The sequence below is a fragment of the Mycobacterium sp. NGS24 genome, assembly GCF_059813065.1.
In genome coordinates this window covers 1-109025 of record NZ_JCALDW010000019.1, presented here as the reverse complement: position 1 = coordinate 109025, position 109025 = coordinate 1, and the positions used below count along the sequence as shown (strand labels likewise).

The 109025-nt window shown below is 68.4% G+C and carries 118 protein-coding genes, 3 pseudogenes and 1 riboswitch (1 of these 122 running past the window's edge); of the genes and pseudogenes, 68 read left to right on the top strand and 53 right to left on the bottom strand.

The features are described 5' to 3' along the window. Positions 1-140, bottom strand: the 5' end (the start) of a protein-coding gene (gene thiE / locus AC5Y6Y_RS21135) for a thiamine phosphate synthase (RefSeq protein WP_473139451.1). The gene continues 526 nt to the left of window position 1, outside the view; the window shows 140 of its 666 coding nt (coding positions 1-140); the start codon lies at positions 138-140; its stop codon lies beyond the left edge, outside the window. Positions 141-283: 143 nt separating this feature from the next. Between thiE and thiO the strand changes: the two genes are divergently transcribed. The 4 genes from thiO to AC5Y6Y_RS21115 are packed head-to-tail and all read left to right on the top strand — an operon-like array spanning position 284 to position 2988. After that, positions 284-1288, top strand: a complete 1005-nt coding sequence (gene thiO / locus AC5Y6Y_RS21130; RefSeq protein WP_463825561.1) for a glycine oxidase ThiO — start codon at positions 284-286, stop codon at positions 1286-1288. Then, positions 1288-1485, top strand: coding sequence for a sulfur carrier protein ThiS (gene thiS / locus AC5Y6Y_RS21125; RefSeq protein WP_463825562.1), 198 nt, complete (start codon positions 1288-1290; stop codon positions 1483-1485). The genes thiO and thiS overlap by 1 nt, the downstream gene beginning before the upstream one ends. Positions 1486-1528: 43 nt before the next feature. Further along, a complete protein-coding gene (locus tag AC5Y6Y_RS21120) occupies positions 1529-2233 on the top strand; it encodes a thiazole synthase (RefSeq protein ID WP_463825965.1) in 705 nt (234 codons plus the stop codon). Beyond that, positions 2230-2988, top strand: coding sequence for an SGNH/GDSL hydrolase family protein (locus tag AC5Y6Y_RS21115; protein ID WP_473139450.1), 759 nt, complete (start codon positions 2230-2232; stop codon positions 2986-2988). The genes AC5Y6Y_RS21120 and AC5Y6Y_RS21115 overlap by 4 nt, the downstream gene beginning before the upstream one ends. A 14-nt stretch (positions 2989-3002) precedes the next feature. Here the strand turns inward: AC5Y6Y_RS21115 and AC5Y6Y_RS21110 are convergent, their stop codons facing one another. After that, positions 3003-3503, bottom strand: a complete 501-nt coding sequence (locus AC5Y6Y_RS21110; RefSeq protein ID WP_463825564.1) for a serine/threonine protein kinase — start codon at positions 3501-3503, stop codon at positions 3003-3005. A 368-nt stretch (positions 3504-3871) separates the two neighbouring features. Between AC5Y6Y_RS21110 and AC5Y6Y_RS21105 the strand changes: the two genes are divergently transcribed. From AC5Y6Y_RS21105 to AC5Y6Y_RS21075, 7 genes are all read left to right on the top strand, one after another. Then, the gene (locus AC5Y6Y_RS21105) at positions 3872-4195 is read left to right on the top strand and encodes a CD225/dispanin family protein (RefSeq protein WP_463825565.1); all 324 of its coding nucleotides are present in this window, start codon (positions 3872-3874) and stop codon (positions 4193-4195) included. Between the two features lie 21 nt (positions 4196-4216). Further along, entirely contained in the window at positions 4217-4642 is a 426-nt protein-coding gene (locus tag AC5Y6Y_RS21100; protein ID WP_473139449.1) for a DUF2752 domain-containing protein, read from the top strand. 10 nt (positions 4643-4652) lie between these two features. Beyond that, positions 4653-6155, top strand: coding sequence for a M28 family metallopeptidase (locus AC5Y6Y_RS21095; RefSeq protein WP_463825567.1), 1503 nt, complete (start codon positions 4653-4655; stop codon positions 6153-6155). Next, positions 6152-7627, top strand: coding sequence for a M28 family peptidase (locus AC5Y6Y_RS21090; protein ID WP_473139448.1), 1476 nt, complete (start codon positions 6152-6154; stop codon positions 7625-7627). The genes AC5Y6Y_RS21095 and AC5Y6Y_RS21090 overlap by 4 nt, the downstream gene beginning before the upstream one ends. A 91-nt stretch (positions 7628-7718) precedes the next feature. Further along, positions 7719-8120 (top strand): DUF4190 domain-containing protein, encoded by a 402-nt coding sequence (locus AC5Y6Y_RS21085; RefSeq protein WP_463825569.1) that lies wholly within the window; start codon positions 7719-7721, stop codon positions 8118-8120. A 77-nt stretch (positions 8121-8197) separates the two neighbouring features. Continuing rightward, positions 8198-9634 carry a neutral zinc metallopeptidase gene (locus AC5Y6Y_RS21080; protein WP_473139447.1) on the top strand — a complete coding sequence of 479 codons (1437 nt, stop codon included), beginning with the start codon at positions 8198-8200 and terminating at the stop codon, positions 9632-9634. Between the two features lie 11 nt (positions 9635-9645). Beyond that, positions 9646-10080 (top strand): DUF4190 domain-containing protein, encoded by a 435-nt coding sequence (locus AC5Y6Y_RS21075; RefSeq protein ID WP_473139446.1) that lies wholly within the window; start codon positions 9646-9648, stop codon positions 10078-10080. Here AC5Y6Y_RS21075 and AC5Y6Y_RS21070 read toward each other — a convergent pair. The 6 genes from AC5Y6Y_RS21070 to AC5Y6Y_RS21045 form a co-directional block, all read right to left on the bottom strand. Then, positions 10077-10421 carry a hypothetical protein gene (locus tag AC5Y6Y_RS21070; protein ID WP_463825572.1) on the bottom strand — a complete coding sequence of 115 codons (345 nt, stop codon included), beginning with the start codon at positions 10419-10421 and terminating at the stop codon, positions 10077-10079. The genes AC5Y6Y_RS21075 and AC5Y6Y_RS21070 overlap by 4 nt on opposite strands. Before the next feature lie 42 nt (positions 10422-10463). Beyond that, positions 10464-10688 (bottom strand): hypothetical protein, encoded by a 225-nt coding sequence (locus AC5Y6Y_RS21065; protein WP_463825573.1) that lies wholly within the window; start codon positions 10686-10688, stop codon positions 10464-10466. 96 nt (positions 10689-10784) lie between these two features. Further along, a complete protein-coding gene (locus AC5Y6Y_RS21060; protein WP_463825574.1) occupies positions 10785-11408 on the bottom strand; it encodes an alpha/beta hydrolase family protein in 624 nt (207 codons plus the stop codon). Next, on the bottom strand, positions 11405-12235 hold the full coding sequence (gene thiD / locus AC5Y6Y_RS21055; RefSeq protein WP_463825575.1) for a bifunctional hydroxymethylpyrimidine kinase/phosphomethylpyrimidine kinase: 831 nt from the start codon (positions 12233-12235) through the stop codon (positions 11405-11407). The genes AC5Y6Y_RS21060 and thiD overlap by 4 nt, the downstream gene beginning before the upstream one ends. Next, a complete protein-coding gene (gene thiC / locus AC5Y6Y_RS21050) occupies positions 12232-13869 on the bottom strand; it encodes a phosphomethylpyrimidine synthase ThiC (protein ID WP_463825576.1) in 1638 nt (545 codons plus the stop codon). Before thiC ends, thiD begins: the two co-directional genes overlap by 4 nt. After that, positions 13860-13970: riboswitch (TPP riboswitch) on the bottom strand. (Overlaps the previous gene by 10 nt.) A gap of 44 nt (positions 13971-14014) precedes the next feature. Beyond that, positions 14015-14296, bottom strand: coding sequence for a hypothetical protein (locus tag AC5Y6Y_RS21045; RefSeq protein WP_473139445.1), 282 nt, complete (start codon positions 14294-14296; stop codon positions 14015-14017). A 59-nt stretch (positions 14297-14355) separates the two neighbouring features. On the opposite strand from AC5Y6Y_RS21045, the gene AC5Y6Y_RS21040 reads away from it, so the two are divergent. Then, complete coding sequence (locus AC5Y6Y_RS21040; protein WP_473139444.1) at positions 14356-14541, top strand: Rv1535 domain-containing protein; 186 nt, start codon at positions 14356-14358, stop codon at positions 14539-14541. An 8-nt stretch (positions 14542-14549) separates the two neighbouring features. On the opposite strand, the gene AC5Y6Y_RS21035 is transcribed toward AC5Y6Y_RS21040, so the two are convergent. The 4 genes and pseudogenes from AC5Y6Y_RS21035 to AC5Y6Y_RS21020 form a co-directional block, all read right to left on the bottom strand. Beyond that, entirely contained in the window at positions 14550-15014 is a 465-nt protein-coding gene (locus AC5Y6Y_RS21035) for a hypothetical protein (RefSeq protein WP_473139443.1), read from the bottom strand. A gap of 92 nt (positions 15015-15106) precedes the next feature. After that, positions 15107-15910: an exodeoxyribonuclease III gene (locus AC5Y6Y_RS21030; protein ID WP_463825966.1), complete on the bottom strand. Its 804-nt coding sequence runs from the start codon at positions 15908-15910 to the stop codon at positions 15107-15109. Positions 15911-15992: 82 nt separating this feature from the next. Next, positions 15993-16562, bottom strand: a pseudogene (locus AC5Y6Y_RS21025) (GNAT family N-acetyltransferase, cg3035/Rv0428c family); the annotation flags it as partial. Next, complete coding sequence (locus tag AC5Y6Y_RS21020; RefSeq protein ID WP_463825580.1) at positions 16562-17158, bottom strand: peptide deformylase; 597 nt, start codon at positions 17156-17158, stop codon at positions 16562-16564. The gene AC5Y6Y_RS21020 and the pseudogene AC5Y6Y_RS21025, both read right to left, overlap by 1 nt. Before the next feature lie 151 nt (positions 17159-17309). On the opposite strand from AC5Y6Y_RS21020, the gene napA reads away from it, so the two are divergent. The 4 genes from napA to AC5Y6Y_RS21000 are packed head-to-tail and all read left to right on the top strand — an operon-like array spanning position 17310 to position 20013. Further along, positions 17310-17618, top strand: a complete 309-nt coding sequence (gene napA, locus AC5Y6Y_RS21015; protein ID WP_463825581.1) for a nucleoid-associated protein NapA — start codon at positions 17310-17312, stop codon at positions 17616-17618. A gap of 52 nt (positions 17619-17670) precedes the next feature. Further along, positions 17671-18141 (top strand): LytR C-terminal domain-containing protein, encoded by a 471-nt coding sequence (locus AC5Y6Y_RS21010; RefSeq protein ID WP_473139442.1) that lies wholly within the window; start codon positions 17671-17673, stop codon positions 18139-18141. 38 nt (positions 18142-18179) lie between these two features. Next, complete coding sequence (sodC, locus tag AC5Y6Y_RS21005) at positions 18180-18887, top strand: superoxide dismutase[Cu-Zn] (protein ID WP_473139441.1); 708 nt, start codon at positions 18180-18182, stop codon at positions 18885-18887. Continuing rightward, a complete protein-coding gene (locus AC5Y6Y_RS21000; RefSeq protein ID WP_473139440.1) occupies positions 18868-20013 on the top strand; it encodes a glutamate--cysteine ligase in 1146 nt (381 codons plus the stop codon). Before sodC ends, AC5Y6Y_RS21000 begins: the two co-directional genes overlap by 20 nt. Here AC5Y6Y_RS21000 and AC5Y6Y_RS20995 read toward each other — a convergent pair. Next, positions 20010-20396 (bottom strand): hypothetical protein, encoded by a 387-nt coding sequence (locus tag AC5Y6Y_RS20995; RefSeq protein ID WP_473139439.1) that lies wholly within the window; start codon positions 20394-20396, stop codon positions 20010-20012. The two genes, AC5Y6Y_RS21000 and AC5Y6Y_RS20995, sit on opposite strands and share 4 nt — an antisense overlap. A gap of 21 nt (positions 20397-20417) precedes the next feature. Here AC5Y6Y_RS20995 and AC5Y6Y_RS20990 point away from each other — a divergent pair, with 21 nt between their 5' ends. Both AC5Y6Y_RS20990 and AC5Y6Y_RS20985 read left to right on the top strand, forming a co-directional pair. Continuing rightward, entirely contained in the window at positions 20418-21032 is a 615-nt protein-coding gene (locus tag AC5Y6Y_RS20990; protein ID WP_473139438.1) for a TetR/AcrR family transcriptional regulator, read from the top strand. Next, a complete protein-coding gene (locus AC5Y6Y_RS20985) occupies positions 21022-21672 on the top strand; it encodes an LON peptidase substrate-binding domain-containing protein (protein ID WP_463825586.1) in 651 nt (216 codons plus the stop codon). Before AC5Y6Y_RS20990 ends, AC5Y6Y_RS20985 begins: the two co-directional genes overlap by 11 nt. Here AC5Y6Y_RS20985 and AC5Y6Y_RS20980 read toward each other — a convergent pair. The 4 genes from AC5Y6Y_RS20980 to AC5Y6Y_RS20965 form a co-directional block, all read right to left on the bottom strand. Next, a complete protein-coding gene (locus AC5Y6Y_RS20980) occupies positions 21657-22814 on the bottom strand; it encodes an MFS transporter (protein WP_473139509.1) in 1158 nt (385 codons plus the stop codon). The two genes, AC5Y6Y_RS20985 and AC5Y6Y_RS20980, sit on opposite strands and share 16 nt — an antisense overlap. 104 nt (positions 22815-22918) lie before the next feature. After that, positions 22919-25078 carry an AAA family ATPase gene (locus AC5Y6Y_RS20975; protein ID WP_473139437.1) on the bottom strand — a complete coding sequence of 720 codons (2160 nt, stop codon included), beginning with the start codon at positions 25076-25078 and terminating at the stop codon, positions 22919-22921. A gap of 1 nt (position 25079) precedes the next feature. Further along, positions 25080-25937, bottom strand: coding sequence for a CDP-diacylglycerol--serine O-phosphatidyltransferase (gene pssA / locus AC5Y6Y_RS20970; RefSeq protein WP_499930205.1), 858 nt, complete (start codon positions 25935-25937; stop codon positions 25080-25082). Further along, positions 25934-26632 carry a phosphatidylserine decarboxylase gene (locus tag AC5Y6Y_RS20965; RefSeq protein WP_473139436.1) on the bottom strand — a complete coding sequence of 233 codons (699 nt, stop codon included), beginning with the start codon at positions 26630-26632 and terminating at the stop codon, positions 25934-25936. The genes pssA and AC5Y6Y_RS20965 overlap by 4 nt, the downstream gene beginning before the upstream one ends. Positions 26633-26772: 140 nt before the next feature. On the opposite strand from AC5Y6Y_RS20965, the gene AC5Y6Y_RS20960 reads away from it, so the two are divergent. Then, the gene (locus tag AC5Y6Y_RS20960; RefSeq protein ID WP_473139508.1) at positions 26773-27945 is read left to right on the top strand and encodes an MFS transporter; all 1173 of its coding nucleotides are present in this window, start codon (positions 26773-26775) and stop codon (positions 27943-27945) included. On the opposite strand, the gene moeA is transcribed toward AC5Y6Y_RS20960, so the two are convergent. Together moeA and AC5Y6Y_RS20950 are read right to left on the bottom strand one after the other, a co-directional pair. Further along, positions 27942-29141 carry a molybdopterin molybdotransferase MoeA gene (gene moeA, locus AC5Y6Y_RS20955; RefSeq protein ID WP_463825591.1) on the bottom strand — a complete coding sequence of 400 codons (1200 nt, stop codon included), beginning with the start codon at positions 29139-29141 and terminating at the stop codon, positions 27942-27944. The two genes, AC5Y6Y_RS20960 and moeA, sit on opposite strands and share 4 nt — an antisense overlap. 1 nt (position 29142) lies before the next feature. Continuing rightward, positions 29143-30087 (bottom strand): SDR family NAD(P)-dependent oxidoreductase, encoded by a 945-nt coding sequence (locus tag AC5Y6Y_RS20950; RefSeq protein WP_463825592.1) that lies wholly within the window; start codon positions 30085-30087, stop codon positions 29143-29145. 216 nt (positions 30088-30303) lie between these two features. Between AC5Y6Y_RS20950 and groL the strand changes: the two genes are divergently transcribed. Beyond that, positions 30304-31929, top strand: a complete 1626-nt coding sequence (gene groL, locus AC5Y6Y_RS20945) for a chaperonin GroEL (protein WP_463825593.1) — start codon at positions 30304-30306, stop codon at positions 31927-31929. A gap of 56 nt (positions 31930-31985) precedes the next feature. On the opposite strand, the gene AC5Y6Y_RS20940 is transcribed toward groL, so the two are convergent. The 3 genes from AC5Y6Y_RS20940 to AC5Y6Y_RS20930 all read right to left on the bottom strand — a co-directional run bounded on the left by AC5Y6Y_RS20940 (position 31986) and on the right by AC5Y6Y_RS20930 (position 34739). Next, entirely contained in the window at positions 31986-32459 is a 474-nt protein-coding gene (locus AC5Y6Y_RS20940) for a GreA/GreB family elongation factor (protein WP_473139435.1), read from the bottom strand. A 20-nt stretch (positions 32460-32479) separates the two neighbouring features. Continuing rightward, positions 32480-33091: an Rv1733c family protein gene (locus AC5Y6Y_RS20935; RefSeq protein WP_473139434.1), complete on the bottom strand. Its 612-nt coding sequence runs from the start codon at positions 33089-33091 to the stop codon at positions 32480-32482. Between the two features lie 133 nt (positions 33092-33224). Further along, complete coding sequence (locus AC5Y6Y_RS20930; protein WP_463825597.1) at positions 33225-34739, bottom strand: PucR family transcriptional regulator; 1515 nt, start codon at positions 34737-34739, stop codon at positions 33225-33227. A gap of 61 nt (positions 34740-34800) precedes the next feature. On the opposite strand from AC5Y6Y_RS20930, the pseudogene AC5Y6Y_RS20925 reads away from it, so the two are divergent. Next, positions 34801-34990: pseudogene (locus AC5Y6Y_RS20925) on the top strand (SDR family NAD(P)-dependent oxidoreductase); the annotation flags it as partial. 152 nt (positions 34991-35142) lie between these two features. On the opposite strand, the gene AC5Y6Y_RS20920 reads toward AC5Y6Y_RS20925, so the two are convergent. From AC5Y6Y_RS20920 to AC5Y6Y_RS20910, 3 genes are read right to left on the bottom strand one after another with little or no spacing between them, the layout of a single operon-like run. Further along, complete coding sequence (locus tag AC5Y6Y_RS20920) at positions 35143-35541, bottom strand: pyridoxamine 5'-phosphate oxidase family protein (protein ID WP_473139433.1); 399 nt, start codon at positions 35539-35541, stop codon at positions 35143-35145. 18 nt (positions 35542-35559) lie between these two features. Then, complete coding sequence (locus tag AC5Y6Y_RS20915) at positions 35560-37026, bottom strand: PPE family protein (RefSeq protein ID WP_473139432.1); 1467 nt, start codon at positions 37024-37026, stop codon at positions 35560-35562. A gap of 54 nt (positions 37027-37080) precedes the next feature. Further along, positions 37081-38805 carry an N-acyl-D-amino-acid deacylase family protein gene (locus AC5Y6Y_RS20910; protein WP_473139431.1) on the bottom strand — a complete coding sequence of 575 codons (1725 nt, stop codon included), beginning with the start codon at positions 38803-38805 and terminating at the stop codon, positions 37081-37083. Between the two features lie 45 nt (positions 38806-38850). On the opposite strand from AC5Y6Y_RS20910, the gene AC5Y6Y_RS20905 reads away from it, so the two are divergent. Continuing rightward, the gene (locus AC5Y6Y_RS20905) at positions 38851-39234 is read left to right on the top strand and encodes a VOC family protein (RefSeq protein WP_463825601.1); all 384 of its coding nucleotides are present in this window, start codon (positions 38851-38853) and stop codon (positions 39232-39234) included. A 10-nt stretch (positions 39235-39244) separates the two neighbouring features. After that, positions 39245-39760, top strand: coding sequence for a mycothiol transferase (locus tag AC5Y6Y_RS20900; protein ID WP_463825602.1), 516 nt, complete (start codon positions 39245-39247; stop codon positions 39758-39760). Positions 39761-39770: 10 nt separating this feature from the next. On the opposite strand, the gene AC5Y6Y_RS20895 is transcribed toward AC5Y6Y_RS20900, so the two are convergent. The 4 genes from AC5Y6Y_RS20895 to AC5Y6Y_RS20880 form a co-directional block, all read right to left on the bottom strand. Next, positions 39771-40469, bottom strand: coding sequence for an anti-sigma factor (locus AC5Y6Y_RS20895; RefSeq protein WP_463825603.1), 699 nt, complete (start codon positions 40467-40469; stop codon positions 39771-39773). Continuing rightward, positions 40466-41029 (bottom strand): sigma-70 family RNA polymerase sigma factor, encoded by a 564-nt coding sequence (locus AC5Y6Y_RS20890; protein WP_463825604.1) that lies wholly within the window; start codon positions 41027-41029, stop codon positions 40466-40468. The genes AC5Y6Y_RS20895 and AC5Y6Y_RS20890 overlap by 4 nt, the downstream gene beginning before the upstream one ends. A 79-nt stretch (positions 41030-41108) precedes the next feature. Then, positions 41109-43940 (bottom strand): MMPL/RND family transporter, encoded by a 2832-nt coding sequence (locus AC5Y6Y_RS20885; RefSeq protein ID WP_463825969.1) that lies wholly within the window; start codon positions 43938-43940, stop codon positions 41109-41111. Positions 43941-44011: 71 nt separating this feature from the next. Then, complete coding sequence (locus AC5Y6Y_RS20880) at positions 44012-44443, bottom strand: MmpS family transport accessory protein (protein WP_463825605.1); 432 nt, start codon at positions 44441-44443, stop codon at positions 44012-44014. 263 nt (positions 44444-44706) lie between these two features. On the opposite strand from AC5Y6Y_RS20880, the gene AC5Y6Y_RS20875 reads away from it, so the two are divergent. From AC5Y6Y_RS20875 to AC5Y6Y_RS20865, 3 genes are all read left to right on the top strand, one after another. Further along, complete coding sequence (locus AC5Y6Y_RS20875; protein ID WP_463825607.1) at positions 44707-45393, top strand: TetR/AcrR family transcriptional regulator; 687 nt, start codon at positions 44707-44709, stop codon at positions 45391-45393. Between the two features lie 138 nt (positions 45394-45531). Further along, positions 45532-46056, top strand: a complete 525-nt coding sequence (locus AC5Y6Y_RS20870; RefSeq protein WP_463825608.1) for an MmpS family transport accessory protein — start codon at positions 45532-45534, stop codon at positions 46054-46056. After that, a complete protein-coding gene (locus AC5Y6Y_RS20865) occupies positions 46053-48983 on the top strand; it encodes an MMPL/RND family transporter (RefSeq protein WP_463825609.1) in 2931 nt (976 codons plus the stop codon). The genes AC5Y6Y_RS20870 and AC5Y6Y_RS20865 overlap by 4 nt, the downstream gene beginning before the upstream one ends. A gap of 21 nt (positions 48984-49004) precedes the next feature. Here AC5Y6Y_RS20865 and AC5Y6Y_RS20860 read toward each other — a convergent pair whose 3' ends face one another. The 5 genes from AC5Y6Y_RS20860 to AC5Y6Y_RS20840 all read right to left on the bottom strand — a co-directional run bounded on the left by AC5Y6Y_RS20860 (position 49005) and on the right by AC5Y6Y_RS20840 (position 51958). Beyond that, a complete protein-coding gene (locus tag AC5Y6Y_RS20860) occupies positions 49005-49328 on the bottom strand; it encodes a hypothetical protein (RefSeq protein WP_473139430.1) in 324 nt (107 codons plus the stop codon). Between the two features lie 277 nt (positions 49329-49605). Beyond that, positions 49606-49854 (bottom strand): hypothetical protein, encoded by a 249-nt coding sequence (locus tag AC5Y6Y_RS20855; RefSeq protein ID WP_473139429.1) that lies wholly within the window; start codon positions 49852-49854, stop codon positions 49606-49608. A gap of 2 nt (positions 49855-49856) precedes the next feature. Then, entirely contained in the window at positions 49857-50306 is a 450-nt protein-coding gene (locus AC5Y6Y_RS20850) for a DUF5078 domain-containing protein (protein ID WP_473139428.1), read from the bottom strand. Positions 50307-50371: 65 nt separating this feature from the next. Beyond that, complete coding sequence (locus AC5Y6Y_RS20845; protein ID WP_463825613.1) at positions 50372-51283, bottom strand: crotonase/enoyl-CoA hydratase family protein; 912 nt, start codon at positions 51281-51283, stop codon at positions 50372-50374. A 42-nt stretch (positions 51284-51325) separates the two neighbouring features. Further along, positions 51326-51958 carry a DedA family protein gene (locus AC5Y6Y_RS20840; RefSeq protein WP_473139427.1) on the bottom strand — a complete coding sequence of 211 codons (633 nt, stop codon included), beginning with the start codon at positions 51956-51958 and terminating at the stop codon, positions 51326-51328. 141 nt (positions 51959-52099) lie between these two features. Here AC5Y6Y_RS20840 and AC5Y6Y_RS20835 point away from each other — a divergent pair, with 141 nt between their 5' ends. Then, positions 52100-53458 (top strand): DUF2254 family protein, encoded by a 1359-nt coding sequence (locus AC5Y6Y_RS20835; protein ID WP_473139426.1) that lies wholly within the window; start codon positions 52100-52102, stop codon positions 53456-53458. Here AC5Y6Y_RS20835 and AC5Y6Y_RS20830 read toward each other — a convergent pair whose 3' ends face one another. Next, positions 53459-55525 (bottom strand): prolyl oligopeptidase family serine peptidase, encoded by a 2067-nt coding sequence (locus tag AC5Y6Y_RS20830; RefSeq protein WP_473139425.1) that lies wholly within the window; start codon positions 55523-55525, stop codon positions 53459-53461. A gap of 63 nt (positions 55526-55588) precedes the next feature. Here AC5Y6Y_RS20830 and exaC point away from each other — a divergent pair, with 63 nt between their 5' ends. From exaC to AC5Y6Y_RS20805, 5 genes are all read left to right on the top strand, one after another. Beyond that, positions 55589-57112: an acetaldehyde dehydrogenase ExaC gene (gene exaC, locus AC5Y6Y_RS20825; protein WP_463825617.1), complete on the top strand. Its 1524-nt coding sequence runs from the start codon at positions 55589-55591 to the stop codon at positions 57110-57112. A 133-nt stretch (positions 57113-57245) separates the two neighbouring features. Next, positions 57246-57524 (top strand): putative holin, encoded by a 279-nt coding sequence (locus tag AC5Y6Y_RS20820; RefSeq protein WP_473139424.1) that lies wholly within the window; start codon positions 57246-57248, stop codon positions 57522-57524. Further along, positions 57517-58143 (top strand): hypothetical protein, encoded by a 627-nt coding sequence (locus tag AC5Y6Y_RS20815; protein WP_463825620.1) that lies wholly within the window; start codon positions 57517-57519, stop codon positions 58141-58143. Before AC5Y6Y_RS20820 ends, AC5Y6Y_RS20815 begins: the two co-directional genes overlap by 8 nt. Before the next feature lie 9 nt (positions 58144-58152). Then, the gene (gene lpdA / locus AC5Y6Y_RS20810; RefSeq protein WP_473139423.1) at positions 58153-59550 is read left to right on the top strand and encodes a dihydrolipoyl dehydrogenase; all 1398 of its coding nucleotides are present in this window, start codon (positions 58153-58155) and stop codon (positions 59548-59550) included. Between the two features lie 5 nt (positions 59551-59555). Continuing rightward, a complete protein-coding gene (locus tag AC5Y6Y_RS20805) occupies positions 59556-59837 on the top strand; it encodes a hypothetical protein (RefSeq protein WP_463825622.1) in 282 nt (93 codons plus the stop codon). Between the two features lie 95 nt (positions 59838-59932). Here the strand turns inward: AC5Y6Y_RS20805 and AC5Y6Y_RS20800 are convergent, their stop codons facing one another. Both AC5Y6Y_RS20800 and ramB read right to left on the bottom strand, forming a co-directional pair. After that, positions 59933-60499, bottom strand: a complete 567-nt coding sequence (locus AC5Y6Y_RS20800; RefSeq protein WP_463825623.1) for a carboxymuconolactone decarboxylase family protein — start codon at positions 60497-60499, stop codon at positions 59933-59935. After that, a complete protein-coding gene (gene ramB / locus AC5Y6Y_RS20795) occupies positions 60496-61914 on the bottom strand; it encodes an acetate metabolism transcriptional regulator RamB (protein ID WP_473139422.1) in 1419 nt (472 codons plus the stop codon). Before ramB ends, AC5Y6Y_RS20800 begins: the two co-directional genes overlap by 4 nt. A gap of 143 nt (positions 61915-62057) precedes the next feature. On the opposite strand from ramB, the gene AC5Y6Y_RS20790 reads away from it, so the two are divergent. From AC5Y6Y_RS20790 to AC5Y6Y_RS20780, 3 genes are all read left to right on the top strand, one after another. After that, positions 62058-62852: an acyl-ACP thioesterase domain-containing protein gene (locus AC5Y6Y_RS20790; protein WP_463825625.1), complete on the top strand. Its 795-nt coding sequence runs from the start codon at positions 62058-62060 to the stop codon at positions 62850-62852. Between the two features lie 280 nt (positions 62853-63132). After that, entirely contained in the window at positions 63133-64419 is a 1287-nt protein-coding gene (aceA, locus tag AC5Y6Y_RS20785) for an isocitrate lyase (RefSeq protein WP_463825626.1), read from the top strand. Between the two features lie 124 nt (positions 64420-64543). Continuing rightward, positions 64544-65407, top strand: a complete 864-nt coding sequence (locus AC5Y6Y_RS20780; RefSeq protein ID WP_463825627.1) for a 3-hydroxybutyryl-CoA dehydrogenase — start codon at positions 64544-64546, stop codon at positions 65405-65407. A gap of 1 nt (position 65408) precedes the next feature. Here AC5Y6Y_RS20780 and pcaA read toward each other — a convergent pair whose 3' ends face one another. After that, positions 65409-66272, bottom strand: coding sequence for a cyclopropane mycolic acid synthase PcaA (gene pcaA / locus AC5Y6Y_RS20775; RefSeq protein WP_463825628.1), 864 nt, complete (start codon positions 66270-66272; stop codon positions 65409-65411). A 139-nt stretch (positions 66273-66411) separates the two neighbouring features. Further along, complete coding sequence (locus AC5Y6Y_RS20770) at positions 66412-67113, bottom strand: TetR/AcrR family transcriptional regulator (RefSeq protein ID WP_463825629.1); 702 nt, start codon at positions 67111-67113, stop codon at positions 66412-66414. Positions 67114-67252: 139 nt separating this feature from the next. Here AC5Y6Y_RS20770 and AC5Y6Y_RS20765 point away from each other — a divergent pair, with 139 nt between their 5' ends. The 6 genes from AC5Y6Y_RS20765 to deoC all read left to right on the top strand — a co-directional run bounded on the left by AC5Y6Y_RS20765 (position 67253) and on the right by deoC (position 71419). Continuing rightward, positions 67253-68620 (top strand): DUF445 domain-containing protein, encoded by a 1368-nt coding sequence (locus AC5Y6Y_RS20765; protein ID WP_463825970.1) that lies wholly within the window; start codon positions 67253-67255, stop codon positions 68618-68620. Between the two features lie 82 nt (positions 68621-68702). Next, positions 68703-69092, top strand: a complete 390-nt coding sequence (locus tag AC5Y6Y_RS20760; protein ID WP_463825630.1) for a helix-turn-helix domain-containing protein — start codon at positions 68703-68705, stop codon at positions 69090-69092. A gap of 195 nt (positions 69093-69287) precedes the next feature. Next, positions 69288-69968 (top strand): heparin-binding hemagglutinin, encoded by a 681-nt coding sequence (locus AC5Y6Y_RS20755; protein ID WP_463825631.1) that lies wholly within the window; start codon positions 69288-69290, stop codon positions 69966-69968. Positions 69969-70073: 105 nt separating this feature from the next. After that, entirely contained in the window at positions 70074-70340 is a 267-nt protein-coding gene (locus AC5Y6Y_RS20750) for a DUF2516 family protein (protein WP_463825971.1), read from the top strand. Between the two features lie 3 nt (positions 70341-70343). Then, positions 70344-70745: a DUF2599 domain-containing protein gene (locus tag AC5Y6Y_RS20745; protein WP_463825632.1), complete on the top strand. Its 402-nt coding sequence runs from the start codon at positions 70344-70346 to the stop codon at positions 70743-70745. Then, positions 70745-71419: a deoxyribose-phosphate aldolase gene (gene deoC, locus AC5Y6Y_RS20740; RefSeq protein ID WP_463825633.1), complete on the top strand. Its 675-nt coding sequence runs from the start codon at positions 70745-70747 to the stop codon at positions 71417-71419. Before AC5Y6Y_RS20745 ends, deoC begins: the two co-directional genes overlap by 1 nt. Before the next feature lies 1 nt (position 71420). On the opposite strand, the gene AC5Y6Y_RS20735 is transcribed toward deoC, so the two are convergent. The 3 genes from AC5Y6Y_RS20735 to AC5Y6Y_RS20725 are packed head-to-tail and all read right to left on the bottom strand — an operon-like array spanning position 71421 to position 73830. Beyond that, positions 71421-72455, bottom strand: coding sequence for an LmeA family phospholipid-binding protein (locus tag AC5Y6Y_RS20735; RefSeq protein WP_473139421.1), 1035 nt, complete (start codon positions 72453-72455; stop codon positions 71421-71423). After that, positions 72452-73270, bottom strand: coding sequence for a carbon-nitrogen hydrolase family protein (locus tag AC5Y6Y_RS20730; RefSeq protein WP_463825635.1), 819 nt, complete (start codon positions 73268-73270; stop codon positions 72452-72454). Before AC5Y6Y_RS20730 ends, AC5Y6Y_RS20735 begins: the two co-directional genes overlap by 4 nt. Before the next feature lie 35 nt (positions 73271-73305). Further along, complete coding sequence (locus tag AC5Y6Y_RS20725) at positions 73306-73830, bottom strand: DUF2505 domain-containing protein (protein ID WP_463825636.1); 525 nt, start codon at positions 73828-73830, stop codon at positions 73306-73308. A gap of 26 nt (positions 73831-73856) precedes the next feature. Here AC5Y6Y_RS20725 and AC5Y6Y_RS20720 point away from each other — a divergent pair, with 26 nt between their 5' ends. Both AC5Y6Y_RS20720 and AC5Y6Y_RS20715 read left to right on the top strand, forming a co-directional pair. Beyond that, a complete protein-coding gene (locus AC5Y6Y_RS20720; RefSeq protein WP_473139420.1) occupies positions 73857-74942 on the top strand; it encodes a UDP-N-acetylmuramate dehydrogenase in 1086 nt (361 codons plus the stop codon). Between the two features lie 72 nt (positions 74943-75014). Then, positions 75015-76361, top strand: coding sequence for a L,D-transpeptidase (locus AC5Y6Y_RS20715; protein ID WP_473139507.1), 1347 nt, complete (start codon positions 75015-75017; stop codon positions 76359-76361). Here AC5Y6Y_RS20715 and AC5Y6Y_RS20710 read toward each other — a convergent pair. After that, complete coding sequence (locus AC5Y6Y_RS20710; protein ID WP_473139419.1) at positions 76339-77097, bottom strand: SDR family NAD(P)-dependent oxidoreductase; 759 nt, start codon at positions 77095-77097, stop codon at positions 76339-76341. The two genes, AC5Y6Y_RS20715 and AC5Y6Y_RS20710, sit on opposite strands and share 23 nt — an antisense overlap. A 182-nt stretch (positions 77098-77279) precedes the next feature. Here AC5Y6Y_RS20710 and AC5Y6Y_RS20705 point away from each other — a divergent pair, with 182 nt between their 5' ends. The 6 genes from AC5Y6Y_RS20705 (at position 77280) to regX (ending at position 83351) form a co-directional block, all read left to right on the top strand. Next, positions 77280-78605, top strand: coding sequence for an ROK family protein (locus AC5Y6Y_RS20705; protein WP_463825640.1), 1326 nt, complete (start codon positions 77280-77282; stop codon positions 78603-78605). A 42-nt stretch (positions 78606-78647) separates the two neighbouring features. Continuing rightward, complete coding sequence (gene mshA, locus AC5Y6Y_RS20700; protein ID WP_463825641.1) at positions 78648-79985, top strand: D-inositol-3-phosphate glycosyltransferase; 1338 nt, start codon at positions 78648-78650, stop codon at positions 79983-79985. Further along, entirely contained in the window at positions 79982-80488 is a 507-nt protein-coding gene (locus tag AC5Y6Y_RS20695; protein ID WP_463825642.1) for a type III secretion system chaperone family protein, read from the top strand. Before mshA ends, AC5Y6Y_RS20695 begins: the two co-directional genes overlap by 4 nt. A gap of 13 nt (positions 80489-80501) precedes the next feature. Further along, on the top strand, positions 80502-81257 hold the full coding sequence (locus AC5Y6Y_RS20690) for a phosphoglyceromutase (protein ID WP_473139418.1): 756 nt from the start codon (positions 80502-80504) through the stop codon (positions 81255-81257). A gap of 134 nt (positions 81258-81391) precedes the next feature. Then, on the top strand, positions 81392-82618 hold the full coding sequence (locus AC5Y6Y_RS20685) for a sensor histidine kinase (RefSeq protein ID WP_463825644.1): 1227 nt from the start codon (positions 81392-81394) through the stop codon (positions 82616-82618). A 49-nt stretch (positions 82619-82667) separates the two neighbouring features. Beyond that, on the top strand, positions 82668-83351 hold the full coding sequence (gene regX / locus AC5Y6Y_RS20680) for a two-component sensory transduction protein RegX (RefSeq protein ID WP_463825645.1): 684 nt from the start codon (positions 82668-82670) through the stop codon (positions 83349-83351). Here the strand turns inward: regX and mtnA are convergent. Genes mtnA through AC5Y6Y_RS20660 form a run of 4 tightly spaced genes read right to left on the bottom strand, consistent with a single transcriptional unit; the run spans position 83333 to position 87490 of the window. Further along, positions 83333-84319, bottom strand: coding sequence for an S-methyl-5-thioribose-1-phosphate isomerase (gene mtnA / locus AC5Y6Y_RS20675; protein ID WP_473139417.1), 987 nt, complete (start codon positions 84317-84319; stop codon positions 83333-83335). The genes regX and mtnA overlap by 19 nt on opposite strands. Positions 84320-84339: 20 nt before the next feature. Continuing rightward, entirely contained in the window at positions 84340-86205 is a 1866-nt protein-coding gene (locus AC5Y6Y_RS20670; protein WP_473139416.1) for a GMC family oxidoreductase, read from the bottom strand. Next, positions 86202-86543, bottom strand: coding sequence for a hypothetical protein (locus AC5Y6Y_RS20665; RefSeq protein WP_473139415.1), 342 nt, complete (start codon positions 86541-86543; stop codon positions 86202-86204). Before AC5Y6Y_RS20665 ends, AC5Y6Y_RS20670 begins: the two co-directional genes overlap by 4 nt. Further along, entirely contained in the window at positions 86543-87490 is a 948-nt protein-coding gene (locus AC5Y6Y_RS20660; RefSeq protein ID WP_473139414.1) for a tocopherol cyclase family protein, read from the bottom strand. Before AC5Y6Y_RS20660 ends, AC5Y6Y_RS20665 begins: the two co-directional genes overlap by 1 nt. Before the next feature lie 79 nt (positions 87491-87569). Between AC5Y6Y_RS20660 and AC5Y6Y_RS20655 the strand changes: the two genes are divergently transcribed. Then, positions 87570-88292, top strand: coding sequence for a FadR/GntR family transcriptional regulator (locus AC5Y6Y_RS20655; protein ID WP_463825650.1), 723 nt, complete (start codon positions 87570-87572; stop codon positions 88290-88292). Between the two features lie 17 nt (positions 88293-88309). On the opposite strand, the gene AC5Y6Y_RS20650 is transcribed toward AC5Y6Y_RS20655, so the two are convergent. Then, a complete protein-coding gene (locus AC5Y6Y_RS20650; protein WP_463825651.1) occupies positions 88310-89089 on the bottom strand; it encodes a DUF3109 family protein in 780 nt (259 codons plus the stop codon). A 106-nt stretch (positions 89090-89195) separates the two neighbouring features. Here AC5Y6Y_RS20650 and AC5Y6Y_RS20645 point away from each other — a divergent pair, with 106 nt between their 5' ends. The 9 genes from AC5Y6Y_RS20645 (at position 89196) to AC5Y6Y_RS20605 (ending at position 96705) form a co-directional block, all read left to right on the top strand. Further along, positions 89196-90227 carry a Ppx/GppA family phosphatase gene (locus AC5Y6Y_RS20645; protein ID WP_473139413.1) on the top strand — a complete coding sequence of 344 codons (1032 nt, stop codon included), beginning with the start codon at positions 89196-89198 and terminating at the stop codon, positions 90225-90227. Then, positions 90224-91183 (top strand): Rv0497 family membrane protein, encoded by a 960-nt coding sequence (locus AC5Y6Y_RS20640; protein ID WP_473139412.1) that lies wholly within the window; start codon positions 90224-90226, stop codon positions 91181-91183. The genes AC5Y6Y_RS20645 and AC5Y6Y_RS20640 overlap by 4 nt, the downstream gene beginning before the upstream one ends. A gap of 18 nt (positions 91184-91201) precedes the next feature. Next, complete coding sequence (locus tag AC5Y6Y_RS20635) at positions 91202-92044, top strand: sugar phosphate isomerase/epimerase family protein (protein WP_463825654.1); 843 nt, start codon at positions 91202-91204, stop codon at positions 92042-92044. Between the two features lies 1 nt (position 92045). Further along, on the top strand, positions 92046-92864 hold the full coding sequence (locus AC5Y6Y_RS20630) for a thioesterase family protein (RefSeq protein WP_473139411.1): 819 nt from the start codon (positions 92046-92048) through the stop codon (positions 92862-92864). 31 nt (positions 92865-92895) lie between these two features. Next, positions 92896-93774: a pyrroline-5-carboxylate reductase gene (proC, locus tag AC5Y6Y_RS20625; RefSeq protein WP_463825656.1), complete on the top strand. Its 879-nt coding sequence runs from the start codon at positions 92896-92898 to the stop codon at positions 93772-93774. Between the two features lie 140 nt (positions 93775-93914). After that, positions 93915-94175 carry a helix-turn-helix domain-containing protein gene (locus AC5Y6Y_RS20620; RefSeq protein WP_463825657.1) on the top strand — a complete coding sequence of 87 codons (261 nt, stop codon included), beginning with the start codon at positions 93915-93917 and terminating at the stop codon, positions 94173-94175. Between the two features lie 141 nt (positions 94176-94316). Further along, a complete protein-coding gene (locus AC5Y6Y_RS20615; protein WP_003402602.1) occupies positions 94317-94418 on the top strand; it encodes a 30S ribosomal protein bS22 in 102 nt (33 codons plus the stop codon). A 67-nt stretch (positions 94419-94485) separates the two neighbouring features. Beyond that, the gene (locus AC5Y6Y_RS20610; protein WP_463825658.1) at positions 94486-95619 is read left to right on the top strand and encodes an SDR family oxidoreductase; all 1134 of its coding nucleotides are present in this window, start codon (positions 94486-94488) and stop codon (positions 95617-95619) included. Between the two features lie 15 nt (positions 95620-95634). Beyond that, positions 95635-96705 carry a lysophospholipid acyltransferase family protein gene (locus tag AC5Y6Y_RS20605; RefSeq protein ID WP_463825659.1) on the top strand — a complete coding sequence of 357 codons (1071 nt, stop codon included), beginning with the start codon at positions 95635-95637 and terminating at the stop codon, positions 96703-96705. Positions 96706-96768: 63 nt separating this feature from the next. On the opposite strand, the gene AC5Y6Y_RS20600 is transcribed toward AC5Y6Y_RS20605, so the two are convergent. The 3 genes from AC5Y6Y_RS20600 to AC5Y6Y_RS20590 are packed head-to-tail and all read right to left on the bottom strand — an operon-like array spanning position 96769 to position 99170. Next, the gene (locus tag AC5Y6Y_RS20600) at positions 96769-97695 is read right to left on the bottom strand and encodes a cyclopropane mycolic acid synthase family methyltransferase (RefSeq protein WP_463825660.1); all 927 of its coding nucleotides are present in this window, start codon (positions 97693-97695) and stop codon (positions 96769-96771) included. A gap of 23 nt (positions 97696-97718) precedes the next feature. Continuing rightward, positions 97719-98219, bottom strand: a complete 501-nt coding sequence (locus tag AC5Y6Y_RS20595; protein ID WP_463825661.1) for an FAS1-like dehydratase domain-containing protein — start codon at positions 98217-98219, stop codon at positions 97719-97721. Positions 98220-98261: 42 nt separating this feature from the next. Continuing rightward, the gene (locus tag AC5Y6Y_RS20590; RefSeq protein ID WP_463825663.1) at positions 98262-99170 is read right to left on the bottom strand and encodes an HAD family hydrolase; all 909 of its coding nucleotides are present in this window, start codon (positions 99168-99170) and stop codon (positions 98262-98264) included. A 108-nt stretch (positions 99171-99278) separates the two neighbouring features. Here AC5Y6Y_RS20590 and AC5Y6Y_RS20585 point away from each other — a divergent pair, with 108 nt between their 5' ends. The 7 genes from AC5Y6Y_RS20585 (at position 99279) to AC5Y6Y_RS20555 (ending at position 105641) form a co-directional block, all read left to right on the top strand. Beyond that, positions 99279-99551 carry a glutaredoxin family protein gene (locus AC5Y6Y_RS20585; protein ID WP_463825972.1) on the top strand — a complete coding sequence of 91 codons (273 nt, stop codon included), beginning with the start codon at positions 99279-99281 and terminating at the stop codon, positions 99549-99551. A 208-nt stretch (positions 99552-99759) separates the two neighbouring features. Next, on the top strand, positions 99760-101124 hold the full coding sequence (locus AC5Y6Y_RS20580; protein WP_473139410.1) for a glutamyl-tRNA reductase: 1365 nt from the start codon (positions 99760-99762) through the stop codon (positions 101122-101124). Between the two features lie 10 nt (positions 101125-101134). Then, on the top strand, positions 101135-102082 hold the full coding sequence (gene hemC, locus AC5Y6Y_RS20575) for a hydroxymethylbilane synthase (RefSeq protein ID WP_463825665.1): 948 nt from the start codon (positions 101135-101137) through the stop codon (positions 102080-102082). A gap of 32 nt (positions 102083-102114) precedes the next feature. Further along, complete coding sequence (locus tag AC5Y6Y_RS20570; RefSeq protein WP_473139409.1) at positions 102115-103785, top strand: bifunctional uroporphyrinogen-III C-methyltransferase/uroporphyrinogen-III synthase; 1671 nt, start codon at positions 102115-102117, stop codon at positions 103783-103785. Positions 103786-103807: 22 nt separating this feature from the next. Further along, on the top strand, positions 103808-104797 hold the full coding sequence (gene hemB, locus AC5Y6Y_RS20565) for a porphobilinogen synthase (protein WP_473139408.1): 990 nt from the start codon (positions 103808-103810) through the stop codon (positions 104795-104797). An 11-nt stretch (positions 104798-104808) separates the two neighbouring features. Continuing rightward, positions 104809-105360 (top strand): transport-regulating membrane protein Mce1N, encoded by a 552-nt coding sequence (gene mce1N, locus AC5Y6Y_RS20560; RefSeq protein WP_473139407.1) that lies wholly within the window; start codon positions 104809-104811, stop codon positions 105358-105360. Beyond that, positions 105357-105641, top strand: coding sequence for a hypothetical protein (locus tag AC5Y6Y_RS20555; protein WP_463825670.1), 285 nt, complete (start codon positions 105357-105359; stop codon positions 105639-105641). Before mce1N ends, AC5Y6Y_RS20555 begins: the two co-directional genes overlap by 4 nt. Here AC5Y6Y_RS20555 and AC5Y6Y_RS20550 read toward each other — a convergent pair. After that, positions 105592-106005, bottom strand: coding sequence for an STAS domain-containing protein (locus AC5Y6Y_RS20550; protein WP_473139506.1), 414 nt, complete (start codon positions 106003-106005; stop codon positions 105592-105594). The genes AC5Y6Y_RS20555 and AC5Y6Y_RS20550 overlap by 50 nt on opposite strands. Before the next feature lie 187 nt (positions 106006-106192). On the opposite strand from AC5Y6Y_RS20550, the gene AC5Y6Y_RS20545 reads away from it, so the two are divergent. Together AC5Y6Y_RS20545 and AC5Y6Y_RS20540 are read left to right on the top strand one after the other, a co-directional pair. Further along, positions 106193-107449, top strand: coding sequence for an acyltransferase family protein (locus AC5Y6Y_RS20545; protein WP_473139406.1), 1257 nt, complete (start codon positions 106193-106195; stop codon positions 107447-107449). A gap of 116 nt (positions 107450-107565) precedes the next feature. Further along, entirely contained in the window at positions 107566-108246 is a 681-nt protein-coding gene (locus AC5Y6Y_RS20540) for an Rv0518 family GDSL lipase (RefSeq protein WP_473139505.1), read from the top strand. Positions 108247-108317: 71 nt separating this feature from the next. Here AC5Y6Y_RS20540 and AC5Y6Y_RS20535 read toward each other — a convergent pair. Beyond that, positions 108318-109025: pseudogene (locus tag AC5Y6Y_RS20535) on the bottom strand (hypothetical protein); the annotation flags it as partial.

Here is a 109025-nt window from a genome sequence, read left to right as displayed (position 1 = left end):
GGCGACCCCTTGTCCCGCAACTGGATGATGTCCACCCCGCCGGCCAGCGCTGCGTCGGCGAACTCGGCGAGGTCGCCGCGCTCGCGCCGGGCGTCGGTGCACAGGTACAACCGTGCTGTCGCGAGTCGGGGCTGATGCACACCGCGACGTTAGCGCGCTAGCGTGGACACGGAGAACACACGGGAGTCCCGGGTTACCGGCGGGGCTGAGAGTGGGCACAGCCGATATGGACCTGCCCTTACCGTCACACCTGATCCGGGTCATGCCGGCGAAGGGAGCAGGAATGTCGGACGCGCTCGCGGTGGTGGGCGGCGGGATCATCGGGTTGTCGGTGGCGCGCCGGGCCGCTCAGGCCGGGCTCTCGGTCACCGTGCACCGCCGCGACGACGGCGGCGCCTCCTGGGTGGCCGGCGGCATGTTGGCCCCGCACAGCGAAGGCTGGCCCGGTGAGGAGCGGCTGCTGCGGTTGGGCTTGGAGTCGCTGCGGCTGTGGCGCGACGGCGGGTTTCTGGACGGTCTGGAACCGCAGCTGGTGACCGCCCGCGAGTCTCTGGTGGTGGCGGTCGACCGGGCCGACGTCGCTGATCTGCGGACGGTGGCGGACTGGTTGTCGCAGCAGGGTCACCCGGTGGTCTGGGAGTCGGCCGCCCGGGAGGTGGAACCGCAGCTGGCGCAGGGCATCCGGCACGGCTTCCGGGCGCCGACCGAGCTGGCGGTGGACAACCGCGCGGTGCTCGACGCCCTGGCCCGGGACTGTACGCGGCTCGGAATTCACTGGGCGGGACCGGTCACCGACCTGGCCGGCGCAGCCGGCGAAACGGTGGTGATCGCCAACGGCATCGACGCTCCCGGATTGTGGCCCGGGTTGCCGGTGCGGCCGGTCAAGGGCGAGGTGCTGCGGTTGCGCTGGCGCAAGGGATGTATGCCGTTGCCGGAGCGGGTGATTCGGGCCCGGGTGCACGGCAGGCAGGTGTACCTGGTGCCGCGCCCGGACGGCGTCGTCGTCGGCGCCACCCAGTACGAGCACGGCCGCGACACCGCCCCGGTGGTCTCGGGGGTGCGTGACCTGCTCGACGACGCGTGCGCGGTGTTGCCGGCGCTGGGCGAATACGAGTTGGCCGAGTGCGCGGCCGGCCTGCGGCCGATGACGCCGGACAACCTGCCCATTGTGCGACGACTGGACGAGCGGACCCTGGTCGCCACCGGCCACGGCCGGTCCGGGTTCCTGTTAGCCCCGTGGACAGCCGAACATATTGTGTCACAACTGATTCCGGTGGGAGCGCACTGATGATCGTGATGGTCAACGAACGACAGGTCGAGGTCGGTGAGCAGACCACCGTGGCCGCGCTGCTGAGCTCGATGGGTTTCCCGGACCGAGGGGTGGCGGTGGCGCTGGATTCTTCGTTGCTGCCGCGGTCCAATTGGGCGACAACGTTGTCCGATGGTGCGCGTATCGAGGTGGTGACGGCGGTGCAGGGTGGTTGACAAGCTGACGATCGCGGACCGCAGTTTCTCCTCGCGGCTCATCATGGGCACCGGGGGAGCGGGCAACCTCGCAGTGCTGGAGGAGGCGCTCACCGCTTCGGGCACCGAGCTGACCACCGTCGCGATCCGCCGGGTGGACGCCGAGGGCGGCACCGGCCTGCTCGACCTGCTCAACCGGCTGGGCATCACACCGCTGCCGAACACGGCCGGGTGTCGCAGCGCCGCCGAGGCGGTGCTCACCGCGCAGCTCGCCCGGGAAGCGCTCAACACCAACTGGGTGAAGCTCGAAGTGATCGCCGACGAGCGCACCCTGCTGCCGGATGCCGTCGAACTGATCCGGGCAGCAGAACAGTTGGTGGACGACGGCTTCGTGGTGCTGCCCTACACCAACGACGATCCGGCGCTGGCCCGACGCCTGGAAGACACCGGATGCGCGGCGGTGATGCCGCTGGGTTCGCCGATCGGCACCGGGCTGGGCATCACCAACCCGCACAACATCGAGATGATCGTCGCCCGCGCCGGTGTCCCGGTGGTGCTGGACGCGGGGATCGGCACGGCCAGCGATGCGGCCCTGGCGATGGAATTGGGTTGTGCCGCGGTCCTGTTGGCCACCGCGGTCACCCGCGCGGCCGATCCGCCGATGATGGCCGCGGCCATGGCGGCCGCCGTCAATGCGGGTTATCTGGCCCGGCGGGCCGGTCGCATCCCGAAGCGCTTCTGGGCTCAGGCGTCCAGCCCCACCCGATGAAACGATATGTGGCACTGGGCAGTTCGATGGCCGCCGGCCCTGGGATACGGCCGCGCGCGGCGGGTGCGCCGTGGCGAGCGGGACGATCGGCGCGCAACTACGCGCACCTGCTCGCCGCACAAGCCGGCCTGGATCTGACCGACGTCACCTTCTCCGGCGCCACCACGGCGCACGTGCTGTCTGAACGTCAATACGGCGCACCGCCACAAGTGACCGCACTGGACGGGTCCGAGACATTGGTGACGGTGACCATCGGCGGCAACGACGTCGGCTATGTCCCGGCGCTGATGGCGGCGTCGCTGCCGTCAGTGGTGCGGCACCTGCCGCTGCTGGGCGGACGCATCGCGGGTCTGCTGGATCGGCAGACGCGCGATCGCGCCCTGTCCGAGGTGTTCGATTCGCTTTGCGCAGTGGGACATTCGTTGCGCGAGCGCGCGCCGCGGGCGCAGATCTTCTTTGTCGACTACCTGACGGTGCTGCCACCGGCAGGTGTGCCCGCGCCACCGCTGTCCGGCGAACATGTGGAACTGGGCCGGCATCTGGCCACTACCCTGGAAAAGCTGACGGCCGAAGCCGCCGCGGTGACGGACTGTGCCGTGGTGCCGGCCGCGGCGGCCAGCCGCGATCATCACGCGTGGTCCCAGCAGCCCTGGACTACCAAACCCGGTGTGCCGCTACCCGGTCGGCCCGCACCGCTGCACCCGAACGGTGCCGGGATGCGGGCCGTCGCAGAACTTATCCGGAAAGCGTTGTAAGGCAACGAAAACGGTCAGCCGTTGGTGTGCCACCACTTGTACAGCGACGCGGTGTCGGTGTTGGACGCGCGGATGAAGCTCAGCACGTTCTTGGCGTCGGTGGTCCAGATGACCTCGGCCTGACCCTGATACGTGCCGCACGCCACCTGGCCGGAGGGTGTGGTGGAGCTGCCCTGGGTCCAGGTGGTGGGTGACTTGGCGTCCCCGCAGTTGGCCAGGGTGTCGTCCTTGATGCTGGCGGTGAACGCACTGCCCAGGTCGGTGGAGTTGCTGAACAGCATGTACTTGGCGACGACGGGTCCACCCTCGAGCGAGTTCTGGCCGCACTCCATGACGGCGACCATGCCGCTGGACGGGTCCGCCTGGTGACAGTTGCTGGTGGAGTAGCCTTTCGACAGCAGGCTGACGAGCGTTTCGTTGGGATCGGCATTCGCTGTCGCCATGCCCGCATAGCTGACAGTGCCAACCAGCGCCGCGGCGGATACGGCCCGCAGCAACTGTGTGAGGTGAGACATTTGTTGACTCCTTTTATTTGGTGGGACCGATGGTGCGCCTGTGCCGGTACCGGGGAGTGTATTTGTGCGGCACCGCAGAAAACAGACTTTTCCGAAAGGAATCCACGGCTCGGGTGACCGGACATCCTGCCCGGCGGCGATACATTCTGTGGGGCACTGTCTGATTGGGTGCCAATGACGGTGCGTCGGTCCTCGGGGTAGCACTGAAATACGTTGTGGCGCAGTGTTTGTCGCAAGTTCTGAAAATTGCGCAAGGGCGGGCTGCCGGGGCGCGATCGCGGCTGCCGAGTTTGTGGTGCCAGCGTGCCAAGTCTCCGGTATGGTAAGCCTCGCTTCCCGCCAGCTAACTTCTCTCGATCTGGAGAATCATGACGCAACCTCCCGGTTACCCGCCGCAGCAGCCGCCCGCCGGGCAGGCGCCGAACAACAACCTGGTGTTGGCCATCTTGGCGACGATCTTCTGCTTCCCGCCCACCGGGATCGTCGCGATCGTCAAGGCCAGTCAGGTCTCGGGTCTCTGGGCGCAGGGTCAGTACGCCGAGGCGCAAGCCTCCGCCGACTCGGCCAAGAAGTGGGTGAAGTGGTCGGTCATTGCCTGGGTGATCTCGGCCGTCCTCTATGCGGTCCTCGCATTCGTGCTTGCGTCGAACGCTCCGGATACGACCACCTCGATGGCCGCAATCCTGTTCTGAGGCCGAGCACTGGCTGATCCTGTGGACACCCGCCGAGCTGTCCGGCCGTTGCGGCTGGGTCGTCCGCTGCTGGTGGCTGCGGCAGCAACAGCGGTGTGTACCGGCATCTGGCTGGCTGACCCCACCACGCCGGGCGGCCCGCTGCCGACCTGTCCCACCAAAGCGCTACTGGGGATCGACTGCCCGGGGTGTGGCAGCATGCGGATGCTGTACAGCCTGCTGCACGGGAACGTGTGGGCGGCGGCCAGATTCAACGCCGTCGCCCTGATCGCAGTGGTACTCCTGGTGTGGGCCTACGCCGCCTGGACGTACGGCCACGTGGTCGGTCGGCGGATCAAGAGTTGGCAGCACACCCGGTGGGCGGCGCTGGTGACGCTGGGGGTGTGGGTGGTCTGGTTCGTGGTGCGCAACATCCCGGTCGCGCCGTTGCGGGGACTGGCCGTCTAGTCTGGGCGCGATGGTGCACAAATCGAAGTCGCTTGCCGCGGCCCTTGCCGTGCTGGCGACGGTCGCTTTCCTCGTCACGGGTTGCGGACGGTGCGCCACGGAGTCGCAGCCCGCAGGCGGCAGCCCGGCCGCGACCGACTTCGCCACCGCAATGCGCAACAAGGTGTCCACCGACGGGATGCTGGCGCACCTGTCCAAACTGCAGGACATCGCCAACGCCAACAACGGCACCCGCGCGGTGGGCACCCCCGGCTACGACGCCAGCGTCGACTACGTCGTAGAAACGTTGCGCAACAGCGGGTTTGACGTACAGACCCCCGAATTCTCGGCGCGGGTGTTCCACGCCGAGAAGGGTTCGGTCGCCGTCGGGGACCTGACCGCCGACGCCCGCGCCCTGGAGTACAGCCGCAGCACCCCGCCCGAGGGTGTGACGGGCCCGCTGCTGTTCGCGCCCGACGGCGAGAGTCCGGGTTGCACGCCGGACGACTACGACAAGCTGCCGGTGCAGGGCGCGGTGGTGGTGGTCAACCGCGGTTCCTGCCAGTTCGCCCAGAAAGAGGACGCCGCCGCACAACGCGGTGCCGTGGCCCTGATCGTCATCGACAACGTCGACGAGCAGGCCATGGGCGGCACGCTCGGCGCGACCACCGACGTGAAGATTCCGGTGGTCAGTGTCACCAAATCCGTCGGCTTCCAGTTGCGCGCCAAGTCCGGGCTGGCGACCATCAAACTTTCGGCGACCACGCAGAACTTCAAGGCCCGCAACGTCATCGCGCAGACCAAGACGGGTTCGCCGACCGACGTCGTGATGGCCGGTGCGCATCTGGACAGCGTGCCGGAGGGGCCGGGCATCAACGACAACGGTTCCGGCGTCGCCGCGATCCTGGAAACCGCGGTGCAACTGGGGAATTCGCCGCAGGTGCACAACGCGGTCCGGTTCGCCTTCTGGGGCGCCGAAGAACTCGGGCTGATCGGCTCGCGCAACTACGTCGAGTCACTGGACATCGACGGGCTGAAGAACATTGCGCTGTACCTTAACTTCGACATGCTGGCGTCGCCCAACCCCGGTTACTTCACCTACGACGGTGACCAGTCGCTGCCGATGGATGCCCGCGGCCAGCCGGTGGTGCCGGAGGGTTCGGCCGGCATCGAGCGCACGTTGGTCGCTTACCTGAAACTGTCCGGAAAGGCCGCCCGGGACACCTCGTTCGACGGTCGCTCCGACTACGACGGGTTCACCCTGGCCGGCGTCCCGTCGGGCGGCCTGTTCTCCGGAGCGGAAGCCAAGATGTCCGAGGAGGAGGCCAAGCTGTGGGGCGGGGCGGCCGACCAGCCGTTCGACCCCAACTACCACCAGAAGGGCGACACCCTCGAACACATCGACCGAACCTCGCTGGGGATCCAGGGCGGCGGCGTCGCCTATGCAGTAGGCCTGTACGCGCAGGATCTCGGCGGCCGCAACGGGGTTCCGAGCATGGGAGATCGCACCCGTCACGTGCTCGCCAGGCCATGACCGGCCGGATCGCCGCCCTGCTGTTGACGTTGCTGCTCGCGGCATGCGCGGGTACGCCGTCCTCGCATGACCCGGCCCAGCCGGTTGCCGCACCGGACCCGGCGCGTGCGCTGGCGTCGAAGGTCACCGCAGCCGCGATGTTCGCCCATCTGCGGGCGCTGCAGGACATCGCCGACGCCAACAAGGGGAGTCGGGCCGCGGGCACACCCGGCTACGACGCCAGTGTCGAGTATGTGGCTAGAACACTGCGCGCCAAGGGATTCGAAGTAGCGACACCCCAGTTCGAGCGGCTGCGCAACACCTCGCAGGGCAAGCCGGCGCTCACCGTCGCCGGTCGCAGCTTCCCCGTCGACCAGGCTTCGCTACTGGTGCGGACGCCGGCCGGCGGCCTGAGCGGACCGGTGGTGCGACCCGCCGCAGCCGCCGGTTGTGCCGCGACCGACTATCCGGACGCGCTGCCCAAGGGCGCGATCGCAGTGGTCGACGACACCCGCTGTTCGGTGGTGGACAAGCAGAACAGCGCCGTGGCCAGGGGTGCGGCCGCGCTGATCGTGATCCAGCCCAGCGGCCAGGGGGCATCGCCCACACTGTTCAACCCCGGCTACTACAACCAGCTGACCGTCCCGGTCGCGGTGGTGGGCACCAACGGTGCCGCCGCACTGACCCGCGGCGCCGGACCGGTGCGGCTGGTGCTGGACGCCGCGAACGTCAAGATCACCTCGCGAAACGTGTTGGCGCAGACCAGGACCGGCGCGGTCAACGAGGTGGTGATGGTAGGCACCCATCTGGACAGCCCGGCGGACAGTCCGGGCCTGAACAATGCCGGGACCGGGGTGGCCGCGGTGTTGGAGACGGCGCTGCAGCTGGGTCCCCTGCCGCCGGTGACCAACGCGGTGCGCTTCGCGTTCTGGGGAGCCGAGGAGAACGGCACCAACGGCTCGATGGACTACGTCTTCGGCCTCGACAACGAGGCGCTGAACAACATTGCACTGTATTTGAACTTCGACATGCTCGGTTCGCCTAACGCGGGGTTCTTCACCGACGACGGTGACCAGTCGGGACCGGCCGGTCCGGATGTGCCGTCGGCCGACGTGCCGCAGGGATCGGCCGGAATCGAACGGACGCTGGCCGGATACCTGAACCTGGCCGGGAAGCGGCCGGCCGACATGCCGCTGAACACCCGCACCGACTATCACCCGTTTCTCGTCGCGGGCGTCCCGGTGGGTGGCATGAACACCGGCGCTTCGCAAGTGAAAACCGCTGTGCAGGCGCGACTCTGGGGTGGTCAGCCGGGCGTGGCATTCGACCCCGGCTACCAGAGTGCACGCGACAACCTCGAAGCCGTGAACCGGGAAGCGTTGGCGGTCATGGGGTCTGGGGTGGCATTCGCGGTGGGCACCTATGCCGACTCGGTCACCGGTGTCAACGGCGTTACCCCCCATGACAAACGTCACCGCACCCGGGTGTCTTAGCGCAACGCTGGTCACGACGTGAGCCGGGAAGTAGAGTGTGCGCTGACGTCGGCAAACTGCGGCGGCATCGTGATTGGTGTAGGAGGGTCCCATGACGGAGCAACCGCCCCACTATCCGCCGCCACCGCCCGGTGGATACGGATATCCGCCGCCGGCACCGAATCCGTACGGTGGCTATCCGCAACCCGTCGGCACCAACGGGTTGGCGATCGCCTCGCTGGTGTGTTCGCTGGTGGGGTGGATCTGCGGCATCGGCCCGATCGTGGGCCTGGTATTGGGCATCATCGCGCTGAATCAGATCAAGAAGACCGGGCAGGATGGCCGCGGCATGGCGCTGGCCGGCGTGATCATCAGCGGGATCTCGATCGTCATGATCGTGCTCTGGTTCATCTTCGTCGCCATCATGGCGGCCACCAGCAGTAGCCACGACACCGTCTCGATGATGCTGACTGCCGTTGACCCGCAGGTGTTTTCGCGAGCTGCGCTAGTCTGACGCGTTCCGGTGACCTGAACGACGCCGGTTAGAATGGGTGTCGTTGGGTCCGGCCGGGTCGGGACGGGGTTGATTCGATGAGCTTTCGGGCAGTGACGGCATGCCTCGGCGCCGTGCTGATAGTGGCGGGATGTTCGACCATGGTCGAGGGCCGGGCGGTCTCCATCCTGAACGATCCTTTCCGGGTGGGTGGCCTGCCGGCGACCAACGGCAAGAGTGGCGTGAAAGCGAACGCGCCCGCCGCGACGGGCACCGTCGTCAACACCGACAACGGACCGATCGACAGACTGTCCTTGCTCTCCATCAACGACATCGAAGAGTTCTGGCAGGCGAACTACAAAGCACCGCTGAAGGGTTCCTACAAGCCAGTCGACAAGTTCGTGTCCTACAACTCCAAGGACCGCAACAGCCCACGGGTCTGCCGCAGCCAGACCTACGACAACGTCAACGCGTTCTTCACGTCGCGCTGCAACCTGATCGCCTGGGACCGCGGGGTCTTCATGCCGACCGCGCAGCAGTACTTCGGTGACATGTCGGTCAACGGCGTGCTCGCCCACGAGTTCGGGCACGCCCTGCAGGCGATGGCCAAGCTGGTCAACCGGAAAGACCCGACCATCGTCTACGAGCAGCAGGCGGACTGTTTCGCCGGGGTGTACCTGTACTACGTGGCCGAGGGTAAGTCGCCGCGCTTCACCCTGAGCACCGGCGACGGACTCGACCATGTGCTGGCCGGGATCATCACCACCCGGGACCCGGTGATGGACGCCGACGAATCCAACGAAGACGAGCACGGATCGGCACTGGACCGGGTGAGCGCCTTTCAGATGGGCTTCGTTACCGGGACGTCGGCGTGCGCGACGATCACCAAAGCCGAGATCGAGCGGCGCCGCGGCGACCTGCCCACGACGCTGCGGGTCGACACCAGCGGATCGACGGAGACCGGTGAGGTCCAGATCAACGAAGACACCCTGAACACCTTGATGGAATTGATGGGCAAGATCTTCGCCCCGAAGAACCCGCCCAAGCTGTCACTGAAGGAAGCCGGTTGCGCCGACGCCAAGCCCAGCCCGCCGGCGTCGTACTGCCCGGCCACCAACACCATCGCCGTCGACCTGCCTGCCCTGGCCACGATGGGCAAGGTCGCCGGCGAGAACGAACACAGCCTGCCCCAGGGCGACGACACCGCGTTGTCGATCGTGATGTCGAGGTACGCGCTGGCGGTCCAGCACGAGCGCAACCTGCCGATGCAGAGTCCGTGGACCGCGCTGCGCACGGCCTGCCTCACCGGCGTCGCGCACCGCAAAATGTCCGACAACATCGAGTTGCCGTCGGGTAACTCGCTGGTCTTGACCGCCGGTGACCTCGACGAAGCGGTGGCCGGACTGCTCACCAACCATATGGTCGCCAGTGACGCCGACGGTGTCAGCGTGCCCGCCGGATTCACCCGGATCGCCGCATTCCGCTCCGGCGTCGGCGGCGAGATGGCCGGATGTTATACCCGTTACCCGGGGTAGAGTTTCGTCTCGTGACCTACGAGCCGCCGAGCTATCCGCCGCCGCCCGGTGGCTACGGATACCAGCCGCAACCAGGCTTCGGTTATCCGCCGCCGATGGGCGGTTACCCGACGCAGCAGGGCACGAACGGTATGGCGATCGCCTCGCTGGTGTGTTCGGTGATCGGACCGTTCGTGTGCGGCGTGGCCACCGTTCTCGGGCTGGTGTTCGGGTTCATCGGACTCCACCAGATCAGGACCAGCGGGCAACAGGGCCGCGGCATGGCGATTGCCGGCATCATCATCAGCGCGCTCACCGTGGTGGCCGGGGTGATCATCGTGATCGCGCTGGTGCTGCTGGCACAGGCGGACTCACGCCGCCATCGTTACCACCACCGCGACTACTACGATTACTCGACCGCCATCGCCGCGACGATCAGCCGCACTCCCCAGACGGTGTCCTGTTAGAACCACCCGATCTCGGGATGGGGCACAAGGTGTTCGGGCTCGTCGCTCAACGTCTCTTCCCGCATCCACTTGATCGCTACCCAGCAGACCAGCACCCACCCGACGGCCACGGCGGGGATCGCCCATAACCGACGGATCAGCAACGCGCTGCCGCACTGCGACGTCGCGGCCGGGGCGGCCTGCGGGGCCTGAGAGAGCTGGAAGCCGAGACCGTTGCCGCAGTTGATCCTGATGCCGTACTGGTCGTACTGGCCCAGGTACACCGGAAACCACAGCGCAGCCAGTCCGATCAGCACGAGTAGCAGGCCGGTGATTCCGAGGTAGAACTGACGGTGACTCACGTTTGCTCCCGGCGATGTTAATAGTCGGTACGGTGTCGACATTCAGGTCATGCAGACATTGGCGAACAGTAGGACGGGCCATGAAACGATCGACCCCAGGAACGACACGGCCAGATCGGCGCCCTGCAGATCGCGCAGATGATCGGTGTGCGTCGCTGACCAAACCACCCCTACCAGCAGATATGGGGCACCGAGCCCGATCCCGATGGCCAGCAGCTGGGCGACGGAGAGCTCGAAGCTCAACACCCGGCGAATTCTTTCCAACACGACGCCCCGCCACCAGTCGGCCTACCCCACGGACGTGCACTATGTTAATGGACATTCCAGCACGACGGTAGTCTGGGTGGTGCGGAGCAGGGCGTTTCAGCCCACTGCGGTTGCCAGCCGGAGCGCCGCGGCCACCGCCAGGCCGGCGACGTCGAACTTCTTCGAAGCGAGGTCGTGGCGGGCGCCGGTGATCTCGACGATCTCGGTCGGTGCGCAGATGAGCGCAGCGGCGTCGCGCAGTTCGGTGATCGTGCCGAACGGATCGGATGTGCCGTGGGTGAACACCGTCGGCACCGTGATGTCCGGCAGATGTTCGGTGCGGGAACGCTCCGGCTTGCCCGGTGGGTGCACCGGATAGGAGAACAGGGTAAGCACGTCCAGTGGCTGGCCCCCCGCGGCCACCATGGATGTCTGCCGGCCGCCGTAGGAATGTCCGCCGGCGATCAGCGGTCCGTCGCTGAGTCGCCGGCACACCTCGATCGCCTCGATGATCCCGGCCCGGTCGGTGGCCGCCGAGCCCGACGGCGGGCCTGCTGCGCGGCGTCGGCGGTACGGCAGGTTGTAGCGCACCGCGAGCCAGCCGCGCTGGGCCCACTGTGCGCAAATCTGTTGCAGTAGTGCGGAATCCCGATTGCCACCGGCGCCGTGGGTCAGCACCACCACCCCATGTGGGGTGCCTTCGGGCCGATGCGCGACACCTGCGATGTCGTCGAGGTTCACCGGTGCAGCCGGAACAGGGGAGAGGCCGGACCGTGGCCGCGGCCCAGCGGATAGGCGGCCCGCAGCGATTCGGTGACCCAGCGCTTTCCGAAGCGCACGGCGTCGGGCACGGTGAAGCCGTGGGCCAGCGCGCAGGCCACCGCCGACGCCAACGTGTCACCGCCGCCGTGGTCGTCGCCGGTGGCGATCCGGGGCTGGTCGAACTCGTAGAAATCGCAACCGTCGTACAGCAGATCGCAACTGGACTGCGAGGTCCGCAGGTGCCCGCCCTTCACCAGCGCCCACCGCGGGCCCAGGGCATGCAGTGCCTCGGCCGCGGCGCGCTGGGACGCGGCGTCGACCACCTCGATATCGACGATCAGCCGTACCTCGTCCAGGTTCGGCGTCACCAACGTGGCCAACGGAAACAGTTGGGTGCGAAGCGATTCCAGCGCATCCCGGGCCAGCAGCGGATCCCCGTGCATGGACGCGCAGACCGGGTCGACGACCAACGGCGCCTGCGGGTCGAGGCGTTGCCAGGTGGCGGCCACCACCTCGATGATGGACGACGACGCCAGCATCCCGGTCTTGGCCGCCTGGATGCCGATGTCGGTGACCACCGCTTCGATCTGCCCGGCCACCACCGCGGTGGGAACCTCGTGAAAACCCTTGACGCCCAAGGTGTTCTGGATAGTCACCGCGGTGACGGCGACGCAGGCGTGCACGCCCAGCAGCGCCATGGTGCGCATGTCGGCCTGAATGCCCGCGCCGCCCCCGGAGTCCGACCCGGCGATCGTCAGCACCCGCAGCGGCGTTGCGCCCGGTGCCGGCAGGGGCAGGTAGGTCACTGCTGGGCGAGCGGCAGATACACCCGGTTGCCGTGGTCGGCGAACTCGCGGGACTTCTCTGCCATGCCGGCGGCCAGCATGGCGTCCACATCTGCCTCGGTTTCCAGTCCGTGCTTGGCGGCGAAGTCCCGCACATCCTGGGTGATGCGCATCGAGCAGAACTTCGGCCCGCACATCGAACAGAAGTGGGCGGTCTTGGCGGGTTCGGCCGGCAGCGTCTCGTCGTGGTACTCCCGTGCGGTGTCGGGATCCAGCGACAGGGCGAACTGGTCGTTCCAGCGGAATTCGAAACGTGCTGTGCTCAGAGCGTTGTCGCGGTCCTGCGCGTGTGGATGGCCCTTGGCCAGATCACCTGCGTGCGCGGCGATCTTGTAGGCGATCACGCCGTCTTTGACGTCCTTGCGGTCCGGCAGGCCGAGGTGCTCCTTGGGGGTGACATAGCAGAGCATCGCGGTGCCGGCTTGGGCGATGATCGCCGCGCCGATCGCCGAGGTGATGTGGTCGTAGGCCGGCGCGATGTCGGTGGCCAGCGGCCCGAGGGTGTAGAACGGTGCCTCCTCGCACCACTCCTCCTCCAGCCGAACGTTTTCCACGATCTTGTGCATCGGGACGTGGCCCGGGCCTTCGATCATCACCTGCACCCCGTGGGCTTTGGCGATCTTGGTCAGCTCGCCCAGGGTGCGCAACTCAGCGAACTGGGCGGCGTCGTTGGCGTCGGCGATGGAACCCGGCCGCAGCCCGTCGCCCAGGGAGAACGTGACGTCATAGCGGGCCAGGATGTCACAGAGTTCCTCGAAGTGGGTGTACAGGAACGACTCCCGGTGGTGCGCCAGGCACCATGCCGCCATGATCGACCCGCCGCGGGACACGATGCCGGTGACGCGCTTGGCCGTCAGCGGCACGTACCGCAGCAGCACACCGGCGTGCACGGTCATGTAGTCGACACCTTGCTCGCACTGTTCGATCACGGTGTCGCGGTACAACTCCCAGGTCAACTCGGTCGGGTCACCCTTGACCTTCTCCAGTGCCTGGTAGATGGGCACCGTGCCGACCGGGACCGGCGAGTTGCGCAGGATCCATTCGCGGGTTTCGTGGATGTTCTTGCCGGTGGACAGGTCCATGATGGTGTCCGCGCCCCAGCGGGTGGCCCACACCATCTTGTCGACCTCCTCGGCGATGGAGGAGGTGACGGCGGAGTTGCCGATGTTGGCGTTCACCTTCACCGCGAACGCCTTGCCGATGATCATCGGCTCGATCTCGGGGTGGTTGTGGTTGGCCGGAATGACGGCCCTCCCGCGGGCCACCTCGTCCCGCACCAGCTCGGCGGGCATGCCTTCGCGCACCGCGATGTAGGCCATCTCCGCGGTGATCTCGCCGGCGCGGGCGCGCTGCAGCTGGGTGCCGCGGTCGCGGACCACACCCGGACGCGGCGGCAGGCCGGCGTTCAGGTCGATCACGGCGTTCGCGTCGGTGTAGGGCCCGGACGTGTCGTACAGGTCGAAGTGATCCCCGGTGGACAGGTGCACCCGCCGGAACGGGACCCGCGCCGCGGGGACGCCCTCCACCTCGCGGTAGGTCTTGCTGCTGCCGGCGATCGGGCCGGTGGTGACGGACGGTTCGACGGTCATGGTCATGGCTATCTCCCTACGCCGGCATTACCCGGTCAGGTTCGTACGGTCGACGGCCCCGAGCCGTCCTCTCAGCGCACCGGGCGTGCGCTCCCGCGTCATTTTCGGTTGGATGGCTCCCACGCTAGCGCAGCGCGCACCGGCCCGGGTATCAGTCGGCCTCTTCCAGGGCCTCGCCGAGTTCCTCGAGGACCTGGTTGTGGTGGTTGCTGGCCAGCAGGTGCCCGGCGGTGATCACCAGGGCGACGGGCCAGTCGATCAGTTCGAACGCCGCCAGGGCCGCGATCCCGCCGTAGTAGGCCAGCTGTTCGGGCGGCGGTATCTGGACCCTGCCCAGGATCGGCAGGTTGATCACGAACGTCTGGGCCTGCCGGATCTGGGACACCGCCTCGCGCTGGGAGGTAACGGAGCGATCTTTCTTTTCGGCCATCATTTGCCTTTCAGTAACGAAGGGTTTGCCGTCGTGCCCGGTGGGGCGGTCACCGTCGAGGTATGACGACGACAGATGCATTGCGTGACCCGCTGGCTGCGTCGTGCGCCCGGTTGCTGCAGAGGCCGTTGACGGAGCTGTACGCCCTGCTGTGGCGGGCGGGGGTGCTGGAGGTGGTCTCGGATCGAACTCCTCGCCCTGTCACGGTCCGCGCGTCGCGGTGTGATTGCTCGCGCGCAACCGGCTGACGACGGAATCAGTTCGTACTGCGCAGGCTGGTGCTACCGGCCCGGCGCCCGGCGACCTTTTTGGCCGGTGCCTTCCGGGCTGTCTTTGTCGCTGTCTTCGTCGGGGTCTTCGGTGCTTCGGCGGCGGCCGGTTCGTCCGGCACCGGGGTGAGCTTGGCCGGGGCCTGCACGCCGGCCGGTTCCGGGGCGTTGTTCAGTTTGCGCAGCAACAGCGCTCCACCGCCGACCGCCAACAGGATGGGCCACTCGATGAGACCCGCGGCGCCGATCGCGCCGATCGCCAGCGCGGCGGCCGGAGTCGACTTGCTGCCGGTGCCGATGCCCTGCTGAATCCCCTCGGCGGCGCCCTTGACCCCGCCGACGATGCCGTTGACCGTCGCCCCGCCGACGGCGCCGGCAGCGGCGGTGGTTGCCGTCGCGGCCCGACTGAGTGTCCGACCTACCGTGCGAAAAGCTCCGTCAACGACACCCATGATCACTCCCTGGCCTTGGCTACTCTGCTTGTATACCCCCCGGCCGCGTTCTTCACCAGAAACAACAACGAATTTCACAGCATCTTGAAAGGTCAGGGGCGTAGGTCCACCAGGACCGGCGCGTGATCGCTGGGCGCCTTGCCCTTGCGCTCCTCGCGGACGATCTGTGCGTCCACCACCCGCTCGGCCAGCGCCGGGGAGCCAAGGATGAAGTCGATGCGCATGCCCTGCTTCTTGGGGAAGCGCAGCTGGGTGTAGTCCCAGTAGGTGTATACCCCCGGTCCCGGCGTGAAAGGCCTTACCAGGTCAGCGAATTGTGCGTCGACGATGGCCGCGAACGCACGGCGCTCCGGTTCCGAGACGTGGGTGCAGCCGGCGTAGTACTCGGTGCTCCAGACATCGTCGTCGGTGGGCGCGATATTCCAGTCGCCGACCAGCGCGATGGGCGCGCCGGGATCCTCGCGCATCCAGCCGGCAGCGGTATCGCGCAGCGCGGCAAGCCAATTCAACTTGTAGAGGTAATGCGGGTCGTCGAGGGTGCGGCCGTTCGGCACGTACAGGCTCCACACCCGCACCCCGCCGCAGGTGGCGCCGAGCGCACGGGCTTCGGCCGCCGCCGCCACGTCGGGTTTGGCGCTCCAGGTCGGCTGGCCGTCGAAGCCGACCTGCACATCGGACAGCCCGACCCGGGAGGCGATCGCCACCCCGTTCCATTGGTTGAAGCCGACATGGGCCACCTCGTAACCGATTTCGTGGAACGGCAGGGCCGGAAACTTTTCATCCGAACACTTGGTCTCCTGCATGGCCAGCACGTCGACCTCGGCGCGCACCAGCCAGTCGAGGACCCGGTCCAGCCGGGAGCGGATCGAGTTGACGTTCCAGGTGGCCAACCGCAGCCGGTCGCCGCCGGCGGGGGTGTCGGGCATGGCGTTCTCCTCTCTAGTCCGGTGTCCAGTCCGGTGCTGCGCGGAAATACCGGCGGCGATGGTGCAGGCGGAAACCCTGCAATTCGGCCGTGCCGGTCGGCTCGGTGTCGGGTATGCAGCGGTACGCGTGATCAGCCTCGCGCACCAGGACCCGTTCGGTACGCTCGCAGCACCAGCCGGCCGGCGGCGACAGCAACCGGTCCGGGATGACCACCCGCGGCGGCAGGCCTCGCGCGGTGTACCAGGCGGCGATCGCGCCGATGGCTGCTGAATCCGCCGAAAGATCAAGCGGCACAGCAGAATTGGTGGCCAGTTCAACGCCGTCACCGGCGCGCAGCAGCCAGCCCGACAGCCGGCTTTCCTCGGCGCCGGGCCGGGCCTCGGCGGCCCGGCGCTCGAGCGCCCGGATGTCGGCAGTGCGCACCGGAGCGTCGGTCAGGACCCGCAGGGCCACCACGTCGTCGGGCCGAACCTGGACCACTGCACCGGATTTCGTCTGTACGTGCACCGCGGGATCGACCGCCAGCAACCGGCCCACGGCGTCGGTCAGCGGCGGGACCGATCCGGCCGGCCGGCGGTAGCGCAGCGTCACCCGCGTCCCGGGCGGCGGCCAGGCAACCATCAGTGACCGAACGGGTCGGGCCCCTCGCCCGGCGTCCAGGACAATCCCGGCACGCCCCAGCCATGCGACTTGACCGCCCGCTTGGCCGCGCGTGCGTGCCGGCCGATCAACCGGTCGAGATAGAGGAATCCGTCCAGATGCCCGGTCTCGTGCTGCAACATGCGCGCGAACAGCCCGGTGCCTTCGACGCTGACCGGTTTGCCGTCGGCGTCCAGGCCGGTGACCTTCGCCCAGTCGGCCCGTCCGGTCGGAAAGGACTCGCCCGGCACCGAGAGGCACCCTTCGTCGTCGTCGTGGCCGGCTGACGGCATGGTCTCGGGAATCTCCGACGTCTCCAGCACCGGGTTGACCACCACCCCGCGCCGGCGGCTGGTCAGTCCCCGGTCGTCCGAGCAGTCGTAGACGAACAACCGCAGGCCGTGCCCGATCTGGTTGGCCGCGAGTCCCACACCGTGGGCGGCGTCCATGGTGTCGTACATGGTCTGGATCAGCTCGAGCACCTCGGCCGGCAGCGACCCGTCGGCGCCGACCGGGACAGGCGTCGTCGGAGTGTGCAAAACCGGATCTCCCACGATGCGGATGGGTACGACTGCCATGGTCGGCTAGCTTAGGCGAGTTGCGCGAACGGTCCCGCAAAGGTCTACGCCGACGCGCGGGTCTGCATTCCGGCGCAACACATTGCGGCGTGGTTCAATATTCGCGCACAACATTGCCCAGCATTCGCCGAAAGGGTCCAGGGGAAGCAATATGGACAGCGCCATGGCGCGGGCACATCGAGCGGACGACGACTCGGAGATCGCAGACGGGCTGACCCGGCGCGAGCATGACATCTTGGCTTTCGAACGGCAGTGGTGGAAATTCGCCGGCGTCAAGGAAGACGCCATCAAGGAGCTGTTCTCGATGTCGGCGACGCGCTACTACCAGGTGCTCAACGCGCTGGTCGACCGGCCCGAAGCGCTGGCCGCCGACCCGATGTTGGTGAAGCGGTTGCGGCGGCTGCGGGCCAGTCGCCAGAAGGCCCGCGCCGCGCGGCGGCTGGGCTTCGAGGTCACCTGACCGGTCCGCGCCCTTTGCGGGTTCTGGCCGTGCGCTGGTTACAGTGGCTTCGATGAACGAGCGCGTACCCGACTCGACGGGGCTTCCGCTGCGGGCCATGGTGATGGTGCTGCTCTTCCTGGGCGTGATTTTCCTGTTGCTCGGCTGGCAGGCCCTGGGTTCGGCCGGCAAGGCCGACGAGGAGTCGTCGTCGGCGGTCACCACGATGTCCAGCACGTCGGCGCCGACCTCGACCAGTGCCAAACCGGCGGCCAACCAGGCCGAGGTGCGGGTGTACAACATCTCCTCGCGGGAGGGCATCGCCAAGACTGCCGCCGACGATCTCAAAGCGGCCGGCTTCAAGGTGACCGAGGTGACCAACCTCGCGGTCGCCGATGTGACGGCGACCACGGTGTACTACGGCGAAGACAGCGAGAAGGCCACCGCTGAAGCGGTCGGGACCAAGCTGAACGCCCCGGTGGAGAAGCGCATCGCCGCACTCGCCGACCAGCCCCCCGGCGTCATCGTTTTAGTGACGGGTTGAGGCCCGGTTCGACGGGTCGTCAAGATAGGCTCACGGCTATGTCAAAGCCCGCCGGTCCCGTTGTCCGTCCCGCAGGTCGCACGTCCGCAGCTGCCGCCAAGTCCGCTCTGGTCGCGGCCGCGTGCGTCGCGGTCGTAGGTGCGTGCTCGTCGCCGCAGCAAGCGGCGACCACGACCGGTACCCCGCCGACGGTCTGGACCGGCACCCCGGCGCCGTCGACCTCCGGCCACGCCGAGCCCGCGCCCAGCACCCAGGAGGCGCCGCCGTCCGGGCAGACCATCACCACTGTGCTCAAGGGGTCGTCCGGCCAGGAGGTCGCGACGGCGAAGTTCGATTTCGCCAACGGCTATGCGACCGTGACGATCACGGCCACCAGCAGCAGCGGGCTCGCGCCGGGATTCCACGGCGTGCACGTCCACAGCGTCGGCAAATGTGAGGGCGATTTCGCCTCCGCAGGTGGGCACCTCAAGGTGCCGGGCGCCACCGGCCATTCCAGCGGAGACCTGACCTCGCTGCAGGTGCGTAAGGACGGGGCGGCGCTGCTGGTGACCACGACCGACGGCTTCACCATGGACGACCTGGTCGGCGGTGCGAAGACGTCGATCATCATCCACGAGGGCCCGGACAACTTCATGAACATCCCGAATCGCTACCAGGTCAACGGGGCACCCGGTCCCGACGAGACGACGATGACTACCGGTGACGCCGGCAAGCGGGTGGCGTGCGGTGTCATCGGGTCCGGGTAAGGGAAGCCGGGCGCGCAACCGCATCGATTTCGCTCGTTCGCCCCGTCCGACGGTCGGCGTCGAATGGGAGTTCGCGCTGGTCGATGCGCAGACCCGCGATCTGAGCAACGAGGCCACCGCGGTGATCGCCGAGATCGGCGAAAACCCGCGCGTGCACAAGGAATTGCTGCGCAACACCGTCGAAGTCGTCAGCGGCATCTGCGAGAACGCCGCCGAGGCCATGCACGACCTGCGCGACACGCTGGGCCCGGCCCGGCGCATCGTCCGCGACCGCGGCATGGAGCTGTTCTGCGCCGGCACCCACCCGTTCGCCCAGTGGTCCAGTCAGAAGCTCACCGACGCACCGCGTTACGCGGAGCTGATCAAGCGCACCCAGTGGTGGGGCCGCCAGATGTTGATCTGGGGTGTGCATGTGCACGTCGGGATCTCGTCGGCGTACAAGGTGATGCCGATCATCTCCTCGCTGCTCAACCAGTATCCGCACCTGCTGGCGTTGTCGGCGTCGTCGCCGTGGTGGGGTGGCGTGGACACCGGATATGCGAGCAATCGCTCGATGATGTTCCAGCAGTTGCCGACGGCCGGTCTGCCGTTTCAATTTCAGGCGTGGTCGGAATTCGAGGGCTTCGTCTACGACCAGAAGAAGACCGGGATCATCGATCACGTCGACGAGGTCCGTTGGGACGTCCGGCCTTCCCCGCACCTGGGCACCATCGAGGTGCGCATCTGCGACGGTGTCTCCAACCTGCGTGAGTTGGGTGCGCTGGTGGCGTTGACGCACTGCCTGATCGTGGATCTGGACCGCCGGCTGGAAGCCGACGAGCCGTTGCCGACCATGCCGCCCTGGCACGTGCAGGAGAACAAGTGGCGGGCCGCCCGCTACGGGCTCGACGCAGTGATCATCCTGGACGCCGACAGCAACGAGCGGCTGGTCACCGAGGATCTCGACGAGGTGCTGACCCGGCTGGAGCCGATCGCCAAGTCGTTGCGGTGCGCCGACGAGTTGGCTGCCGTCGCCGACATCCCCCGCCTGGGCGCGTCCTACCAGCGACAGCGGCGGGTGGCCGAGGAGCACGACGGCGACCTGCGCGCAGTGGTCGACGCGCTGGTGGCCGAGTTGGACATCTAGGCGCGCACCCGATCCCGGTCGACGGCCGCGGCCACCCGGTGCAGCATCCGGCGCACCGCGACGCGGTGGCCGCCGGAACCGATGACCAGTGCGCGGTACACCTTGCCGCGCAGGCCGGGAAACTCCGCAAACGTCAGTGCCCGCAACCGGACTGCGTCTCCGTCCGGATCGAGCTCGAACACCAGCCGATAGATGGCGAACGGATGGCGGCCCTTGAGTGCCAGCCGCTGCGGGGGCGTCGCCTCGTCCAACTGGAAACCGACCGGAACCGTGGTCGGGTCGAGGGGATCGCGGCACATGGTGCGCAGCAGCGCCGACCAGGTGTCAGCGGCCGAGGCCCGCACCGGGATACCATACTCATCAATATAGGGTAATCGTTTCATATAGAAGGACTGTACTAGATCATGGCGCCGCCACGGAAGCATGAGACCGACGTCATTCTCGATGCCACACGGTCCCTGATTCTGGGGCACGGACCGCGGGCGGCCAGCGTCGCGGCGATCGCCAAAGCCAGCGGCGCCCCGGCCGGCACCCTCTACCACCGGTTCGGCAACCGCGACGGGGTGGTGATCGCGGCCTGGTTGCGCGCACTGCAGCGCTTCCAGACGCGCGCGATGGCGGCGACGGCGCCGACCCCGGAGGGGACGGCCGTGGCAATGGCGGCCGCTGCGATCGACTTCGCCCGCGACCTGCCCGACGACGCCCGGTTGCTGCTGACGGTCCGGCCCGGTGACCTGGTCGACGGCCGGCCGGGTGCGGAGTTTCAGCACACCCTCGCCGCGATGAACGCGCCGCTGGCCGTGCGGGTGCGCGAGTTGGCGATCGGACTCTACGGGAGCGGTGCGGCGCGCGCCGTGGACGCGGTCAATCGCGCCGTGGTCGACCTGCCCTACGCGGTGGTGCGCCGCCACGCCTACGACGATCCGCTGCCCGAGTGGCTGGCGGCCGATGTCGCGGCAGCCGCCCGGTCGCTGCTGCGTGGCTATGCTGAACCGGGGGTGAGGCGCGATGAATCGTGAACCGGTGGTAATGCCCATGTTTCCGCTTGAATCGGCGCTGCTGCCCGGAGAGATCCTGCCGCTGCGTATCTTCGAGCCCCGCTATACCGCGCTGGTGCAGGACTGCATGGGCAGTCAGAATCCCCGCTTCGGAGTGGTGCTGATTTCGCGCGGGCGCGAGGTCGGTGGCGGCGATGCGCGCAGCGACATCGGGGTGGTGGCCACCATCACCGATTACGCCGCTGCCGACTCGGGCCGTTATGTGTTGCGGTGCCGGATCGGCGACCGGATCCGGGTGCGCGAATGGCTGCCGGACGATCCGTATCCCCGTGCGCGCGTAGAGATTTGGCCCGACGAATCGGGGCCGCCGGTGACGGCGGCACTGTTCCGCGACGTCGAGGACCGGGTGCTGGCATTGTTCGAGCGGATCGCCGCGGTGCAGGGAGTGCAGCTACCGGACCGCGCCGAGCTGTTCGACTATCCGGGTGCAGAGCCCAGAGACAACGCAAAGCTGTTGTACGCCTTGGCAACTCGCGTCCCGATGGGTCCGGCCGATCGGTATGCGGTGCTCGCGGCGCCGTCGGCGGCCGACCGGCTGGCCGCCCTGCTCGAAGCGGTGGACTCGGTGACCGCGGTGATCGAGTTTCAGCTCTCCGAGTAGTCGCCGTCGGAATCCGCGGGGTCGGTGACCGGCACCAGCGGCAACGCTGCCAGCGGAAAGACACTCGACACCGCGAAGGCCAGCGGATACCCGGCCACCACAATCAGCTGGGCGAACACCGGGGGCGCAACGGCGACCACCAACCGCTCGAAGGTGTTCTGCTTCCCCAACGCCCACCCGCTCCAGAACGGCCCGGCTATCTCCGGGATCTTGGTGAACGGCAGACCGTTGTCGCCGGTGATCGCCGACGCGACGACCATCAGGCCCACCGATACCGGCCAGTTCAGCTGATCGGCCAGCGCGAGCAGCATCATCACCGCGGCAGTGACCACGGCGATCCACCGGACCGGCCGCATCCGCGACCCGATGGCATCCGCCCACCGTCCGGCAGCGATGCGCACCGCCGCGCCCAGCAGTTGCGAAGCGCCGACCAGCACACCGGCCCACGCCATCGACAGGTGGTGCTCCTGGAGAAACCAGACCAGCATGAAGGTCAGCACCACCGGCTGCGGCACCATCAACAGCGCGGAGGCAAAGTGTATGCGCCACAACGAGGTTCCCCGGTACAGGTCGGCCAACTCGCGCATCGGTACGTGCGATCTGTGTTCGCGCGGCGGGTCGCGCACGGCCAACGCGCTGGCCACCGCGGCCAGTGCACACAGACCCGCGGGGAACAACAGCGCCGCCGACATGTGGCGTCTACCGAGTTCGGGAATGACCAGTGCGGCCACCGCGATTCCCAGCGGTTGCGCGGTCTGCCGTATCCCCATGGCCAGCGCCCGCTGATGCTCGGGGAACCAGCCGGTGACCAGCCGGCCGCTGGCCGTGATGCAACTGGCCGCGGCCATGCCGCCGAGTACCAGAAACGTGCCGACCAGCAGCATCGAATGCACCGACGCCGCGGCGAAGCCGGCCGCCGCGGTGAGCCCCAGGCCCGCCGACAGCACGATCCGCTCGCCGACGCGGTCCAGCAGGTAGCCCCACGGGATCAGGGTCAACATCATGCCGACGCTGGGCATCGACGCCAGCAGGGCCGCCTGCACCAGGCTCACGCCCCGATTGCCCAGGGTGGGGATCAGAAAGGCGACCCCGTTGATGAACACGTTGGCCGACAGCGTCGCCAGCTGGGAGACCGTCAGCATCGACCAGCGCCTGGCCGCACTGACCTCCGAGATCGCCGTCGTCACCGCTGATTACCCCCGCCCCACCGGGCAGCGATACCCGGTGCGGGGTCGGGCAAACGCGGCTAGACCGCCTTGGCGAAGGCGCGCAGCGACTCCACCTGTAGCGGGTCCAGCGAGGGGCGCACCTTACCGCGGGCGGTGGCCAGGTCGGCGGCGGTGACGTCGGCGGCGTCGATGGAGCGCCGCATCGCAGCCAGCGCGGCCTCGCGCAGCAGCGCGACGCAGTCCGCGGCGCTGTACCCGGACAAATCGGCGGCCACCGCGTCCAGGTCGACGTCGGAACTCAGCGGGATCGACTTGCCGGCGGTGCGCAGGATCTCGCGCCGGGCGTCGGCGTCGGGCGGCTCGACGAACACCAGCCGTTCCAGCCGGCCCGGCCGCAGCAGGGCCGGGTCGATCAGGTCGGGCCGGTTGGTCGCACCCAGCACCACGACGTCGCGCAGCGGGTCGATCCCGTCCAGCTCGGTCAGCAGCGCGGCCACCACCCGGTCGGTCACGCCGGAGTCGAAGCTCTGGCCGCGGCGCGGCGCCAGTGCATCCACCTCATCGAGGAACACCAGCGACGGCGCGGAATCGCGGGCCCGGCGGAACAACTCGCGGACCGCCTTCTCCGACGAACCCACCCACTTGTCCATCAGCTCGGAGCCCTTGACGGCGTGCACGCTGAGCTGGCCGGTGCTGGCCAGCGCGCGCACCACGAACGTCTTGCCGCAACCGGGCGGGCCGTAGAGCAGCACCCCGCGGGGCGGGTCCACCCCCAACCGGGAGAAGGTGTCCGGGTGCTGCAGCGGCCACAGCACCGATTCGGTCAGCGCCTGTTTGGCTTCGGCCATGTCGCCGACGTCGGCCAGCGTGACGTTCCCGACGCTGACCTCTTCGCCGGCCGACCGGGACAACGGGCGGATCACGGTCAGCGCCCCCAGCAGGTCCGCCTGGCTCAGCTGCGGCGGACGCCCGTCGGCGCTGGCCCGCGAGGCGGCCCGCAGCGCGGCTTCCCGGATCAACGCGGCCAGGTCGGCCACCACGAATCCCGGTGTCCGGCTTGCGATTTCGTCCAAATCGAGAGCACCGGCCGGGACTTCTCTGAGTAGCGCGTCAAGCAGTGCCCGGCGAGTCGCCGCGTCGGGCAGCGGCAGGCTCAGCTCGCGGTCGCACAACTCCGGCGACCGCAACCGCGAGTCGATCTGGTCGGGCCGCGCGGTGGTGGCGATCAACGCGACGCCGTCGGTGGCCACCGCGGTGCGCAACTCGGCCAGTACCAGCGACGCCACCGGTTCGGGGGTCTGCGGCAACAGGGCGTCGACGTCGGTGATCAGCAGCACCCCGCCGCTGCTCGTCGCCGCGGTCACGGCCGCGGTCACCGACTTGAGCCGGTCCTCGGCGGCCAGGGCGCCGACTTCGGGACCGTCCACCTGCACCAGCCGCCGTCCGGCGCACACCGCACGCACCAGCGTCACCTTGCCGACCCCGGCCGGTCCGGACACCAGCACACCCAGGTTGGTGTCGGCGCCCAGGGTCTTGAGCAGGTGCGGCTCGTCCAGGGCGAGCTTGAGCCATTCGGTCAGCTTGGCGGCCTGCGGTCCCGCGCCCTTGAGTTCTTCGACCTGGATCTGCGGGCTGACCACCTCGGCCGTCTCCGACGCGGCCGGCCGCTGCGCGACCAGCGTTCCCCAGGTGACCAGCGTGTTCGGTTGCACGCTGACCGGCCTGTCCGGATCCACACCGGTGACGGTCAACAACTCCGAGGTCCAGCTGATCCCGACCGAGGAGGCCAGCGCCCGGGTGGCCGCCGAGGTCGAGGTGCCCGGGCCCAGGTCGCGGGGCAGCAACGAGACCGCGTCGCCGACCATCATCACCTTGCCCAGCAGCGCCTGGCGCAGCGTCGCCGACGACAGCGATTGGGCCGCCAGCGTCGAGCCGCTGAGGGTGACCGTCCGGGCCCCGTAGACGGTGACCGCACGCAGGATCACCTCGATGCCTTCCCGCAGTCCGGCGTTGGACAGCGTGACGTCGTCGAGCAGCGCGATGCCGACGGGGATGTCGCCGGCGGCCATGCCCACGACGGCCGCGGTGGTGCGTGAGCCGGTCAGCGACACCGCGTCCCATTCCCGGATGCCCAACGCCGCGATGGCACTGGGATGCAGTCGCACCACCCCGCGCCGTGAGTCGACCGCGGACGTATTCAGCCGCGCGGTGAGGGCGAGCTGGTCGGGGCGGGTCACGTTACCGGCCCGGCTTGCGCAACCCGAGCCGTGCCATCGAGCGGCGGTGCGGCGCCGCCCGACCGGTCGCGCGCTGCGCCGCCCGCCACTGCTTGGGCTTGTCGTCCCACACCTCAGGGTGTTTGGCCAACCAGCGCTTGCTGCGCACCGCGAACGGGATATGGCACACGTAGGAGATGATGATCACCCAGATCAGGATGTAGGGCACCACCACCGCGGCCGCCGCCACGATCGCCACCACGGCCAGCAACAGCACCGCCAGGTTCGGCGGTACCGCGAAGGTGTGGACCTTCTTCATCGGGATGGCGCTGACCATCAGCAGCGACGTCCCGGTGATCCAGGCGGCCAGCACCCACTGGTTGGACCACCAGCCGTCGTGCCCGAACTGCAGTTTGAGGCCGATGGTGCCGATCATGGACACTGCACCGGCCGGCGCGGGCATGCCGACGAAGAACTCCTTCGCGTACGGCGGCAGGCTGCCGTCGTCGGCCTGCGCGTTGTACCGGGCCAACCGCAAGACCACGCACACCGCGTACAGCAGCACCACCATCCAGCCGATCGGCGACTTCTCCAGCAGCGTCACGTAAACCACCAGCGCCGGTGCCACCCCGAAGTTGACCGCGTCGGCCAGCGAATCGATCTCGGCGCCCATCCGCGACTGGGCGTTGAGGATGCGCGCCACCCGGCCGTCCAGGGCGTCGAGGATGGCGGCGACGGCGATCAGCGCCATCGCCGGTATCGGCTTGTCGTCGAGCGCGAACTTGATGGAGGTCAGGCCGGCGCAGATGGACAGCACGGTCATGGCGCTGGGCAGCAGGTGCAGATCCACCGTTCGCCGGATGCGAGGCTTGTCGATCATGACAGCTCAGCCAGCACGGTCTCGCCGCCCACGGCCCGCTGGCCGACCTTGACCAGTGGTTCGACGCCTGGCGGCAGGTAGGTGTCCAGCCGCGAGCCGAACCGGATCAGACCGTAGGTCTCGCCGATCGTCAGGTGGTCGCCGACGTGGGCGTTGCACACGATGCGACGGGCGACCAGCCCGGCGATCTGCACGACCACCACTTCGGCGTCCGCTGCGGTGTGGAGCAGCACGCTGGTGCGTTCGTTGGCGGCGCTGGCCTCGGGCAGATCGGCGGACAGGAACTGCCCGGGGCGGTGCTGCACCGCGATCACCTTCCCGCTCACCGGCGCCCGTTGCACGTGCACATCCAGAATCGACAGGAAGATGCTGACGCGTGGCCGCGGGGTGTCGCCCAGGCTGAGCTCGGCGGGCGGGGCGGCGGAATCGACCAGGGCGACCGTGCCGTCGGCCGGCGCGACCACGACGCCGTCCCGGCCGGGAGGTACCCGGGCGGGGTGGCGGAAGAATCCCGCGCAGGCGCCGGCCGCGAGCAGGCCGGTCCGGCGCAGCCAGCGGTAACGGTAACCGCCGGCCGCCACGGCGAGGCCGGTCGCGACGAACGGCAGGCCGGCCGGGTGTATCGGGGGAATGGTGGAGCGCACCAATTCGAGCAGGTGTGCAGGACCGTCGGCGGAGCCAGGGCGTTTTGCCACGCGGGTCATCTTACGTAAGCGGGACCGGCCGTCGTGGTTCGTTCCGGCCCGGAAGGGGAACGGGCAGGAGAACGTTTGGAATTCGCACCCGTCCCTGAGGGCCCACTCTGATTTCCACCGATGACGCGCGCGCGGCCCGCCTGCGCCGCGCGAAGCTGAGTGTCACCGCAGTGTTCATCTTGCACGCTGTGGTGTTTTCGTCGTGGGCGGCGCACATCCCGCAGGTCAAGGCGGACCTGGGGCTGTCTGACGCCGCGTTGGGCACCGCGCTGTTCGGTGCGCCGCTGGGGTCGGTCGCGGCGACGGTGTTCAGCCATTGGGCGTTGCCGCGCTGGGGCAGTCACCGGCTGGTGCCGGTCATGGTGGTGGGCTACGCGCTGGCCGGAATGACGGTCGGGCTGGCCACCTCCGGGCTGTGGCTGTTCGGCACACTCGCGCTGTGGGGGATGTTCCAGGGTGGCCTGGACGTCGCGATGAACACCCAGGCCGGCACGGTGGAGCGGCTGGCCCGCGCGCCGATCATGGCCCGCTTCCACGGCATGTGGAGTGTCGGCGCCCTGCTGGGCGCGCTGACCGGCGCCGGCTGCGTCAGCATCGGGGTCGGCCTGGGCCTGCAGCTGACGGTGCTCGGGGCGGTGGTGCTGGTCGCCGTGGGCCCGTTCACCCGCCGCCTGTTCCCGGACGAGGCCGTGGTCGCCTGCGAGGACGGCAAGCAGCCGGGTCGGGCTCGGCTGACCCGGACGGTGGCGCTGCTGGCTGCGGTGGCCTTTGCGTCGTTCCTGTGCGAGGGCGCCGCCACCGACTGGTCAGCCAACTATCTGCACGACGTGGTCGGCGCCGGTCCCGGTGTGGCGGCGCTGAGCTACGCCGCCTACACGTCGGCGATGGTGGCGATGCGGCTCGGCGCGATGCGGTTGCACGCGCGATTGCCGGCACGTCGGCTGCTGCCGGCGCTGGCCCTGTTCGCCGCGGTCGCCATGTGCGTGACGCTCGCGTCCGCCAGTGTCGCGGTCAGCGTCATCGGCTTCGCCTGTGTGGGCGCCGGGGTGGCGCTGTTGGTGCCGACGGCGTTGAGCGCCGCCTACTCCGCCGGCCAGGGCGGCTCGGCGATCGCCCTGGTGGCCGCGACCGGCTGGCTGGGCAACCTGCTCGGTCCGCCGCTGATCGGCCACCTCGCCGAGTGGTTCGGGCTGTCCGCGGCGCTGCTCACCATCCCGGTGGTGCTCGCGGTGGCCGCGGTGGCCATCGGCGGCACCACCGCGTTCAAGGTCGCCGACGAATTTCACCGGGATCCGGCCGGTTCGACCGCCTAGCGCAGATCCCACACCTGCAGCCGGGTGCCGGCCGGCACCTCCACAACATCTTCGGGGATGTCGAGCAGCCCGTTCGCGGTGGCCAGCCAGCGCAGGTGGTGCGAAGCCGGCGGGCCGTAACTGGTGACCTGCCCGGTCTCAGCGTCCAGCACCGCCCGGCGGAACTGGCGTTTGCCCCGCGGTGAGGACACCGTCTCGGTCAGCACCGCCGCGCGCAGTGGGCGGCGCGGATCCGGTAGCCCCATGGCGGTGCGCAGCGCCGGCCGGATGAACACCTCGAAGGACACCAGCGCACTGACCGGGTTGCCGGGCAAGGTGACGATCGGGGTGCCGCCCACCCGTCCGACGCCCTGCGGCATGCCCGGCTGCATCGCGACCTTGACGAACTGCACGCCTCGATCGCCACCGAAGGCGTCCTTGACCACCTCATAGGCGCCGGCACTGACCCCGCCGCTGGTGACGATCAGGTCGGCGGCGGCGGCGTGACTGTCCAGCACCGCGTTGAACTGGGCGACGTCGTCGCCGGCGGTCGCGGTGGCCACCACCTCGGCGCCCGCCTCCCGGACGGCGGCGGCCAGCATGACCGCGTTGGACTCGTAGATCTGCCCGGGCAGCAGCGCAGCGCCCGGCGGCGCCAACTCCGAGCCGGTGGAGATCACCAGCACCCGCTGTCGCGGTAGCACCGCCAACTCGGCCAGTCCCAACGCCGCCACCAGGCCCAGCGCGGCCGGGGTCACCACTCGGCCGGCGGACAACACGGTGGTACCGGCGGCGACGTCCTCGCCGGCGCGGCGGATGTGGCGGCCGGGGCCGGCGGGCCGGCGGATCCGCACCGTCTCGACGCCGCCGTCGGTGTCTTCCACCGGCACGATGCCCGTCGCACCCGCCGGCAGCGGCGCGCCGGTCATGATCCGGTGGGCGGTGCCCGGTCGCAGTTCGAGCGGGTCGGTGCGCCCGGCCGGAATGTCCTCGGCGACGGGCAACTGCACCGGATGGTCGGGGGTGGCGGCCACGGTGTCCTGCGCCCACACCGCGTAGCCGTCCATCGCGGAGTTGTCGAACACCGGCAGTGACAGCGGCGCAACCACGTCCTCGGCCAGCGTCAGGCCCAGGGCGTCGCGCAGCGACACTGCGACCGCCGGGCGCGGCCGGATCAGGTCCGCGACGATCCGCTGATGTTCGGTGACCGAGCGCATGTCAGACGGGGAACCGAACCCCGGTGAGCTGTTCGGAGATGTCCCAGAGCCGGCGCTGCAGCTCGACGTCGTGCGACTGGGCGCTGGACTGGACCACGGTGGGATTGCCGCGCTGCTCGGCGAAGCCGTCCGGCCCGTAGTACTGGCCGCCCTGCACCGCGGGGTCGGTCGCCGCGCGCAGCGTCGGCAGGGCCCCGGCCTCGGCGCTCTGGAACAACACCGGTCCGAGCACCAGCAGTGGCTGCAGGTACCACGGCACGTTGCGGGCCAGCTCGGTGCTGGAGCCACCCGGGTGCGCGGCGACGGCGATGGTGGGTGCGGCCGCCGCTGCCAGCCGGCGCTGCAATGCGTAGGTGAACAACAGGTTGGCCAGCTTGGACTGTCCGTAGGCGCCGACGCGGCTGTAGCCGCGTTCCCACTGCAGATCGTCGAAGTGGATGGCTGCGCGCAGCCGGTGACCGAGGCTGCTGACGGTCACCACCCGGGAACCTCGCACCGGCAGCAGGTGCTCCAGCAGCAGGCCGGTGAATGCGAAATGCCCCAGATGGTTGGTGCCGAACTGCAGCTCGAAGCCGTCCGCGGTGAGTTGCCTGGGCGTCCACATCACCCCGGCGTTGTTGATCAGCAGGTCGATGCGGGGGTAGCTGTCGCGCAGCCGGTCCGCACAGCGGCGGACTGAATCCAGCGAACTGAGGTCCAGCTCGGTCAGCGTGACGTCGGCCGGGCGGTCTTCGCGGCCCGCCGCGGCGGCGATGCGGGCCAGTGCCGCGTTGCCCTTCGCCAGGTTGCGCACCGCCAGCACCACGTGCGCGCCGCGGAAGGCCAGAGCTTCGGCGGTGTGGTAGCCCAGCCCGGTATTGGCGCCGGTGATGACGATGGTGCGCCCGCTCTGATCCGGGATGTCGCCGGCTGCCCAGGTGCGGTCACCGTCGCCGTTGGAGGCCATGGCCCGAACATACCCAACTGGGCCGGGGCCTTCTTGCACTCGGCATAGGCGAGTGCTAAAAATGACGTTGGCACTCGCGACCGGCGAGTGCTAGGTCGGGACGGTGAGGCCATTCGGTCGTCCGTCGCGGGCACTGCGCCCGGCCAGCGTAAGTAACGGGACTGCCGTCACCCGATAGCGCCCGTTTCATCCCCAATCCGGAGGAATAACTTCGCAATGGCCAAGACAATTGCGTACGACGAAGAGGCCCGTCGCGGCCTCGAGCGGGGCCTGAACAGCCTCGCCGACGCGGTAAAGGTGACGTTGGGCCCCAAGGGTCGCAACGTCGTCCTGGAGAAGAAGTGGGGCGCTCCCACGATCACCAACGATGGGGTTTCCATCGCCAAGGAGATCGAGCTGGAGGACCCGTACGAGAAGATCGGCGCCGAGCTGGTCAAGGAAGTCGCCAAGAAGACCGACGATGTCGCCGGTGACGGCACCACCACAGCCACCGTGCTGGCCCAGGCCCTGGTCAAGGAGGGCCTGCGCAACGTGGCCGCCGGCGCCAACCCGCTGGGTCTCAAGCGCGGCATCGAAAAGGCTGTGGAGAAGGTGACCCAGACCCTGCTCGACTCGGCCAAGGACGTCGAGACCAAGGAGCAGATCGCGGCCACCGCTGGCATCTCCGCCGGTGACCAGTCGATCGGCGACCTGATCGCCGAGGCGATGGACAAGGTCGGCAACGAGGGCGTCATCACCGTCGAGGAGTCCAACACCTTCGGCCTGCAGCTCGAGCTCACCGAGGGCATGCGGTTCGACAAGGGTTACATCTCGGGCTACTTCGTCACCGACGCCGAGCGTCAGGAAGCCGTCCTGGAGGACCCCTACATCCTGCTGGTCAGCTCCAAGGTCTCGACCGTCAAGGACCTGCTGCCCCTGCTGGAGAAGGTCATTCAGGGTGGCAAGCCGCTGCTGATCATCGCCGAGGACGTCGAGGGCGAGGCGCTGAGCACCCTGGTCGTCAACAAGATCCGCGGCACCTTCAAGTCCGTCGCCGTCAAGGCTCCGGGCTTCGGTGACCGCCGCAAGGCGATGCTGCAGGACATGGCCATCCTCACCGGTGGTCAGGTCATCAGCGAAGAGGTCGGGCTCTCGTTGGAGAACGCCGACATCGCGCTGCTCGGCAAGGCCCGCAAGGTCGTCATCACCAAGGACGAGACCACCATCGTCGAGGGCGCCGGTGACTCCGACGCCATCGCCGGCCGGGTGGCCCAGATCCGCGCCGAGATCGAGAACAGCGACTCCGACTACGACCGCGAGAAGCTGCAGGAGCGCCTGGCCAAGCTGGCCGGCGGTGTTGCGGTGATCAAGGCCGGGGCTGCCACCGAGGTGGAGCTCAAGGAGCGCAAGCACCGCATCGAGGACGCCGTCCGCAACGCCAAGGCGGCCGTCGAGGAGGGCATTGTCGCCGGTGGTGGCGTGGCCCTGCTGCAGTCGGCGCCCGCGCTGGCCGAGCTGGACCTCAAGGGTGACGAGGCGACCGGTGCCAACATCGTGCGCGTCGCGCTCGAGGCGCCGCTCAAGCAGATCGCCTTCAACTCCGGGCTGGAGCCCGGCGTGGTGGCCGAGAAGGTGCGCAACTCGCCCGCCGGGACCGGCCTGAACGCCGCCACCGGTGAGTACGAGGACCTGCTCAAGGCCGGCGTTGCCGACCCGGTCAAGGTGACCCGTTCGGCGCTGCAGAACGCGGCGTCCATCGCGGGCCTGTTCCTGACCACCGAGGCGGTCGTCGCCGACAAGCCGGAGAAGGCGGCCGCTCCGGCGGGCGACCCGACCGGCGGCATGGGCGGTATGGACTTCTAAGTCCGGGTACGAAAAGAGCCCGGTCCCTGGCAACAGGGACCGGGCCTTTTTTGGTCTCAGCGGGACGCGGTGCCGGCGGTGTGGATGCCGTAGGGCACCGCGTTGAGCAGCGTGACCGTCACCGCGGCGCCGTTGGGCAGGCGATACGCCCGGCGCTCACCAGGTCGCGCGCCTTCCAGCGCGGCGCCCAACGGGGCCTGGTTGGAGTAGACCTCGATGTCACCGTGTTCGGCACTGCGCACGCCCAGCAGGAACGTCTCGACCGCACCGGTGTCGTCGAAGCGGACGGTCAGCACCATGCCGGGTTCGGCGATCCCGTCGTCCGGGGGATCCTGCCCCACCGTGACGTCGGTCAGCAGATCGTGGATCTGCTGGATGCGCAGCTGCCGTTGCAGTTCGTCGGCCTGCGCCTCGGCGTCGCCGTCGCGAGCTGCGGCGCGACCTGACTCGCGAAGCGCGGCGAGTTCCCGCTGTAACCGGTCATAGCCGCGCTTGGAGATCCATACGCGTTGAGCATCGGCAAGAGTCATTCGGTGTCCTTTCGGTGTTGTCAGGGTCGACTGATGTGGCCGCGGCCCTCGCCGGTCACATCGGCCAGCTCCGGTCGCCAGCTGTCGTAGCGGGACCGGCGCAGCAGCTTGCGGACTCCGATGAAGATCAGTCCGGCCGCAACCGTCACGTTCAGCCAGACCGCCAGCGCCGCGAACACCGCTTCGCGCGCGGCGGACATCTGCGGTGCGCCGGCGTAGGAGCCGTCCCGATTCACCGAGATCTCGACGGTCTCGCCCGGTTTCGGTGCCGTGCGCGCGTGGACCTTGCCGGTGTGTTCCACCCCGGCGGCGAACCACCTAGCGTGCACCTGGGTGAGATCGCTGCGGGCGGGCGCATCGAGCACGGTCGCGGTGACCTCGGTTCGACCCTGCGCCTGCGCGGCATGGAACTGGGTGCGGGAGCCGTAGACCGCGGTACCGATGGCGCCGGCGGCGGGAGCTGCCAGCAGCGACACCGCGAAGGTCAACACGAGAGCGAACGCTTCGAGTCGATCGCTGACGCGGATCAGCGGGTTGCGGCTGAACAGCACCCGCAACCAGAGCGGCGCGCGCACGGTGAAGGCGGCGCCGTCGCCCGACCGCTGCTGCGGATCGGCGTGCCGGCGGGTCATCGGCGGTCTCCTATCGATGGGCCGCCAAACTTCGGCGGCAATTCCAGGATGACCCGGACGGCCCCGGCACCTGTTGGCCCAGCCGCACAATCGCGCCGACTCACGTTGTAGCGTCTCGACACCGCACAGCGGCTCAGTCGAAATCGGTGGCCGCCAGCTGAATCATCATCGCGAGCCGCTTCTCGGCGTCGTCCAGGGCGAGGTCGGTGACCTCGACCATCTTGCGCATCCGGTTTCGCACGGTGTTCTCATGCACTCCCAACCGCGCACCGGCGGCGGCCGGGTCCCCCTGGGCCGCGAGCCATGCCCGCAGCGTCGCCACGTACGTGGTGCCGTGCGCGTCGTCGTGGCGACGCAGATCGGCGACGGGACCCCGGTCCGGCAGCCGGCCGGACCGCGACGCCGTGCGCAACCGCTGCAGCAGAATCTCGTCCCAGCATTCGTCGTACACCGGGACGGCGGCCGACGGCGACGCCTCGTGTAACGCCAGGCACTCGTCGGCCTCCTGCCGGGCGCCGGCCAGGTCGGTCGGCTCGGTTGCGCCGCTGATGCCGGCCACCACGGTGACCCCCTCGGGCAGTGCAGCCCTCAGCCCGGCAACCCATTGCCGGGCCGTTTCCGCTGCCTCGCCGGGTAGCAGGGTGTAGACGGTGCTGCCGACCAGGGCGCTGCGGCCCGGCCGGGACCAACCGAACCCGGCGGTGGCACGCTCGAACGCCAGCAGCAGTACCGCGTCCCGATCGGCAGCGACGGACGGTTGCAACGCGATCACCCGCAGGGGAGTGCGCGGTAGTCCCAGTCTGCTGAGCACCGTCGCGGCGTCGGCTGTGCTTTCCAGCAACCGGATCACCAGCTCGGATTCCACCTGGCGCTCGAGGTCGGCACTTGCGCGTGACCGCAACAGGTGGACGGCCACCGTGTGGGCGCTGTCGACCAGCGCGACGCGGGCCGCACCGTCCAGCGGGCGGGCACACGCCACCCAGACCGATCCCATCAGTTCGCGCCCGGAGCGCACGGCGACCACCGTCCGTCCCGTCACGCCGTGCTCGGCGTCCTCGGGAATGAACAGCGGTTCATCGGAAGCCGCCAGATGCGTGAACACGCCGTCTTCGTCGAAGAACGCCCGCAACCGCTCCGGTGTCTGGCGGGCCAGGATGGTCTGCACCCGTGCGGAATCCGCGTGCTGCTGCTGTCGGGAATATGCCAGCACCTGCATCAACCGGTCGTGGATGACGACGCCGCCACCGATCGCGTCGGCCAGACTGTCGGTGAGGGCGAACAAATCGGTCGGTCCTCGCCCGGATTCGGTCTCGCGGCCCTCCAACACCAGCCCGTAGACCACCGCGGCCAGCTCGCTCCACGACAGCGCCTCGTCGACCAGCAGCACCGCGCCGGGTTCACCGTCGAAGGACGGCTCGACCTCGGCGCGCAGCAACGTCACGACCGCATGCGCCGCGTCGGCCCACCGCATCGCCTCCTCGAGCGAGGTGGCACCGATGGCGAGCAGCACGTCGCCCGTCACCGGGCCGCGCGGCGTGGTCTCGTGCATCACGACGTTGCGCAGCTCGGTCGATCGCGGAATCGACGACCACCGCAGTCGCACCCCGTAACTACCCAGTACGTTGACCAGGCGATCCAGCGTGATCACGCGCCGCTCCTCCAGTTGCCCACAGCGTAATTCAGGGTGCGGTGACGGTAGTCTCGGTGGCGTGGCTCTCCCGACTCCATCCCCCGCCAGCACCGCCGTCGTGACCGGGGCCTCGTCGGGCATCGGCGCCGACATCGCGCGCGAACTGGCCGGCCGCGGTCACGGCGTCACGCTGGTCGTTCGCCGCGAAGACCGGTTGCGCGAGCTGGCGGACGAACTCTCCGACGGGTCCGGGTGGAGGTGAGCCTGTTCCATGCCCAGTGCCGCCCATGTCTGCGCCGACCACGATCCGGTGCGTTCCAGTTCGTCGACGGCCTCGATCAGGGTGCGGTCGGGTGGCCCCAGCTGGTGATATCGGCGGCGCCGGCGTCGCTCCACGGCGGTGCGAGAGGTTCGATGCGGCTCATGCGTCCGGCACGCTGAACACGACGCAGTCGTGCAGACAGCCCGCGGTCGCGGACTCGGCATTGCGGTGCAGCAGGGCGCGGGTGGGCACCACCGTGCAGCGCGCGGCGTCGGTGCCGGCGTCGGCGATCTCGGCGCGCCCGTCGACGATCAGCGAGTAGCCGCCCGGTACCGGCGGCGGCCAGAGCAGGGTGACCTCGACGCGGCGGGCCAGGTTGGCCCGGGTGCCGCCGCCGATCAGGCCCACCTCGACGGTCTGATCGCGCAGCACCGGCTCGATCGTCACGGTGTGCACCCGATAGTTGTCGTCGACGGTGATCAGATAGGCGAACGGGAAGTCCGGCAGGGCGGCGGCCAGCCGCTGGAAGTCAACCTTTTTCGCGGTCTTTGCAGCCATGCACCGAGGATAGGCGCGCTACTGCGACCGCACCGGGAACTTGATCACCCGGCTCTGATCCGCGGTGTCGCGCTCAGACGGCGGATGGAACCCGGACTTGGGGATCGGGTCGCTGGGCAGGCTCAGGCTGCTCAGCACCGACTCGCGTGCCAGCGTGGGGCGCGCGCCGGGATCGCCGGACGGGTAGAAGCCGGTCGGGCTGCCGCCGCTGGTGCGCAGGCCTGAGTTGGCGGCGGGGCTGCTGGTGGGGTTGGCCGAGACGGGACTGGGGCCGCCCGGTTCGCCGGCGGCGGCCGGCGCGGGCGCCGACGCGACGACGGGTCCGCTGATGCCGGAGTTCAGCGCGCCGGCCAGACCGGGGTGCAGCCCCCCGGTGGTGGCCAACGCCGAGCCGAGCAGGCCCGAACCGAGCGCCGCGGTTCCCAGACCGCCCGTCGCGTAGTGCGCATTGCCGGCCACCGCGGAGTCCAGGCCGGCCGCGCTGCTGTACATGCCCGAGTTCCAGTGGCTCAGCGGGCCGCCGAGTCCGGCGTCGCCGGAGTTGCCGATCCCGGCGTTGAGGGAACCCGAGTTGCCGAAGCCCATGTTGTCGGTACCGGAATTGAAGAAGCCGCTGTTGCCGCTGCCGGAGTTGCCGAAGCCGGTGTTGCCGCTGCCGGAGTTGAGCCCGCCGAAGCCGAACTGGTGGTCGCCGGTCAGTCCGAAACCGAAGGAGTCGCTGCCGGTGTTGGCGAAGCCGAGGTTGCCACTGCCAAAGTTGGCGATGCCCATGTTGCTGGTGCCGGTGTTGCCGAAGCCCAGGTTGTAGCTGCCGGTGTTGCCGGCGCCGACGTTGCCGATGCCGCTGTTACCGCTGCCCAGGTTGTAGTTGCCGACGTTGTTGTTGCCGATGTTGCCGCTGCCGGTGTTGCGGAAGCCGAAGTTGATGCCGTTGTTGCCGACGTCGATGCCCAGGTTCCGCAGCACCTGCTGCCAGGGGGCCAGTTGGGCGGCTGCCTTCGATGCGTCGAAGTGGTAGTTCACCATCGCAGCCACGTCCGCGGCCCACATCGCTTCGTAGGCGGATTCGGTGTCCATGATGGCGGGCCAGTTCATCCCGAAGAAGTTCGTGGACGCCAGCATCTGCACCAGGCCGCGGTTGGCGGCCACCACGGCCGGCTGCACGGTGGCGGCCACCGCGGCCTCGAACGCCGCCGCGGTCGCCGCGGCCTGCGCCGCGGCCAGGTCGGCCTGCACCGCCGCCGCGCTCAGCCAGGCCATGTACTGGGTGGCGACCTCCATCATCGCCGCGGCGGACGGTCCCAGCCAGGACGAGGTGGTCAATTCTTGGGTGACAGCGGTGAACGACGCCACCGACGACGCCAGCTCCTCGGCCAATCCGCCCCATGCTGCGGCAGCAGCAAGTAACGGTCCCGCGCCGGGACCGGCGAACATTAGTGCCGAATTGATCTCAGGCGGCAACCACGCGAAATGCGGGCTTGTCACCACCCAAACCTACCCGGCTGGGACTGGCCACCGTGGGCTTATCGGGTAACCCGCTCAGACCGCCGCGGGTGCGGCCTGCCGGCCGCGCACCAACCGCCCCGGCCGGGCCGCGGTGGGCTGACCGTGCTCGGCGATCACCTGGCCGGATACCACCGTCGCGACGTAGCCGTCGGCGGTCTGGTCCAGCCGACGCCCACCGGCCGGCAGGTCGTAGGCGATGACGGGTTTGTGCAGCCGCAGCCCCGCGTGGTCGATGACGTTGAGGTCGGCCTTGAAGCCGACGGCGATGCGGCCGCGGTCGGCCAGTCCGGCGATCCGCGCCGGCACCGAGGTGAGTTCGCGGACCGCTTCGGCGACGGTGAAGCGACCGGTCGCCCGGTCCCGGGCCCAGTGCGTGAGGAAGTACGTCGAGTAGCTGGCGTCGCAGATCATGCCGTAGTGCGCGCCGCCGTCGCCGAGTCCGAGTATCACGTCGTCGCGGTGCAGCAGTTCGCCCACGGTGTCCAGCGAGTTGTTCTCCAGGTTGCTGGTGGCGACCAGCAGCATCGCCCGGCCGTCGTCGTCGAGCAGCCGGTCGTAGGCTTCCGCCATCGGGTCCACCCCGCGGGCCCGGGCGCGCGCGCCGATGCTGGTCGACGGGTCCGGCTCGTAGTCGGGGTTGTCGTCGAGCGGGAAGATCCAGTCCCACAGCTGGGCGACGTAGAGGATCGGGTGCCCGGTGCCGGGCTTGTCGGCCAGGATGCGGGCGCGTACCTCCGGCTTGCGCATCTCGGCGACGCGTTCGGCCAGCGGCAGGTCGGCGATCTCGCGGTAGCTGGGGTAGAGCACGAACGGGTTGGCGCTCAGCTGCAGCCCGATGATCAGCCCGATCGGACGGGGCAGTAGCTGCGCGCTGACGTCACCACCGGCCGCGTTGGCCTTATCGATCATGGTGATGGCCTCCGGCCAGGTGGGGTCCCCGGAGTTGCCGACGATCAGGGTGAAGGTGAGCGGCAATCCCACGTCCTCGGCGACGTCGAACACCGTCTGCAACACCTGTTGGTAGCCGCCGGCCGGCACGTCGGGCACGAACTGCAGCAGGCCGCCGCCGCCGTCGACCACGCCCCGGGCGATCTGCTCGATCTCCTCCCGGGCGGCGTCGTAGCTGGGGATCGGAGCGCCGCTCTCGGTTTTGTGGATCATCAGCCGCGAGGAGGCGAAGCCCAGCGCCCCGGCTTCGGTGGCCTCCTTGGCCAGCGCCCGCATCTTGGCCAGGTCGTCGGCGGTGGCGGGCTCGCGGTCGGCGCCGCGTCGGCCCATCACGAAGACCCGCAGCGGGGAGTGCGGCAGGTATGCGGCGACGTCGATATCACGGCGGCGGGCGTCCAGTTCGTCCAGATATTCCGGGAAGGATTCCCAGGTCCACGGCAGACCGTCGGTCATCACGACACCGGGGATGTCCTCCACGCCGGCCATCACGTCGACGAGCACCTCGTGGTCCTCTTGTCGGCACGGCGCGAAGCCGACTCCGCAGTTACCGACCACGACGGTGGTCACCCCGTGCGCCGAGGACGGCGTCAGCCGGTCCGACCAGATGGCCTGTCCGTCGTAATGGGTGTGCAGGTCGACGAAGCCCGGCGTGACGAGCAGTCCGGTCGCGTCGATCTCCCGCTCGGCTCCCCCGGTCACCGACCCGACCGCGGCGATCACACCGTCCCGCACCGCGACATCACCGACGTACGGCTCACCTCCGAGTCCGTCCACGATGGTGCCGTTGCGGATCAGCAGGTCGTAGGTCATCTGAATAATCTACGACCGGGCGCAGGGTCGTGCCAGGATCGCATCGTGATCGATCACCTGGGCATCAACTGTGCCAACTATGCCGATTCGAAGAACTTCTACGACACCGTGCTCGGTGTGCTGGGTTACTCCCGGCAGCTGGATTTCGGTGTGGCCATCGGGTACGGCCGCAACGGTAAGCCGGACTTCTGGATCGCCGACGGCGTCGGCAACGGCGCCGGTTCGGGCCCGAATCGCGAGGTCCACATTGCGTTCCAGGCGCAGGACGAGGCTGCGGTGCGCGCCTTCTACGAGACTGCGGTGAGCCTGGGTGCGGAGCCGTTGCACGCCCCGCGGCGGTGGCCGGAGTATCACGCCGGTTACTACGGTGCCTTCGTGCGCGATCCGGACGGCAACAACGTGGAGGCGGTCTGGCACGGCGGCCCGTAGGGTCGGCCTGGTGACAAATCCCGACGCCGCCGTGCAGGAACTGCTGCGCGATGCATTCACCCGATTGATCGAGCACACCGACGAAATCACCGACGGGCTCACCGCTGAGGTCGCCGACTACCGGCCGACTCCCGAAGCCAACAGCATCGCCTGGCTGGTCTGGCACAGCGCCCGCGTGCAGGATCTGCAGCTCGCCGACATCGCGGGGGTCGAGGAGGTGTGGACCCGCGACGGTTGGGTGGACCGGTTCGGGCTGGACCTACCGCGGCGCGACATCGGGTACGGGCACGGTCCCGACGACGTCGCCAAGGTGCACGCGCCCGCCGACCTGTTGGCCGGCTACTACCGGGCGGTGCACGAATTCACCCTGGAGTACGTCGCGACGGTGACGGCCGCCGAGCTGGCCCGCGTGGTGGACACCAACTGGGATCCGCCGGTCACCGCGAGCGGGCGGCTGGTCAGCATCATCGACGATTGCGCGCAACACCTGGGCCAGGCCGCCTACCTGCGGGGCATCGTGAAGTAGGGCCGGCGCGTCAGCCCAGCGGCAATTCGGCGAGCACCGGGCTGGTGGGCTGCAGCGACCCGGTGCCGGGTTCGACGGTGAACGCCAGCACGGTCGAGCCGCCCAGATTGTCCAGCGTCGCCTTCGTGGACGGCGCCACCGCCGCAACGCCCATGGTGCCCGCCGACGTCGGGCCGCTCGTGCCGATCAGCCACATCTGATACACGCTGCCCGGTGGCGGCGGCGGCACGTTGTTCATCACCAACACGCCCGCGTTGCGGTCGCGGGAGAACATCACCGTCGCCGTTCCCGGCCCCAGCGGCCGGGACACGGTCCGCACGTCGGGTGCGGCCAGAACCTGCTCGGCCATCGTCGGCGACGGCCGCATCAGTACACCGAGGCCGAACGCCCCCAGGCCGATCGCGATGGTCGCCGCCGCCGCGATGAGGGCGGTGCGCCGCTGCGGCATCCGGCGCAGCGGTGTCGCAGCGGGGGTGGCCCGGGCCAGCACGGCGGCGCGCAACTGATCGGGCGGTTCGGCCGCACTGGCCGACGACAGCACCGCCATGGTCTCGCGGATGGCGCGGACCTCGTCGGCGAAGGCCGCGGCGACCGGCGCCGGCGCGGCGTCGACCCGGGCGTCGACCTCGACCCGCTCGGCGTCGGACAACGCGTGCAGGGCATAGGGGGCCGCCAGCTCCAGCAGGTCGAAGCCGTGGGGGGCGGTCATGACACGTCCAGACAGTTGCGCAACCCGCGCAGCGCGTCGCGCATGCGTGACTTGATCGTGGACAGGTTCGCCGCCAACCGCTGCGACACCTCGGCGTAGGTCAGTCCGCCGTAGTAGGCCAGCTCGATGCACTGTCGTTGCGCTTCGGTCAACCCCTCCAGACACCCGACCACCCGGCGGCGTTCGTCGCCGGCTATCGCCGAATCGGCGACGACGTCGGTTGCCGACTCGAAATTCGCTGTGCCGTAGCGTGATTCGCGTTCAGTCCCGGCCTGTTCGCTGCGCACCCGATCCACCGCGCGCCGGTGCGTCATGGTCATCAACCAGGCCAGCGCCGAGCCCTTGGCGGTGTCGAAGTCCGACGCCGTGCGCCACACCTCGAGGTAGATCTCCTGAGTGGTCTCTTCGCTGTAGCCGGAGTCACGCAGCACCCTGGTCACCAGCCCGTACACCCGGGTTTTCGTCTGGTCGTAGAACGCCGCGAACGCGGCGTCGTCGCCTGCGGCCACCCGGCGCAGCAAGGCGTCCAGGTCGTTGCTGGAGGGGGGCGGGCCGGTCATCGATCGGTAGCCTAACGCCCCTTGGTTGCACACCTGCTATTCGGAGCCCGGGGCTGCCCGGATGGCCGGACCGACGGGACTAACGGTCGCCGCTGAGCGCCGGTATCCGCTCGGTCGGCCGCTCGATGCGCGCCAGGGCGGGGCTGCGGGCCGGGCGCGTCCGCACCCGGATCGGCCACCAGAACCAGCGGCCCAGCAGCGCGGCAATCGACGGCGTCATGAAGGCGCGCACGATCAGCGTGTCGAACAGCAGACCCAGCCCGATGGTGGTGCCCACCTGGCCGATCATGCGGGCATCGCCGATGATCATCGAGGCCATGGTGAACGCGAACACCAGACCCGCGTTGGTCACCACCTTGCCGGTGCCGCCCATCGACCGGATGATTCCGGTGTTCAGACCGGCGTGGATCTCCTGTTTGAACCGGGAGACCAGCAGCAGGTTGTAGTCCGATCCCACGGCCAGCAGCACGATGACCGACATCGCCAGCACCAGCCAGTGCAGCGGGATGCCGAAGATGTGCTGCCAGACCAGCACGGCCAGGCCGAAGGAGGCGCCCAGCGACAACGCCACCGTCCCGACGATCACCGCGGCGGCCACGAAGGCGCGGGTGATGATCAGCATGATGATGAAGATCAGGCACAACGAGGAGATGCCGGCGATCAGCAGATCCCATTTGGCGCCGTCGGAGATGTCCTTGAACACCGCCCCGGTGCCGGCCAGGTAGATCTTGGCGTCTTCCAGGGGCGTCCCCTTCAGGGATTCCTCGGCCGCGGTGCGTATCTGGTCGATGCTGGCGATGCCTTCGGGCGACGCGGGATCACCCCGGTGCAGGATGATGAACCGCGCCGCGTGCCCGTCGGGGGTCAGGAAGTTCTTCATGGCGCGCTTGAAGTCTTCGTTCTTGAACACCTCGGGCGGCAGGTAGAACGAGTCGTCGTTCTTGGCGGCGTCGAATGCGTGGCCCATCGCCGTCGCGTTCTCGCTCATCTCGTCCATCTGGCTGAAGATCCCCGACATGGTGCTGTGCATCGTCAGCATCATGGTCCGCATGCTCACCATGGTGTCGATCATCGGCGGGAAGGTGGCGATCATCTGCGGCATCAGTGTGTCCAGCTGTTTGATGTCGCCGACCAGGACGTTCAGTTGCTCGGTGAGCTGATCGATCCCGTCGAACGCGTCGAAGATCGACCGCAGCGTCCAACACACCGGGATGTCGAAACAGTGCTTCTCCCAATAGAAGTACGAGCGGATGGGCCGGAAGAAGTCGTCGAAGTTGGCGATCTTGTCGCGCAGGTCGTTGGTGATCTGCTGCATCGCCTCGGTGTCGCCGACCATCTTGTGCGTGAGGCCGACCAGCTTCGTCATCAGCGCGTACATGTTCTGCATCAGCGCGATCGTCTTGGTCATCTCGTCGGCCTGCTTGAGCATGTCGTCCATGCGGTCGCGCTGGAATTTCATGGTCTGCACCTGACCGGCGTTCTGCATGCTCATCTGGAACGGGATCGACGTGTGGTCCATGGTGGTGCCGTCGGGCCGGGTGATGGCCTGGACGCGGGAGATGCCGGGCACCCGGAAAATGCCTTTGGCCAGCTTGTCGAGCACCAGGAAGTCGGCCGGGTTGCGCAGGTCGTGATCCGATTCGATCATCAGGATCTCCGGCTTCATGCGGGCCTGGGAGAAGTGCCGGTCGGCGACGGTGAAGCCCTGGTTGGCCGGGATGGACGGGGGCAGGTAGGCGCGGTCGTCGTAGCTGGGTTTGTAGCCCGGCAGCGTCAGCAGGCCGATGATCGCGATCGCCAGGGTGACCGCCAGGATGGGCAGCGGCCAGCGCACCACGGCCGTGCCGATGCGGCGCCAGCCCCGCACCGACAGCACCCGCTTGGGATCGAACACCCCGAACTTGCCGCCCACCACCAGGATGGCCGGGCCCAGCGTCAGCGCGACCAGGACCGCCACCAGCATGCCGACCGCGCACGGGATGCCCAGCGTCTGGAAGTAGGGCATCCGGGCGAAGTGCAGACAGAACAGGGCGCCGGCGATGGTCAGCCCGGAGCCCAGGATCACGTGCGCGGTGCCGTGATACATGGTGTAGAACGCCGACTCCCGATCCTCGCCGGCCTGACGCGCCTCCTGGTAGCGGCCGATGATGAAGATGCCGTAGTCGGTGCCGGCCGCGATCGCCAGTGACGTGAGCAGGCTGACCGAGAACGTGGACAGCCCGATCAACCCGTTGTGTCCGAGCAGTGCCACCGCGCCGCGTGCCGCGCTCAGTTCGATACCGACCGAGATCAACAGCAGGAAGACGGTGAGAAACGAGCGGTAGATGAACATCAGCATCAGCGTGATCACCAGGACCGTGGTGATGGTGATCTTGGCCATGGACTTGTCGCCACTGTCATGCAGGTCGGCGGCCAGCGCCGACGCGCCGGTGACGTAGGCCTTGAGACCGGGCGGGGCCTTGATGCCGTCCACGATCTTGCGCACGGCCAGGACCGACTCGTTGGCCAGGGGTTCGCCCTGGTTGCCGGCCAGGGTGAGCTGGACGGTGACGGCTTTGGCGTCGTTGCTCTGCGCGCCCGCGGCGGTCAGTGGGTCACCCCAGAAGTCCTGGATGCTCAGGACGTGTTTCTTGTCCTCGCGTAGCTTGCGGACCATCTCGTCGTAGTACTTGTGCGCCTCGGCGCCCAGCGGTTTGTCGCTTTCCAGGACGATCATCCCGAAGCTGTCGGTGTCGCCCTCCTTGAAGGCGTTGCCGATGTGCTTGAGCGCCACGAAGGACGGCGCGTCACCGGGGCTCAACGACACCGACCGTTCCTGCCCGACGACTTCCAGCGACGGCAGGAAGACGCTGAGCAGCACCACGACCACCAGCCAGAACAGGATGATCGGCACCGCGAGGGCATGGATCATCCGCGGGATGAACGGCCGATGGGTGTCGGTGGCGGGCCCCGGCGCCGGCGCGCCGGGGGCGTAGGTGGTGGTCACGCGGACTTGACCAGACAGAAGGTGAACGCGTTGACGCTGTTGCTGACCCGCTCGGCCTTGACCTCGTCGTCGATCAGGATGCGGCAGCCGATGCTGTCGCTATCGCCTTGTGCCGCAAGGTTGCCCACCATGGCCGCCTTGGTGGTGCTGATGTGCAGCGACCAGGGCAGCCGGGCATTCTCGACCCGTTGCGGATCGCTGTTGACGTCGAAGTAACTGATGTCCGCGACGGTACCCGGCGGACCGAACACCTCGTAAACGATGCGCTTGGGGTTGAACGGCTCGGGGTTCTTGAGGTTGCTGTCGGCGTAGGTTTCGCGCTTCTCCGAGCCGAAGTAACCGTGTACCCGGTAGACCACGAAGGCCCCCACCGCCACCACCACCAGCACGACCAGTGGAATCCACGCGCGCGACAGCAGCCTGAACATCGCAGATCCCCTTCACCCGTTGGTATGTGAATTTCGGCGACCGCGACCGGCGGCGGCCCACCGCCTCGACGCCGCATGTCCCGGGGCGGCCCTGTCGAGCGGAACTACTAAGCCTTGCCTAAGTAAATCACGGCGACGGACGGCACTGTCCACTCCTTCCTCTCGCGCACTGGATTGTAACGCATATCACGTGCGTAACAAGGCGGGTCCGATGCCTGCCACCTGCACAAATCACACTACGTGCGTTATGCAAATCACATGTCGTGCGTTATCCTCTGCCGGTGGCGCAACTCGCATTTCGGCGCGCCCGCACCGAGGAAAACAAGCGTCAACGGGCGGCGGCGCTGGTAGAGGCCGCGCGGTCGCTGGCCCTGGAAACCGGTGTCGCATCGGTGACATTGACCGCCGTGGCCAGCCGGGCCGGCATCCACTACTCCGCCGTGCGCCGCTATTTCACCTCACACAAAGAGGTATTGCTGCACCTGGCTGCGGAGGGATGGGTGCGGTGGTCGGGCACGGTGTGCGAGAACCTGGCCCAGCCCGGGGCAATGACGCCGGACCGGGTGGCCGAGACGCTGGCCAACGGACTGGCCGCCGACCCGCTGTTCTGCGACCTGCTGGCCAATCTGCACCTGCATCTCGAGCACGAGGTCGAGATCGAACGGGTCATCGAGATCCGGCGGACCATTTCGGCCGCCGCGATCGCCCTGGCCGACGCGATCGAACAGGCACTGCCGGCGCTCGGGCGTCCGGGAGCTTTCGACATCCTGATCGCCGCCTACTCGTTGGCCGCGGCGTTCTGGCAGATCGCCAACCCGCCGGCGAAGATCTCCGACGTCTACGCAGAGGAGCCCGAGGTGTTGCCGCCCGAATGGAACATCGACTTCGCCTCGGCGCTCACCCGGGTTCTCACCGCGACCTGCATCGGCACCCTCACGGGGTCCCGATGACGTCGTCGCTCGTATTGGCGAAGGCCACGGCCTCCATTAGGTTAGGGTACCTAAGTTGACTCTCAGGCTAATCAGTTGGCGGTTCTCGTATCGGTTAGGACAGCGCCCATGACGACGACCGAGCCAAGGACTGACCAGATGACGACCCCGGACTCCGTTCGCAACGAGAAGACGGCGACTCAGCGGCCGCCCAAGCGCCGACGTCTGGCCCGCCTCATCACCCGGTTCTGGCTCGTCCTCACCGTGCTGGCCGTCGTCGCCCTATCGGGCTTCGTCGTGCACCGGTTGCACGGCATCTTCGGCGTCCACAAGGGTTCGTTCGGCGGCGGCTCCTCCGGTGACGTCATCGACCAGTTCAACCCCAAGACGATCACCCTCGAGGTCTGGGGTGCACCGGGCAGCACCGCGACCATCAACTATCTCGACGAGAACTCCCACCCCCAGCAGGCGCTCAACGTGCCCCTACCTTGGAATACGGTATTGAAGTCGACCAAGCCCGGGATCCCGGCCAACTTGATAGCGCAGGGGACCGGCAGCTGGATCGCCTGCCGCTTCCTGGTGAACAACAACGACGGCCGCGGTGACGTCATCAAGGCGCCGAACCACTCGCCTCCCGAGCAGACGGTGAATGCGTTCGTCTACTGCCTGGACAAGTCCGCATGAGCGAGACCACCGAAGCGCCGCCGCGGGTCGAACAGCCGCTGATCCCGCCGTTCCTGCCGCGGATGATCCACCGGCTGGCGTTGCCGATCGTGCTGATCTGGTTGGGCATCGTGTTCGTGACCAACACCGTGGCCCCGCAGCTGGAGGTGGTCGCCAAGACCCACTCGGTGTCGATGAGTCCGACGGACGCAGCGTCCTTCCAATCGATGATGAAGGTCGGATCGAAGTTCAAAGAGTTCGACTCCGACAACTCGGCCATGATCCTGCTGGAGGGCGACAAGCCACTCGGGGCCGAGGCGCACCGCTACTACGACGACATCATCCGGCGCATCGAGCAGGACAAGAAACACGTTCAGCACGTCCAGGATTTCTGGAGCGATCCGCTGACGGCGGCAGGCTCCCAGAGCCACGACCAGAAGGCCGCGTACGTCCAGGTGTACCTCGCCGGCAACATGGGCGGCGGCCTGGCGAACGAGTCGGCCGAAGCCCTGCGCAAGATGGTGGACTCGGTGCCCGCGCCGCCGGGGATCAAGGCCTACGTCACCGGCGCGGGCCCGCTGTTCGCCGACCAGTCCCACGCCGGGGAAAAGGGCGTCATGGTCGTCACGCTCATCACCTTCGTGGTGATCATCGTGATGCTGCTGTGGGTCTACCGATCGATAGCCACCGTCCTGATCATGCTGGCCATGGTCTTCATCGAGTTGGCCGCGGCCCGCGGTGTCGTCGCGACGCTGGGCAACTACGGGATCATGGGGCTGTCGACCTTCGCCAACAACATGCTGGTGTTGATGGCCATCGCCGCCGGTACGGACTACGCGATCTTCGTGGTGGGCCGCTATCAGGAGGCCCGCGGGCTGGGCGAGAGCCGCGAAGACGCGTTCTACACCATGTTCCACAGCACCGCGCACGTCGTGCTGGGGTCAGGACTGACCATCGCCGGCGCCATGTACTGCCTCAGCTTCTGCCGATTGCCCTATTTCCAGTCGCTGGGCGTGCCGTGCGCGGTCGGCATGCTGGTCGCGGTGTTGGCGGCGTTGACGCTGGGCCCGGCACTGCTGACCGTCGCGTCGTTCTTCAAGCTGATGGATCCGAAGCGGACGCTGCAGACCCGGGGCTGGCGTCGCATCGGCACCGCCGTCGTCCGTTGGCCCGCACCGGTTTTCGCGGTGACCATCGCGGTCGCGCTGGTCGGTCTGCTCGCGCTGCCCGGCTACCAGACGGACTACGACAACCGGCACTACCTGCCGGCGGACACGCCGGCCAACGTCGGGTACGCGGCCGCCGACCGGCACTTCGACCAGGCCCGGCTCAATCCTGAGCTATTGATGATCGAGACCGACCACGACCTGCGTAATTCGGCCGATTTCCTGGTCCTGGACAAAGTCGCCAAGGCCGTCTTCCACATTCCCGGCATCGGCCGGGTGCAGACCATCACCCGGCCGCTGGGCACGCCGCTGGACCACAGCACCCTCGGATTCCAGATGGGTGCGCAAGCCGCCAGCCGCCTGCAGACCCAGCACTATCAGGACGAGCAGGCGAAAAACCTGCTGAACCAGGCCGACGAGCTGCGCAAGACGATGGCGACCCTGCACGAGCAGATGCAGGTCACCCAGGACCTCAGCAACACCACGCACGAGACCACCAAGCTCACCAAAGAAACCGTGAAGATCACCGAAGCGTTGCGCGACGACATCGCCACTTTCGACGATTTCTTCCGGCCGATCCGCAGCTACTTCTACTGGGAGAAGCACTGCTACGACATTCCGATCTGCTGGGCGCTACGGTCCATCTTCAATGCGCTGGACGGGATCGACCAGGTGGCGCAGAACATCCTGAGCCTCAGCGCCAACCTGGACCGGCTGGATGCGATCCAGCCCAAGCTGGTGGAGCTGATCCCGCCGCAGATCGAGAGCCAGCAACGCAATCTCGACACCATCATGTCGAACTACGCGACCACCATGGGTCTCAATCAGCAGGCGAGGGCGCAGGCCGACAACGCCACCGCCCAGGGCGATGCGTTCGACCGGGCCAAGAACGACGACACGTTCTATCTGCCGCCGGAGGCGTTCCAGAGCCCCGACTTCGCGCGGGGACTCAAACAGTTCATCTCGCCGGACGGGCATGCGGTCCGGTTGATCATCTCCCACGAGGGCGACCCGGCGACCCCGGAAGGCATCCGCCACATCGAGCCGATCAAGCAGGCCGTGCACGAGGCGATCAAGGGCACGCCCTGGGAGGGCGCCAAGGTTTACCTCGGCGGTACCGCCGCGACGTTCAAGGATATGCACGACGGGTCCAACATCGATCTGCTGATCGCGGCAATCGCCGCGGCCACCCTGATCTTCATCATCATGCTGGTGATCACCCGAAGCGTCGTGGCGGCCATTGTGATCGTCGGCACGGTGTTGCTGTCGCTGGGCGCCTCGTTCGGACTCTCGGTCCTTTTGTGGCAGTACATCCTCGGCGTCAAGTTGCACTGGATGGTGCTGGCGATGGCGGTGATCCTGCTGCTGGCGGTCGGCTCGGACTACAACCTGTTGCTGATATCGCGGTTGAAGGAAGAGATCCATGCCGGGCTCAAGACAGGGACGATCCGCGCGATGGCCGGTTCGGGCTCCGTCGTGACCTCGGCGGGTCTGGTCTTCGCCGCGACGATGGCGACGTTTGCCTTCAGCCCGTTGAAAGTCATGGCGCAGGTGGGTACGACGATCGCGCTCGGTCTGTTGTTCGACACGTTGATCGTGCGGTCGTTCATGACGCCGTCCGTGGCCACCCTGCTCGGGCGCTGGTTCTGGTGGCCGCAACATGTGCGCCCCCGCCCGGCCAGCACCATGCTGCGCCCGTACGGACCGCGTCGCGCGGTGCGCCAGCTGATCCTCAACGACGTCGACGAACACCCGCCGGGCGGGCTGGTCAAGAAGCGCTGAATACGCCGGGCGCCGCCGCGCCTACAGGGCGGCGACGTCGCGCATGATGTCGCGCAACTCGGACACCGGGGCGCCGCAGGTCAGGCAGTAGGTGCCGGACGTGCGCGCGAGCTGGCCGACCTGGACCAGCACCTCGGCCTCAGCGTGCCATAGGCAGGCGATGCACAGGATTTCGACGATATTGCCGAACGGGTCGACCTGCGGATGGTTGCATTCGTCCACCGCGTGCCGGTGCACAACGTAGCTGGCCCGGTTGGTGCACCCGGAGTCGGACTGACAGGTGATCGTTTGCCAGTCCAGGGCCGCGAGCGTGCCAGGGATCCCGTTGCCAGTCGTTTGGCTCATGATGACCTCCAGCTCCCGTACCACAGTTGCATCCGTCGTTTGCACGTATTGCGGAAATTGGCTGGGCCGGAGTGTCCATTATGGGTACCTTCAACCCGTCCGGGCAAGGGTCGGCCGCATGTGATTATCCGCGTTCCCTTAGTTATGGCACCCTAAGAAAACCGTACTTTTCTGACCACTACGATTCTTCCCGCTGGTCAGAGGTTCGAAACATCCGCCAAACGGTCACCGACAGGATGAATTCCGGGTCCCCCGATCGGGGGACAATGCCGTGAAGCTAGGGTCCGGTTGTCGGGTCGATCACGCAGAACGCCACACACATCGCCGACGCGGGAATGGACACCCACTGCAGTTGTCCGTCTGCCTGCCGCTGGCAGTAGATGGGACCGGGTTTTCCCCACACTTTGGCGCCCTCCGGCGAGCACGCTTTGCCCAGATCGCTGTCGGCGTGCGCCGGGGCACTCCCGATGAGGAGGGCGACCGGAACGGCCGCCGCCGATACCGCGAGCGCGACGAGTTTGCGCACCGCTATCCGGCCCAGTTCCAGACGGACATGTCGCCACGCGGGTACTGGTTGCAGATTTCAGTGCCCTTGGCGACGACACCCTTGTTGTTGAAGAAGATCTTCATGTGATTGACCCAGGCGAAGGTCAGCGGGTCGCCGTTGTAGAAGTTCTCCGAGTAGTCGCGGCGCTCCGCCGGCGACAGCGAGTAGAACCAGTGCGCCTTGTTGATCGTCGCTTCCTGGAGGTTCGCATGGTTGTTGAAGTCGATCATGTACCGCTGGTAGTACACCGGGCTGGTGTCGCGGACCGCCGCCAGGTACTGCTCGGCGTCACAGGTGGTCGCGATCTGCCTGCGCGGGATCGGGAAGTCTTCGGTGGAGTCGGCGGACGCGGTCGCAGGGGACACCGCGGCGGCCACGCCGAGAAATAGCGCCAAGGCGCCGGTGCGGAGGCTGTTACTGAGCCGAGACATATTGATTACCGTAGCACTTCCAGGAGGCCGACGGGATGCCGGGAGAGAATCTGTAGCTCATCTCACTACCCACTGCGATCAGGAATTATCACGTGTGAGGGATCGGGCCGCAGCTCGGGCGGCGCCTGGCTGTAGTCGCCGAACGGGCCGTCTCTGCGCTCGACGGCGCTGCGCACCCCCTGCGCTTGTGCCGTCCGGATGAAGTCCAGTGCATCCGGGGTGTTCCGCATCAGTCCGTCGAGAATGCCGCCCAGCAACTGAGTGGACGCCAGGCCCATGTTCTCGTAAGCCTGGTTGACGATCAGCTTCTGCGCCCGCAGCTGCGAGAGCGGGATCTGCGCCAGTTCCGCGGCGATCTCGGCGACCCGCGCCTCCAGTCGCTCGAACGGCACCGCCTCGTTGATCAGCTCCACCTCGGCGGCTTGGACACCCGTCAGCGGCCGGCCCGTCAACGAATGCCACTTCACTTTCGCCAGGCTCAGCCGGTACAGCCACATGCCGGTCAGGTAGGCGCCCCACATCCGGCTGTACGGGGTGCCGATCACCGCGTCCTCGCTGGCGATGACCAGGTCAGCGCACAACGCGTAATCGCTGGCACCACCGACACACCAGCCGTGCACCTGCGCGATCACCGGTTTCGAGGCGCGCCAGATCGCCATGAATTTCTGCGTGGGGCCGGTCTCGCGGGCGCTGACCATCGCGAAATCCTTGCCCGGGTCCCACTGGCCATCGGTCATCATCGCCTCGCCCCAATGCTGAAAACCGCCGCCGAAGTCGTAGCCGCCGGAGAACGCGCGGCCGGCACCGCGCAGCACGATGACCTTGACGTCCTGGTCGCGTTCGGCCAGGCCGATTGCGGTCTCGATCTCGTCCGGCATGGGCGGGACGATGGTGTTGAGCTGCTCCGGACGGTTCAGTGTGATCGTGGCCACCGGACCGGCGGTGGAGTACAGCAGCGTCTGGAACTCGGGTGTCATAGCGCGAAGCGAAGCCGGTGCCGGACGCCGATGTCAAGAACCTCAGCATTCGGCAGCGGCGCGGGCCCGGCGCCGCAGCGCCCACCCGATCACCGCCGCGATGCACAGCACCGCGGCCGCCACCAGCAGGTATTTCTCGTACGGCTGGAAGTACTCGTAGAGCGCTGCGATGTGGTTGCCGGCCAGGTATCCGGCCAGCACCCAGATCGCCACCCACACCGCAGAGCCGATCGCGTTATAGCCCAGATAGCGCCGCCACGGCATGCGGGCCAGCCCCGCGACGATGCCACTGGCCTGGCGCAGCCCGTCGACGAACCGGCCGAGCGGCACCACAATGGGGCCGCGCTTTTCGAAGAAGCGCTCGGTCTTGGCCAGCCGCTCGTCGGTCAGGAACACATAGCGCCCGAACCGCAGCACCAGCTCACGTCCCCCGAACCGCCCGATGGCGTATCCGGCATTGTCGCCGACGACGGCGGCCAGGAATCCCGCGACCATGACCAGGGCCACGTGCAGGTGGCCGGCACCGGCGTACATGCCGGCCGTGATCAGGATGATCTGACCGGGCAGGGGGATGCCCACGCCCTCCAGCCCGACCAGCACGATCACCGCCGCGTACCCGAACTTGTCCAACGTGGGGCCGAGCGACTCGAAGACACCCGGCAGCTGCGATGACATGACTTCCAGGGTGCCCAAAGAGCCGCGGTGTTAGACGTGTGGCGGTAGAGGCGAACCTCACGATGCCTGGTTCACCGGGCCGTCGACCGGGTACCAGCCACAAGCAGGATGTCCGCGCTCGGACAGGGGTGACTAGGACTTATGCGCCGTAATTCGAACAACGCCCGGCCCCGGCGGGAGAGCGGGGTGCGCCGGGCGCTGCATGAATTCCTCGGCGTGCCGCTGGCCATCATCGCCGGCTTCATCGTGCTGGCGATCCTCAACAGCGTCCTGGACGGTAACGAGGTGAGCTGGCTGCAACCGGCAAAACACCTGCTGGCCAAAGTGGCACCGCCGCAGGAGAACCAGTCGATGCTGCGCACGGTGGCGCCCGGGATGCTCACCTTGATGACGATCACGTTCGTCCTGTTGCTCACCCTGGTGCAGCGGATGTCCGACGTCTTCACCTGGGTGGTGGTGGAACAGTTTCTCAGCCGTCGGGTGAATCAGACCTTCTTCGGCTACTTCGCCGGCCTGTCGGCGTACTACGTCGTGGTGCTGACGCTGGTGGATCCGCAACAGGCCGTGTTCAGCACCGTCGCGGCGCTGATACTCAGCGTGCTGGCCCTGATGGGGCTGGTGGTGTTCGGCTACCTGGTGCTCGACCAACTGCGGCCGCCGTCGGTGGTGGAGCGCATCGTGCAGGTCACCATCGCCACCCGCGCCCACCAGCTGTACTGGCTGCGCCGGGTGCGGTCGCAACCGCTGCTCGCGCACCTGCCCGGCCGCACCGTCCGCTCCGGCTGCACCGGATACCTGGTCGACATCGACCTGGACCTGCTCGACCGCGCCCTGCAGTCCGCCCAGGGACCGGCCGAGATCGAGTTCAACGCCAAGCTGGGATCGCACATGGTCACCGGGACCGACCTGGCGACGGTGCGTGCCGCGCGGGACGACGAGCGCGAGCGGCTGGCCGATGTCGTCCTGGACGCCCTGTGCTGCGGCCGGGAGCGCCAGCTCACCCGGGAGCCCTCCTACGGGGTGCACCAGCTGTCCAGCATGGGATGGGGCGCGGCCACCCAGCGGGACTCCGAGGCGGCCCTGGTGACGGTGGACGGGCTGCATGCGCTGCTGGCCCACTGGGCGCAGGAGGAAACCCCCGGCCCGAAGGGCGACGACCTGGCGGTGGTGTACCGGTACGACACGATCTGCGAGGTGTTGAAGGCGTTGTCGAGCGTCGCGGCCGCCGCCATCGTGGGCGGTCAGCATCAGACGTGCGCCCAGGTGCTCAACGTCTACGCCAAGGCGCTACCTACGCTGTCCGCCGAGCACCAGCGCACCGCGGCCCAGCATGTGCGCAACACGCTGACGACCGTCGCGCAGCACCCGCGCACCGCGGAACTCGAGCATGCCCTGAGCGAACTGGGCCGGGCGCTCGGCGACAACGGGCACGGCGAGGTCGCGGCAGAACTGAAGCGCATCGAGGCGGACCTGGACAACCGGGTGCCCGAGCACCGCTGATCAACCCAGCATCCGCCACAGGAACGAGTAGGTCAGCGCCGACTTGAACGCGAGTTGCTCGTTGTCGGCCGCCCCGCCGTGCCCGCCCTCGATGTTCTCGTAGTACCAGACCCGGTGACCGGCGGCCTGTAGGGCGGCGGTCATCTTGCGGGCGTGTCCGGGGTGCACCCGGTCGTCGCGGGTCGAGGTCGTCAACAGGATCGGCGGATAGCTCCGGTCGGCCGAAATGTTCTGGTACGGCGAATACTCGGAGATGAACGCCCAGTCGTCCGGGTTGTCCGGGTCCCCGTATTCGGCCACCCACGAGGCGCCGGCCAGCAGCAGGTGATAGCGCTTCATGTCCAGCAACGGCACGTTGCAGACCAGCGCACCGAACTTCTCCGGGTACTTGGTCAACATGATCCCCATTAGCAACCCGCCGTTGCTGCCGCCCTGGGCGCCGAGCTGGCCGACGGTGGTGATGTCACGGCGCACCAGATCGTCGGCGACCGCCGCGAAATCCTCGGCCACTTTGTGTCGCCCCTCGCGCATCGCCTGGGTGTGCCAGCCGGGGCCGTACTCGCCGCCGCCGCGGATGTTCGCCAGCACGTAGGTTCCGCCGCGGGCCAACCACAACCGGCCCAGTACGCCGCTGTAGCCCGGCGTGTTGGCCGTCTCGAAACCGCCGTAGCCGTACAGCAGCGTCGGGCCGGGGCCGTCGATCCCGGCGGGTCGCACCAGGAAGTAGGGGATGGCCGTCCCGTCCGCCGAGGTCGCGAAATGCTGTGTCACCGTGAGGTTTTCCGCGTCGAAGAAGGCCGGCGCGGATTTGATCGGTTCGAGTTCGGCGGGGCCGGTGCCGCGCAACAGCCGCGATGGTGCGGTGAACCCGCTGGAATCCAGGAAGAATTCGGCGCCGGTGTCGTCGGCCGCCACGACCACGGTATTGGCCGAGTCGGGGATGCCCGTGATCGGTTCGCGCTGCCAGCTGCCCGGTGACGATCGCAAGGGCGGCGACGCCGGGCGCGGCGGGTCGTCACGCGAGGGTGGTGTCACCATCTCGACGCGGCTGGCGACGTCGGCCAGCGTGACGATCAGCAGCCGGTCCCTGGTCCATGCGTAGTGGTACAGGCAGGTGTGCTCGTCGGGCTCGAACACCACACTCAGATCCCTGGTACCGGCGAGGAACTCGTCGTACCTGGCGGCCAGCAGCGACCCGGCCCGGTAGGTGGTGTCGCCGACCGTCCAGTCACTGCGCAGGTCGATCAGCAGCCATTCGCGGTGCACCGACATGCTGCTGGCGTCGCTGGGCACCTCGATGGGCAGCAGCTCGGCGCCGCGCAGCTCGTATCGCTGCCGGTTCCAGAAGTCCAGGGAGCGACCGACGATGGTACGCACGAAGCCGGGGGTGCGGTCGGTGGATCCGCCGACGCTGACATCGGTGCGTTCGCCCTCGAACAGGGTCTCCGCCTCCGTCAACGGGGTACCGCGCCGCCACCGCTTGACGATGCGCGGGTAGCCGGATTCGGTCATCGAGTCCGGACCGAAGTCGGTGCCCACCAGGACGGTGTCCGGATCTGCCCAGTCGATCTGCGACTTGGCTTCGGGCAGCTCGAACCCGCCGGTGACGAATTCGCGGGTCAGCATGTCGAATTCGCGCACGATCACCGCGTCCGAACCGCCCGGGGACAGGCTGACCAGCGCGCGGGTGAGTTCGGGCTCGATCACGTTGGCCCCGGCCCACACCCAGTTCCGACCGTCCGCGCGGCCCAGTTCGTCGACGTCGATAAGCACGTCCCAGTCGGGTGCGTCGGTGCGGTAGCTGTCCAGCGTGGTGCGCCGCCACAGCCCCCGGGGATTGGCGGCATCGCGCCAGAAGTCGTAGAGGTATTCGCCGCGCCGGCGCACATAGGGGATGCGCGCGTCGGTGTCGAGCACCTCCAGCGCCTCGGCGCGCATCGTCTCGAAGTCGCCGGTGCAGTATTCGGCCGTGGTGGGCTCGTTGCGCGCGCGTACCCAGTCCAGCGCCTCCTCGCCGGTGACGTCTTCCAGCCACAGGTAGGGGTCGTCGGGAGCTTCAGCTGACATGAACCCATTGTGGTCCCGGCGGTACTGTGAGCTGTATTACACGAACTGACGAGGAGCCGAGAAATGCCTGTCTTCGCACGCCCGGGTTCCGCAGATGCGGTGATGACCTTCGAGTCCCGGTACGGAAACTTCATCGGCGGCGAGTGGGTCGCGCCCGCGTCCGGCCGTTATTTCGAGAACCCGACGCCGGTGACCGGCCAGTCGTTCTGCGAGATCCCCCGCTCCGACGAGGCCGACATCGAGAAGGCACTGGACGCCGCGCATGCCGCGGCGCCGGGCTGGGGCAAGACCGCGCCCGCCGAGCGGGCCGCGATCCTGAACAAGATCGCCGACCGCATCGACGCGAACACCCAGGCGCTGGCGGTGGCCGAGGTATGGGACAACGGCAAACCGGTCCGGGAGACACTGGCCGCCGACATCCCGCTGGCCGCCGACCACTTCCGCTACTTCGCGGCAGCCATCCGTGCCCAGGAAGGCGCGCTGTCCCAGATCGACGAGGACACCGTCGCCTACCACTTCCACGAGCCGCTCGGGGTGGTCGGGCAGATCATCCCGTGGAACTTCCCGATCCTGATGGGCGCCTGGAAGTTGGCGCCCGCGCTGGCCGCCGGCAACGCGATCGTGCTCAAGCCCGCCGAGCAGACCCCGGCCTCGATCCTGTACCTGATGTCGCTGATCGGCGACCTGCTGCCACCCGGCGTGGTCAACGTCGTCAACGGCTTCGGCGCCGAAGCCGGTAAGCCGCTGGCCTCCAGCAACCGGATCGCCAAGGTCGCATTCACCGGCGAGACCAGCACCGGGCGACTGATCATGCAGTACGCCAGCCAGAACCTGATCCCGGTCACCCTGGAACTCGGCGGCAAGAGTCCCAACATCTTCTTCAACGACGTGATGGCCGCCAACGACGACTTCCAGGACAAGGCGCTGGAAGGCTTCACCATGTTCGCTCTCAACCAGGGCGAGGTGTGCACCTGCCCGTCGCGCAGTCTGATCCAGTCCGCGATCCACGACGAGTTCCTCGAACTCGCGGCGATCCGCACCAAGGCCGTCCGGCAGGGTGACCCGCTGGACTCCGAGACCATGATCGGATCCCAGGCCTCCAACGACCAGCTCGAAAAAATCCTGTCCTACATCGAGATCGGCAAGGGCGAAGGCGCGAAAGTCATCACCGGCGGGGAGCGCGCCGAGTTGGGCGGTGACCTGGCCGGCGGCTTCTACGTGCAGCCGACCATCGTCACCGGCAACAACAAGATGCGGGTGTTCCAGGAGGAGATCTTCGGCCCGGTGGTCGCGGTGACCCCGTTCGACAGCTACCAGGAGGCGATGGACATCGCCAACGACACCCTGTACGGCCTGGGCGCGGGGGTGTGGAGCCGCGACGGCAACACCGCCTACCGGGCCGGGCGCGAGATCAAGGCCGGACGAGTGTGGGTGAACTGCTATCACGTGTATCCACCGCACTCGGCTTTCGGCGGCTACAAGCAGTCCGGGTTCGGCCGCGAAGGCCACAAGATGGCGCTCGAGCACTACCAGCAGACCAAGAACATGCTGGTCTCCTACTCCGACAAGGCGCTCGGCTTCTTCTGATCGCGGCCCCGCCGGGGCGCGGAAACCGCACTGCGGCAACGTGACCGGCGGTCGATTCGTGGTCATGTTGTGACCGGCAACGCGCCGCGAACGTGCCCGGCCCGGCAGCGCTGACTCAGTAAGGTCGTACAGCGTGATTCCCCTTCCGCGTGCGTGGCTGCTGGCCAGCGCCATGCTCGTCGGGTGCGTGGCCGGGCAACTGCTCGCGGTGGCAGCGCGTCTGCTGGTGGACACCCGGATGCGTCCCGATGTGGTGATCGCGCTGGTGGTGGGGGTGCCCAGCGTGCTCGGCCTGTCGTTGATCCTGGTCTCCGGGCGGCGCTGGGTGACCATGCTCGGTGCCGCGATCCTCGCGCTGGCCCCCGGCTGGTTCGGGATGCTGGTCGCCCTGCAGGTGGTGTCGGGTGCCTGACAAGAAGGTCGACGAGGAGTCGAGCCCGGGCACCGAACCGTTCGTGCCGGATTTCGACACCGGTGCGCAGCCCCCGGTGCCCGAATACGATGCCGGCGAGCCGTCGGTGCCGTTCGTGCCGGACTTCGACACCGACTCCCAGCCGTTCCTGCCCCTGGCCGGGTTGCAGCAGCTGGAGAAGAAGTCCGTGCAGCCCGCGGCGGACGTCCCGGAACCGGACGATTCCGCACCGGACAGCGCGGAACCGGACACCTCGGCCGAGCCGCCCGGACCGGTGACCGTCCCGGGCCGGTATCTGTACCTGAAGTGGTGGAAGTTCGCGCTGGTGCTGTTCGGCGTGTGGTTCGTCGCCGCGGTGTTCGGGCTCAGCCTGTACTACTGGTGGTACCACGACCTGGACAAGACGCCGTCGGTCTTCGTGGTGTTCGGGTACGTCGCCACCTGCACCGTGGCGGGGCTGATTCTGGCGATGGTGGAAGCCAGGCCACTGATCGCGGCGCTGGCGATCGCGGTGATGTCGGCGCCGTTCGCCTCGGTCGCCGCCGCGGCGCCGCTCTACGGCTACTTCTACTGCGAACGTGTCGCCACGCCCTGCCTGATGAACGTCGTGCCCTACTAGGGTGGGCTCGTGACTTCTCACTATGACGTCGTCGTCCTTGGAGCCGGCCCCGGTGGATACGTAGCGGCCATTCGCGCAGCACAGCTCGGGCTGAAAACCGCGATCGTGGAACCGAAATACTGGGGCGGGGTGTGTCTGAACGTCGGATGTATCCCGTCCAAAGCGCTGCTGCGCAACGCCGAACTCGCCCACATCTTCACCAAAGAGGCCAAGGTGTTCGGCATCAGCGGCGAGGCGACCTTCGACTTCGGGGTGGCCTATGACCGCAGCCGCAAGGTGGCCGAGGGCCGGGTGGCCGGTGTGCACTTCCTGATGAAGAAGAACAAGATCACCGAGATCCACGGCTACGGCAAGTTCACTGACGCCAACACCATCTCGGTGGACCTCAACGACGGCGGCACCGAAGACGTCACCTTCGACAACGCCATCATCGCCACCGGCGCCAGCACCCGCCTGGTGCCCGGCACCTCGCTGTCGGAGAACGTGGTGACCTACGAGAAGCTCATCCTGACCCGCGAGCTGCCCGCGTCGATCGTGATCGCCGGCGCCGGCGCCATCGGCATGGAATTCGGATACGTGCTGAAGAACTACGGCGTGGACGTCACCATCGTGGAGTTCCTGCCCCGCGCGCTGCCCAATGAGGACGCCGACTGCTCCAAGGAGATCGAGAAACAGTTCAAGAAGCTCGGCGTCAAGATCCTCACCGGCACCAAGGTCGAGTCCATCACCGACGACGGCGACGAGGTCACGGTCAGTATCAGCAAGGACGGCAAGTCCGACGAACTGAAGGCCGAAAAGGTGTTGCAGGCCATCGGGTTCGCCCCCAACGTCGAGGGCTACGGGCTGGACAAGGCCGGCGTGGAACTGACCGACCGCAAGGCGATCGGCATCACCGACTACATGCAGACCTCCACGTCGCACATCTATGCCATCGGCGACGTCACCGGCAAGCTGCAGTTGGCCCACGTCGCCGAGGCGCAGGGCGTGGTGGCGGCCGAGACCATCGGCGGCGCGGAGACGCTGGCCCTCGGCGACTACCGGATGATGCCGCGCGCCACGTTCTGTCAGCCCAACGTCGCCAGCTTCGGCCTCACCGAAGAGCAGGCCCGCGACGAAGGCTACGACGTGGTGGTGGCCAAGTTCCCGTTCACCGCCAACGCCAAGGCGCACGGCGTGGGCGACCCGAGCGGCTTCGTCAAACTCATCGCCGACGGCAAGTACGGCGAGCTGATCGGCGGCCACCTGGTCGGTCACGACGTGTCCGAGCTGCTGCCCGAGCTGACGCTGGCGCAGAAGTGGGACCTGACCGCGACCGAGCTGGCCCGCAACGTGCACACCCACCCGACCATGTCCGAGGCCCTGCAGGAATGCTTCCACGGGCTCATCGGTCACATGATCAACTTCTGAGCAGCATGCGAACCACGACCGCCGAGACGGTAGTCGGAACGATCGGCGGGCTGGTCGTCGGCTACGTCCTGTGGCTGGCCGCCATCACCGTCGGTGACGACGTCACCACGGTGCGCAACTGGAGTCAGTTGGTGCTGTTGGGCGCGGTCGCCCTGGCGGTCGGCGCGGCGCTGGGCGGCCTGCTGATGCGCTGGCGCCGCAGACCCGGCTGGTCGGCGTTCGCGTTCGCGGTGCCGGTGCTGCCGGTGGTGCTGAGCCTGGCCGTGCTGGCCAACCTGTACCTGTAGCTCCCGCACCGGCGCCGCCGAGCGTCACGCCAGAGTGGCTGTCGGCGCCGAGCGTCACGCCAGAGTGACGCCCCGGGGCGAGCGCGCGGCCAATGTCAGCGCGGGTTGTCCAGCGGGATCCCCAGCGCGGTGATCGTGGCCGCCAATCCGTCGTATTGCGTTGCCAGCAGGCAGAATTCGATCAACCGGGCCCGGTTCAGGTGGGACGCCAGCTGCTGCCAGGTCTCGGTGCTGATGGTGCGGTCCTTGATCAGCTCGTCGGTGGCGCGCAGCAACGCCTGCTGCCGCGTGCTGAGCACCGCGCGGGGCCCGTCGCCGTCCGGGGACTCCGGCCAGGCGAAGATCGCGGCCTGCGCCAGGGCGTCCAGCCCCGCCGTGCGGGCCATCCCACGATGGTGCTGCAGCTCGTACTCGCAGGACCGCAGGTGCGCGACCCGCAAGATGACCAGTTCGGAGTCGATCGCCGGGAGTCGGCCGCGCATCAGACGTCCGGAATAGATCGCCCACAGCCAGAACAGCGTTTGCCGGGAACCCAGGGTGGTGAACAGGTGCATCTCGGGCGCGCGCACCTTGCGCGCAGCCAGCTTGGCGATCACCCAGTTGATCGGACCCAGTTGGCGCAACCGGCCGGGCGGGATGCGCACCACCTGGTCGCCGGTCATGCCTGCTGCACCAGGTACGGCGACACGGTGCTGCGGTGCTCGTCGATGTCGAGTGCGCGGCCGAGCGCGGGGAACGCCCGCTGGGGACAGTTGTCGCGTTCGCAGACCCGGCAGCCCGCGCCGATCGGAGTGGAGACGTCCCCGGACAAATCGAGTCCTTCCGAATAGACGAGCCGGTGCGCGTGGCGGAGCTCGCAACCCAGCCCGATCGCAAAGGTCTTACCGGGCTGACCATATCGGGCCGCGCGCCGCTCGACGGTGCGGGCCACCCACATGTAGTTGCGGCCGTCGGGCATCTGGGCGACCTGCACCAGGATCTTGCCGGGGTTCGCGAACGTTTCGTAGACGTTCCACAGCGGGCACGTCCCGCCGCTGGAGGAAAAGTGAAAACCCGTGGCGGACTGGCGTTTCGACATATTGCCGGCGCGGTCGACCCGGACGAAGGACAGTGGTACGCCGCGCATCGACGGCCGTTGCAGCGTGGAGAGCCGGTGCGCGATGGTTTCGTAGCTGACCAGGTAGAAGGCCGACAGCCGTTCGACGTCGTAGCGGAAATTCTCGGCGACATCGTGGAACTGGCGGTAGGGCAGCACCGTGGCGGCGGCGAAGTAGTTGGCCAGTCCGAGCCGGGCCAGCGTGTGCGACTCGGCGCTGGTGAACTTGCCCTCTTCGACCAGGCCGTCGATCAGGTCGCCGAACTCGAGGTAGGCCAGCTCGGCGGCCATCTTGAACACCTGCTGGCCGGCGGCCAGGTGGTTGCTGATCTCCAGCGTCTTGGCCGCGGGGTCGTAGCGGTGCAGCACGTTCTCGCCGAGGTCGATGCGCCGGGTGATGCGCACCCCGTGCACCTCGGTGAGCCGGCGGGTCAGTTCGCGGGCCAGATCGCCGTGGTGCATCCGCATCTGGACGGTCAGGTCTTCGGCGGCGGTGTCCAGCGCGTGCAGGTAGTTCTGGCGTTGGTAGAAGTAGTCGCGCACCTCTTCGTGCGGCATGGTGATCGACCCGCTGCCGCTGCTGCCGTCGAAGTAGCGGTCCTCGGTGGCGGCGGCCAGTTGCGCGGTGGTGAGCCGGTAGCGACGGTGCAGATTGACCACTGCGCGGGCCAGGCTCGGGTGCGCGTTCACCATCTCGGCGATCTCGGTGGGGTCGACGTCGATGTCCAGATCGCGGTCCAGGGTGACTTCGCGCAGCTCGGCGACCAACCGGGTGGCGTCCTGGGAGGCGAAGAAGGTGGCGTCCACCCCGAACAACTCGGTGATCCGCAGCAGCACGGCCACCGTCAGCGGGCGCACGTCATGCTCGATCTGGTTGAGGTAGCTGGGCGAGATGTCCAGCATCTGGGCCAGTGCGGCCTGGCTGAATCCGCGCTCGTTGCGGAGCTGGCGGACCCGGGCGCCGACGAACGTCTTGGACACTCCAGGAGCCTACGCTTGTTGCTAAGACTCAGTTAGCAGAGTTGGCAGGTTGGTGTTTCGGGCCGGCCATTGGCATGATTCGCATCGGCCTTCCTGGGTAAACCCGGGGGCACCGAGTGAAAATGGGGACGGGGAGCAGCACCGTGAGCCTTGACAAGAAGTTAATGCCGGTTCCGGACGGGCACCCTGACGTCTTCGACCGCGAGTGGCCGTTGCGGGTCGGCGACATCGACCGGACCGGCCGGCTGCGGCTGGACGCGGCCTGTCGGCATATTCAGGACATCGGCCAGGACCAGCTGCGCGAGATGGGTTTCGAGGAGACGCACCCGCTGTGGATCGTGCGGCGCACCATGGTCGACCTGATCCGGCCCATCGAGTTCGGCGACATGCTGCGGTGTCGGCGCTGGTGCTCGGGAACATCCAACCGCTGGTGCGAGATGCGGGTGCGCATCGACGGCCGCAAGGGCGGGCTGATCGAGTCGGAGGCGTTCTGGATCCACGTCAATAAGGAAACCGAGATGCCGGCGCGGATCGCCGACGACTTCCTGGCCGGACTGCACAAAACCACGTCGGTGGATCGGCTGCGGTGGAAGGGCTACCTGAAGCCCGGCGGCCGAGACGACGCGGCGGAAATCCATGAGTTTCCGGTGCGGGTGACCGACATCGACTTGTTCGACCACATGAACAACTCCGTGTACTGGAGCGTGGTCGAGGATTACCTGGCCTCCCACACCGACCTGCTGGACGGCCCGCTGCGGGTCACCATCGAACACGAGGCGCCGGTCGCGCTGGGCGACAAGCTGGAGATCATTTCGCACGTCCACCCGGCCGGATCGACCGACAAGTTCGGGCCGGACCTGGTCGACCGGGCTGTTACAACGCTCACATATGCGGTCGGCGACGAGACGAAGGCCGTCGCGGCGCTGTTCGCTCTCTAACAGGACAAGCGTTCTGTTAAATTAGTGTTGACCTGCGGTTCTTGTTACCGGGCGGTAGCTTCTGAACCGGTTCAGAAAATTTGCGGCTTCGCAAGATTTGCAAAATGACCGCAGGTCATAGCCGAAATTGGCAAGTGAAATGGGTAGACCAGCAGGAATGCCCTGTGCCAAGGTCGTGTTAGCACAGCAGTGAAGATGGAAGTCGAACCCGAAGCTTCCGGCTGGGTGGCAAGCAGCCACCAGCAATTCAGTAGTGAGTGAACCGTTAAGGAGCTGTCCAATGTCTGTCGTTGGAACCCCCAAGAGCGCTGAGCAGATCCAGCACGACTGGGACCACAACCCCCGCTGGAAGGGCGTCAACCGCACCTACACGCCGCAGGACGTCGTCGCGCTGCAGGGCCACGTCGTCGAGGAGCACACCCTGGCCCGCCGCGGCGCCGAGGTGCTCTGGGAGCAGCTGCACGAGATGGACTTCGTCAACGCGCTGGGCGCGCTGACCGGAAACATGGCCGTTCAGCAGGTGCGCGCCGGCCTCAAGGCGATCTACCTGTCCGGCTGGCAGGTCGCCGGTGACGCCAACCTCTCCGGGCACACCTACCCCGACCAGAGCCTCTACCCGGCCAACTCGGTGCCGCAGGTGGTGCGTCGCATCAACAACGCGCTGCTGCGCGCCGACGAGATCGCCAAGGTCGAGAACGACCGCTCGGTGGACAACTGGCTGGCCCCGATCGTCGCCGACGGCGAGGCCGGCTTCGGTGGTGCGCTCAACGTCTACGAGCTGCAGAAGGCCATGATCGCCGCCGGTGTCGCCGGGTCGCACTGGGAAGACCAGCTGGCCTCGGAGAAGAAGTGCGGCCACCTCGGTGGCAAGGTGCTGATCCCGACTCAGCAGCACATCCGCACCCTGACCTCCGCCCGCCTGGCCGCGGACGTCGCCGGTGTCCCGACGGTCGTCATCGCCCGTACCGACGCCGAGGCCGCCACCCTGATCACCTCCGACGTCGACGAGCGGGACCGCCCCTTCATCACCGGTGAGCGCACCAACGAGGGCTTCTACCGGGTCAAGAACGGTCTCGAGCCGTGCATCGCCCGGGCCAAGGCCTACGCGCCGTACGCCGACCTGATCTGGATGGAGACCGGTACTCCGGACCTGGCGCTGGCCAAGCGGTTCGCCGAGGGCGTCAAGGCCGAGTTCCCCGACCAGATGCTGGCCTACAACTGCTCGCCGTCGTTCAACTGGCGCAAGCACCTCGACGACGCGACGATCGCGAAGTTCCAGAAGGAACTCGGTGCGATGGGCTTCAAGTTCCAGTTCATCACGCTGGCCGGATTCCACGCGCTGAACTACTCGATGTTCGATCTGGCCCACGGCTACGCCCGCAACCAGATGACCGCGTACGTCGAGCTGCAGGAGCGCGAGTTCGCCGCCGAGGAGCGTGGGTACACCGCCACCAAGCACCAGCGCGAGGTCGGTGCCGGCTACTTCGACCGGATCGCCACCACGGTGGACCCCACTTCGTCGACGACGGCGCTGGCCGGCTCGACCGAAGAGGGCCAGTTTCACTGAGGATGAGGCCAGTGCGGAGCCGGGCGACCCCCGGTTCGCGCTGAAGTAGCATAGGCCCCGCCCGGCAACCCTGGGCGGGGCCTATTGCGGTGCAGGACAATTCGGGCGATCAGTGGAGAAGACAGTGAGCGATGCAGCAATCCAGCGGGTAGGTGTGGTCGGGGCCGGGCAGATGGGCGCCGGTATCGCCGAGGTGTCGGTTCGTGCGGGTGTCGCCGTCACCGTGTTCGAGACCACCGAGGCGCTGATCACCGCGGGCCGTAACCGCATCACCAAGTCGCTGGAACGGGGTGTGAGCGCCGGCAAGGTCACCGAACGCGAGCGCGACCGCGCACTGGGGCTGTTGACGTTCACCACCGACCTGGGCGACCTGGCCGACCGGCAGCTGGTCATCGAGGCCGTCATCGAGGACGAGACGGTGAAGGCCAAGATCTTCGCCGAGCTGGACCGCGTGATCACCGACCCCGAGGCGGTGCTGGCGTCCAACACCTCCAGCATCCCGATCATGAAGATCGCCGCGGCCACGCAGAACCCGCAGCGGGTGCTGGGCCTGCACTTCTTCAACCCGGTCCCGGTGCTGCCGCTGGTGGAGCTGGTGAGCACCCTGGTGACCGACGAGGCCGCCGCCGCCCGCACCGAGGAGTTCGCCGGCGCCGTGCTGGGCAAGCAGGTGGTGCGCTGCTCGGACCGCTCCGGCTTCGTGGTGAACGCCCTGCTGGTGCCCTACCTGTTGTCGGCGATCCGGATGGTGGAGGCGGGCTTCGCCACCGTCGAGGACGTCGACAAGGCCGTCGTCGCGGGATTGTCCCATCCGATGGGGCCGCTGCGGCTCTCCGACCTGGTCGGCCTGGACACCCTCAAGCTGATCGCGGACAAGCTGTACGAGGAGTTCAAAGAGCCGCACTACGGACCGCCGCCGCTGCTGCTGCGGATGGTGGAAGCCGGCCTGCTGGGCAAGAAATCCGGCAAGGGCTTCTACACCTACTGAGCTACTTCTGCAGGGTGAACTGGTCGACGTCGGTGTAGCCCTGGCGGAACAGCTTCGCGCAGCCGGTCAGGTACTTCATGTAGCGGTTGTAGACCTTCTCCGACTGGATCGCGATGGCCCGCTCGCGCTGGGCCTCGAGCGCGGTCGCCCAGATCTCCAGCGTCCTGGCGTAGTGCAGTTGCAGCGACTGAATGCGCTTCATCGTGAAGCCCGCGGCCGCCGCCTGCTCCTCGACCACCGGAACCGTGGGCAGGTCGCCGCCCGGGAAGATCTCGGCCAGGATGAACTGGCTGAAGTGCACGATCTCGCGGGTCAGCGGCAGGCCCTTGGCCCGGGCCTCGCGCATCGTCGGGCGCACGATCGTGTGCAGCAACATGCTGCCGTCGCTGGGCAGCACCTCGTGCGCCATCTTGAAGAACCGCTTGTAGCGGTGGCGGCCGAAGTGCTCGAACGCGCCGATCGAAACGATGCGGTCGACGGGTTCGTGGAACTTCTCCCAGCCCTCCAGCAACACCCGCCGGGACCGGGACGTGTCCAGCTCGTCGAACTTCTGCTGGACGTGGGCGGCCTGGTTCTCGGACAACGTCAAGCCCACGACGTTGACGTCGTATTTTTCGATGGCGCGTCGCATCGTGGCGCCCCAGCCGCAGCCGATGTCCAGCAACGTCATTCCCGGCTCGAGGTTCAGCTTGCCCAAGGCCAGGTCGATCTTGGCGAGCTGGGCCTCTTCCAGCGTCATGTCGTCGCGCTCGAAGTAAGCGCAACTGTAGGTCTTCGTGGGGTCGAGGAAGAGCCGGAAGAAATCATCGGAGAGGTCGTAGTGCGCTTGCACGTTGCCGAAATGCGGCGTGAGCTGCACGGCCATACGATGTCTGCCTTTCTTTTATCGGAGCGAAAGCCTGCACCCCGCCCCGATGCATTCCCTGCATGCTAGCCGCTGTCCAGCACCCCGATAGCCCACTGAAGGTAAAGCCGCAGGTGAAGGGGGCTTTACGTGCCCTAACTCACTGGTCCCGGGGCGGCACGATGGGGGATGGGTGCGGTTGACCGCGGAACTTCTCCAGTGACCCGCCGGCCTCGACGATCCCGCACAGCGCGCTCCAGCTCAGCATGGTGAGGTAGTCGATCAACTCGTCGCTGCTCATCCGCGGGTCCGACATCCACGAGTGGGTGGCCAGTTGCACGCCGCCGACGATCAGGTAGGCCCACGGCTCCACGCCGCCGACATCCATGCCGACCTCGCGCATCCGGCGGCGCAACATCACCGCGATCATCCGGGCGATGATCCGCTCGGAATCGGCGATCACCTTGCTCTTACTGCCCGAGCTGTTCGCCATCACGAACCCGTACGGTTCGGGTTCGGCGGCCATGGTCTCCACGTACACCCGGATCACCTCGCGGGTCAGCTCGTAGCCGTCCAGATTGGAGGACAGTGCCGCGGCCATGTTGGGGATCAGGGTGGTCTGCGCGAAGCGCATCATCACCGCGGTCGTCAGATCGTTCTTGTCGACGAAGTAGCGGTACAGGACGGTTTTGGACACCCCGATCTCGGCGGCGATCTCGTCCATGCTCAGGAACCGGCTCTGCCGGCGAATCGCCTCGATGGTTCCGTCGACCAGCTCGTTGCGGCGGTCCACTTTGTGTTGGTGCCAGCGCCGCTTGCGACCATCGGTCTTCGCGCTGCGAGCCGGAATTTGCTGTGCCACTTTCGCCGATTCCCAATCGTTTAGTCGCATCGATACTACGGCTTCGGGTGGCGCGTTCGGCGGACATGCCCGCACCTGCGTGAGGGCTCCCACCAGTGTGGGTAACACTAACCGGTGGTCGAGATGGCGCATGATGGTTGTGATGACGCACAGGGCTGATGGTTCGGGCGCAACAGTGGGGACCGGGTTGAGCGCGCGGCCGCCCGAGCCGCGGCCGTCGCGCACCTCGCTGGCGGAATCCTTCGCCGGCGCCGATCAGCAGGCCGATGCCGAACGGCGCACCGCCCTGCGCCGGATGAAGGCGGTCGCGCTGGGCTTTCTGCTCGGCGCCACAGTGGTGTTCCTGCTGTGCCGGTGGGCGAACGTGCACGGTGACGCCCCCGCGTGGGTCGGCTATGTCGGCGCCGCCGCCGAGGCGGGCATGGTGGGCGCCCTGGCGGACTGGTTTGCGGTGACGGCCCTGTTCAAACACCCACTGGGCATTCCGATCCCGCACACCGCGATCATCAAGCGCAAGAAAGACCAGCTCGGCGAGGGTCTGGGCACCTTCGTGCGGGAGAACTTCCTGTCGGCCGAGGTCGTCGAGAACAAGCTGCGCGACGCCCAGGTGCCGAGCCGGCTGGGCAAGTGGCTGGCCGAGCCCGCGCATGCGCAGCGGGTGGCCGCCGAAGCGTCGACGGTGCTGCGCGTGGGAGTGGAGTTGCTGCGCGACGACGACGTCCAGCAGGTGATCGACCGGATGATCGTGCGCCGCATCGCCGAGCCGCAGTGGGGTCCGCCGGTGGGCCGGGTGTTGCAGACGCTGTTGGCCGAGAATCGGCAGGAGGCGCTGATCCAGTTGCTGGCCGACCGGGCTTTTCAGTGGTCGCTGAATGCCGGCGTGGTCATCCAGCGGGTAGTCGAGCGGGATTCCCCGACCTGGTCGCCGCGCTTCGTCGACCATCTGGTCGGCGACCGCATTCACCGGGAGTTGATGGACTTCACCGACAAGGTGCGCCGCAACCCTGATCACGAGTTGCGCCGCTCAGCCACCCGTTTCCTGTTCGAGTTCGCCGACGACCTGCAGAACGATCCCGACACCATCGCGCGTGCCGACGCCGTCAAGGAGCAGTTGATGGCGCGGGAGGAGGTGGCGAACGCTGCCGCGACGGCGTGGGCCACGCTCAAGCGGCTGGTGCTCGAGGGTGTCGACGACCCGTCGAGCACGCTGCGCACCCGGATCGCCGACACGGTGATCCGGATCGGGGAGTCGTTGCGGGACGACGCCGACCTGCGCGACAAGGTCGAGGGTTGGATGGTGCGGGCCGCGCAGCACCTGGTTTCGCAATATGGGGTAGAGATCACAGCGATCATTACCGAGACGATCGAGCGCTGGGACGCCGAGGAGGCCAGCCGGCGCATCGAGCTTCATGTGGGCCGTGACCTGCAGTTTATCCGGATCAATGGGACGGTCGTCGGTGCGCTGGCCGGGTTGGTGATCTACGCCGTCGCGCAGCTGTTGTTCTGAGCGGACGGCCGACCGCTTGCAATTGCAAGCACTCCTTCGTAATCTGGATGGTGTACGTGACCACCCCGATCAAGGAGCAACCATGCCGGCGGAGGAGAAGCTGGGCACCAAAGTGTCCACCAAGGCTTCCGACGTGGCCTCCGACATCGGCAGCTTCATCCGGTCGCAGCGCGAGACGGCACAGGTGTCGATGCGGCAGCTCGCCGAGCGGTCCGGTGTCAGCAATCCCTACCTGAGCCAGGTGGAGCGCGGATTGCGAAAGCCGTCCGCCGACGTACTGCGCCAGATCGCCAAAGCGCTGCGGGTTTCCGCTGAGGTTCTCTATGTGCAGGCCGGGATTCTCGAGCCCCGCGACGCCAGCCAGGTGCGGGACGCGATCGTCACCGACGCGGCCATCACCGAGTCGCAGAAGCAGGCTTTGCTGGATGCATACGCCTCGTTCGTTCAGCAGAACGAAGCCGACCTGGCCTAGCCAACCGAGATCGGTGGGCCGCGACGAACCACTCACAACTTCCCGCCGACCCGACCAACCAGGAGGTTCCAGCAAGCCGCGTGACCGACGTCAATCCGCGGGTCTTGACCACCTCCCCAGCAGGAGCCGCCGCTTGCGCCAACTTCCAAATCAAAACTCAATGCTCTGATATCGCAACAGTGAAAGGAATTAGCAATGGCTGAGAACACCAACAACATCGAAGACCTCCGCGCCCCGCTGCTCGCCGCGCTCGGTGCGGCCGACCTGGCGTTGGCCACCGTGAACGACCTGATCGCCAACCTCCGGGACCGTGCCGAGGAGACCCGCACCAACTTGCGGGACCGTGCCGAGGAAACCCGCAGCAACCTGCGCGAGCGCGCCGAGGAGACCCGGACCGACACCCGCAGCCGGGTCGAGGAGAGCCGCGCCCGCCTGTCCAAGCTGCAGGAGGACCTGCCCGAGCAGCTGACCGAGCTGCGTGACCGCTTCACCGCCGAAGAGCTGCGTAAGGCAGCCGAGGGCTACCTGGAAGCCGCCACGACCCGCTACAACGAGCTGGTCGAGCGTGGCGAGGCAGCGCTGGGCCGGCTGCGCAGCCAGTCCGCCTTCGAGGACGCCTCCGCGCGGGCCGAGGGTTACGTGGACCAGGCGGTCGAGCTGACCCAGGAGGCGCTGGGCACCGTGGCGACCCAGACCCGCGCGGTCGGCGAGCGGGCCGCCAAGCTGGTCGGCATCGAGCTGCCCAAGAAGGCCGAAGAGGCTGCCGCCCCGGTGAAGAAGGCCGCGCCGGCCAAGAAGGCTCCCGCCAAGAAGGCCGTTCCGGCCAAGAAGGCTCCCGCCAAGAAGGCCCCGGCCAAGAAGGTCACCCAGAAGTAGTCCGTCCGGGAACCGCACGAACAACTCGACTCCGAGTCGCCCTCGCCTGGGGTGACTCGGAGTCGACGTTTTCCAGGCACCCCGCATAGGCTGGTGGACGTGCACATGGTGAACCTCATCCTGATCGTTCTGAGTATCGCTGTCGCCCTGACCGCGGTTTATGCCTTTGTGCACGCGGCTTTGCAGAGGTCGGACGCTTATATCGCCGCCGAGAAGCTGACCAAGCCGGTGTGGTTGGTGATCCTTGGCCTCAGTGCGCTGCTCAGCTATTTCCTGGGCATCATGGGGACGGTGCTGGCCGCGGTCGCCACCGGCGTCTACCTGGCCGACGTGCGGCCCAAGCTGCTCGAAGTGCAGGGCAAGTCGCACTAGCGGATGAAAATCCTGATCGTCGCGCCGGCGGCGGCGCTGCTGTCGCTGACCGGCGCGGGTCCCGCGGGCGCCGCACCGGTGAATCCGCCGCCCTACATCGACCACACCGAATGGGTGTCCTGGGGACCTGCCAGCCTGCGCGTCTATCCGACGCCGTCGGGTCGTGCCGCGGCCCGCGCCTCGGATCTGCCAGCCGCCGGTCAGGCCTGGGCAGAGGTGCTGGCGCGCTCGCCGCAGGCCGACACCCCCGGGATGCGCGCCCAGTTCGACTGCCACTGGCAGTTCGCCGAACTCGCCCGGCCCGGCAAGACCAGCTGGAATCTGGAGCCGTGGCGACCGGTGGTCGACGACGCGGCCATGGTCGCGGCGGCGTGCAATCCCGGCGGACAGGAGGAACCGTTCTGATGCCCAGCCCGCCGACCCGCAGCCAGCTCGCTGCACTGGTGGACCACACCCTGCTCAAACCCGAGGCGACCCCCGCCGACGTCGCCGCGCTCGTCGCAGAAGGCGCCGAGCTGGGCGTCTACGCCGTGTGCGTCTCCCCGACGTTGGTGCCGGCTGCGGTGCGCGCCGGCGGCGTGCGAGTCGCCGCGGTGGCCGGCTTCCCGTCGGGCAAGCATCTGGGCGCAGTCAAGGCGCAGGAGGCGGTCGCAGCCCTGGACGCCGGCGCCACCGAGATCGACATGGTCATCGACGTCGGTGCGGCCCTGACCGGCGACTTCGATGCGGTGCGTGCCGATATCGCGACCGTGCGGGCGGCCGCCGTCGACGCCGTGCTGAAGGTGATCGTGGAATCGGCCGTGCTGCTGGGCAGCGCGGACGAGGGCGCGTTGACGGCCGTCTGCCGGGCGGCCGAAGATGCCGGCGCCGACTTCGTCAAAACGTCGACCGGGTTCCATCCGGCCGGCGGGGCGACGGTGCGTGCCGTCGAGGTGATGAGCGCCGCGGTCGGCGGGCGCCTCGGAGTCAAGGCCAGCGGCGGCATCCGCACCGCCGCCGACGCGATTGCGCTGCTCGACGCCGGCGCCACCCGCCTCGGGCTGTCCGGCACCCGGGCGGTGCTCGACGGGCTGGATTAACTCACAGGTCGGCGAAGCAGGGATCGGTCTCGCCGGCGGGAATGGTGGCGTTGCGCGACGAAAAGTGGACGATCACGCCGCTGTCGGTGACGTCCACACTGTCGGCCTTGATTCCCAGCGGAAGTTTCGTGGTGAAGTCGGACGTGTATTCGTCGAGCGATGATTGCACCGACTCTTTGGGCAGCTTGAAGCCCAGCGCATTGAAACTTACGATGTCCAGTTTCAACCCGCCGTTGGACACCGTCGGCTTGGCGACGATGTCGTTGAGGGTGCCCTTCAATTCGACCGTTTTGTCGTTGGGATGAGTGGTCACGCTGCGGGTGACGAACTCGCCCACCGCCGGGATCGCGTTCTGCACCGTTTCCTTGATGCCCTCGGAGGTCCAGGTGACGGTGGCGTCGATCGCGCCGATGGTGCCCTTGGAATCGGGCGTGCTGTCGAGCTTGACGTCTCTGATGTCGATCTGCAGCTTCATGCCCTTGGCATCTTTGATCTGGTTGCCGGCCGTCTCGATCGAGATGTTGGTGTAGTGGTCGGTGAGCACCTGCCAGGTGACCAGCGGGGTCACTCCGAACGACGCGGTGGCCTGGTCCTGGACCTTGCAGGCCGTCGCCGCGGCGATCTTGTTGTTCGCTTTGTTACGCACAATCAGTTCGACGAGGATGCCGCCGGCCACCACCAGCGCCAGCACGATGATCAGCACCAGCACGATCGACAGCGGGTCGCGCAACGACCGCTTCTTCTTTTTGACCTCGGCCGGCCCGTCCGTCGGGGTGGCGGTCGGGGTCGCCTGGCCGGCCGTCGGACCGGGCGGCTGCGGCCGGTTGAGCCGGCGCGTACTGGCGTTGCCCAGCGCGAAGTTCTCGGTCGGCTGCGACGACGGTGGGGGATTCTGCGGTCCGCCGCGAGGATCGCCGGACTGCGGCCTCCCGCCGTAGGGGCTGCCCGGTGCCGGGGGTCGGCCGAGCGGTCCCTGGTCGCCCGGACGCGCCCAACCCGACGGGCCGTCGTTGCGTGGTCCCTGCGGAGTCGTCACTCCCGAGATTCTGCCCTATCGAGGGCCGCAAAGTCTGCCCGGTTGTGCAGGACAGCGATCTTCTCCCGGGCCGTGGCCACCGTGTCGAGATCGAGGTCGGCGACCAGCAGTTCCGGTTCGGCGCCCGCCGAGGCCACCACCGCGCCGAACGGAGAGGCCACCAGGCTGCCGCCGACGCCGGTCGGGGCGCCCGAACCGCCGGCGCCGTCACCCGGGTCGGCCTGGCCGGCGGCGGCGATATAACAGGTCGAATCCACCGCGCGGGCCCGCGTCAGCAGCGTCCACTGCTCGAGTTTGCCCGGGCCCGATCCCCAGGACGCGCACACCACGATCAGCTGGGCGCCGCGGTCGGCAAGGTCGGTGTAGAGCGCCGGAAACCGGACGTCGTAGCACGTCGTCAAACCCACGCCGACGCCGTCGACGGTGATCACCACCGGTTGCTGGCCGGGCGCGACGGTGCGTGATTCGGTGAAGCCGAACGCGTCGTAAAGGTGGATTTTGTCGTAGCGGGCGTCGGTGCCCGGCCCGGCCGCGATCAGTGTGTTCGTCACCCTGCCGTCGCCGGACGGGGCGAACATCCCGGCGACCACGGTGATGCCGGCGCTCGCCGCGATCTGGCGGACCCCGTCGGCCCAGGGGCCGTCCAGCGGCTCGGCGACCGGTTTCAGTGACACCCCGAACCGGCACATGGTCGCCTCGGGGAACACCACCAGCGCCGCGCCCGCCTCGGCGGCCCGCTCGGTGTACTCGCGCACCAGCTGCAGATTCTCCGTCGGGTCGGTGCCGCTGAGAATTTGGGCCAGTGCGATGCGCATGGCCGCGAGTTTAGTTCCGGGCGCCCGGCGGGCGACTACGCGCTTTTCGCGATCCAATCCGTGGTGTAGCGCTGCTCGATATTGATCAGCTCCGCCAACTGGGTGCCGATCAGCCGCTCCAGCTTGCCGCCGATCAACGGCACCCGCACCTGCATGGACAACTGCACGGACATGCGGGAGCCGCGGGTGTCGGGGGCGGGCGCCAGGACCGCCGTGCCCCACACGTTCACCGGGGCGCCGACCACCAGGGCCGCGATCGACGCGGTGGCGACCCGGTTGTTGATCGGAGTCCACGTCTCCTCGCGCCGCACCGACAGATCGCCCCGAAGCAGCTGTGTGATCAGGGCGGGCAGGTTCTCGTTCAGCACCGTCTGCACCGTGACCACCTCGATGGTGCCGGTGTCGCCGGACTCCCCGCCGATCCGCAGGGATTCCAGGGTGGCGATGTCGACCGGCGTTTCAGCCAGCCGGCCCAGCCAGTAGGCCTCCTGGTAGAAGGCCCGGTGAACTTCTTCGACGCTGCCCTCGTAGTCGGCCGACATGTCGAATGAACGCGGCATAGCTGCCCAGGCTACCGTTACCAGCGATGAATTCGGCCGATTCCGGTGCGCTGTTCGCCGGTGCGCGCGTCGCCGAATCGGTCCCGCTGGCGCCGCTGACCACCTTGCGGGTGGGGCCGGTGGCGCGGCGCGTCATCACCTGCGTCAGCAGCGATCAGGTCATCGCGGTACTGCACCGGCTCGACACGTCGGGCGGCGGTCCGGTGCTGGTGCTTGCCGGCGGTTCCAATGTGGTGATCGGCGACGCGGTCGCCGACCTGACCGTGGTGCGGCTGGCCAACGACGGCGTTGTCGTCGACGGGCACCTGGTTCGCGCGCAGGCCGGCGCGGTGTGGGATGACGTGGTGCGGCGATCCATCAAGGCAGGTCTGGGGGGGTTGGAATGCCTGTCGGGCATCCCGGGCTCGGCGGGGGCCACCCCGGTACAGAACGTCGGCGCGTACGGGGTGGAGGTGTCCGACACGATCACCCGGGTCCGGCTGCTGGATCGCGGCAGCGGCGAGGCCCGCTGGGTACCTGCCGATGAACTCGGATTCGGCTACCGCAGCAGCGTGCTCAAGCGCGCCGACGGCCTCGACGTGCCGGCGGTGGTCCTGGAGGTGGAGTTCGCGCTCGATCCCGCGGGACGCAGCGCGCCGTTGCGGTACGGGGAGCTGATTGCGGCCCTGCGCACCCAGCCCGGCGAACGCGGCGATCCGCCGGCGGTCCGTGCCGCGGTGCTGGCGCTGCGCGCCCGCAAAGGCATGGTGCTCGACGCGGCCGATCACGACACCTGGAGCGTGGGGTCGTTCTTCACCAATCCGGTGGTCGAGCCGCGGGACTACGCACGGCTGGCCGCTGCGAGCGACACCCCGGTGCCGCACTATCCGGCGCCGGACGGCGTGAAGCTGGCCGCGGGTTGGCTGGTTGAGCAGGCCGGATTCAGCAAAGGCTATCCGGGGGCCGAAGCGCCGTGCCGGCTCTCCACCAAGCATGCGTTGGCGTTGACCAACCGGGGCGGCGCCACCGCGGAAGACGTGATGGTAGTGGCCCGCGCCGTTCGGGACGGGGTGCGTGATGTGTTTGGTATCACACTGAAACCCGAACCTGTCCTGGTCGGTTGCGTTTTGTAACTGCTACTTTCGTGCACAGTTCCCCCGCCGCGCGTTGTTGCGGTGGGGCCACCGGTGTTTCGCCCGGTATCTTTGGATCTCGTGACGTCGTCCAGCAACCCCGCCAAGCCGGGGCCGATCAATCGCCGCATGGCGTTGGCGGCCCTCGGGCTCGGCGTGCTGGCGCCCAGCGCGCTGGCAGCCTGCGGGGGCAAGGTCACCAATCCTCAGGCCGAGCGCAAGGCGCCGCCGTCGGCGCGGCTGAACTTCCAGCCCGCTGATGCCGCGCAGGACGTGGTGCCGGTCGCACCGATCAGCGTGCAGGTCAGTGACGGTTGGTTTCAGCGGGTGGCGCTGACGAACTCGGCCGGTAAGCCGGTCGCCGGCACCTTCAACCAGGACCGCACCGTCTTCATGACCACCGAGCCGCTGGGTTACGACTCCTCCTACTCCTGGACCGGCTCGGCGGTCGGCCACGACGGCAAGGCGGTCCCGGTGTCGGGCAAGTTCACCACCGTGTCGCCGAAGAAGAAGATCGACGGCGGATTCCAGCTCGCCGACGGGCAGACCGTCGGCATCGCGGCGCCGGTGATCATCCAGTTCGACGCGCCCATCAGCGACAAGGCCACCGTCGAGCGCGCCCTGAAGGTGACCACCAATCCGCCGGTCGAAGGCAGCTGGGCATGGCTGCCCGACGAGGCCAAGGGCGCTCGCGTGCACTACCGGCCGCGTGAGTACTACCCGGCGGGCACCACGGTCAACGTCGAGGCAAAGCTCTACGGCCTGCCGTTCGGCGACGGCGCGTACGGCGCCCAGGACTTCTCGTTGAACATCCAGATCGGACGCCGCCAGGTGGTCAAGGCCGAGGTGTCCTCGCACCGTATCCAGGTGGTCACCGACGCCGGCGTCATCATGGATTTCCCGTGCAGCTACGGCGAGGCGGACAAGGCCCGCAACGTCACCCGCAACGGCATCCACGTCGTGACCGAGAAGTACGCCGACTTCTATATGTCCAACCCGGCCGCCGGCTACAGCAACGTGCACGAGCGGTGGGCGGTGCGGATCTCCAACAACGGCGAGTTCATCCACGCCAACCCGTCCAGCGCCGGCGCGCAGGGCAACAGCAACGTCACCAACGGCTGCATCAACCTGTCGACGTCGGACGCCGCCGAGTATTTCCCGACGGCGATGTACGGCGACCCGGTCGAGGTCACCGGCAGCTCGATCCAGCTTTCCTACGCCGACGGCGACATCTGGGACTGGGCTGTGGACTGGGACACCTGGGTGGGCATGTCGGCGCTGCCGCCGCCGGCAGCGCGTCCGCCGGGCTCCCAGATCCCGGTCACCGCACCCGCCACGCCGTCCACCGCGCCCAGCCTGTCGGGCACGCCGACGACGACGACTACGACGACATCGCCTAGCTCTGGGCCTGGTGGTTGAACCTCCGGGTGGCACTGGCCTGGTCGCGCGGCCGGATAATGATCTGATCCAGGTTGACGTGTGCGGGTCGCGACGCGACGAACCCGATGACCTCGGCGACGTCGGCGGCCACCAGCGGGGTCATGCCGGCGTAGACGGCGTCGGCGCGGTCCTGATCCCCGTCGAACCGGACCAGCGAAAACTCGGTTTCCACCGCACCGGGGGCGATCTCGGTCAGTCGCACCGGTTTGCCCAGCAGTTCGCCGCGCAGCGTGCGGTGCAGCGCCCCTTGGGCGTGTTTGGCGGCGGTGTAACCGGCGCCGCCGTCGTAAATCTCAAGTGCGGCAATCGAAGTCACGGTGACGATCAGGCCGTCGCCGGACTCGATGAGTTTGGGTAACAGAGCGCGGATCAACCGTAACGTGCCCAGCACGTTGGTCTCCCACATCCAGCGCCAGTGCTCCAGGTCGGCCTCGGCCACCGGCGCCAGCCCCTTGGCGCCGCCGGCATTGTTGACCAGCACGTCCACTCGGTCCAGGCCCCGGGCCAGCGCCGCGACGTCGGCGTCGCGTGTGACGTCCGCCACCACGGCGGTGCCGCCGAGTTCGGCGGCCAGGGCATGCACGCGATCTGCCCGGCGTGCCACCGGCACTACGTGAAAGCCTTGTGCGGCAAGGGTTCTGGTGGTGGCCTCGCCGATTCCGGAGCTGGCTCCGGTGATCACCGCGACGCGCTGGCCTGGGTCGGGGACAGTCATCGAGACAACTCTAATAAACGGTGCTAAGTTTTCGGTGTGCACCAAAGCGTCTTGTTCCGCACCGCGGCCGCGTGTTTCTACGCGGGCGCGTGTTGTTGTCGCGCAGCTCGCCGCGCCTGAACTGACGCAAGTCACGGGTGTGGCCAGGGACCCGGCCATCGCAACTCGGACAAGGACTGCCAGTGCACTCGACTACTTTCACCCACCAATCCCATCGCCGCGGGCGTATCGCCGGCCCGGCCGGACCGCTGCGCTCGTATCGTCAGGTGGTGCCCCCAGCGCTGCACCTGTCCGACTCCGCGGCGGCGTCGGTGTTCCGGGCGGTGCGACTGCGCGGACCGGTCGGCCGCGACGTCATCGCCAACGTCACCTCGCTGAGCATCGCCACGGTGAACCGCCAGGTGATCGCGCTGCTGGACGCCGGGCTGCTACGGGAACGCGCCGACCTGGCCGTGTCCGGGGCGATCGGACGTCCGCGGGTGCCGGTGGAGGTCAACCACGAGCCGTTCGTGACGTTGGGCATCCACATCGGTGCCCGGACCACCAGCATCGTGGCCACCGATCTGTTCGGCCGCACCCTGGACACCGTCGAGACCCCCACCCCGCTCAGCGCCGCCGGCCCCGCTCTCACCACGCTGGCGCACAGCGCCCGCCGCTATCTGCAGCGTTGGCACCGTCGTCGGGCCCTGTGGGTCGGTGTGGCGATCGGCGGGACCGTCGACAACGCCAGCGGTCTGGTGGACCACCACCGGCTGGGCTGGCGTCAGGCCCCGGTCGGGCCGGTGCTGGCTGACGCGCTGGGACTGCCGGTGTCGGTGGCCTCGCACGTCGACGCCATGGCCGGCGCCGAGCTGCTGCTGGGCATGCGGCGGTTTGCGGCCAACTCCTCGACCAGCCTGTACGTCTACGCCCGGGAGACGGTCGGGTACGCGCTGGTCATCGACGGGCGGGTGCACTGCCCCACCAGCGGCCCGGGCACCATCGCGCCGTTGCCGGTGCAATCGGAGTTGCTGGGCGGTTCGGGACAATTGGAGTCCACGGTCAGTGACGAGGCGGTGCTGGCCGCTGCCCGCACGCTGCGAATCCTGCCCGGCGTAGCCCCGGCGAACCGCACCGGCGCCTCCAGCGCCGCGATGGCGGACCTGTTGCGGGTAGCGCGCAACGGCAACCAGCAGGCCCGCGAGCTGCTGGGGGAGCGGGCCAAGGTGCTCGGCGAGGCCGTCGCCCTGCTGCGCGACCTGCTCAATCCCGACGAGGTGGTGGTCGGCGGCCAGGCTTTCACCGAGTACCCCGAGGGCATGGCGCAGGTGGAGGAAGCGTTCGCGGCCCGGTCGGTGCTCGCCCCGCGCGACATCCGCGTCACCGCGTTCGGCAACCGGGTGCAGGAAGCGGGGGCGGGAATCGTGTCGCTGGACGGGCTCTACGCCGACCCGCTGGGCGCGATGCGCAGGTCGGGGGCCTTGACCACCCAGTTGCCGGACGCCGAGCCCGAGGCGATCGCCAAGTAGCGCCACCGGGTCCGGGCGATCGCGTCCTGTAAAGATGAAGGGGTGCGGTACCCAGTTGTTCGCGACGACGAGAGCGCGCTGACCCGCGTCGCCCTGCTGGCGGTGCACACCTCGCCGCTGGCCCAGCCGGGCACCGGCGACGCCGGTGGGATGAACGTCTACGTACTGCAGACCGCGTTGCACCTGGCCCGCCGCGGCGTCGAGGTGGAGATCTTCACCAGGGCCACCGCGTCCGCGGACCCGCCGATCGTGCGGGTGGAACCGGGGGTGCTGGTGCGCAACGTGGTGGCCGGGCCGTTCGAAGGGCTGGACAAGTACGACCTGCCGACCCAGCTGTGTGCATTCGCCGCCGGGGTGTTGCGCGCCGAGGCTGCCCACGAACCGGGTTACTACGACCTGGTGCATTCGCACTACTGGCTGTCCGGTCAGGTCGGTTGGCTGGCGCGCGACCGCTGGGCCGTTCCGCTGGTGCACACCGCGCACACCCTGGCCGCGGTCAAGAACGCCGCGCTGGCCGACGGCGACGCGGCCGAGCCGCCGTTGCGGACGGTGGGTGAGCAGCAGGTCGTGGACGAGGCGGACCGGCTCATCGTGAATACCGATGATGAAGCGCGCCAACTGATTTCACTGCACCATGCCGATCCGGCACGCATCGACGTGGTGCACCCCGGGGTCGATCTGGAGGTGTTCCGGCCGGGTGACCGGGCGGCGGCCCGCAGCGCCCTCGGGCTCGCGCCGCACGAGCCGGTGGTGGCCTTCGTCGGGCGTATCCAGCCGTTGAAGGCCCCCGACATCGTGTTGCGGGCGGCGGCGCGGCTGCCGGGGGTGCGCATCGTGGTCGCCGGTGGACCGTCGGGCAGCGGCCTGGCGTCACCGGACGGTTTGGCGCGACTGGCCGGCGAACTGGGTATCGCCCAGCGGGTGACGTTCCTGCCGCCGCAGTCCCGCACGGATCTGGCCCGGTTGTTCCACGCCGCGGATCTCGTTGCGATACCCAGTTATTCGGAATCCTTCGGGTTGGTCGCGATCGAGGCCCAGGCCTGCGGCACGCCGGTGGTGGCGGCCGCGGTCGGCGGACTGCCGGTCGCGGTGCGCGACGGCATCACCGGCACCCTGGTGTCCGGCCACGACGTCGGGCAGTGGGCTGATGCCATCGATCACCTGCTGCGGATCGGTGCCGGCCCGCAGGGGTGGGCGATGAGCCGGGCCGCGGTCCAGCACGCGGGCACGTTCTCCTGGGAGCACACCACCGACGCGTTGCTGCGGAGCTACCGGCGTGCGATCGGCGGCTTCACCGCCGAGCGTCAGCGTCGGCGCCGCGATCTGGTTGCCAAGCGCAGGCCGCGGCGCTGGACGGCCCGCCGCGGGGTGGGCGCATGACCGCGCAGGTGCAGCGGCTGATCGAGGATGCGTTGCAGGCCAGCGATCTGACGTACTCGGCGCACGCCGGCGCGCACGGCGGGCTGCCCGGGCTCATCGTGGAACTCCCCGGCGAGCGCAGGCTCAAGACCAACACCATCCTGAGCATCGGCGAGCATTCGGTGCGGGTCGAGGCCTTCGTGTGCCGCAAGCCCGACGAAAACCACGAGGGTGTCTACCGGTTCCTGCTCAAGCGCAACCGTCGGCTCTACGGCGTCGCCTACACGATCGACAATGTCGGCGACATCTACCTGGTCGGTCGGATGTCGCTGGCGTCGGTCGACGCCGACGAGATCGACCGGGTGCTCGGACAGGTGCTGGAGGCGGTGGATTCGGACTTCAACACGTTGCTGGAGTTGGGTTTTCGCACGTCGATCCAGAAAGAATGGGAGTGGCGGGTCTCGCGCGGGGAGTCGCTGAAGAACCTTAAGGCGTTCGCGCACCTGATCGACGACGACGCGTGAGAGACTTTGCGGCATGGGAGACACTGCCACTCTGGTGCTGCTGCGGCACGGCGAGAGCGAATGGAATGCCCGCAACCTGTTCACCGGCTGGGTTGACGTCGGGCTGACCGAGAAGGGCCGGGCCGAGGCGGTCCGCGGCGGCGAGCTGCTGGCCGAACAGGACCTGCTGCCCGACGTGCTCTACACCTCGTTGTTGCGCCGCGCGATCAGCACCGCGCACCTGGCCCTGGACGCGGCCGACCGGCTGTGGATCCCGGTGCATCGCAGCTGGCGGCTCAACGAACGCCATTACGGGGCGCTGCAGGGGCTGGACAAGGCCAAGACGAAAGAGAAGTACGGCGAGGAGCAGTTCATGGCGTGGCGGCGCAGCTACGACACCCCGCCGCCGGAGATCGAGAGGGGCAGCGAGTTCAGCCAGGACGCCGACCCGCGCTACGCCAACATCGGTGGCGGGCCGCTGACCGAGTGCCTGGCCGACGTCGTCGACCGGTTTCTGCCGTACTTCACCGACGTGATCGTCCCGGACCTGCGGACCGGCAAGACGGTGCTGATCGCCGCGCACGGCAACTCGCTGCGGGCCCTGGTCAAGTACCTGGATCAGATGTCCGACGAGGACGTGGTCGGATTGAACATCCCGACCGGCGTTCCGTTGCGTTACGACCTGGACGCCGACCTGCGGCCGACGGTTGCCGGCGGCACCTACCTGGATCCCGAAGCGGCCGAGGCCGGTGCCGCCGCGGTGGCCGGTCAGGGTGCGTCGAAGGGCTGAATCCGGCCGGTAAAGAACAGCTTGCTGAACATCGCGTAAACGCGAGCGGAACACCTGCGCCGAAGCATGTGACTTGTCTGGTTTTAGCCGCGCTCCGCTAGGGCGCCGTTCACCTGATTTGTAGGATTTGGGCTGTGACTGTGTTCTCGGCACTGTTGCTGGCCGGGGTCTTGTCCGCGCTGGCCCTGGCCGTCGGTGTCGCGGTCGGCTTCCGGCTGGCGCGGCGGGTGCGGCAGCCCAGCCAGCAGCCCGCCGAGTGGACGGGTATCACCGTCGCGCAGATGCTGCAGCGAATCGTGGCACTGATGCCGATGGGTGCTGCGGTGGTGGATACCCACCGCGACGTCGTCTATCTGAACGACCGGGCCCGCGAGCTCGGTCTGGTCCGCGACCGCCAGCTCGACGACGACGCCTGGAAGGCCGCCAAGCAGGCCCTGGGTGGCGATGACGTCGAATTCGACTTGGCCACCGACAAGCGCGCAGGTGCCAAGTCCGGACTGTGCGTGCACGGCCACGCCCGGTTGCTCAGCGAGCAGGACCGCCGCTTCGCGGTGGTCTTCGTGCTGGACCAGTCCGACTACGCCCGGATGGAGGCCACCCGGCGGGACTTCGTCGCCAACGTCAGCCACGAACTCAAGACGCCGGTCGGAGCCATGACCCTGCTCGCCGAGGCGCTGCTGGCGTCCGCGGACGACACCGAGACGGTCCGACGGTTTGCCGAAAAGGTGCTCATCGAGGCCAACCGGCTGGGTGACATGGTCGCCGAACTGATCGAGCTGTCCCGGCTGCAGGGTGCCGAGCGACTGACGAACGAGACCGACGTCGACATCGATGCCGTTGTCTCCGAGGCGATCTCACGCCACAAGGTGGCCGCCGACAACGCCGACATCGAAGTTCGCACCGACGCGGCCAGTGGGCTGCAGGTGGTGGGGGACCAGACGCTGCTGGTGACCGCGCTGGCCAATCTGGTGTCCAATGCGATCGCCTATTCGCCGCGGGGGTCGCTGGTCTCGATCAGTCGCCGCCGGCGCGGTGACAACGTCGAGATCGCGGTCACCGACCGGGGCATCGGGATCGCGCTGGAGGATCAGGAGCGGGTTTTCGAGCGGTTCTTCCGTGGCGACAAAGCGCGGTCGCGCGCCACCGGGGGGAGCGGGCTGGGACTTGCCATTGTCAAGCACGTCGCAGCCAACCACGGCGGCAGCATCGGCGTCTGGAGCAAGCCGGGGACCGGATCGACATTCACGCTGTCGATCCCGGCGTCCGAATCCGCTGCGGTGAACACCCAGGACAAGGTGAAGCCGCTGGGCCGGGACCTGAGGCCGGGCAGAGCACAACGAGAGGAAGAGCTGAGTCGATGACCCGCGGTTACGACCATGCAGTGGGAAGCGATGAAGGAGAGTGGCGCAAATGACGAGCGTGCTGATCGTGGAAGACGAGGAATCGCTGGCCGATCCGCTGGCCTTCCTGCTGCGCAAAGAGGGTTTCGAGGCCACCGTGGTGACCGACGGACCCTCGGCGCTGGCCGAGTTCGACCGGACCGGTGCCGACATCGTGCTACTGGACCTGATGCTGCCGGGCATGTCCGGGACCGACGTCTGCAAGCAGCTGCGGGCCCGCTCCGGGGTGCCGGTGATCATGGTGACCGCGCGCGACAGTGAGATCGACAAGGTGGTCGGTCTGGAGCTCGGCGCCGACGACTACGTGACCAAGCCCTACTCGGCGCGCGAGCTGATCGCCCGGATCCGGGCGGTGCTGCGCCGGGGTGGCGACGACGACTCCGAGATCAGCGACGGGGTGCTGGAGTCCGGCCCGGTCCGGATGGACGTCGAACGGCACGTCGTGTCGGTCAACGGGGACACGATCACGTTGCCGCTCAAGGAGTTCGACCTGCTGGAGTACCTGATGCGCAACAGCGGGCGGGTGCTGACCCGCGGCCAGCTGATCGACCGGGTCTGGGGCGCGGATTACGTTGGCGACACCAAGACTCTCGACGTGCACGTCAAGCGGTTGCGGTCCAAGATCGAGTCCGATCCGGCCAACCCGGTGCATCTGGTGACGGTGCGGGGGCTGGGCTACAAGCTCGAGGGGTGATCCGGCGGCCGGTATCGGCCGTGTTCGGTGACGACGGCGGAGATCAGCTCGGCCGGGGTCACGTCGAAAGCCGGATTGAAAACGTCGGCGTCCGGCGGGGTGATGGCGGCGCCGCCGAACATGCGCAGTTCTTCGGGCGCGCGTTCCTCGATGGCGATCTCGGCCCCGCTGGCCAGCGCGGTGTCGACGGTGGACGAGGGGGCGACCACGATCAGCGGCACCCGATGATGGTGCGCCACGACGGCTAAGCCGTAGGTGCCGATTTTGTTGGCGACGTCGCCGTTGGCCGCGATCCGATCGGCGCCGACGAGCACACAGTCCACCAGGCCCCGTGCCATCGCCGCGGCCGCGGCGCCGTCGGGTTGCACCCGGTAGGGCACGCCGGCCTGGGCCAGCTCCCAGGCGGTGAGGCGGCCGCCCTGCAGCAGCGGGCGTGTCTCGTCGACCAGCACCGACTCGACCAGGCCCCGTTCGTGCAGGTGCCAGACGACGCCCAGCGCGCTGCCCCAGGCCACGGTCGCGAGATGGCCGGCATTGCAGTGGCTGAGTAGCCGCAACGGCCGCCGCGGGCATACCTCGAGCAGGATCTGCGCGGCGTGGGCCGATGCGGCGCGGTTGAGACGTTCGTCCTCGTCGAGGATCTCCAGCGCTTCGGCCAGCACGGCCGCGCCGCCCTGGTCGAGTTTGGCGAGGGCCCGGGCGACACCCCAGCTGAGGTTGACGGCGGTCGGCCGGGCCGTGGCGACCCGTCGGGCCGCGACCGGAACGTCACCCCCTTCGCGGGCAGCGAGCACAACGCCGAGGGCCCCCGCCGCGCCGAGTGCCGGCGCTCCCCGCACCGCCAGCCGGCGGATCGCGTCGATCAGCTCGTCGACACTGGTCAGCCGCAACACCCGGTAGTCGGTCGGCAGGGCGGTCTGGTCGATGATCGTGACGGCATCGCCGTCCCAGTCGATGGTCCTGCGCATCAGCCGACCCTAGCGTCCGGTCAACGTCCAACGATCTGATCGGCCACCGCCAGCGCGAGCGCCATGATCGACACCTGCGGGTTGACCTCAGGGCAGCTGGGCAGGATCGAGGCGTCGGCCACCCACACGCCGTGCACGCCGCGTAGTCGGCCGGCGGGATCGACCGGGCAGAGCTGATCGTCGGCGCCGGCGGCCGCGGTCCCGGTCGGGTGAAACGCGGACAGGTGCAGACTGCCGGGATCGGCCCCGGCCAGCACCTGCTGCAGCTCGGCTGCCGAGGACACCGTCATGGCGCCGGGCAGGCCGGTGAGCACTTCGACGGCGCCGGCAGCGAACAGCAGGCGACCGATCGCGGTCAGCGCCACCCGCAACTTGGCGACATCGGCCGGCGCGATGTCGTAGCGCACCAGCGTCTGGCCGCGCACCGAGTGCACCGAGCCGACGCCCCGGTCGGCCACCAGCGCACCGAAGGTGGCGATCTGCGGTGCCCGGTCCAGCCAGTGCAGCAACTGGGCGCCGAAGCCGGGGAAGACGATCGACCCCATTCCCGGCGGCGTGGACGTCGCCTCGATCAGCACGCCGTCGGACTCGTGGAATTCATGCACGGCCGCGCTCTGCAGCACACCGCGCCAGGCGTAGACGTCGTCCTCGAAGCGGCCGGCGAGCAACGTCGCGGGATGCAGTGCGAGGTTGCGGCCCAGTCGCGGATGTCCGCCGATCCCACTGCGCTGCAACAACATTGGTGTCTCGGTCGCGCCGGCGGCGATCACGACGGTGGCGGCGAGGACGTCGATCGCGGTGCCATCGGGACGACGTGCACGGACGCCCCGGGCCCGTCCGTTCCGGTGCAGCACCCGTTCGGCGCGCGCGTGGGAGACGATCCGTGCCCCGGCTGCACACGCCTGCGGCAGGGCGTTGAGGTGGACGCCGAACTTCGCGTTGTGCGGGCAGCCGATCGCGCACTGGCAGCAGCCCCCGCAACCCGGCGCGTTGCGGGGGATCGGTGCCGCCCGCCAACCCAGCGTGTCGGCGGCGTCCAGCAGAAGATCGCCGTTGCGGCCCAACATATTTCGTGGTGACGGAGCCACCTGCAGGGTGCGCTCCACCTCGTCGAGGTAGCCGGCCAACCGGTCGGGGTCGGCCAGGCCGAGACCGAATTCGTCGCACCAGCGCCGCTGCACCGCGACCGGTGGGCGAAAGCAGGTGCCGGAATTGACCACGGTGGTACCGCCTACCGCGCGGCCCATCGGCAGCACCACCGAGGGGCGACCCAGCGCGATGGTGGCCCCGGCGCCGCGGTACAGGCCGGCGTAGCGGTCGATCGGGTGGGTGGTGCGGAATTCCTCCACCGTCCAGCGGCGTCCCTCCTCGAGCACCACCACCTCGAGGCCGGCACGGGCCAGCGTGCGGGCCGTCATCGCGCCACCGGCGCCGGAGCCGACGATCACCACGTCGGCGGTGACAACGGAGGCGCTCTCGGTGGCCGGGGTGACAGCCAGCGGCGCATCCGGGCGCACCGCGCCTTCGTGCTGGGCGCGGGACAGCAGTTCGGCCGCGTAGCTGTCGGCACCGTTGGCCAACAGGCCGACCACCTTCATGCCCTCGACCGCCGCCCGGACGTCGGCGCCCAGCGCGGCGACGCGGTGCAGCACCCGTTCCCGCTCGGGCGGCCGCAGGCGCGCCAGGGACCGGCCGGTGGTCAGGTAGCTCGCCGCCGCCAGCGACAGCAGCCCGGCCCGTACCGCCAGCCGCGAGGGGCCGGGAAGCTGCGCCAGGTAGCGGTCGACGCGTTCGGCGAACTGCGCCGGCGCAGGGCCGCCGTGCTCCTCGGGCAGCAGCGCAGTGCCGAAGGATGCCGTCGCCCGTGCCGCCAACCGGGGGCTCACGAGCGCGCAGCGACCTGCCGCCCGAGGGCGCGGCCCAGCTTGAGGAAGAACGGATACGTCGCGAAGATGCCGCCGGCAGTGGCGTGCGCGGGCCAGTTCAGCTCGTCGGTGGCAACGTCGAAAAAGCCGCTGTTCCACATGAAGTCGCGTCCGTTGCGGGCGCGGAACGGACGCCACAGGAAGCCCAGTCCGGGCACGTTGTGGTACAGGCCGAATGACCCGGCGAAGAATACGCCGAGCACCGCGGCCTCCACGAGGTCGCGGCGATGCGCGGGAAAGCGGCGTTCGATCAGCACGCCGGAGGCGAACAGCAGCGGTGGGTCCAAGGCGAAACTCATCAGGGTGTCCTCTCATTGACCGGTGGTGCCTGGTCGCCGCGCAACCCGACCTCGGCATGGCCGGTGCCCAGCACCGACCACTGCCGTTCGCCGAGTTCGATGTGGATGTCGGCCTGCTCGGTGTTGGTGCATACGCATCGGCCACCGTCGGGATCGGTGTACTCCAGGCTCACGCAGCGCTGCGGCGGCTGGTCGACCCGGATCAACAGCGCGCGGCCGCCGATCCGCCCCTCCAGCTGCCAATGCCACAGGCCCAGCGTGGTGCGCAGCCGCAGCGAGGGCGAAAGCACTGCCGGCCAGTCTTTTCCGTCGATACGGAAGCGCACGAAAGCCATCGGCGGCAGACGGTTGAGTCCCGGCTTGTGCGACTGTGCGGTGACGACTTCCACGACATCGCCGCCACCGAGGTCGGCGTGGAGCCAGCCCCACCGCTTGGCGTTGCCGTGCCCGTAGATGTGCGCGACGTTGCCGCGCCAGCGGTCCACTCGCGACGTGGTGCCGTCGATGGTCAGGCAACCGGTGAAGTCCGCGGTGGGCGCTGCCACCACCTGGGCGCCGGGTAGCAGTTCGCGTTCCCACAGCAGGCGCGGAAACGTCCACAGCGGCGCCGCGGTGTCCGTCCAGGCGAGCTGCCAACCGATCGAACCCGCTTGGCCGGCAAGCGTTTCCGGCGCCACCAGAGCGCCGGCTGCCGCGAACCACGCGGTGCCGCCGGTGGGTTCGACGGGTGCGGGACCGAACCGCTCGGTGCGCGGTGGGCCTTCGGGCGCGAACCAGGTCACCCAGCCGTGGGCGTACGGACTCCCGTGCGTCGGTGCGACGGTCTCACAGTGCACCCACAGTCCGGCGCGGGTGTCCGGATCGGAGAGGGTGGCGTACCACACCTCCAGTCGCCCCGGGTCGCCCCGCCAGCGCGGGGCCACGGCCGAGCGCATCGCGTCATCCATCACGTGCCTTCCGGTCGGGAACACGCGGCGGTCAAATACGCCGGCGCGGTCCGGTCGCCTTCTATAATTGGTTGAGCCAATGAACCAGTCAAGTCCGATACCCCCGCCGGATCGACAGCGAGTCGATGAGCAGATCGCCGCGTCGATGGCCGACGCGATCCTGGACGGCGTTTTCCCGCCCGGCTCGACCCTGCCGCCGGAGCGCGAACTGGCTGATCAACTCGGGGTCAACCGGACATCCCTGCGGCAGGGTCTGGCCCGGCTGCAGCAAATGGGACTGATCGAGGTCCGGCACGGCAGCGGCAGCGTGGTTCGTGATCCCGAGGGCCTGACCCATCCGGCGGTGGTCGAGGCGCTGGTGCGCAAGCTCGGGCCGGAGTTCCTGGTCGAGTTGCTGGAGATCCGCGGCGCCCTGGGCCCGCTGATCGGCCGGCTGGCGGCGCAGCGCAGCACCACCGCGGATGCCGAGGAACTCACCGCCGCGCTGGACCGGTTACGCGGGGCGGATACGGCCGCCGCCCGGCAGGCGGCCGACCTGGCCTACTTCCAGGTGTTGATCCACAGCACCCGCAACCGCGCGCTGGGTTTGCTGTATCGCTGGGTGGAACAGGCGTTCGGCGGTCGCGAACACGAACTCACCGAGGCCTACGACGATGCCGAGCCGGTGGTCGCCGATCTGCAGGCGATCACCGGCGCAGTGCTGGCGCACGACGCGGATGCCGCCGCGGCGAGCGTGGCGGCCTACCTGAATGCCAGTGCGCTGCGCATGGTCCTGGTCTACACCAGAAGGAACAGCGTCTGACTCGCCGACGCTGTCGCCTACTCGGCGGCCCGCGTCGCCGGGTGCACCGCAACGAGCCCTAATTGGCTGCGGCGCTTGCACATTGCGGCCAACTCGGCGTACGCCTTCTCGCCCAGCAGCTCGGTGAGTTCGTCGGCCAGGCTCTGCCACACCTGCTTGGCCCCGACATGGGCGCCCGGATCGCCGGTGCAGTACCAGTGCAGATCGGCGCCACCGGAGCCCCAGCCGCGCCGGTCGTACTCGGTGATGAAGGTCTTCAGGATCTCGGTGCCGTCCGGCCGGGTCACCCACTCCTGGCTGCGCCGGATCGGCAGCTGCCAGCACACGTCGGGTTTCATCGTCAACGGTGGGACCCCCAGCTTGAGGGCTTTGCTGTGTAGCGCGCAGCCGACACCACCGGCGAAGCCGGGCCGGTTCAGGAACACGCACGCGTCCTTGTGCTTGCGGGTGCGGTACTGCGGCTCGCCCTCGTGCTCGTCGAGCTCCAGGTAACCCTTGCGGCCCAGGCCCTTGTCGCGGAACTGCCAGTCGTCCTTGGTCAGCTTGCGTACCGCGTCGTCCAACCGGGCGCGGTCGTCGTCGTCGGACAGGAACGCCCCGTGCGAGCAACACCCGTCGTCCGGGCGGCCGGCAACGGTGCCGTGGCAGGCCGGCGTGCCGAACACGCACGTCCAGCGCGACAGCAGCCAGGTGAAGTCGGCCGCGATCAGGTGCTCGGGATCGTCGGGGTCGTAGAACTCCACCCACTCCCGGGCGAAGTCCAGTTCGACCTCCTGTCCCGGTCGCGAGTTAGCCACGGGTGCAACATTAGTCCTCCGGCCGGCCGGCGACCGGCTCCCGCGCGCAGCGCGATAGCACGGGTCGACAGGCGAGTGCCTGGTCAGCCCCGCTAGTTTTGATTCCGTGCGATTGGGCGTGCTGGACGTGGGTAGCAACACGGTCCATCTACTGGTGGTCGATGCGCATCGGGGCGGGTGTCCGGCCCCGATGAGTTCGACCAAGGCCACGCTGCGGCTGGCCGAGGCGACCGACAGTTCGGGCAAGATCACCAAGCGCGGCGCCGACAAGCTGATCGCCACGGTCGAGGAGTTCGCCAAGATCGCGGTCAGCTCCGGTTGTGCCGAGTTGATGGCCTTCGCCACCTCCGCGGTCCGCGACGCCGAGAATTCCGACGACGTGCTGGCCCGGGTACGCAAGGAAGCCGGGGTCGAGCTGCAGGTGCTGCGCGGGGTCGACGAGTCCCGGTTGACCTTCCTGGCGGTGCGGCGCTGGTTCGGCTGGAGCGCGGGACGCATCATCAACCTCGATATCGGCGGCGGCTCGCTGGAAGTGTCCAGCGGCGTCGACGAGGAACCCGAGGTGGCGTTGTCGCTACCGCTGGGCGCCGGACGGCTGACCCGCGAATGGCTGCCCGACGACCCGCCCGGGCGACGCCGGATCGCAATGCTGCGCGACTGGCTGGATGCCGAGCTGGCCGATGCCAGCGCGACCCTGCTCGACGCCGGTGAGCCCGACCTCGCGGTCGCCACCTCCAAGACCTTCCGGTCGCTGGCGCGCCTCACCGGCGCCGCCCCCTCGGCCGCCGGCCCCAACGTGCGGCGGACCCTCACCGCGAATGGCCTCAGACAACTCATATCTTTCATCTCTAGGATGACGACCGCTGACCGGGCAGAACTGGAAGGAGTCAGCGCCGAGCGTGCGCCGCAGATCGTGGCGGGTGCTCTGGTGGCGGAGGCGAGTATGCGAGCGCTGTCGATAGAAACGGTGGACATCTGCCCGTGGGCGCTACGGGAGGGTCTGATCTTGCGCAAACTCGACAGCGAAGCGGACGGAACCGCCTTCATGGAGACGTCGACCGTGCAGACGTCGGCGCGTGATTCCGCAGGTCAGGTAGCTGATCGGGTAGCGTCAAACCGGTCGAGAGGCAAATCATGACTGGACCACACCCCGACGCCGAAGACACCAAGCAGATCTCGGTGGCCGAGCTGCTGGCCAGGAACGGAACCGGCGGTACGCCCACGGCCACCCGCCGGCGCCGTCGTCGTCGGGGCGACGACTCGATCAGCGTCGCCGAGCTGACCGGTGAGATACCGGTCATCCGTGACGAGCCTCGCGAGAAGGTGTCACCTGAACCGCGACCGGCGGCCGCGCCCGCCGCCGAACCCGAGGTCCGCGAGACCCCCGCCGTCGATCCCGAACCGGAGGTTCCGGCGGCCTACTGGGCCGAGCCCGAGCCGCGCTGGCCCAGATCGGAACCGCTCGCGCCGCGCAAACCCGGTCCGGAGCGCAGCCAGTACCCGCGGCCGCTACGCCAATCCGGCGCCACCGACGCCGAGCAGCAGTCGGGTGCCGAGCACATGAGTCCGGATCCGGTGGGTCACTACACCGACGCGTCGGTCGACGTGATGGACAGCGAGGTGCGCGACGCGGAATCGGTGGTCGAAGACTCCGCGTATGTGCGCTCCTACCTGCACGGCGCCGACGCGGACGAGACCCCGGACGACACATTGTTCGGCGGTCAGTCCCTCGCCGACGAGGTCGCCCGCCGGCGCAGCGACCCCCTGCCGGCCGCAGCCGACGACGCACCCGAAGCCGACCAGGGCAGTGCCCGGCGTTCGCACGGCAGGATGGCGGCGCTGGGCCGCGCCCTGCTGACCGTGCTGCAGTCGATCCTGGCGGTCGCGTTCGGTGGCGGCTTGTTCATCGCTTTCGACCAGCTGTGGCGGTGGAACCCCATCGTGGCGCTGGTGCTCTCGGTGCTGGTCATCCTCGGGCTGGTGGTGGGTGTCCGGGTGGTACGCAAGACCGAGGACATTGCCAGCACGTTGATCGCGGTCGCCGTGGGTGCGTTGATCACCCTGGGACCGATGGCCCTGTTGCAGACGAGCTAGGCGCCCCCAGAGGAGACTGTGCGCCCAGCGATCAAAGTCGGCCTGTCGACGGCCTCGGTGTACCCGTTGCGGGCCGAGGCCGCGTTCGAGTATGCGGCCAGGCTCGGTTACGACGGCGTCGAACTGATGGTCTGGAGCGAGTCTGTGAGCCAGGACATCGACGCCGTCGCCAAGCTGTCGCAGCGATATCGCGTGCCGGTGCTGTCCGTGCACGCGCCCTGCCTGCTGATCTCGCAGCGGGTGTGGGGGGCCAACCCGATCCTCAAGCTGGACCGCAGCGTGCGGGCCGCCGAGCAGTTGGGCGCCCAGACGGTGGTGGTGCACCCGCCGTTCCGGTGGCAACGGCGGTACGCCGAGGGCTTCAGCGACCAGGTCAAGGCCCTGGAAGAAACCAGCAATGTGCTGGTGGCGGTCGAGAACATGTTCCCGTTTCGCACCGACCGGTTCTTCGGACTCGACCAGACCCGGGAACGGATGCGCAGGCGTGGCGGCGGGCCGGGCCCCGGCGTTTCGGCGTTCGCGCCGTCGTACAACCCGCTGGACGGCAACCACGCGCACTACACGCTGGACCTCTCGCACACCGCGACCGCCGGCACCGACTCGTTGGAGATGGCGCGACAGATGGGTTCGGGATTGGTGCACCTGCATCTGTGTGACGGCAGTGGATTGCCCGCCGACGAGCACCTGGTGCCCGGCCGCGGCACCCAGCCCACCGTCGAGGTGTGCCAGATGCTCGCCGCCGGCGATTTCACCGGCCACGTGGTGCTGGAAGTGTCGACCTCGAGTGCCCGATCGGCCGCCGAGCGCGAAGCGATGCTCGTCGAGTCGCTCCAATTCGCCCGCACCAACCTGCTGCGCTGACATGGACGCGTTGTTCACCGCCGCGATGGCGCTGCGCGAAATCGGATCCGGACCAGGCGGGCCGGTCTTCGAAGGCGCGCTGGACCAGCATTGGACCATCGGTCCCAAGGTGCACGGCGGCGCCATGGTGGCGCTGTGCGCCAACGCCGCGCGGACCGCGTTCGCCGGCCCCCGCCAGCAACCGGTCGCGGTCTCGGTGAACTTCCTGTCCGCGCCCGATCCGGGACCGATGCGCCTGGAGACCACGCTGCGCAAGCGGGGCCGCCGGATCACCGTGGCCGACGTCGAGCTGGTCCAGGGCGAGCGCACCGCCGTGCACGCGGTGGTCACCCTGGGCGAACCGGGACACGAGGCGGCGCCGTTGTTGTCGGTCAATCCGGTGATCGAGCTGATGGTCCCGGAGCCGCCCGCTGATGTCGCGCCGATCGGGCCCGGCCACCCCTCGGCCGGTCTGGTGCATCTGGGTGCGGGTTGCGATATCCGGCCGCTGCTGTCGACTCAGGGGCGCGGCGCCGACGGCGGGCCGCCGGTGTTCCAGATGTGGGCGCGGCCGCGAAGGGTGTCGCCGGACCCGCTGTTCGCCCTGTTCTGCGGCGACCTGTCGGCCCCGGTGACGTTCGCGGTGGACCGCACCGGTTGGGCGCCCACGGTGCAGTTCACCGCCTACCTGCGGGCCCTGCCCGTCGACGGCTGGCTGCGGGTCATCAGCACCTGCGTCGAAATCGGGCAGGACTGGTTCGACGAGGACCACACCGTGGTCGACTCCGCCGGGCGCATCGTGGTGCAATCCCGCCAATTGGCACTCACACCTCCCGGGTGACCCGGTCGCCGGGTCTGCGATGCTTTGCGGCATGGCAAGAATCGCGATCATCGGCGGCGGCAGCATCGGCGAAGCCCTGTTGTCGGGTCTGCTGCGGGCCGGCCGGCAGGTCAAGGACCTGGTGGTGGCCGAACGGATGCCGGATCGGGCCAAGTACCTGTCCAGCACCTATGGCGTGCTGGTGCAGACCTCGATCAGCGAGGCGGTGGAAAACGCCTCGTTCGTGGTGGTTGCGGTCAAACCCGCCGACGTCGAAGCGGTGGTCGACGAGCTGGCCGAGGCGACCGGGGCGGCCGACAACGACAGCGTCGAGCAGGTTTTCGTCACCGTGGCCGCTGGTGTCACCCTCACCTTCTTCGAGTCCAAGCTGCCGGCCGGTACCCCGGTGGTCCGGGCCATGCCCAACGCGGCGGCACTGGTGGGGGCCGGCGTCACCGCGCTGGCCAAGGGCCGGTTCGTCACCGCGCAGCAGCTCGACGAGGTCTCTGCGGTGTTCGACGCGGTCGGCGGGGTGCTCACCGTGCCCGAACAGCAGCTGGATGCGGTGACCGCGGTGTCGGGTTCCGGCCCGGCCTACTTCTTGCTGTTGGTCGAGGCACTGGTGGACGCGGGTGTCGCGGTGGGGCTGAGCCGCCAGGTGGCCACCGACCTGGCCGCTCAGACCATGGCCGGTTCGGCGGCGATGCTGTTGGAGCGGATGGACTCCGAGCGGCGCCCGGTCGACGGCGAGCCGATGGGACTGAAGGTGGACGCCTCGGCTGCGCAGTTGCGCGCGTCGGTGACCTCACCCGGGGGGACCACCGCCGCGGCGCTGCGGGCGCTGGAGCGGGGCGGATTCCGGGTGGCGGTCGACGCCGCCGTTCAGGCCGCCAAAACCCGCTCTGAGCAGCTGAGAATTACATCAGAATAATTCACCAATTTTGGACTGATTGTCTCTCACCAGTACCAGTAACCCCACTAGTCCCGCTATTCTCCTCTTTGTACGCACGTGTTAGTGCCAGCGGAGGGGAAGCCGCTGGCATTGCGCGTGCCTGACACGATTGGGTTGCGATGACGTCTACGAACGGGCCGTCGGCAGGGAATTCAGCAGGTAAAGCGGCACGGGACGGTGGTTCGGCCGACGCCGCCGGATCCCGGACGCAGTTTCTCACCGTCGCCGAGGTCGCGACGCTGATGCGGGTGTCCAAGATGACGGTCTACCGGTTGGTGCACAACGGCGAGCTGCCCGCCGTTCGCGTCGGGCGCTCCTTCCGGGTGCACGCCAAAGCCGTACACGACATGTTGGAGACGTCATATTTCGACGCGGGCTGATCCGCGCGCTGCACGTCCCACCACAGCCGTCCGCTCTACGCCCGCAGGCCGTCGGAAGCCGGTTTGGCGTTGCGTGCGTACGGTTGGGTAAAGTGTCCCGGTCATTCAGTTAGAGCCGGTACAGGTCAGATAGCGGAGTTCATGGGTTCAGTAATCAAGAAGCGGCGCAAGCGTATGTCGAAGAAGAAGCACCGCAAGCTGCTACGTCGCACTCGAGTGCAGCGCAGAAAACTTGGCAAGTAAGTCCTGGCCGCGCGTACCGTCACCGGTCCGTAACACTCCCGTTTCGCCTCGTCGATAGGCTGTCGAGGTGGATTCGTCCAGTCCGGATGGCGGGGGGACCGGCGGCCGGCCTACCGATGCCGACACCGTGCACTACCCCAAGGTGGTGCTCGTCACGGGTGCCTGCCGGTTCCTGGGCGGCTACCTGACCGCGCGGCTCGCGCAGAACCCGCTGATCAATCAGGTCATCGCGGTCGATGCGATCGCGCCCAGCAAGGACATGCTGCGCCGGATGGGCCGCGCCGAATTCGTGCGCGCCGACATCCGGAACCCGTTCATTGCCAAGGTGATTCGGAACGGCGACGTCGACACCGTGGTGCACGCCGCGGCGGCGTCCTACGCGCCGCGCTCCGGCGGCAGCGCGGCACTCAAAGAGCTCAATGTGATGGGGGCGATGCAGCTGTTCGCCGCCTGCCAGAAGGCGCCGTCGGTGCGCCGGGTGGTGCTGAAGTCCACATCCGAGATCTACGGGTCGAGTCCGCGCGATCCGGTGATGTTCACCGAGGACAGCAGCAGCCGCCGGCCATTCCGCGAGGGATTCGCCAAGGACAGCCTCGACATCGAGGGCTACGTGCGGGGACTGGGCCGGCGCCGGCCCGACATCGCCGTGACCATCCTGCGGCTGGCCAACATGATCGGCCCGGCGATGGACACCACGCTGTCGCGTTATCTCGCAGGGCCTTTGGTGCCGACGATGTTCGGCCGCGACGCCCGACTGCAACTGCTGCACGAGCAGGATGCGCTGGGCGCGCTGGAACGCGCGGCGATGGTGGGCAAGGCCGGAACGTTCAACATCGGCGCCGACGGCATCATGATGTTGTCCCAGGCGATCCGTCGTACGGGACGAATTCCGTTGCCAGTGCCCGGTTTTGGCGTATGGGCACTCGACTCGCTGCGGCGCGCCAACCGGTACAACGAGATCAGTCGCGACCAGTTCGCCTACCTGAGTTACGGCCGGGTGATGGACACCACCCGCATGCGTTCCGAGCTCGGCTATCAGCCGAAATGGACGACCGCGGAAGCCTTCGACGACTACGTTCGCGGCCGTAGCCTGACTCCCATAATCGACCCGCATCGGGTACGCTCCTTGGAGGGTCGTGCTATAGCGGTAGCGCAGCGCTGGGGTAGCCGAAATTCAATTCCGCGCATCGGGGTCAGATAGGTTTGGGCATTTAACGTGGCGGGCGAAACCAGAGCGAATGTTATTCCACTGCACAGCAATCGGGGGCGGGTAGCGGCGCGCCGCCGCGCTGCCAGTCAGCGTGCGGACGCTTCGCATCAGCACCCCTCGTTGCTCTCGGATCCAAGTGGTCGCGCCTCAGCCGACGAGATCGCCGCAGTCGTCCGCGAGATCGATCAGCACCGGCGCGCCGCGGGTGGTTTGAGCGGTGGCGAGCCACCGCTCAACGACCTCGCCCAGCGCGTCGCCGCGGTGGCCGGCTTCCTCCGGCAACGACTCACCGGTGATTACAGCGTCGACGAATTCGGCTTCGATCCGCACTTCAACGACGCGATCGTGCGGCCGCTGCTGAGGTTCTTCTTCAAGTCGTGGTTCCGGGTCGAGGTCAGTGGCATCGAGAACATCCCCACCGAGGGCGCCGCGCTGGTGGTCGCCAACCACGCCGGGGTGCTGCCGTTCGACGGGTTGATGCTGTCGGTGGCGGTGCACGACGAGCACCCCGCCGAGCGGGACCTGCGGCTGCTGGCCGCCGACATGGTGTTCGACCTGCCGGTGGTGGGCTCGACGGCCCGCAAGGCGGGCCACACCATGGCCTGCACGGCCGATGCGCACCGGTTGCTGGCCTCTGGCGAGCTCACCGCGGTCTTCCCGGAGGGATACAAGGGGCTGGGCAAGCGCTTCGAAGACCGGTACCGGCTGCAGCGGTTCGGGCGCGGCGGGTTCGTGTCGGCGGCGCTACGCACGAAAGCGCCGATCGTGCCGTGCTCGATCATCGGTTCCGAAGAGATCTACCCGATGCTGACCGACGTGAAGTTGCTGGCGCGGCTGTTCGGTCTGCCGTACTTCCCGGTGACGCCGCTGTTCCCGCTGGCCGGGCCCGCCGGGCTGGTGCCGCTGCCGTCGAAGTGGCGGATCGCGTTCGGTGAGCCGATCCAGACCGCCGACTACGCGCCGAGCGACGCCGACGATCCGATGGTGACCTTCGAGTTGACCGATCAGGTTCGCGAGACCATCCAGCAGACGCTGTACCGGTTGCTGGCCGGCCGCCGCAACGTTTTCTTCGGCTGACAGCAGCGCACGAAAAACCCCCGGAGGCACAGCCGCCGGGGGTCTGTCGTTGGACCGTCGTTGTTACTTGACCAGCGTGAACTGGCAGACGTTGGTGTAGCCGTCGCGGAACAGGTCCGAGCAGCCGCGCAGGTACTTCATGAACGTCTCGTACTCCTGCTCGCCCTTGAGCTCGATGGCCTTGTCCTTCTGCGCCTCCAGCGCATCGGCCCAGGTGTTCAGGGTCGGGACATAGTTCTTGCCGATGTAGTGGTGGCGTTCGATCTTGAAACCGGCCTCGGTCGAATACCGGTCCACCTGCTCGACCTGCGGCAACTTACCGCCGGGGTAGATCTCCTTGAGGATGAAGCTGATGAAGCGCAGCAGGCTCATCGTGGTCTTCAGGCCCATCGCCTTGCCCTCTTCGGCCGTGGGCACCACGATCGAGTGCAGCAGGAAGCGGCCGTCGTCGGGCAGCAGGCTGTAGTACTTCTTGAAGAAGGCGGCGTAGCGCTCGTAGCCGGCGTCGCCCGCGCCGTCGGCGAAGTGCTCGAAGGCGCCCAGCGAGACGATCCGGTCCACCGGCTCGTCGAACAACTCCCAGCCCTGCAGGCGAACCTCCTTGCGGCGGGGGCTGTCCATCTCGGCGAACTTCTGCTCACAGTGGGCGAGCTGGTTCTCGCTCAGCGTCAGGCCGATGACGTTGACGTCGTAGTGCTCGACCGCGTGCCGCATGGTCGAACCCCAGCCGGAGCCGATGTCGAGCAGCGTCATCCCGGGCTCGAGGTTGAGCTTGTCCAGCGCCAGCTTGCGCTTGGCGAACTGCGCCTCTTCCAGCGTCTTGGTCTGCGGCGCATCGATGTCCGGGTTCTCATCGAAGTACGCGCAGCTGTAGGTCATCGATGGGTCGAGCCACAGCTTGAAGAATTCGTTGGACCGGTCATAGTGCGACTGCACTGCCTCGACGGGCGGCTTCAGCTGGGTGCTGCCCGTATTGCCTTGTGATGTCATTAAAAAGACGCTACCTGCTTCGATCAGATGGATGCAATTGCGGCGACGGTCGCCTCGGCGTCGGCGTCATGGTTCGCCGCCTCGCCCAGCATGGTGACCACGCTGGTCACCACCGGCTTGCCTTCGGCGTCGGTGACTTCGCTTCGGATTTCGGCCAGCACCGTGCCGTGGGACTGGATCACCGAGTCCAGGTAGGTGTCGAAGTGCAGCTTGTCGCCGACCATGATCGGGCGGTGGAAGAAGAATTTCTGGTCGCGGTGCATCACCCGGGCAATGTTGATCGGGATGCTGAACTTGGTGAAGATCTCCAGCTGAACGCGGCGCCCGGCGATGGCCAGGAAGGTCAGCGGGGCAGGCAGGGACGAGTAGCCGGCTTCGGCCGCCGCCGCCTCGTCGTAGTGCAGCGGATTGTCGTCCTGCACCGAGGCCGCGAATTCGCGGACCTTCTCGCGTCCGACCTCGAAATAGTCCAGCTGCCGGTAGTGCTTACCGATGATTCCTTCGGCGCCCTCGGGAAGTGTCATGCTGCCGCTCTCCGCTCAAACGATGCTCAGCGGCGCAGCTTATCAGCGTGATTGCCGGCGGGAGGCCAGCGCGGCCAGCGCGCCACCGGCCGCCCCCAGCGCCAGGGCGGACGGAACGCCGATGCGGGCGGCCTTGCGGGCGGTGCGGAAGTCGCGAATCTCCCACCCGCGCTCGCGGGCCAGGCTGCGCAACCGGGCGTCGGGATTGATCGCGACCGCGGTGCCTACCAGCGACAGCATCGGGACGTCGTTGTAACTGTCGGAGTAGGCGGTGCAGCGTCGGAGGTTCAGTCCCTCCCGGATGGCCAGCGACCGCACCGCGTGCGCTTTGCCGACCCCGTGCAGGATGTCGCCCACCAGCCGGCCGGTGAACACGCCGTCGACCGATTCGGCCACCGATCCCAGCGCGCCGGTCAGGCCCAGCCGGCGGGCGATGGTGGCCGCGAGCTCATAGGGCGTGGCGGTGATCAGCCACACCTGTTGGCCGGCGTCCAGGTGCATCTGGGTCAGCTCCCGGGTTCCCGACCAGATCTTGTCCGCGATGATCTCGTCGTAGATCTCCTCGCCCAGGCGCACCAGTTCGTCGACGGACCGGCCTTCGATGAAGGCCAGCGCTTTGCGGCGGCCGGCCGCGACATCCTCGGCGTTCTCTTTGCCGAGAATCTGGAACTTGGCCTGCGCGTAGACGAATCCGAGCACATCCCGATAGCTGAAATAGTCGCGTGCGGCCAGTCCGCGGCCGAAGTGCACGGCCGAGGAGCCCTGCACCAGCGTGTTGTCCACGTCGAAGAACGCGGCGGCGGTCAGATCGACGGGCGGCGGCGGACGCTCGCCCGTCGGGGCGGCGTGCAGGTCTTCGAGGGCGCGTTCGGCGCTGGCATTGGCGGCCAGCGCCTCCAGGTCCGGGTTGCCGGTGTAGACGATGTCCTCGCCGGGGTCGGAGGAAGCCATCACAAACCTCCCATGTCACTGTCTGGCCCGGTTGCCGGTCCCTGCCCGCCAACCCTATCCGGCCGGACTGTGACGCCGCCTGCCACCGGCGGCGGAGATGCCACACTGATGGCCATGACGACGAGCCGGCCTCAGGTGCAGTTGCTGACCCGCGCCGGGTGCGCGATCTGCCTGCGCGTGCAGGCCCGGTTGACCGAACTGGCCGGCGAGCTGAATTTCGACCTGGCCAGCGTCGACGTCGACGCCGCGGCACTGGCCGGGAACGCCGAGTTGCGAGCCGAATTCGGGGACCGGTTGCCGGTGGTACTGCTCGACGGCCGCGAGCACAGCTACTGGGAGGTCGACGAGCCGCGGCTGCGGGCCGATCTCGCCGCCCGCTGACGCGCTGGGCGGTGCTGTGAGCCGAGCCGGTAACCAGGCCGTGTCTGAGCCGGAAGTTACGGCCTGAGCGCAGCGTCGGTGCCCTCAGTACAGTCTCGACGCCGCCCGGTGACCTCGGTCGCTCATTTGGTAGCCCGCCGCAGAACCGACTACCTTGGGTAGGAGTTCACTTTCACAGAGGCAAGGGAGCGGGCCAGGTGATGCTGCCGTGAGCATCCTGCTCTTCGGGGTTTCGCACCGCAGTGCGCCGGTCTCCGTCCTGGAACAACTCAGCATCGACGAGTCCGATCAGCTCAAGATCGTCGACCAGGTGCTGCAATCGCCGCTGGTGACCGAGGCCATGGTGCTCTCGACGTGCAACCGCGTCGAGGTGTACGCGGTGGTGGAAGCGTTTCACGGCGGGCTGTCGGTGATCGGGCAGGCGCTGGCCGAGTTCTCCGGGATGTCGATGGGCGATCTGACCAAGCACGCCTACGTCCGGTACAGCGAGGCCGCCGTCGAGCACCTGTTTGCGGTGGCCAGCGGCCTGGATTCGGCGGTGGTGGGCGAACAGCAGGTGCTCGGCCAGGTCCGGCGCGCCTACGCCGCCGCGGAGACCCACAGCACGGTCGGCCGGGTGCTGCACGAACTGGCGCAGCGGGCCCTGTCGGTGGGCAAGCGGGTGCACAGCGAAACCGCCATCGACGCCGCCGGTGCCTCGGTGGTCTCGGTGGCGCTGGGTATCGCCGAACGCAAGCTGGGCACCCTGGCCGGCAAGACCGCCGCGGTGGTCGGTGCCGGGGCCATGGGTGGGCTGGCGGCCGCCCACCTGACCCGCGCCGGGATCGGCCGGGTGTTCGTGTTGAACCGGTCGGTGGACCGGGCGCGGCGGCTGGCGGCCCGGCTCAGCGAATCCGGCGTGCCGGCCGAAGCGATGGCCCTGGAGCAGTTGCCCGACGCGATGGCCGCGGCCGACGTGGTGGTCAGCTGCACCGGGGCGGTGAGCCCGGTGGTGTCGCTGGCCGACGTGCACCACGCGCTGGCCGGGGTGCGCCGCGACGAAACAGCAAAGCCGCTGGTCATCTGCGATCTGGGGATGCCCCGCGACGTCGACCCGGCGGTGGCCGGCCTGCCCGGTGTCCTGGTCGTCGACGTGGACCGGGTGCAACATGAGCCGTCGGCGCACGCCGCGGCCGCCGACGTCGACGCCGCCCGCCTCATCGTCGCCGCCGAGGTCGCCGCCTACCTGGCGGGGCAGCGGATGGCCGAGGTCACCCCCACTGTCACCGCGTTGCGCCAGCGGGCGGCTGACGTGGTCGAGGCGGAATTGCTGCGCCTGGACAACCGGCTGCCCGACTTGGCGAGCGCTCAGCGCGAAGAGGTGGCCCGTACGGTACGACGGGTGGTCGACAAGTTGCTGCACGCGCCCACGGTGCGCATCAAGCAACTCGCCAGCGCCCCGGGGGGCGACAGTTACGCCGAGGCCCTGCGGGAGCTCTTCGAACTCGACCAGACTGCGGTGGATGCGGTCGCCGCAGGCGAATTGCCAGTTCTACCAAGCGGTTTCGATAGCTCAAAGCAGTCCGCCGAGTAGTTTGGCGCACGTGATCCGGATAGGCACTCGGGGCAGTCTGCTGGCCACCACCCAGGCTGCGACGATCAGGGACGCGTTGATCGCCAACGGTCACCCCGCGGAGTTGGTGACGATCAGCACGGTGGGTGACCGGTCGTCGGCGCCGATCGAAACACTCGGCGTCGGCGTGTTCACCACCGCGCTGCGCGAGGCCATGCAGGACGGCCGGGTCGACGCGGCCGTGCATTCGCACAAAGATCTGCCCACCGCCGACGACCCGCGCTTCACCATCGCGGCGATACCGCCGCGTAACGATCCCCGCGACGCGCTGGTGGCACGCGACGGGCTGGTGCTGGGCGAATTGCCGGCCGGTTCGCTGGTGGGGACGTCCTCGCCGCGACGGGCCGCACAGCTTAGAGCACTGGGTCTCGGTTTGGAAATCCGCCCCCTAAGAGGCAACCTAGATACCAGGTTGAACAGGGTAAGCAGTGGTGATCTTGACGCCGTCGTGGTGGCCCGGGCCGGTCTGGCCCGACTGGGTCGTCTCAATGACGTCACCGAGACGTTGGAGCCCGTGCAAATGTTGCCAGCGCCTGCTCAGGGCGCCCTCGCAGTCGAATGCCGGGCCGGCGACAGCCGGTTGGTCGCCGTGTTGGCGGAGTTGGACGATGCCGACACGCGGGTAGCGGTCACCGCGGAGCGAACTCTGCTCGCCGAACTGGAGGCGGGCTGCTCCGCACCGGTGGGCGCGATCGCTGAGGTGGTCGAGTCCATCGATGAGGAGGGGCGCATCTTCGAGGAGGTGTCGCTGCGCGGCTGCGTGGCGGCGCTGGACGGATCCGACGTGATCCGCGCGTCCGGGATCGGCACGGTCGACCGGGCCCGCGAACTGGGGCTCTCAGTTGCCGCGGAATTGTTCGAGCTGGGCGCACGAGAGCTGATGAGGGGAGCGCGGGAAGACCCCGTGCAAGGAAATTGAGTGGGATTCGATAACACGTGGGAGCGACAACGATGACGCGAGGGCGTAAGCCGAGGCCGGGCCGCATTACTTTTGTGGGTTCCGGTCCTGGCGACCCCGGTCTACTGACCACCCGAGCCGCCACGGTGCTGGCGAATGCCACCCTGGTTCTCACCGACCCCGATGTGCCGGAGCCGGTGCTGGCGTTGATCGGGAGGGATCTGCCGCCGGTGTCCGGGCCGGTGCCCGCCGCACCTGCGCCGGGCAGCGCGGACGGGTCGTCTTCGGACAGCCCGCCGGACAGCCACGCCGCGCCTGCGGTGGTGTCGGGTGAGCCCGACGTCCGCCCGGCGCTCGGCGACCCGGCCGAGGTCGCCAAGACTCTGGCGCACGAGGCCCGCCTGGGCGTCGATGTGGTGCGGCTGGTGGCCGGCGACCCGCTTGCGGTGGACGCGGTGATCACCGAGGTGAACGCGGTCGCGCGCACCCACCTGCACGTCGAGATCGTGCCGGGCCTGGCGCCCAGCAGCGCCGTGCCGACCTATGCCGGCCTGCCCCTGGGTTCTGCGCACACCGTCGCCGACGTGCGCGGGGACGTGGACTGGGAGGCGCTGGCCGCCGCACCCGGACCGCTGATCCTGCAGGCGACCGCGTCGCACCTGGCCGAGGCCGCACGCACCCTGATCGACCACGAGCTGGCCGACACCACCCCGTGCGTGGTGACCGCGCAGGGCACCACCTGCCAGCAGCGGTCCGTCGAATCCACGCTGCTTGGTCTGACCGACCCGGCGGTGCTCGGCGGCGGCAGCGACCCGGCCGGCCCGCTGACCGGACCGCTGGTGGTCACCATCGGCAAGACGGTGACCAGCCGGGCCAAGCTGAACTGGTGGGAGAGCCGCGCCCTGTACGGCTGGACCGTGCTGGTGCCCCGCACCAAGGACCAGGCCGGCGAGATGAGCGAGCGGCTGACCTCCTACGGTGCCCTGCCCATCGAGGTGCCCACCATTGCCGTCGAGCCGCCGCGCAGCCCCGCGCAGATGGAGCGGGCGGTGAAGGGACTGGTCGACGGCCGCTTCCAGTGGGTGGTGTTCACCTCCACCAACGCCGTGCGCGCGGTGTGGGAGAAGTTCGGTGAGTTCGGCCTGGACGCGCGGGCGTTCTCCGGGGTGAAGATCGCCTGCGTCGGCGAGTCGACGGCGGACCGGGTCCGCGCGTTCGGGATCAGCCCCGAGCTGGTGCCGTCCGGCGAGCAGTCATCGATGGGGCTGCTGGACGAATTCCCGCCCTACGACAGCATTTTCGACCCGGTGAACCGCGTGCTGCTGCCGCGTGCCGACATCGCCACCGAGACGCTGGCCGAAGGTCTGCGGGAGCGGGGCTGGGAGATCGAGGACGTCACCGCCTACCGGACGGTGCGCGCCGCACCGCCGCCGGCGTCCACCCGCGAAATGATCAAGACCGGTGGTTTCGACGCGGTGTGCTTCACCTCCAGCTCGACCGTGCGCAACTTGGTCGGCATCGCCGGCAAGCCGCATGCGCGCACCATCATCGCCTGCATCGGCCCCAAGACCGCCGAGACCGCAGCCGAATTCGGGTTGCGGGTGGATGTGCAGCCGGAGACCGCTGCGGTGGGTCCGCTGGTCGATGCGCTGGCCGAACACGCCGCCCGGTTGCGCGCTGAGGGTGCGTTGCCGCCGCCGCGGAAGAAGAGCCGCCGGCGATGACTGGCGGCTAGGGGCAGCGCTGATGGTCTACCCACGGCAGCGTCCGCGCCGGCTGCGCTCTACCCCGGCCCTGCGCCGTCTGGTGGCCGAAACCTCGGTGGAGCCACGGCATTTGGTGCTGCCGATGTTCATCAGCGCTGAGGCCGACGCGAAAGGCGAGCCACGCCCCATCTCGTCGATGCCGGGCGTGCTGCAACACACCCGCGACTCGCTGCGCAGCGCCGCCGCAGCCGCGGTGGCGGCCGGGGTGGGCGGGTTGATGCTGTTCGGGGTGCCCGACGAGGACGACAAGGACGCGCAGGGCTCGGCCGGGACCGACCCCGACGGCGTTCTCAACGTCGCCCTGCGCGACCTGGCCAAGGATCTCGGCGATGCGACCGTGCTGATGGCCGATACCTGCCTGGACGAGTTCACCGACCATGGGCACTGCGGCGTCCTGGACGCGCGGGGCCGGGTCGACAACGACAAGACCCTGGATCGGTACGTGAAACTTGCTGTGGCACAAGCAGATTCGGGTGCACAGGTGGTCGGTCCCAGCGGCATGATGGACGGACAGGTGGCCGCCATCCGGGACGGGCTGGACGCAGCCGGCCACACCGACGTGGTGATCCTGGCGTATGCGGCAAAGTTCGCCTCGGCGTTCTACGGCCCGTTCCGCGAGGCGGTGGCTTCCAGCCTGTCCGGGGACCGCCGCACCTATCAGCAGGAGCCCGGCAACGCCCGCGAGGCATTGCGCGAGATCGAGCTCGACCTCGCCGAAGGCGCCGACATCGTCATGGTCAAGCCCGCGATGAGCTATCTGGACGTGGTGGCGGCAGCGGCCAGCGTGTCAGCTGTCCCGGTGGCTGCGTACCAGGTGTCGGGGGAGTACGCGATGATCTGTGCGGCGGCGGCCAACGGGTGGATCGACGAACGCGCCGCAGCGCTGGAGTCGTTGACCGGGATCCGGCGGGCGGGGGCCGATATCGTGCTGACCTATTGGGCGGCCGACGTGGCGGGTTGGCTGGCGTGACGGAGGCGCACATGACATCTGCGGGGGAACCCGACGAGACGCGGCTGTTCTACGAGTCCGGTGCCAGCTGGTACTGGGTGCTGGCCGGTCCCCTGTCGGCGGCGTCGTTGATCTATATCCAGTGGGCCAACCACGTGCCGATCTCGCTGCTGGTCCCGTTCATCTTCCTGGTGCTGGTGACGGCGTTCGTGGCGCTGCAGGTGCATGCGGCGCGGGTGCACACCTCCGTCGAGCTGACCGAGGACGCGTTGCGCCAGGGCACCGAGACCATCCTGGTCTCCGAGATCGTCAAGGTCTTCCCCGAAGCCGAGAATTCGGTGGCATCCGGCAAACCGCTGGCCAGGTGGCAGTCGGCGCGGGCGCTCGGCGAACTCGTCGGGGTGCCGCGCGGCCGGTACGGGATCGGCCTGAAGCTCACCGGTGATCGCACTGCGCAGGCCTGGGCGCGTCGGCACCGGCATTTCCGGGACGCGCTGACCGCGCTGGTGGAGAAACGGATGGGTCCTTACGTGCCGGACATCGCCGACGAGCTGGATGTCTCCGACGACGAGTCGTCGCTGTGACCGGGCGGACATTCGCCGAGTTGGTGCTGGCCGGTCTGGCGCTGGTGGCTGCCGCCGTCAGCTGGGGTCATACCCGTTCCACGATCGCCGTTGCGCCGATCATCGAGGGGCAACCGGCCACCTCATCGGTCGTCTACGACCCGCAGCTGTTGGTGCTGACGCTGTCGTTGGTGACGGTCGCCGGGATCCTGGTGGTGATCGCGGTGGCCAGGTGGCGACGGGACAGAACGCTCAGGCCGACTTCTTCAGCAGCGGCAGAACCATTTGACGCCGCCAGGTGATGGCGTCGGCCAGGCCGCGCAGGGCCTGGTGCACCGAGTTGGCAACCGGGAACGAATCGTCGAGCAGCGTGGCGACGGTCTGGTTCGCGACGAGCATCCACTCGACGTCGGCGGCGCGGCACTCTTCGTCCATGGCGCACAGCAATGCGATACCGGCTGAGGAGAAGTGGCTGACGCCGCTCAGGTCCAGCACCACCGGGTTGTCGGCCTGCACGAAGCGGCGAACGTGGTCGCCGACCTGTTCCACATTGACGGCGTCGATTTCGCCGCGGATGGTCACCACCGTCGCCAGATGACGACAGTGCGCGCGGATCTGGGCGCCCCCGCAGTCGATCGTGCTCGAAACCGGCATCGCGATCGTCATGAACAGCCCCATTTCCCTGTTGCCCACCAAACCTGCCTTTAAAGTGCCCGCAAAACTTAATGGCACCGCTAGTTACGACTAATTCTTTGCTAAGAAGTGGCGCGACGCCCGGCCCACCGACGCCGCTGTTAGGCTGCCTCAGCGGCCGGTTGCCGGCCGGCAGCGGAGTCCAGGCGGAAAGAACCTCGTGCAAAGCGGTGAACTCAGGAGCCAGATCAAAGGCGAGATCAAGGCCCTGACCGGACTCCGCATCGTCGCCTCCCTATGGGTGGTGCTCTTCCACTTCCGGCCCATGGTGGCCGACGCGTCGCCCGATCTGCGGGAAAATCTGGCCCCGGTGCTCAATTGCGGCGCGCAGGGTGTGGACCTGTTCTTCATCCTGAGCGGATTCGTGTTGACCTGGAACTACCTGGACCGGATGGGTCACTCGTTCTCGCTGCGCGCCACGGTGCACTTCCTGTGGCTGCGGCTGGCCCGGGTGTGGCCGGTGTATCTGGTCACCCTGCACCTGGCCGCCGCGTGGTTCATTCTCACCTTGCACATCGGACATACGCCGATGCCCGACGTGGGCCGGCTCACCGCGATCAGCTATGTACGGCAGGTCCTGCTGGTCCAGCTCTGGTTTCAGCCGTATTTCGACCTATCCAGCTGGGACGGGCCGGCCTGGTCGATCAGCGCGGAATGGCTGGCGTATCTGCTGTTCGGTGGCCTGGTGCTGGTGATCTTCCGCATCCAGCACGCGACGCGGGCGCGGGGCCTGATGCTGATGGCTGTCGCGGCGTCGCTGCCGCCGGTGGTGTTGTTGTTGGCCAGTGGCGTGTTCTACACCCCCTGGAGTTGGCTGCCCCGGATCGTCACGCAGTTCGCCGCCGGAGCGATCGCCTGTGCCGCGGTGCGCAGGCTGCGGCTGACCGAGCGGGGGCGACGCATCGCCGGGTACTTATCCCTGCTGCTCGTGGTGGCCATCGTCGGGATCCTGTACCTGCTCGATGCGTTCCCGATCACCGGGGTGTACGACAGTAGCGGGGTGGTCGACCTGTTGTTCGTTCCGCTGGTGATCACCCTGGCCGTCGGCATCGGCAGCTTGCCGTGGCTGCTGTCGACGCGGGTGATGGTGTACGGCGGCGAGATCTCGTTCTGCCTGTACATGGTGCACGAATTGGTGCACACCCCGTGGACGTGGGCGGTGGTGAATTTCGGGTTGCACCCGTGGCTGCCGGACAGCCCATGGCGCTGGAACATCTTCGGCCTGCTGGCCGTCGCGGTGGGACTGTCGATCCTGCTGTACCACTTCGTCGAAGAGCCGGCCCGCCGCTGGATGCGCCGGATGGTCGACGCGCGGCCCACGCCGGCGGGGCACGAACCCGACGATTCGCCCGGTACCAATCTCGATCCCATCAGCGTTGCCCCGGAAAGCATTTCGGCGCGCGCCGCCGTGCGCTGACTCAATTGAGACCGGAAACACCGCGCGTTCGACGCGGGTTCGGATCCAGAGCGACCTAAACTCGGGGGAGTCTGATGCCCCGTGAAGGTGGCCGGTTTTCCTGGAGGCGTGTCGTGGTGGGTCGGCTGGCCACGTGGATCATTGGTCTCTCGTTGTTGGCCGCTGCGACGGTTCACAGTCCGGCGCAGCCGGTGCGTCTGACGAGCTTCGATTTCCGCCCGAGCCGCATTGCGGTGATCGGCGATTCGTACACGACTGGCACCGACGAGGGCGGCCTGGGCGCCACATCGTGGACGTGCCGCGCCTGGCAGCTGCTCGCCCAGCGCGGGCTGCGCATCGACGCCGACGTGGCGGCCGAAGGTCGCGCCGGTTACGGCACGGTCGGCAACCGCGGCAGCGTCTTCGCGGACCTGACGGCCCGGGCGGTCAAGCCGGACGACGTGCTGGTGACGTTCTTCGGCTCCCGCAACGACCAGGGTGTGGAGCCACGGCTGCTGGCCGACCGGGTCCGCGTCACCTTCGACATCGCGCGCCGATTGGCGCCTGCGGCACGGTTTTTGGTGATCGGCCCGCCCTGGCCGACCGCCGACGTGCCCGGTGCGGTGTTGCAGATCCGCGACATCATGCACGCGGCGGCACGCGACGCGGGGGCGGCGTTCGTCGACCCGATCGAGCGCCGCTGGTTCGTGGATCGACCGGACCTGATCGGCACCGACGGTGTGCACCCGAACGACACGGGACATGCGTATATGGCGCGCAAGATCGCGCCGCTGGTGCGGGATCAGTTGGCCAGGTGAACGCGGATCGGCGGACCATTGCGCAGTGACGCGTGGGACGCCGCGCAGCCAAGCGGCCGGCTCGGGGCGGGTCAGCCGTAGATCAGGCCGCCGCCGCCGGCCAGGCCGTCGAGTCCGCTGAGTCCGGCAGTGCCTGGATCATGGTTGGCGTCCCCCGGCCCGCCCGGCCCACCGGACCCGGCGCGGCCAGGGGGTCCGCCGCTGCCGATCAAACCCGCGTTTCCGGCGTTCCCGCCGTTGCCGCCGTTACCGCCGGAATGACCGGCCCGGTAGGTGTTGCCGCCCGTCCCGCCGACTCCGCCGGCCCCGCCGCTGTTGGGGCTGCCGCCATCGCCTCCGTACCCGCCGGCCCCGCCGGCACCACCGTCGCCGTAGCCGCCGTGCGGGTTTCCGCTGCCGCCGGCGCCGCCGGACCCGCCCAGTCCACCGGTCCCGAACAGCAGTGCGCCGGTGCCACCGGTGCCACCGGTGCCACCGGCACCTGCACTGGACAGGCCGGAGCCGCCGCCGCTTCCGCCGGTCCCACCGCCCCCGCCGGCGCCGAACAACGAGGCGACGCCGCCGACACCACCTGCCCCGCCCAGCCCGCCGTGCAGACCTCCGGCAGTGGCGTTGCCGTCCCCGCCGGTCCCGCCCGCCCCGCCGGTCCCGCCGTTGCCGTAGAGGAATCCGCCACCGCCGCCGGCCCCGCCCGTACCGCCGCTGCCGCCGGCAACGCCGACGCGGGACATGTTGTCCGAGCCGCCGGCGGCACCGCCCCGGCCACCGTGACCACCGGT

Excerpts from the sequence above, each read along its gene's own strand:
- thiO (WP_463825561.1), top strand. The coding sequence starts at position 284 with ATGTCGGACGCGCTCGCGGTGGTGGGCGGCGGGATCATCGGGTTGTCG.
- thiS (WP_463825562.1), top strand. The coding sequence starts at position 1,288 with ATGATCGTGATGGTCAACGAACGACAGGTCGAGGTCGGTGAGCAGACC.
- AC5Y6Y_RS21120 (WP_463825965.1), top strand. The coding sequence starts at position 1,529 with ATGGGCACCGGGGGAGCGGGCAACCTCGCAGTGCTGGAGGAGGCGCTC.
- AC5Y6Y_RS21115 (WP_473139450.1), top strand. The coding sequence starts at position 2,230 with ATGAAACGATATGTGGCACTGGGCAGTTCGATGGCCGCCGGCCCTGGG.
- AC5Y6Y_RS21110 (WP_463825564.1), bottom strand. The coding sequence starts at position 3,503 with ATGTCTCACCTCACACAGTTGCTGCGGGCCGTATCCGCCGCGGCGCTG.
- AC5Y6Y_RS21105 (WP_463825565.1), top strand. The coding sequence starts at position 3,872 with ATGACGCAACCTCCCGGTTACCCGCCGCAGCAGCCGCCCGCCGGGCAG.
- AC5Y6Y_RS21095 (WP_463825567.1), top strand. The coding sequence starts at position 4,653 with ATGGTGCACAAATCGAAGTCGCTTGCCGCGGCCCTTGCCGTGCTGGCG.
- AC5Y6Y_RS21090 (WP_473139448.1), top strand. The coding sequence starts at position 6,152 with ATGACCGGCCGGATCGCCGCCCTGCTGTTGACGTTGCTGCTCGCGGCA.
- AC5Y6Y_RS21085 (WP_463825569.1), top strand. The coding sequence starts at position 7,719 with ATGACGGAGCAACCGCCCCACTATCCGCCGCCACCGCCCGGTGGATAC.
- AC5Y6Y_RS21080 (WP_473139447.1), top strand. The coding sequence starts at position 8,198 with ATGAGCTTTCGGGCAGTGACGGCATGCCTCGGCGCCGTGCTGATAGTG.
- thiC (WP_463825576.1), bottom strand. The coding sequence starts at position 13,869 with ATGACCATGACCGTCGAACCGTCCGTCACCACCGGCCCGATCGCCGGC.
- AC5Y6Y_RS21045 (WP_473139445.1), bottom strand. The coding sequence starts at position 14,296 with ATGATGGCCGAAAAGAAAGATCGCTCCGTTACCTCCCAGCGCGAGGCG.
- AC5Y6Y_RS21040 (WP_473139444.1), top strand. The coding sequence starts at position 14,356 with ATGACGACGACAGATGCATTGCGTGACCCGCTGGCTGCGTCGTGCGCC.
- AC5Y6Y_RS21035 (WP_473139443.1), bottom strand. The coding sequence starts at position 15,014 with ATGGGTGTCGTTGACGGAGCTTTTCGCACGGTAGGTCGGACACTCAGT.
- AC5Y6Y_RS21020 (WP_463825580.1), bottom strand. The coding sequence starts at position 17,158 with ATGGCAGTCGTACCCATCCGCATCGTGGGAGATCCGGTTTTGCACACT.
- napA (WP_463825581.1), top strand. The coding sequence starts at position 17,310 with ATGGACAGCGCCATGGCGCGGGCACATCGAGCGGACGACGACTCGGAG.
- AC5Y6Y_RS21010 (WP_473139442.1), top strand. The coding sequence starts at position 17,671 with ATGAACGAGCGCGTACCCGACTCGACGGGGCTTCCGCTGCGGGCCATG.
- sodC (WP_473139441.1), top strand. The coding sequence starts at position 18,180 with ATGTCAAAGCCCGCCGGTCCCGTTGTCCGTCCCGCAGGTCGCACGTCC.
- AC5Y6Y_RS20995 (WP_473139439.1), bottom strand. The coding sequence starts at position 20,396 with ATGAAACGATTACCCTATATTGATGAGTATGGTATCCCGGTGCGGGCC.
- AC5Y6Y_RS20990 (WP_473139438.1), top strand. The coding sequence starts at position 20,418 with ATGGCGCCGCCACGGAAGCATGAGACCGACGTCATTCTCGATGCCACA.
- AC5Y6Y_RS20985 (WP_463825586.1), top strand. The coding sequence starts at position 21,022 with ATGAATCGTGAACCGGTGGTAATGCCCATGTTTCCGCTTGAATCGGCG.
- AC5Y6Y_RS20980 (WP_473139509.1), bottom strand. The coding sequence starts at position 22,814 with ATGCTGACGGTCTCCCAGCTGGCGACGCTGTCGGCCAACGTGTTCATC.
- pssA (WP_499930205.1), bottom strand. The coding sequence starts at position 25,937 with ATGATCGACAAGCCTCGCATCCGGCGAACGGTGGATCTGCACCTGCTG.
- moeA (WP_463825591.1), bottom strand. The coding sequence starts at position 29,141 with ATGCGCTCGGTCACCGAACATCAGCGGATCGTCGCGGACCTGATCCGG.
- AC5Y6Y_RS20950 (WP_463825592.1), bottom strand. The coding sequence starts at position 30,087 with ATGGCCTCCAACGGCGACGGTGACCGCACCTGGGCAGCCGGCGACATC.
- groL (WP_463825593.1), top strand. The coding sequence starts at position 30,304 with ATGGCCAAGACAATTGCGTACGACGAAGAGGCCCGTCGCGGCCTCGAG.
- AC5Y6Y_RS20940 (WP_473139435.1), bottom strand. The coding sequence starts at position 32,459 with ATGACTCTTGCCGATGCTCAACGCGTATGGATCTCCAAGCGCGGCTAT.
- AC5Y6Y_RS20935 (WP_473139434.1), bottom strand. The coding sequence starts at position 33,091 with ATGACCCGCCGGCACGCCGATCCGCAGCAGCGGTCGGGCGACGGCGCC.
- AC5Y6Y_RS20920 (WP_473139433.1), bottom strand. The coding sequence starts at position 35,541 with ATGGCTGCAAAGACCGCGAAAAAGGTTGACTTCCAGCGGCTGGCCGCC.
- AC5Y6Y_RS20910 (WP_473139431.1), bottom strand. The coding sequence starts at position 38,805 with ATGACCTACGACCTGCTGATCCGCAACGGCACCATCGTGGACGGACTC.
- AC5Y6Y_RS20895 (WP_463825603.1), bottom strand. The coding sequence starts at position 40,469 with ATGACCGCCCCCCACGGCTTCGACCTGCTGGAGCTGGCGGCCCCCTAT.
- AC5Y6Y_RS20890 (WP_463825604.1), bottom strand. The coding sequence starts at position 41,029 with ATGACCGGCCCGCCCCCCTCCAGCAACGACCTGGACGCCTTGCTGCGC.
- AC5Y6Y_RS20885 (WP_463825969.1), bottom strand. The coding sequence starts at position 43,940 with ATGATCCATGCCCTCGCGGTGCCGATCATCCTGTTCTGGCTGGTGGTC.
- AC5Y6Y_RS20880 (WP_463825605.1), bottom strand. The coding sequence starts at position 44,443 with ATGTTCAGGCTGCTGTCGCGCGCGTGGATTCCACTGGTCGTGCTGGTG.
- AC5Y6Y_RS20870 (WP_463825608.1), top strand. The coding sequence starts at position 45,532 with ATGACGACCCCGGACTCCGTTCGCAACGAGAAGACGGCGACTCAGCGG.
- AC5Y6Y_RS20865 (WP_463825609.1), top strand. The coding sequence starts at position 46,053 with ATGAGCGAGACCACCGAAGCGCCGCCGCGGGTCGAACAGCCGCTGATC.
- AC5Y6Y_RS20860 (WP_473139430.1), bottom strand. The coding sequence starts at position 49,328 with ATGAGCCAAACGACTGGCAACGGGATCCCTGGCACGCTCGCGGCCCTG.
- AC5Y6Y_RS20850 (WP_473139428.1), bottom strand. The coding sequence starts at position 50,306 with ATGTCTCGGCTCAGTAACAGCCTCCGCACCGGCGCCTTGGCGCTATTT.
- AC5Y6Y_RS20845 (WP_463825613.1), bottom strand. The coding sequence starts at position 51,283 with ATGACACCCGAGTTCCAGACGCTGCTGTACTCCACCGCCGGTCCGGTG.
- AC5Y6Y_RS20840 (WP_473139427.1), bottom strand. The coding sequence starts at position 51,958 with ATGTCATCGCAGCTGCCGGGTGTCTTCGAGTCGCTCGGCCCCACGTTG.
- AC5Y6Y_RS20835 (WP_473139426.1), top strand. The coding sequence starts at position 52,100 with ATGCGCCGTAATTCGAACAACGCCCGGCCCCGGCGGGAGAGCGGGGTG.
- AC5Y6Y_RS20830 (WP_473139425.1), bottom strand. The coding sequence starts at position 55,525 with ATGTCAGCTGAAGCTCCCGACGACCCCTACCTGTGGCTGGAAGACGTC.
- exaC (WP_463825617.1), top strand. The coding sequence starts at position 55,589 with ATGCCTGTCTTCGCACGCCCGGGTTCCGCAGATGCGGTGATGACCTTC.
- AC5Y6Y_RS20805 (WP_463825622.1), top strand. The coding sequence starts at position 59,556 with ATGCGAACCACGACCGCCGAGACGGTAGTCGGAACGATCGGCGGGCTG.
- AC5Y6Y_RS20800 (WP_463825623.1), bottom strand. The coding sequence starts at position 60,499 with ATGACCGGCGACCAGGTGGTGCGCATCCCGCCCGGCCGGTTGCGCCAA.
- aceA (WP_463825626.1), top strand. The coding sequence starts at position 63,133 with ATGTCTGTCGTTGGAACCCCCAAGAGCGCTGAGCAGATCCAGCACGAC.
- pcaA (WP_463825628.1), bottom strand. The coding sequence starts at position 66,272 with ATGGCCGTGCAGCTCACGCCGCATTTCGGCAACGTGCAAGCGCACTAC.
- AC5Y6Y_RS20760 (WP_463825630.1), top strand. The coding sequence starts at position 68,703 with ATGCCGGCGGAGGAGAAGCTGGGCACCAAAGTGTCCACCAAGGCTTCC.
- AC5Y6Y_RS20755 (WP_463825631.1), top strand. The coding sequence starts at position 69,288 with ATGGCTGAGAACACCAACAACATCGAAGACCTCCGCGCCCCGCTGCTC.
- AC5Y6Y_RS20750 (WP_463825971.1), top strand. The coding sequence starts at position 70,074 with ATGGTGAACCTCATCCTGATCGTTCTGAGTATCGCTGTCGCCCTGACC.
- AC5Y6Y_RS20745 (WP_463825632.1), top strand. The coding sequence starts at position 70,344 with ATGAAAATCCTGATCGTCGCGCCGGCGGCGGCGCTGCTGTCGCTGACC.
- deoC (WP_463825633.1), top strand. The coding sequence starts at position 70,745 with ATGCCCAGCCCGCCGACCCGCAGCCAGCTCGCTGCACTGGTGGACCAC.
- AC5Y6Y_RS20730 (WP_463825635.1), bottom strand. The coding sequence starts at position 73,270 with ATGCGCATCGCACTGGCCCAAATTCTCAGCGGCACCGACCCGACGGAG.
- AC5Y6Y_RS20725 (WP_463825636.1), bottom strand. The coding sequence starts at position 73,830 with ATGCCGCGTTCATTCGACATGTCGGCCGACTACGAGGGCAGCGTCGAA.
- AC5Y6Y_RS20720 (WP_473139420.1), top strand. The coding sequence starts at position 73,857 with ATGAATTCGGCCGATTCCGGTGCGCTGTTCGCCGGTGCGCGCGTCGCC.
- AC5Y6Y_RS20710 (WP_473139419.1), bottom strand. The coding sequence starts at position 77,097 with ATGACTGTCCCCGACCCAGGCCAGCGCGTCGCGGTGATCACCGGAGCC.
- AC5Y6Y_RS20695 (WP_463825642.1), top strand. The coding sequence starts at position 79,982 with ATGACCGCGCAGGTGCAGCGGCTGATCGAGGATGCGTTGCAGGCCAGC.
- AC5Y6Y_RS20690 (WP_473139418.1), top strand. The coding sequence starts at position 80,502 with ATGGGAGACACTGCCACTCTGGTGCTGCTGCGGCACGGCGAGAGCGAA.
- regX (WP_463825645.1), top strand. The coding sequence starts at position 82,668 with ATGACGAGCGTGCTGATCGTGGAAGACGAGGAATCGCTGGCCGATCCG.
- mtnA (WP_473139417.1), bottom strand. The coding sequence starts at position 84,319 with ATGCGCAGGACCATCGACTGGGACGGCGATGCCGTCACGATCATCGAC.
- AC5Y6Y_RS20665 (WP_473139415.1), bottom strand. The coding sequence starts at position 86,543 with ATGAGTTTCGCCTTGGACCCACCGCTGCTGTTCGCCTCCGGCGTGCTG.
- AC5Y6Y_RS20660 (WP_473139414.1), bottom strand. The coding sequence starts at position 87,490 with ATGGATGACGCGATGCGCTCGGCCGTGGCCCCGCGCTGGCGGGGCGAC.
- AC5Y6Y_RS20655 (WP_463825650.1), top strand. The coding sequence starts at position 87,570 with ATGAACCAGTCAAGTCCGATACCCCCGCCGGATCGACAGCGAGTCGAT.
- AC5Y6Y_RS20640 (WP_473139412.1), top strand. The coding sequence starts at position 90,224 with ATGACTGGACCACACCCCGACGCCGAAGACACCAAGCAGATCTCGGTG.
- AC5Y6Y_RS20630 (WP_473139411.1), top strand. The coding sequence starts at position 92,046 with ATGGACGCGTTGTTCACCGCCGCGATGGCGCTGCGCGAAATCGGATCC.
- proC (WP_463825656.1), top strand. The coding sequence starts at position 92,896 with ATGGCAAGAATCGCGATCATCGGCGGCGGCAGCATCGGCGAAGCCCTG.
- AC5Y6Y_RS20620 (WP_463825657.1), top strand. The coding sequence starts at position 93,915 with ATGACGTCTACGAACGGGCCGTCGGCAGGGAATTCAGCAGGTAAAGCG.
- AC5Y6Y_RS20615 (WP_003402602.1), top strand. The coding sequence starts at position 94,317 with ATGGGTTCAGTAATCAAGAAGCGGCGCAAGCGTATGTCGAAGAAGAAG.
- AC5Y6Y_RS20600 (WP_463825660.1), bottom strand. The coding sequence starts at position 97,695 with ATGACATCACAAGGCAATACGGGCAGCACCCAGCTGAAGCCGCCCGTC.
- AC5Y6Y_RS20595 (WP_463825661.1), bottom strand. The coding sequence starts at position 98,219 with ATGACACTTCCCGAGGGCGCCGAAGGAATCATCGGTAAGCACTACCGG.
- AC5Y6Y_RS20590 (WP_463825663.1), bottom strand. The coding sequence starts at position 99,170 with ATGGCTTCCTCCGACCCCGGCGAGGACATCGTCTACACCGGCAACCCG.
- AC5Y6Y_RS20585 (WP_463825972.1), top strand. The coding sequence starts at position 99,279 with ATGGCCATGACGACGAGCCGGCCTCAGGTGCAGTTGCTGACCCGCGCC.
- AC5Y6Y_RS20570 (WP_473139409.1), top strand. The coding sequence starts at position 102,115 with ATGACGCGAGGGCGTAAGCCGAGGCCGGGCCGCATTACTTTTGTGGGT.
- hemB (WP_473139408.1), top strand. The coding sequence starts at position 103,808 with ATGGTCTACCCACGGCAGCGTCCGCGCCGGCTGCGCTCTACCCCGGCC.
- mce1N (WP_473139407.1), top strand. The coding sequence starts at position 104,809 with ATGACATCTGCGGGGGAACCCGACGAGACGCGGCTGTTCTACGAGTCC.
- AC5Y6Y_RS20550 (WP_473139506.1), bottom strand. The coding sequence starts at position 106,005 with ATGACGATCGCGATGCCGGTTTCGAGCACGATCGACTGCGGGGGCGCC.